The 112,543-nt window shown below is 62.5% G+C and carries 110 protein-coding genes, 1 tRNA gene, 2 pseudogenes and 1 riboswitch (2 of these 114 cut by a window edge); of the genes and pseudogenes, 34 read left to right on the top strand and 79 right to left on the bottom strand.

What is annotated here, in order from left to right; genetic code table 11:
• The 16 genes from hisS to trmJ all read right to left on the bottom strand — a co-directional run.
• Window positions 1–1,072, bottom strand: partial view of a histidine--tRNA ligase gene (hisS, locus tag NY023_RS04725; protein ID WP_013971026.1) — the 5' portion only. Its footprint begins 218 nt before the window's first position; the window shows 1,072 of its 1,290 coding nt (coding positions 1–1,072); it begins with the start codon at window positions 1,070–1,072; its stop codon lies off the left edge, out of view.
• A gap of 25 nt (window positions 1,073–1,097) precedes the next feature.
• Window positions 1,098–2,207 carry a flavodoxin-dependent (E)-4-hydroxy-3-methylbut-2-enyl-diphosphate synthase gene (gene ispG, locus NY023_RS04720; protein ID WP_003257869.1) on the bottom strand — a complete coding sequence of 370 codons (1,110 nt, stop codon included), beginning with the start codon at window positions 2,205–2,207 and terminating at the stop codon, window positions 1,098–1,100.
• Between the two features lie 2 nt (window positions 2,208–2,209).
• Window positions 2,210–3,250: a helix-turn-helix domain-containing protein gene (locus NY023_RS04715; protein WP_013971024.1), complete on the bottom strand. Its 1,041-nt coding sequence runs from the start codon at window positions 3,248–3,250 to the stop codon at window positions 2,210–2,212.
• On the bottom strand, window positions 3,247–4,008 hold the full coding sequence (pilW, locus tag NY023_RS04710) for a type IV pilus biogenesis/stability protein PilW (protein WP_013971023.1): 762 nt from the start codon (window positions 4,006–4,008) through the stop codon (window positions 3,247–3,249). The genes NY023_RS04715 and pilW overlap by 4 nt, the downstream gene beginning before the upstream one ends.
• Window positions 4,009–4,022: 14 nt before the next feature.
• On the bottom strand, window positions 4,023–5,168 hold the full coding sequence (gene rlmN, locus NY023_RS04705; RefSeq protein WP_013971022.1) for a 23S rRNA (adenine(2503)-C(2))-methyltransferase RlmN: 1,146 nt from the start codon (window positions 5,166–5,168) through the stop codon (window positions 4,023–4,025).
• A 24-nt stretch (window positions 5,169–5,192) separates the two neighbouring features.
• Entirely contained in the window at window positions 5,193–5,624 is a 432-nt protein-coding gene (gene ndk, locus NY023_RS04700) for a nucleoside-diphosphate kinase (RefSeq protein WP_013971021.1), read from the bottom strand.
• Window positions 5,625–5,713: 89 nt separating this feature from the next.
• Window positions 5,714–5,914: a Fe-S cluster assembly protein IscX gene (gene iscX / locus NY023_RS04695; RefSeq protein WP_003257859.1), complete on the bottom strand. Its 201-nt coding sequence runs from the start codon at window positions 5,912–5,914 to the stop codon at window positions 5,714–5,716.
• A 10-nt stretch (window positions 5,915–5,924) separates the two neighbouring features.
• Window positions 5,925–6,266: an ISC system 2Fe-2S type ferredoxin gene (fdx, locus tag NY023_RS04690; protein WP_013971020.1), complete on the bottom strand. Its 342-nt coding sequence runs from the start codon at window positions 6,264–6,266 to the stop codon at window positions 5,925–5,927.
• Window positions 6,267–6,269: 3 nt separating this feature from the next.
• Complete coding sequence (gene hscA, locus NY023_RS04685) at window positions 6,270–8,132, bottom strand: Fe-S protein assembly chaperone HscA (protein WP_013971019.1); 1,863 nt, start codon at window positions 8,130–8,132, stop codon at window positions 6,270–6,272.
• Between the two features lie 42 nt (window positions 8,133–8,174).
• A complete protein-coding gene (gene hscB, locus NY023_RS04680; protein WP_015269012.1) occupies window positions 8,175–8,696 on the bottom strand; it encodes a co-chaperone HscB in 522 nt (173 codons plus the stop codon).
• A gap of 8 nt (window positions 8,697–8,704) precedes the next feature.
• Window positions 8,705–9,028: an iron-sulfur cluster assembly protein IscA gene (iscA, locus tag NY023_RS04675; protein ID WP_003257854.1), complete on the bottom strand. Its 324-nt coding sequence runs from the start codon at window positions 9,026–9,028 to the stop codon at window positions 8,705–8,707.
• A gap of 28 nt (window positions 9,029–9,056) precedes the next feature.
• Window positions 9,057–9,443, bottom strand: a complete 387-nt coding sequence (gene iscU, locus NY023_RS04670; protein WP_003248539.1) for a Fe-S cluster assembly scaffold IscU — start codon at window positions 9,441–9,443, stop codon at window positions 9,057–9,059.
• A 46-nt stretch (window positions 9,444–9,489) separates the two neighbouring features.
• A complete protein-coding gene (locus NY023_RS04665; RefSeq protein ID WP_013971017.1) occupies window positions 9,490–10,704 on the bottom strand; it encodes an IscS subfamily cysteine desulfurase in 1,215 nt (404 codons plus the stop codon).
• A gap of 46 nt (window positions 10,705–10,750) precedes the next feature.
• On the bottom strand, window positions 10,751–11,242 hold the full coding sequence (iscR, locus tag NY023_RS04660) for a Fe-S cluster assembly transcriptional regulator IscR (RefSeq protein WP_008092572.1): 492 nt from the start codon (window positions 11,240–11,242) through the stop codon (window positions 10,751–10,753).
• Window positions 11,243–11,421: 179 nt separating this feature from the next.
• On the bottom strand, window positions 11,422–12,207 hold the full coding sequence (cysE, locus tag NY023_RS04655) for a serine O-acetyltransferase (protein WP_013971015.1): 786 nt from the start codon (window positions 12,205–12,207) through the stop codon (window positions 11,422–11,424).
• A 3-nt stretch (window positions 12,208–12,210) separates the two neighbouring features.
• On the bottom strand, window positions 12,211–12,966 hold the full coding sequence (gene trmJ / locus NY023_RS04650; protein WP_044046898.1) for a tRNA (cytosine(32)/uridine(32)-2'-O)-methyltransferase TrmJ: 756 nt from the start codon (window positions 12,964–12,966) through the stop codon (window positions 12,211–12,213).
• A 151-nt stretch (window positions 12,967–13,117) separates the two neighbouring features.
• Between trmJ and suhB the strand changes: the two genes are divergently transcribed.
• On the top strand, window positions 13,118–13,936 hold the full coding sequence (suhB, locus tag NY023_RS04645; RefSeq protein ID WP_003257850.1) for an inositol-phosphate phosphatase: 819 nt from the start codon (window positions 13,118–13,120) through the stop codon (window positions 13,934–13,936).
• A gap of 71 nt (window positions 13,937–14,007) precedes the next feature.
• Here the strand turns inward: suhB and NY023_RS04640 are convergent, their stop codons facing one another.
• From NY023_RS04640 to queA, 6 genes are all read right to left on the bottom strand, one after another.
• Window positions 14,008–14,550, bottom strand: coding sequence for a glycine zipper 2TM domain-containing protein (locus NY023_RS04640; RefSeq protein ID WP_013971012.1), 543 nt, complete (start codon window positions 14,548–14,550; stop codon window positions 14,008–14,010).
• A gap of 119 nt (window positions 14,551–14,669) precedes the next feature.
• A complete protein-coding gene (gene secF / locus NY023_RS04635; RefSeq protein ID WP_013971011.1) occupies window positions 14,670–15,578 on the bottom strand; it encodes a protein translocase subunit SecF in 909 nt (302 codons plus the stop codon).
• A gap of 10 nt (window positions 15,579–15,588) precedes the next feature.
• Window positions 15,589–17,451 carry a protein translocase subunit SecD gene (gene secD / locus NY023_RS04630; protein ID WP_013971010.1) on the bottom strand — a complete coding sequence of 621 codons (1,863 nt, stop codon included), beginning with the start codon at window positions 17,449–17,451 and terminating at the stop codon, window positions 15,589–15,591.
• 64 nt (window positions 17,452–17,515) lie between these two features.
• Window positions 17,516–17,851 carry a preprotein translocase subunit YajC gene (gene yajC / locus NY023_RS04625; protein ID WP_003259111.1) on the bottom strand — a complete coding sequence of 112 codons (336 nt, stop codon included), beginning with the start codon at window positions 17,849–17,851 and terminating at the stop codon, window positions 17,516–17,518.
• A gap of 42 nt (window positions 17,852–17,893) precedes the next feature.
• Entirely contained in the window at window positions 17,894–19,009 is a 1,116-nt protein-coding gene (gene tgt / locus NY023_RS04620; protein WP_013971009.1) for a tRNA guanosine(34) transglycosylase Tgt, read from the bottom strand.
• A 14-nt stretch (window positions 19,010–19,023) separates the two neighbouring features.
• Window positions 19,024–20,073, bottom strand: coding sequence for a tRNA preQ1(34) S-adenosylmethionine ribosyltransferase-isomerase QueA (gene queA, locus NY023_RS04615; protein WP_013971008.1), 1,050 nt, complete (start codon window positions 20,071–20,073; stop codon window positions 19,024–19,026).
• Window positions 20,074–20,180: 107 nt separating this feature from the next.
• On the opposite strand from queA, the gene NY023_RS04610 reads away from it, so the two are divergent.
• Window positions 20,181–20,265 (top strand) — tRNA-Leu (locus NY023_RS04610).
• A gap of 50 nt (window positions 20,266–20,315) precedes the next feature.
• On the opposite strand, the gene NY023_RS04605 is transcribed toward NY023_RS04610, so the two are convergent.
• Complete coding sequence (locus NY023_RS04605) at window positions 20,316–21,221, bottom strand: LysR family transcriptional regulator (RefSeq protein ID WP_013971007.1); 906 nt, start codon at window positions 21,219–21,221, stop codon at window positions 20,316–20,318.
• A gap of 107 nt (window positions 21,222–21,328) precedes the next feature.
• On the opposite strand from NY023_RS04605, the gene NY023_RS04600 reads away from it, so the two are divergent.
• Genes NY023_RS04600 through NY023_RS04590 form a run of 3 tightly spaced genes read left to right on the top strand, consistent with a single transcriptional unit; the run spans window position 21,329 to window position 23,877 of the window.
• A complete protein-coding gene (locus tag NY023_RS04600) occupies window positions 21,329–22,570 on the top strand; it encodes a D-amino acid dehydrogenase (RefSeq protein ID WP_013971006.1) in 1,242 nt (413 codons plus the stop codon).
• 27 nt (window positions 22,571–22,597) lie between these two features.
• On the top strand, window positions 22,598–22,948 hold the full coding sequence (locus NY023_RS04595) for a RidA family protein (RefSeq protein ID WP_013971005.1): 351 nt from the start codon (window positions 22,598–22,600) through the stop codon (window positions 22,946–22,948).
• A gap of 26 nt (window positions 22,949–22,974) precedes the next feature.
• Complete coding sequence (locus tag NY023_RS04590; RefSeq protein WP_013971004.1) at window positions 22,975–23,877, top strand: transporter substrate-binding domain-containing protein; 903 nt, start codon at window positions 22,975–22,977, stop codon at window positions 23,875–23,877.
• Window positions 23,878–23,998: 121 nt separating this feature from the next.
• Here the strand turns inward: NY023_RS04590 and NY023_RS04585 are convergent, their stop codons facing one another.
• The 6 genes from NY023_RS04585 to NY023_RS04560 form a co-directional block, all read right to left on the bottom strand.
• A complete protein-coding gene (locus NY023_RS04585) occupies window positions 23,999–24,145 on the bottom strand; it encodes a hypothetical protein (protein WP_178119459.1) in 147 nt (48 codons plus the stop codon).
• Window positions 24,146–24,337: 192 nt separating this feature from the next.
• Entirely contained in the window at window positions 24,338–25,765 is a 1,428-nt protein-coding gene (locus tag NY023_RS04580; RefSeq protein ID WP_013971003.1) for an amidase, read from the bottom strand.
• A 4-nt stretch (window positions 25,766–25,769) separates the two neighbouring features.
• The gene (locus NY023_RS04575) at window positions 25,770–26,453 is read right to left on the bottom strand and encodes an amino acid ABC transporter permease (RefSeq protein WP_013971002.1); all 684 of its coding nucleotides are present in this window, start codon (window positions 26,451–26,453) and stop codon (window positions 25,770–25,772) included.
• A complete protein-coding gene (locus tag NY023_RS04570; RefSeq protein ID WP_013971001.1) occupies window positions 26,450–27,106 on the bottom strand; it encodes an amino acid ABC transporter permease in 657 nt (218 codons plus the stop codon). Before NY023_RS04570 ends, NY023_RS04575 begins: the two co-directional genes overlap by 4 nt.
• A complete protein-coding gene (locus NY023_RS04565) occupies window positions 27,106–27,894 on the bottom strand; it encodes an amino acid ABC transporter ATP-binding protein (protein ID WP_013971000.1) in 789 nt (262 codons plus the stop codon). The genes NY023_RS04570 and NY023_RS04565 overlap by 1 nt, the downstream gene beginning before the upstream one ends.
• A 77-nt stretch (window positions 27,895–27,971) precedes the next feature.
• Window positions 27,972–28,844, bottom strand: a complete 873-nt coding sequence (locus NY023_RS04560; protein ID WP_024086300.1) for a substrate-binding periplasmic protein — start codon at window positions 28,842–28,844, stop codon at window positions 27,972–27,974.
• A gap of 376 nt (window positions 28,845–29,220) precedes the next feature.
• On the opposite strand from NY023_RS04560, the gene NY023_RS04555 reads away from it, so the two are divergent.
• Together NY023_RS04555 and NY023_RS04550 are read left to right on the top strand one after the other, a co-directional pair.
• Window positions 29,221–30,371, top strand: a protein-coding gene (locus NY023_RS04555; RefSeq protein WP_085982912.1) for an IS3 family transposase whose coding sequence is annotated in 2 segments (ribosomal slippage) — window positions 29,221–29,464 and window positions 29,464–30,371 — 1,152 coding nt in all. Because the reading frame shifts where the segments join, the coding sequence is not laid out codon by codon here.
• Between the two features lie 32 nt (window positions 30,372–30,403).
• Complete coding sequence (locus tag NY023_RS04550; RefSeq protein ID WP_080563736.1) at window positions 30,404–31,288, top strand: GlxA family transcriptional regulator; 885 nt, start codon at window positions 30,404–30,406, stop codon at window positions 31,286–31,288.
• 69 nt (window positions 31,289–31,357) lie between these two features.
• Here the strand turns inward: NY023_RS04550 and NY023_RS04545 are convergent, their stop codons facing one another.
• Complete coding sequence (locus NY023_RS04545) at window positions 31,358–32,311, bottom strand: IS110 family transposase (RefSeq protein WP_013970314.1); 954 nt, start codon at window positions 32,309–32,311, stop codon at window positions 31,358–31,360.
• Window positions 32,312–32,566: 255 nt separating this feature from the next.
• Between NY023_RS04545 and NY023_RS04540 the strand changes: the two genes are divergently transcribed.
• Complete coding sequence (locus NY023_RS04540) at window positions 32,567–33,055, top strand: GNAT family N-acetyltransferase (RefSeq protein WP_013970997.1); 489 nt, start codon at window positions 32,567–32,569, stop codon at window positions 33,053–33,055.
• Window positions 33,056–33,178: 123 nt separating this feature from the next.
• A complete protein-coding gene (locus NY023_RS04535; protein ID WP_013970996.1) occupies window positions 33,179–34,066 on the top strand; it encodes a bestrophin family protein in 888 nt (295 codons plus the stop codon).
• A 130-nt stretch (window positions 34,067–34,196) separates the two neighbouring features.
• Here NY023_RS04535 and phnE read toward each other — a convergent pair whose 3' ends face one another.
• Genes phnE through NY023_RS04515 form a run of 4 tightly spaced genes read right to left on the bottom strand, consistent with a single transcriptional unit; the run spans window position 34,197 to window position 37,451 of the window.
• Window positions 34,197–34,964: a phosphonate ABC transporter, permease protein PhnE gene (gene phnE / locus NY023_RS04530; RefSeq protein WP_013970995.1), complete on the bottom strand. Its 768-nt coding sequence runs from the start codon at window positions 34,962–34,964 to the stop codon at window positions 34,197–34,199.
• Complete coding sequence (locus NY023_RS04525; protein WP_013970994.1) at window positions 34,961–35,788, bottom strand: PhnE/PtxC family ABC transporter permease; 828 nt, start codon at window positions 35,786–35,788, stop codon at window positions 34,961–34,963. The genes phnE and NY023_RS04525 overlap by 4 nt, the downstream gene beginning before the upstream one ends.
• The gene (locus NY023_RS04520) at window positions 35,782–36,576 is read right to left on the bottom strand and encodes a phosphonate ABC transporter ATP-binding protein (protein WP_013970993.1); all 795 of its coding nucleotides are present in this window, start codon (window positions 36,574–36,576) and stop codon (window positions 35,782–35,784) included. Before NY023_RS04520 ends, NY023_RS04525 begins: the two co-directional genes overlap by 7 nt.
• A 20-nt stretch (window positions 36,577–36,596) precedes the next feature.
• Window positions 36,597–37,451 carry a putative selenate ABC transporter substrate-binding protein gene (locus tag NY023_RS04515; RefSeq protein WP_013970992.1) on the bottom strand — a complete coding sequence of 285 codons (855 nt, stop codon included), beginning with the start codon at window positions 37,449–37,451 and terminating at the stop codon, window positions 36,597–36,599.
• Between the two features lie 127 nt (window positions 37,452–37,578).
• Between NY023_RS04515 and selD the strand changes: the two genes are divergently transcribed.
• Window positions 37,579–38,613, top strand: coding sequence for a selenide, water dikinase SelD (gene selD, locus NY023_RS04510; RefSeq protein WP_023661249.1), 1,035 nt, complete (start codon window positions 37,579–37,581; stop codon window positions 38,611–38,613).
• Window positions 38,613–39,725: a tRNA 2-selenouridine(34) synthase MnmH gene (gene mnmH, locus NY023_RS04505; RefSeq protein WP_013970990.1), complete on the top strand. Its 1,113-nt coding sequence runs from the start codon at window positions 38,613–38,615 to the stop codon at window positions 39,723–39,725. The genes selD and mnmH overlap by 1 nt, the downstream gene beginning before the upstream one ends.
• A 123-nt stretch (window positions 39,726–39,848) precedes the next feature.
• On the opposite strand, the gene NY023_RS04500 is transcribed toward mnmH, so the two are convergent.
• The 15 genes from NY023_RS04500 to hmpA form a co-directional block, all read right to left on the bottom strand.
• A complete protein-coding gene (locus NY023_RS04500) occupies window positions 39,849–40,235 on the bottom strand; it encodes a lysozyme inhibitor LprI family protein (RefSeq protein WP_013970989.1) in 387 nt (128 codons plus the stop codon).
• Window positions 40,236–40,253: 18 nt separating this feature from the next.
• On the bottom strand, window positions 40,254–40,793 hold the full coding sequence (locus tag NY023_RS04495) for a hypothetical protein (protein ID WP_013970988.1): 540 nt from the start codon (window positions 40,791–40,793) through the stop codon (window positions 40,254–40,256).
• A gap of 12 nt (window positions 40,794–40,805) precedes the next feature.
• Window positions 40,806–41,369, bottom strand: coding sequence for a GNAT family N-acetyltransferase (locus NY023_RS04490; protein ID WP_008093840.1), 564 nt, complete (start codon window positions 41,367–41,369; stop codon window positions 40,806–40,808).
• A gap of 210 nt (window positions 41,370–41,579) precedes the next feature.
• On the bottom strand, window positions 41,580–41,831 hold the full coding sequence (locus tag NY023_RS04485; protein ID WP_013970986.1) for a DUF3077 domain-containing protein: 252 nt from the start codon (window positions 41,829–41,831) through the stop codon (window positions 41,580–41,582).
• Complete coding sequence (locus NY023_RS04480) at window positions 41,828–41,974, bottom strand: hypothetical protein (protein ID WP_169774995.1); 147 nt, start codon at window positions 41,972–41,974, stop codon at window positions 41,828–41,830. The genes NY023_RS04485 and NY023_RS04480 overlap by 4 nt, the downstream gene beginning before the upstream one ends.
• 493 nt (window positions 41,975–42,467) lie before the next feature.
• The gene (locus NY023_RS04475) at window positions 42,468–42,851 is read right to left on the bottom strand and encodes a YkgJ family cysteine cluster protein (RefSeq protein ID WP_003259127.1); all 384 of its coding nucleotides are present in this window, start codon (window positions 42,849–42,851) and stop codon (window positions 42,468–42,470) included.
• A gap of 159 nt (window positions 42,852–43,010) precedes the next feature.
• Window positions 43,011–44,138: a hypothetical protein gene (locus NY023_RS04470; protein ID WP_013970983.1), complete on the bottom strand. Its 1,128-nt coding sequence runs from the start codon at window positions 44,136–44,138 to the stop codon at window positions 43,011–43,013.
• Window positions 44,139–44,270: 132 nt separating this feature from the next.
• Window positions 44,271–45,479, bottom strand: coding sequence for an alanine transaminase (alaC, locus tag NY023_RS04465; protein WP_013970982.1), 1,209 nt, complete (start codon window positions 45,477–45,479; stop codon window positions 44,271–44,273).
• Between the two features lie 339 nt (window positions 45,480–45,818).
• On the bottom strand, window positions 45,819–46,706 hold the full coding sequence (cyoE, locus tag NY023_RS04460) for a heme o synthase (RefSeq protein ID WP_013970981.1): 888 nt from the start codon (window positions 46,704–46,706) through the stop codon (window positions 45,819–45,821).
• Window positions 46,707–46,717: 11 nt separating this feature from the next.
• A complete protein-coding gene (cyoD, locus tag NY023_RS04455) occupies window positions 46,718–47,050 on the bottom strand; it encodes a cytochrome o ubiquinol oxidase subunit IV (RefSeq protein ID WP_003259128.1) in 333 nt (110 codons plus the stop codon).
• Window positions 47,050–47,673: a cytochrome o ubiquinol oxidase subunit III gene (gene cyoC / locus NY023_RS04450; protein WP_023661242.1), complete on the bottom strand. Its 624-nt coding sequence runs from the start codon at window positions 47,671–47,673 to the stop codon at window positions 47,050–47,052. The genes cyoD and cyoC overlap by 1 nt, the downstream gene beginning before the upstream one ends.
• A gap of 3 nt (window positions 47,674–47,676) precedes the next feature.
• Window positions 47,677–49,695 (bottom strand): cytochrome o ubiquinol oxidase subunit I, encoded by a 2,019-nt coding sequence (gene cyoB, locus NY023_RS04445; protein WP_013970980.1) that lies wholly within the window; start codon window positions 49,693–49,695, stop codon window positions 47,677–47,679.
• 3 nt (window positions 49,696–49,698) lie between these two features.
• Window positions 49,699–50,643, bottom strand: a complete 945-nt coding sequence (gene cyoA / locus NY023_RS04440) for a ubiquinol oxidase subunit II (protein ID WP_015268993.1) — start codon at window positions 50,641–50,643, stop codon at window positions 49,699–49,701.
• A 559-nt stretch (window positions 50,644–51,202) separates the two neighbouring features.
• Window positions 51,203–51,709: a disulfide bond formation protein B gene (locus NY023_RS04435; RefSeq protein WP_013970978.1), complete on the bottom strand. Its 507-nt coding sequence runs from the start codon at window positions 51,707–51,709 to the stop codon at window positions 51,203–51,205.
• 561 nt (window positions 51,710–52,270) lie between these two features.
• A complete protein-coding gene (gene hmpA / locus NY023_RS04430; RefSeq protein ID WP_013970977.1) occupies window positions 52,271–53,449 on the bottom strand; it encodes an NO-inducible flavohemoprotein in 1,179 nt (392 codons plus the stop codon).
• Window positions 53,450–53,603: 154 nt separating this feature from the next.
• On the opposite strand from hmpA, the gene norR reads away from it, so the two are divergent.
• The 11 genes from norR to NY023_RS04375 all read left to right on the top strand — a co-directional run bounded on the left by norR (window position 53,604) and on the right by NY023_RS04375 (window position 67,694).
• Window positions 53,604–55,157: a nitric oxide reductase transcriptional regulator NorR gene (gene norR, locus NY023_RS04425; RefSeq protein ID WP_013970976.1), complete on the top strand. Its 1,554-nt coding sequence runs from the start codon at window positions 53,604–53,606 to the stop codon at window positions 55,155–55,157.
• A gap of 199 nt (window positions 55,158–55,356) precedes the next feature.
• On the top strand, window positions 55,357–56,256 hold the full coding sequence (locus NY023_RS04420; protein ID WP_013970975.1) for a chemotaxis protein: 900 nt from the start codon (window positions 55,357–55,359) through the stop codon (window positions 56,254–56,256).
• A gap of 87 nt (window positions 56,257–56,343) precedes the next feature.
• The gene (locus NY023_RS04415) at window positions 56,344–56,655 is read left to right on the top strand and encodes a hypothetical protein (protein ID WP_013970974.1); all 312 of its coding nucleotides are present in this window, start codon (window positions 56,344–56,346) and stop codon (window positions 56,653–56,655) included.
• Window positions 56,652–57,386: a YkgJ family cysteine cluster protein gene (locus tag NY023_RS04410; RefSeq protein WP_013970973.1), complete on the top strand. Its 735-nt coding sequence runs from the start codon at window positions 56,652–56,654 to the stop codon at window positions 57,384–57,386. Before NY023_RS04415 ends, NY023_RS04410 begins: the two co-directional genes overlap by 4 nt.
• A 328-nt stretch (window positions 57,387–57,714) precedes the next feature.
• Window positions 57,715–58,878, top strand: a complete 1,164-nt coding sequence (locus NY023_RS04405; RefSeq protein WP_044047218.1) for an efflux RND transporter periplasmic adaptor subunit — start codon at window positions 57,715–57,717, stop codon at window positions 58,876–58,878.
• Entirely contained in the window at window positions 58,875–61,967 is a 3,093-nt protein-coding gene (locus NY023_RS04400; protein WP_013970971.1) for a multidrug efflux RND transporter permease subunit, read from the top strand. The genes NY023_RS04405 and NY023_RS04400 overlap by 4 nt, the downstream gene beginning before the upstream one ends.
• Before the next feature lie 9 nt (window positions 61,968–61,976).
• On the top strand, window positions 61,977–62,651 hold the full coding sequence (locus tag NY023_RS04395) for a heavy metal response regulator transcription factor (RefSeq protein ID WP_013970970.1): 675 nt from the start codon (window positions 61,977–61,979) through the stop codon (window positions 62,649–62,651).
• The gene (locus NY023_RS04390; RefSeq protein WP_013970969.1) at window positions 62,626–64,014 is read left to right on the top strand and encodes a heavy metal sensor histidine kinase; all 1,389 of its coding nucleotides are present in this window, start codon (window positions 62,626–62,628) and stop codon (window positions 64,012–64,014) included. The genes NY023_RS04395 and NY023_RS04390 overlap by 26 nt, the downstream gene beginning before the upstream one ends.
• Window positions 64,015–64,215: 201 nt before the next feature.
• On the top strand, window positions 64,216–64,440 hold the full coding sequence (locus NY023_RS04385; RefSeq protein ID WP_044046897.1) for a hypothetical protein: 225 nt from the start codon (window positions 64,216–64,218) through the stop codon (window positions 64,438–64,440).
• Between the two features lie 205 nt (window positions 64,441–64,645).
• A complete protein-coding gene (locus NY023_RS04380) occupies window positions 64,646–65,980 on the top strand; it encodes an OprD family porin (RefSeq protein WP_013970967.1) in 1,335 nt (444 codons plus the stop codon).
• 223 nt (window positions 65,981–66,203) lie between these two features.
• Entirely contained in the window at window positions 66,204–67,694 is a 1,491-nt protein-coding gene (locus tag NY023_RS04375) for a sensor domain-containing diguanylate cyclase (protein WP_013970966.1), read from the top strand.
• Here the strand turns inward: NY023_RS04375 and NY023_RS04370 are convergent.
• A complete protein-coding gene (locus NY023_RS04370; protein ID WP_013970965.1) occupies window positions 67,691–68,167 on the bottom strand; it encodes a ferritin-like domain-containing protein in 477 nt (158 codons plus the stop codon). The two genes, NY023_RS04375 and NY023_RS04370, sit on opposite strands and share 4 nt — an antisense overlap.
• 203 nt (window positions 68,168–68,370) lie before the next feature.
• Here NY023_RS04370 and NY023_RS04365 point away from each other — a divergent pair, with 203 nt between their 5' ends.
• Window positions 68,371–68,592 carry a DUF3820 family protein gene (locus tag NY023_RS04365; protein ID WP_024086284.1) on the top strand — a complete coding sequence of 74 codons (222 nt, stop codon included), beginning with the start codon at window positions 68,371–68,373 and terminating at the stop codon, window positions 68,590–68,592.
• Between the two features lie 121 nt (window positions 68,593–68,713).
• Here the strand turns inward: NY023_RS04365 and NY023_RS04360 are convergent, their stop codons facing one another.
• From NY023_RS04360 to ptsP, 3 genes are read right to left on the bottom strand one after another with little or no spacing between them, the layout of a single operon-like run.
• Window positions 68,714–70,453 (bottom strand): PTS fructose-like transporter subunit IIB, encoded by a 1,740-nt coding sequence (locus NY023_RS04360; RefSeq protein ID WP_013970963.1) that lies wholly within the window; start codon window positions 70,451–70,453, stop codon window positions 68,714–68,716.
• Window positions 70,450–71,397 carry a 1-phosphofructokinase gene (gene pfkB, locus NY023_RS04355; RefSeq protein WP_013970962.1) on the bottom strand — a complete coding sequence of 316 codons (948 nt, stop codon included), beginning with the start codon at window positions 71,395–71,397 and terminating at the stop codon, window positions 70,450–70,452. The genes NY023_RS04360 and pfkB overlap by 4 nt, the downstream gene beginning before the upstream one ends.
• Window positions 71,398–74,250 (bottom strand): phosphoenolpyruvate--protein phosphotransferase, encoded by a 2,853-nt coding sequence (gene ptsP, locus NY023_RS04350; protein ID WP_013970961.1) that lies wholly within the window; start codon window positions 74,248–74,250, stop codon window positions 71,398–71,400.
• 284 nt (window positions 74,251–74,534) lie between these two features.
• Between ptsP and cra the strand changes: the two genes are divergently transcribed.
• Both cra and NY023_RS04340 read left to right on the top strand, forming a co-directional pair.
• A complete protein-coding gene (cra, locus tag NY023_RS04345) occupies window positions 74,535–75,530 on the top strand; it encodes a catabolite repressor/activator (protein ID WP_013970960.1) in 996 nt (331 codons plus the stop codon).
• A gap of 2 nt (window positions 75,531–75,532) precedes the next feature.
• The gene (locus NY023_RS04340; protein ID WP_013970959.1) at window positions 75,533–76,309 is read left to right on the top strand and encodes a TatD family hydrolase; all 777 of its coding nucleotides are present in this window, start codon (window positions 75,533–75,535) and stop codon (window positions 76,307–76,309) included.
• Window positions 76,310–76,436: 127 nt separating this feature from the next.
• Here the strand turns inward: NY023_RS04340 and ampE are convergent, their stop codons facing one another.
• From ampE to NY023_RS04325, 3 genes are all read right to left on the bottom strand, one after another.
• Entirely contained in the window at window positions 76,437–77,267 is an 831-nt protein-coding gene (gene ampE, locus NY023_RS04335; protein WP_013970958.1) for a regulatory signaling modulator protein AmpE, read from the bottom strand.
• On the bottom strand, window positions 77,264–77,836 hold the full coding sequence (ampD, locus tag NY023_RS04330; protein WP_023662425.1) for a 1,6-anhydro-N-acetylmuramyl-L-alanine amidase AmpD: 573 nt from the start codon (window positions 77,834–77,836) through the stop codon (window positions 77,264–77,266). The genes ampE and ampD overlap by 4 nt, the downstream gene beginning before the upstream one ends.
• Window positions 77,837–78,045: 209 nt before the next feature.
• Window positions 78,046–80,193, bottom strand: a complete 2,148-nt coding sequence (locus NY023_RS04325; protein WP_013970956.1) for a DUF1631 domain-containing protein — start codon at window positions 80,191–80,193, stop codon at window positions 78,046–78,048.
• 242 nt (window positions 80,194–80,435) lie between these two features.
• Here NY023_RS04325 and nadC point away from each other — a divergent pair, with 242 nt between their 5' ends.
• Window positions 80,436–81,284 (top strand): carboxylating nicotinate-nucleotide diphosphorylase, encoded by an 849-nt coding sequence (gene nadC, locus NY023_RS04320; RefSeq protein WP_004376060.1) that lies wholly within the window; start codon window positions 80,436–80,438, stop codon window positions 81,282–81,284.
• Between the two features lie 63 nt (window positions 81,285–81,347).
• On the opposite strand, the gene trxB is transcribed toward nadC, so the two are convergent.
• On the bottom strand, window positions 81,348–82,310 hold the full coding sequence (gene trxB, locus NY023_RS04315) for a thioredoxin-disulfide reductase (RefSeq protein ID WP_015268972.1): 963 nt from the start codon (window positions 82,308–82,310) through the stop codon (window positions 81,348–81,350).
• A 328-nt stretch (window positions 82,311–82,638) separates the two neighbouring features.
• On the opposite strand from trxB, the gene cysZ reads away from it, so the two are divergent.
• On the top strand, window positions 82,639–83,367 hold the full coding sequence (cysZ, locus tag NY023_RS04310; RefSeq protein WP_004376058.1) for a sulfate transporter CysZ: 729 nt from the start codon (window positions 82,639–82,641) through the stop codon (window positions 83,365–83,367).
• Between the two features lie 45 nt (window positions 83,368–83,412).
• Here the strand turns inward: cysZ and NY023_RS04305 are convergent, their stop codons facing one another.
• The 4 genes and pseudogenes from NY023_RS04305 to NY023_RS27675 all read right to left on the bottom strand — a co-directional run.
• Complete coding sequence (locus tag NY023_RS04305) at window positions 83,413–84,030, bottom strand: GAD-like domain-containing protein (RefSeq protein ID WP_024086276.1); 618 nt, start codon at window positions 84,028–84,030, stop codon at window positions 83,413–83,415.
• An 18-nt stretch (window positions 84,031–84,048) separates the two neighbouring features.
• Window positions 84,049–85,395 (bottom strand): DUF6861 domain-containing protein, encoded by a 1,347-nt coding sequence (locus NY023_RS04300; protein WP_013970952.1) that lies wholly within the window; start codon window positions 85,393–85,395, stop codon window positions 84,049–84,051.
• Window positions 85,396–85,621: 226 nt separating this feature from the next.
• Window positions 85,622–85,981, bottom strand: a pseudogene (locus NY023_RS27680) (methyl-accepting chemotaxis protein); the annotation flags it as partial.
• A gap of 228 nt (window positions 85,982–86,209) precedes the next feature.
• Window positions 86,210–86,809 (bottom strand): annotated as a pseudogene (locus tag NY023_RS27675) (PAS domain-containing protein); the annotation flags it as partial.
• Window positions 86,810–87,115: 306 nt separating this feature from the next.
• On the opposite strand from NY023_RS27675, the gene NY023_RS04290 reads away from it, so the two are divergent.
• The gene (locus NY023_RS04290) at window positions 87,116–88,306 is read left to right on the top strand and encodes a glycosyltransferase family 4 protein (RefSeq protein ID WP_013970950.1); all 1,191 of its coding nucleotides are present in this window, start codon (window positions 87,116–87,118) and stop codon (window positions 88,304–88,306) included.
• A gap of 131 nt (window positions 88,307–88,437) precedes the next feature.
• Here the strand turns inward: NY023_RS04290 and NY023_RS04285 are convergent, their stop codons facing one another.
• Both NY023_RS04285 and NY023_RS04280 read right to left on the bottom strand, forming a co-directional pair.
• Entirely contained in the window at window positions 88,438–88,920 is a 483-nt protein-coding gene (locus NY023_RS04285) for a glutathione peroxidase (protein WP_015268966.1), read from the bottom strand.
• A gap of 145 nt (window positions 88,921–89,065) precedes the next feature.
• Window positions 89,066–89,551 carry a peptidylprolyl isomerase gene (locus tag NY023_RS04280; protein ID WP_003259610.1) on the bottom strand — a complete coding sequence of 162 codons (486 nt, stop codon included), beginning with the start codon at window positions 89,549–89,551 and terminating at the stop codon, window positions 89,066–89,068.
• Here NY023_RS04280 and NY023_RS04275 point away from each other — a divergent pair.
• Both NY023_RS04275 and pta read left to right on the top strand, forming a co-directional pair.
• Entirely contained in the window at window positions 89,550–89,852 is a 303-nt protein-coding gene (locus NY023_RS04275; RefSeq protein WP_013970948.1) for a DUF3565 domain-containing protein, read from the top strand. The genes NY023_RS04280 and NY023_RS04275 overlap by 2 nt on opposite strands.
• Before the next feature lie 31 nt (window positions 89,853–89,883).
• Entirely contained in the window at window positions 89,884–91,971 is a 2,088-nt protein-coding gene (pta, locus tag NY023_RS04270; protein ID WP_013970947.1) for a phosphate acetyltransferase, read from the top strand.
• A gap of 156 nt (window positions 91,972–92,127) precedes the next feature.
• Here pta and NY023_RS04265 read toward each other — a convergent pair whose 3' ends face one another.
• The 10 genes from NY023_RS04265 to NY023_RS04220 all read right to left on the bottom strand — a co-directional run bounded on the left by NY023_RS04265 (window position 92,128) and on the right by NY023_RS04220 (window position 105,212).
• Window positions 92,128–92,847: an OmpA family protein gene (locus NY023_RS04265; protein ID WP_013970946.1), complete on the bottom strand. Its 720-nt coding sequence runs from the start codon at window positions 92,845–92,847 to the stop codon at window positions 92,128–92,130.
• Between the two features lie 108 nt (window positions 92,848–92,955).
• Window positions 92,956–93,600 carry an MBL fold metallo-hydrolase gene (locus NY023_RS04260; protein ID WP_013970945.1) on the bottom strand — a complete coding sequence of 215 codons (645 nt, stop codon included), beginning with the start codon at window positions 93,598–93,600 and terminating at the stop codon, window positions 92,956–92,958.
• Window positions 93,601–93,618: 18 nt separating this feature from the next.
• A complete protein-coding gene (locus NY023_RS04255; RefSeq protein ID WP_023661096.1) occupies window positions 93,619–93,966 on the bottom strand; it encodes a type II toxin-antitoxin system ChpB family toxin in 348 nt (115 codons plus the stop codon).
• On the bottom strand, window positions 93,963–94,241 hold the full coding sequence (locus tag NY023_RS04250) for an AbrB/MazE/SpoVT family DNA-binding domain-containing protein (RefSeq protein WP_003259615.1): 279 nt from the start codon (window positions 94,239–94,241) through the stop codon (window positions 93,963–93,965). The genes NY023_RS04255 and NY023_RS04250 overlap by 4 nt, the downstream gene beginning before the upstream one ends.
• A gap of 168 nt (window positions 94,242–94,409) precedes the next feature.
• Window positions 94,410–95,102 carry a sensor histidine kinase gene (locus NY023_RS04245; RefSeq protein ID WP_013970942.1) on the bottom strand — a complete coding sequence of 231 codons (693 nt, stop codon included), beginning with the start codon at window positions 95,100–95,102 and terminating at the stop codon, window positions 94,410–94,412.
• Window positions 95,099–96,706 carry a response regulator gene (locus tag NY023_RS04240; protein ID WP_023661095.1) on the bottom strand — a complete coding sequence of 536 codons (1,608 nt, stop codon included), beginning with the start codon at window positions 96,704–96,706 and terminating at the stop codon, window positions 95,099–95,101. The genes NY023_RS04245 and NY023_RS04240 overlap by 4 nt, the downstream gene beginning before the upstream one ends.
• A 159-nt stretch (window positions 96,707–96,865) precedes the next feature.
• Complete coding sequence (locus NY023_RS04235; protein ID WP_013970940.1) at window positions 96,866–99,583, bottom strand: LuxR C-terminal-related transcriptional regulator; 2,718 nt, start codon at window positions 99,581–99,583, stop codon at window positions 96,866–96,868.
• A 338-nt stretch (window positions 99,584–99,921) separates the two neighbouring features.
• On the bottom strand, window positions 99,922–101,286 hold the full coding sequence (locus NY023_RS04230) for a DUF1329 domain-containing protein (protein ID WP_013970939.1): 1,365 nt from the start codon (window positions 101,284–101,286) through the stop codon (window positions 99,922–99,924).
• Window positions 101,287–101,311: 25 nt separating this feature from the next.
• Window positions 101,312–103,198 (bottom strand): DUF1302 domain-containing protein, encoded by a 1,887-nt coding sequence (locus tag NY023_RS04225; protein ID WP_013970938.1) that lies wholly within the window; start codon window positions 103,196–103,198, stop codon window positions 101,312–101,314.
• Between the two features lie 331 nt (window positions 103,199–103,529).
• The gene (locus NY023_RS04220; RefSeq protein ID WP_013970937.1) at window positions 103,530–105,212 is read right to left on the bottom strand and encodes a fatty acid--CoA ligase; all 1,683 of its coding nucleotides are present in this window, start codon (window positions 105,210–105,212) and stop codon (window positions 103,530–103,532) included.
• A gap of 312 nt (window positions 105,213–105,524) precedes the next feature.
• Between NY023_RS04220 and NY023_RS04215 the strand changes: the two genes are divergently transcribed.
• From NY023_RS04215 to NY023_RS04205, 3 genes are all read left to right on the top strand, one after another.
• Window positions 105,525–106,490: a 2-hydroxyacid dehydrogenase gene (locus tag NY023_RS04215; RefSeq protein ID WP_024086268.1), complete on the top strand. Its 966-nt coding sequence runs from the start codon at window positions 105,525–105,527 to the stop codon at window positions 106,488–106,490.
• A 53-nt stretch (window positions 106,491–106,543) separates the two neighbouring features.
• Window positions 106,544–107,542: a class I SAM-dependent methyltransferase gene (locus NY023_RS04210; protein ID WP_013970935.1), complete on the top strand. Its 999-nt coding sequence runs from the start codon at window positions 106,544–106,546 to the stop codon at window positions 107,540–107,542.
• Between the two features lie 39 nt (window positions 107,543–107,581).
• Window positions 107,582–107,721: riboswitch (yybP-ykoY riboswitch) on the top strand.
• Between the two features lie 88 nt (window positions 107,722–107,809).
• Complete coding sequence (locus tag NY023_RS04205; protein WP_013970934.1) at window positions 107,810–108,394, top strand: TMEM165/GDT1 family protein; 585 nt, start codon at window positions 107,810–107,812, stop codon at window positions 108,392–108,394.
• A 36-nt stretch (window positions 108,395–108,430) separates the two neighbouring features.
• Here the strand turns inward: NY023_RS04205 and NY023_RS04200 are convergent, their stop codons facing one another.
• The 4 genes from NY023_RS04200 to NY023_RS04185 all read right to left on the bottom strand — a co-directional run bounded on the left by NY023_RS04200 (window position 108,431) and on the right by NY023_RS04185 (window position 110,504).
• Complete coding sequence (locus tag NY023_RS04200) at window positions 108,431–109,246, bottom strand: M48 family metallopeptidase (protein ID WP_013970933.1); 816 nt, start codon at window positions 109,244–109,246, stop codon at window positions 108,431–108,433.
• Window positions 109,247–109,425: 179 nt separating this feature from the next.
• Window positions 109,426–110,046: an SOS response-associated peptidase gene (locus NY023_RS04195; RefSeq protein ID WP_003260669.1), complete on the bottom strand. Its 621-nt coding sequence runs from the start codon at window positions 110,044–110,046 to the stop codon at window positions 109,426–109,428.
• Between the two features lie 15 nt (window positions 110,047–110,061).
• On the bottom strand, window positions 110,062–110,322 hold the full coding sequence (locus NY023_RS04190) for a putative signal transducing protein (protein ID WP_013970931.1): 261 nt from the start codon (window positions 110,320–110,322) through the stop codon (window positions 110,062–110,064).
• Entirely contained in the window at window positions 110,322–110,504 is a 183-nt protein-coding gene (locus tag NY023_RS04185; protein WP_003260667.1) for a CPXCG motif-containing cysteine-rich protein, read from the bottom strand. Before NY023_RS04185 ends, NY023_RS04190 begins: the two co-directional genes overlap by 1 nt.
• Before the next feature lie 125 nt (window positions 110,505–110,629).
• Between NY023_RS04185 and NY023_RS04180 the strand changes: the two genes are divergently transcribed.
• Complete coding sequence (locus NY023_RS04180) at window positions 110,630–111,796, top strand: 1-acyl-sn-glycerol-3-phosphate acyltransferase (RefSeq protein WP_024086266.1); 1,167 nt, start codon at window positions 110,630–110,632, stop codon at window positions 111,794–111,796.
• Window positions 111,797–111,912: 116 nt separating this feature from the next.
• Here NY023_RS04180 and NY023_RS04175 read toward each other — a convergent pair whose 3' ends face one another.
• Both NY023_RS04175 and NY023_RS04170 read right to left on the bottom strand, forming a co-directional pair.
• Window positions 111,913–112,173 carry a hypothetical protein gene (locus NY023_RS04175; protein WP_013970930.1) on the bottom strand — a complete coding sequence of 87 codons (261 nt, stop codon included), beginning with the start codon at window positions 112,171–112,173 and terminating at the stop codon, window positions 111,913–111,915.
• A 197-nt stretch (window positions 112,174–112,370) separates the two neighbouring features.
• Window positions 112,371–112,543: the 3' end of a YajG family lipoprotein gene (locus NY023_RS04170; protein WP_013970929.1), read on the bottom strand. 412 nt of this gene lie beyond the right edge of the window; 173 of the gene's 585 nt are visible here — the last part of the coding sequence; the start codon falls outside the window, past its right edge; it ends in the stop codon at window positions 112,371–112,373.

The raw sequence follows: 112,543 nt of genomic DNA, 5'->3' as shown, positions 1-112,543 counted from the left end.
GCAAGCGGTCACGCAGGCTTTCGGACAGGCGCAGGCCGGCCAGCTCCGCCTGTTCGCCAAAGGCGCACAGGTAGACGTCGATCTGGCGGCTGATGGACTCGGGCACCTTGCCCAGGGTTTCCAGCAGCAGGATCAGGCGCTCGATGCCCATGGCGAAACCGACGCCCGAGGTCGGCTTGCCGCCCATCTGTTCGACCAGGCCGTCATAACGGCCGCCGGCGCAGACAGTGCCCTGGGCGCCGAGCTTGTCGGTGACCCACTCGAACACGGTCTTGCTGTAGTAGTCCAGGCCACGCACCAGCTTGGTGTTGATCACGAACGGGATGCCGGCAGCGTCCAGGCGGGCCTTGAGGCCCTCGAAGTGCACGCGCGACTCTTCGTCCAGGTAGTCTTCCAGCTTCGGCGCGCCGACCAGCACCGCCTGGGTGTTCTGGTCCTTGCTGTCGAGGATGCGCAGCGGGTTGCTCTTCAGGCGGCGCTGGCTGTCTTCGTCCAGTTGCTCCAGGCGCGCCGAGAGGAACTCGACCAGCGCATCACGGTAGCGTGCACGGGCTTCGCTGGTGCCCAGGCTGTTGAGCTCCAGCTTGACCGCGTCCTGGATGCCCAGCAGGCCCCACAGGCGCCAGGTCAGCATGATCAGCTCGGCGTCGATGTCCGGGCCATCCAGGTTGAACACTTCCACGCCAATCTGGTGGAACTGGCGGTAGCGGCCCTTCTGCGGGCGCTCGTGGCGGAACATCTGGCCGATGTACCACAGTTTCTGCACCTGGCCGTTGCCGGTGATGCCATGTTCGAGCACGGCACGCACGCAAGCGGCGGTACCTTCGGGGCGCAGGGTCAGCGAGTCGCCGTTGCGGTCCTCGAAGGTGTACATCTCTTTTTCGACGATGTCGGTCACTTCACCGATGGAGCGCTTGAACAGCTCGGTGAACTCGACGATCGGCGTGCGGATCTGGCTGTACCCGTAGGTATCCAGCAGACCGGCCACGGTGCCTTCGAAGTAGCGCCACAGTGGCGACTGTTCTGGCAGGATGTCGTTCATGCCACGGATGGCTTGCAGCGATTTGCTCACGAAAAGTCCTTACGAATTCTGTGTGTCAGCCACGGACGATCAGCGCCGCGTCGGCTTCGGCCTTTTCGGCCGCTTTCTGGCGAATGAGCTTTTCCAGTTCATCGACCAGGTTGTCGTTGGTCAGCTTCTGCGCCGGCTTGCCGTCGATGTAGATCAGGTTCGGCGTGCCGCCGGTCAGCCCCACATGGGCCTCCTTGGCTTCGCCCGGGCCGTTGACCACGCAACCGATCACCGCCACGTCCAGCGGCACCAGCAGGTCTTCCAGGCGCCCTTCCAGCTCGTTCATGGTCTTGACCACATCGAAGTTCTGCCGCGAGCAGCTCGGGCAGGCGATGAAGTTGATGCCACGCGAGCGCAGGTGCAGCGACTTGAGAATGTCGTAGCCGACTTTCACTTCTTCGACCGGGTCGGCCGCCAGCGAGATACGGATGGTATCGCCAATGCCTTCGGCCAGCAGCATACCGAGGCCGACAGCGGATTTCACCGTCCCCGAACGCAGGCCACCGGCTTCGGTGATGCCCAGGTGCAGCGGCTGCACGATCTGCTTGGCCAGCAGGCGGTAGGCTTCGACGGCCATGAACACATCGGATGCCTTGACGCTGACCTTGAAGTCCTGGAAGTCCAGGCGGTCGAGGTGCTCGACATGGCGCAGGGCCGACTCGACCAGCGCTGCCGGGGTCGGTTCGCCGTACTTCTTCTGCAGGTCCTTTTCCAGGGAGCCGGCATTGACGCCGATACGGATCGGGATGCCCCGGTCGCGGGCGGCATCGACCACCGCGCGCACGCGGTCTTCACGGCCGATGTTGCCCGGGTTGATACGCAAGCAGTCGACGCCCAGTTCGGCCACGCGCAGGGCGATTTTGTAGTCGAAGTGGATGTCGGCAACCAGCGGTACGCTGACCTGCTGCTTGATGCGGCCGAACGCCTCGGCGGCGTCCATGTCCGGCACCGAGACGCGCACGATGTCCACGCCGGCATCGACCAGGCGCTGGATTTGCGCCACGGTGGCGGCCACATCGTTGGTGTCGGTGTTGGTCATGCTCTGCACCGCGATGGGGGCATCACCACCCACCGGTACATTGCCGACCCAGATTTTGCGGGATTCGCGACGTTTGATCGGAGATTCGCCGTGCATGATTACTGTCCCAACTTCAGGCGAGCGGTCTCGCCACTGGTGAACGGGGCAACATCGACGGCCTGGCCGTTGTAGCTGACCTGGGCGCCACGGGCAAAGCCCAGGCGTACCGAGAACGGCGGCTTGCCGGTCAGCTCGAGGTTGTCCCCCTTGCGCTTGATGGCGCTGAACAGCACCTTGCCGTTGCCGTCGGTGACCTGGGTCCAGCAATCGGCGACGAACTGGATGGCAACCTTGGCGCTGCCAGCCGGCACTGCGGCAGGGGCGGCAGCGGCCACGGCCGCTACCGGCGTAGCAGGTGCAACAGCCGCCGGGGCCGGGGCAACCGGTGCTACCGGCGCAGGCGCGGCAGCAGGTGCGCTGGCGATCGCTGGCACAGGCGCCTGCTGGGCCGGTGTCGGTACTACGGCAGCGGTATCGGCAGGCGCCGGGCTTGCCGGTGCCGGTACGGCGGTGGCAGGCTGCTCGGCTGCGCCCTGCTCAAGCGGCAGCGGCGCACTCTCAGGCTGCTGGCCTGCGGAAACAGCCTGGTCTTCAGGCTCATCGAGCGGGTGAATCTGGGTGGTGCCGTCGGCGCTTTCGACTTCGACGTGCTCCAGAGCAATCTTGGCCAGCTCCTTGCCACGCAGGCTGCCCTGGTCCTGCCACCAGACGAAGCCGCCGCCGACCACTGCCACCAGCAGCAGCAGGCTGACGCCACGCAGAATGTTGTGCGACAGGCGCACGGGCTCTTCGATACGGCCCAGCGAGTGCACGTCGCTGCCTTTGGCGTGGGTGCCGGTGTAACGGTCGAAGGCGTCCACCAGGGCAGCCTGGTCCAGGTCCATCAGCTTGGCATAGGCGCGGATATAACCACGGGCGAAGGTATGCCCCGGCAGCTTGTCGAAGGCGCCGGTTTCCACGTGGTTCAACGAACTGACAGTGAGGTTGAGCTTGCGGGCCACCTCGGCTTGTGACCAGTCCCGGTTCTCACGGGCCTGACGCAAAAGCTCACCGGGGTTCTGGCCAGGCGCTACTGCTACTTCGGGATGCGCGGCTTTCATCGTTGCTCCGACAGGTATTGCTGATATTCCGGCGTACCGGGATAAAGTCGTTGTAATTGCTGGCCCAGCTCGGCCAGTGTGCCTTGCTCGTCGAATACCCTGGCAAGGCGGCTGCCCAGCAGCAGGCTACGGGCATCGTGGTCGCTCAACTGGCTGAAACGATCGTAGTAGTCCCGGGCCGGCACATAATGCCTGTTTTCGTAGGACAACTCAGCCATTTCCAGCAACGCTTTCGGCTGCCGCTGGTTGAGTTGCAGAGCTTTCAGCAGATACGCATGCGCCTGGTCGCGGCGCTCGAGTTTCAGGGCGGTCAGGCCCAGGTTCTCGTAAACGCGTGAGCGCTCAGGATACAGGGTATCGGCGCTGGCAAGGCGAAACATCTGCTCGGCCTCGGCAAATCGGCCCTGAGCATAAAGGAAACTGCCGTAATTGTTGCGAATTCGCGTGTCGCCGGTGCGTGCCTTCAGCGCCTTGCGGAAGTGCGTTTCGGCCAGCGCGGGCTCGCCTTCGGCCTGAAAGACCAGCGCCAGGGCGGCGTGCGCATCGGCATCACCACCATCCAGGGCCAGGGCCTTGCCCAGCGGCGCCTTGGCCTGCTCGGTCAAACCCTGTTGCAAATAACCCAGCCCAAGCTGCACATAGGCCCGCCCCGCCTCTGCCCTGCCCTGGCGGCTGGCCAGCGGGTCGCCCGCGCCGCCCGACACGCAGCCGGCCAGCAGCGAAAGCGCAAGGATCGACAGCGCGGCGCGCAGGCTCATGGGCAAGGTCCCGGTCAGTGGCTGGCGGGGCTGTCTTGCAGCTCGGCGTCCGCGGACAGCTGGCGCACAGCGATGTAGCGCTCGCTGCGGCGGGTGCGGTCGTTGACCTGGCCGACCAGCTGACCACAGGCAGCGTCGATGTCATCACCACGGGTGGTGCGGGTGGTGACGTTGAAGCCACCGTGGTGCAACAGATCCTGGAAGCGGCGAATGGCGTTGTTGCTCGGCCGCTCGTAGCCCGAGTGCGGGAACGGGTTGAACGGAATCAGGTTGATCTTGCAGGGTACGTCGCGCAGCAGCTCGATCATTTGCGCAGCATGCTCAGGCTGGTCGTTGACATCCTTGAGCAGGGTGTACTCGATGGTCAGCACGCGCTTGCCACCCAGGGTGGACATGTAGCCCATGCACGATTCCAGCAGCATCTTCAGCGGGTACTTCTTGTTGATCGGTACCAACTTGTTGCGCAGTTCGTCGTTCGGCGCGTGCAGCGACAGGGCCAGCGACACGTCGATGTGCTTGGCCAGCTCGTCGATCATCGGCACCACGCCCGAGGTGGACAGGGTGACGCGACGCTTGGAAATGCCATAGCCCAGATCTTCCATCATGATCTTCATGGCGGCGATGACATTGTCGAAATTCAGCAGGGGTTCGCCCATGCCCATCATGACCACGTTGGTAATGGCGCGGTCGATCTTGGCCGGAACGGTCCCGAAGGATTTGTTGGCAAGCCACACCTGGCCGATCACTTCGGCGGCGGTGAGGTTGCTGTTGAAGCCTTGCTTGCCGGTGGAGCAGAAGCTGCAGTCCAGGGCACAGCCGGCTTGCGACGACACGCACAGGGTGCCGCGATCGTCGGTGGGGATGTAGACGGTCTCGACGCAGCTGCCGGAGGCAACGCGGACCACCCACTTGCGGGTACCGTCGGCGGAAATGTCTTCACTGACCACTTCCGGGCCCCGAATCTCGGCAACGGCCTCGAGCTTTTCGCGCAAGGCCTTGCCGACATTGGTCATGGCGGCGAAATCGTCGACGCCATAGTGGTGAATCCATTTCATGACCTGACCGGCACGAAAACGCTTCTCTCCGATCGACTCGAAGAATTTTTCCATTTCCTGCAGGGTCAGGCCCAACAGGTTGATCTTGCCAGTCATGTCACTCATGGAATCACCCAAGACCTGCTTCGCTTAGCGAATGCGGTCGCACAGCTCGGTAGCGGAGAAGAAGTAAGCGATTTCGCGGGCAGCCGAAGCTTCCGAGTCGGAACCGTGAACAGCGTTTTCGTCGATGGAAACGGCGAAGTCAGCACGGATGGTGCCGGCAGCAGCTTCTTTCGGGTTGGTGGCGCCCATCAGCTCGCGGTTGGCCAGAACGGCGTTTTCGCCTTCCAGAACCTGAACGATGACCGGGCCGGAAGTCATGAAGGCAACCAGATCACCGAAGAAGCCGCGCTCTTTGTGTTCGGCGTAGAAGCCCTCGGCTTCGGCCTTGGACAGCTGCTTCATTTTCGAAGCGACGACGCGCAGGCCGGCTTTCTCGAAACGAGTGGTGATCTCGCCGATGACGTTCTTGGCAACGGCGTCAGGCTTGATGATGGAGAAAGTACGTTGAACAGCCATGGAAAACTCCAGAAAAATGAGTGTTGCGAAAAATTAAACCCGCGAATTATACGCGGGTTCCAGGGGATTGCCTAACCTGCAGGACGCGTTCAGTCGGCTTCTTCGATCCAGGCCGCCTGGATGGCCTCGAGCACTTTCTCACCGCCGCGTGACGGATCGTCGCTGAACTCTGGCAAGGCCAGCACCCAGCGGTGCAGATCGACGAAATTCACATAACGAGGATCGACTTCCGGCTTGCTTTCTGCAAGCTGGATGGCGATCTCAAGTACATCAATCCATTTCAGGCTCATGGGGTAAACCTCAGTGCGGCGCTTCGGCGGCGTGGTTGAGCGAATACTTGGGGATCTCGATGACCAGGTCCTGGTCAGCGACAACCACCTGGCAGCCGAGACGCGATTGAGCCTCCAGGCCCCAGGCCTTGTCCAGCATGTCCTCTTCCAGTTCGTCGGCTTCTTCGAGCGAGTCGAAGCCCTTGCGCACGATGCAGTGGCAAGTGGTGCAGGCCTTGACGCCGCCGCAGGCGCTTTCCATCTCGATGTGATGGTCGTGGGCCAGTTCCAGGATGTTGGTCCCGGTCTCGACTTCCACGGTCAGCCCTTCGGGGCAGAACTTCTCGTGCGGCAGGAATGTCACCAGCGGCATCGGTTACTCCTCGATCTCATTCAGGTTGCGCCCGGCCAGTGCGGCTTTGACCGTCGAATCAAGGCGACGGGCGGCAAATGCGTCGGTCACCTGCGACAGACGCTTGGTCTGTTGCTCGATGGCTGCGCCATCGGTGCCGGCCAGCAAATCACGTAGTTCTTGCATCTGGAATTCGATGGCGACGCGCTCGTCACTGCTGAGCAGGCGTTCGCCGTCGGCGTCCAGGGCGCCCTGTACCGCTTCGAGCAGGCGCTCGCCGTCAACCTGGTGCTCGCGCAGCTGGCGGGCCTGCTTGTCGGAACCTGCGTGTTCGAAGGAGTCCTTGAGCATGCGGGCGATTTCGCCGTCGGTCAGGCCATAGGACGGCTTGACCTGGATGCTGGCTTCCACGCCCGAGCCCAGCTCGCGTGCGGCGACGCTGAGCAGGCCATCGGCGTCGACCTGGAAGGTGACGCGGATTTTTGCCGCACCGGCGACCATGGCCGGAATGCCACGCAACTCGAAGCGCGCCAGCGAGCGGCAGTCGCTGATCAACTCGCGCTCGCCCTGCAGTACATGGATCATCATGGCCGACTGGCCATCTTTATAGGTGGTGAACTCCTGGGCACGCGCCACCGGGATGGTGGTGTTGCGCGGGATCACCTTCTCCATCAGCCCGCCCATGGTCTCAAGGCCAAGCGACAGCGGGATGACATCCAACAGCAGCAGTTCGCCACCTTCGCGGCGGTTGCCGGCCAAGGTATCGGCCTGGATGGCGGCACCGATGGCCACCACCTGGTCGGGGTCGATCGAGGTCAGCGGGGTGCGACCGAACAGTGCTCCGACGGCTTCACGCACACGCGGTACGCGGGTCGAACCACCGACCATGACCACGGCACTGACTTCTTCCAGCTCGATACCGCTGTCACGCACGGCGCGACGGCAGGCCTTGAGGCTGCGGGCGACCATGGGCTCGATCATGGCTTCGAAGCCAGCGCGGCTCAGCTCGCCCTGCCAGGTGCCATGGCTGACGCTGACCACGTCGGCGTCGGTCAGGGCTTCCTTCGCGGCGCAGGCGGTCTGCAACAGTGCGCGCTGGGTGGCCGGGTCCAGGTCGGATGACAGCCCGGCCTGCTCGATGATCCAGCCAGCGATGGCGTGGTCGAAGTCGTCACCGCCCAAGGCGGTATCGCCACCGGTGGCCAGCACTTCGAATACGCCGGCAGTCAGGCGCAAAATGGAAATGTCGAAGGTACCGCCGCCCAAGTCATAGATGGCCACCACGCCTTCGGCGTTCTGGTCCAGGCCATAGGCCACGGCAGCGGCGGTCGGCTCGTTGAGCAGGCGCAGCACGTTCAGGCCGGCCAGGCGCGCAGCGTCCTTGGTGGCCTGGCGCTGGGCATCGTCGAAATAGGCCGGCACGGTGATAACCGCGCCCACCAGCTCACCACCAAGGGTGGCTTCGGCACGCTCGCGCAGCACCTTGAGAATATCGGCGGACACTTCCACCGGGCTTTTCGGCCCCTGCACAGTGTCGATGAACGGCATGTGCGACTCACCGCCAACGAAGCGGTACGGCAGCTGCTCGCCCAGTTGCTTGACGTCGGCCAGGCCGCGCCCCATCAAGCGCTTGACCGACAGCACGGTGTTCAGCGGGTCGCTGGAAGCGGCATCGCGTGCAGCCTGCCCCACTTCGTTGCGCCCTTCGAGGTAGCGCACCGCGGACGGCAGAATGACATTGCCCTGCGCGTCGGGCAGGGGCTCGCTACGGCCGCTGCGCAGTGCGGCGACCAGGGAGTTGGTGGTACCCAGGTCGATCCCCACCGCCAGGCGGCGCTGATGCGGCTGAGGGCTTTGACCGGGTTCGGCAATCTGCAGTAGGGCCATGCTTATCTGAATACCTTAGGTGCTATCACGGGCAGCACCGGGTTAATCGTCGAGGCGCTCTTCCAGTTGGCGCACTTCTTGGGCGAGCTTGTCGAGGAACTGCATGCGGCGCATCAGGCGTTCGGCCTTGTCGCGCTCGCCTGGGGCGTCCCAGCAGGCGGCAAAGTCCTCGTTCAGCGTGTCCTGGGCGACCTTCAGGCGCTTCTTGAACACGGCCACGCCATCGAGGTCGGCTTCGTCCTGCAATTCTTCGAGCTCTTCACGCCACTGCATCTGCTGCAACAGGAAGTCAGGGTCGTGGACCGTGACCTCCTGAGGCACTTCGTGGCCGCCGATGGCCAGCAGGTAGCGGGCGCGACGCGGCGCACTGCGCAGTGTCTGGTAGGCGTCGTTGAGTGCCGCGGACTTTTCCAGCGCCACGCGCTGCTCGCGCTCGGAGGCGTCGGCAAAGCGGTCGGGATGGACTTCGCGGGCCAGCTCGCGATAGCGAGTGGCCAGCTTGTCGAGATCCAGGCGGAAGCTTGGCTGGAGGTCAAACAATGCGAAATGACAAGGAGTGCCCACAGCCAGCCTCAAACGTTGAAGCTTTCGCCGCAGCCACACTCACCGCGCACGTTGGGGTTGTTGAACTTGAAGCCTTCGTTCAACCCTTCCTTGACGAAGTCCAGTTCGGTGCCATCGAGGTAGACCAGGCTCTTGGGATCGATGATCACCTTGACGCCATGGTTCTCGAACACCTGGTCCTCGTCCGCCAGCTCGTCGACGAACTCCAGCACGTAGGCCAGGCCCGAGCAACCGGTGGTGCGCACGCCCAGGCGAATGCCTTCGCCCTTGCCGCGCCCTTCCAGGGAACGCCGCACGTGGTTGGCGGCGGCTTCTGTCATGCTGATAGCCATCAGGACTCCTTACCTCGCAACAGGCGACTTAGATCAAGCCTTTCTTCTGCTTGTAATCGCGAACGGCTGCCTTGATGGCATCTTCGGCGAGTACCGAGCAGTGGATCTTGACCGGCGGCAACGCCAGTTCTTCGGCCAGCTGGGTGTTCTTGATGGTTTCGGCTTCGTCCAGGGTCTTGCCCTTCATCCACTCGGTGGCGAGGGAGCTGGAAGCGATGGCCGAACCGCAGCCGTAGGTCTTGAACTTGGCGTCTTCGATCACGCCCTGCTCGTTGACCTTGATCTGCAGGCGCATCACGTCACCGCAGGCCGGGGCGCCGACCATGCCGGTACCGACGTCCGGGTCTTCGGCGTTCATCTTGCCGACGTTGCGCGGGTTTTCGTAGTGGTCGATGACCTTTTCACTGTATGCCATGGTGCAATTCCTTCCTCATCAGGGAGCCGCTCTTGCCGGCGACTGCTTAGTGGGCGGCCCACTCGATCTTGGAGATGTCAACGCCGTCTTTGTACATGTCCCACAGCGGCGACAGCTCACGCAGTTTGTTCACGGCCTCGCAGACTTTCTGCGCGGCGTAGTCGACTTCTTCTTCGGTGGTGAAGCGGCCGAAGGAGAAGCGGATCGAGCTGTGCGCCAGCTCGTCGTTGCGGCCCAGGGCGCGCAATACGTAGGACGGCTCGAGCGACGCGGAGGTGCAGGCCGAACCGGACGATACGGCGATATCCTTCAGCGACATCAGCAGCGATTCGCCTTCGACGTAGTTGAAGCTCAGGTTCAGGTTGTGCGGTACGCGGGCAGTCTTGCTGCCATTGACGTACAGCTCTTCGAGGTCCGAGACCTGCTTGAAGAAGCGGTCGCTCAGGGCCTTGATGCGTACGTTTTCCGCGGCCATTTCCTGTTTGGCGATGGCGAAGGCTTCGCCCATGCCGACGATCTGGTGGGTCGGCAGGGTGCCCGAACGCATGCCGCGCTCATGGCCGCCGCCGTGAATGATGGCTTCCAGGCGCACACGAGGCTTGCGGCTGACGTACAGCGCGCCGATGCCTTTCGGGCCGTATACCTTGTGCGCCGAGAACGACATCAGGTCGACCTTCAGCTTTTGCAGGTCAATTTCGACCTTGCCGGCCGATTGCGCGGCGTCAACGTGGAACAGCACGCCGCGCGAGCGGGTCAGTTCACCGATGGCGGCGATATCGTTGATCGAGCCAACTTCGTTGTTCACGTGCATCAGCGAAACCAGGATGGTGTCGTCGCGCAGCGCCGCCTCGACCATGGCCGGGGTGACGATGCCGTCTTCGCCTGGCTCGAGGTAGGTGACTTCGAAACCTTCACGCTCCAGCTGGCGAGCGGTATCCAGGACCGCCTTGTGCTCGATCTTGGAGGTGATGATGTGCTTGCCCTTGGTCTGATAGAAGTGCGCGACGCCCTTGAGTGCGAGGTTGTCGGACTCTGTGGCACCGCTGGTCCAGACGATTTCGCGCGGATCGGCGTTGATCAGTTCGGCAACCTGGCGGCGACCGTTCTCGACCGCTTCCTCGGCTTTCCAGCCAAAGACGTGGGAGCGCGAAGCCGGGTTACCGAAGTTCCCGTCGACCAGCAGGCAGTCGGCCATCTTCTGGGCCACGCGTGGGTCGACCGGGGTGGTCGCGGAGTAATCGAGGTAGATCGGCAACTTCATTTGTCTCTCCTATCAGGCGGTGGCGTCGCTCGTCGTCCCGGTGGGATCAATCGACGGCGGACGTCTCAATCTTGTCCAGCTGGGCGGTTCGGCCTGCGACACGACGCAGGTCCTGGCGCTGGGCGACTTCCTGCACCTCACGGCGCATGACGAGGTCGGCCAGGCTTATACCGCTGAGGAATTCATGGATCTGCTGGCTGAGGTCGCACCACAGGTGGTGGGTCAGGCAGGTATCACCGGCATGGCAGTCCCCGAGGCCCTGACAACGGGTGGCATCGACCGATTCGTTGACCGCATCGATGACCTGGGCCACCTGGATGGTTTCCATGCCCCGCGACAGCTGGTAGCCACCGCCTGGACCACGCACGCTGGAGACCAGGCTGCTGCGGCGCAGCTTGGCGAACAGCTGTTCCAGATAAGAGAGGGAAATGCCCTGGCGCTCGGAAATGTCGGCCAAAGACACCGGCCCATGCTGCGCGTGCAACGCCAGGTCGAGCATGGCGGTCACGGCGTATCGGCCTTTGGTAGTCAGTCGCATGGCTATTGGGTACCACGGGAGTTACAGGATGTGAGCGAGTATGCGATTCCCGAGCATTTAAGTCAACTATTAGACCTAGTGCTTTAGTCGGGTTTGCATCGGGGAGGCGGGCGCGATTGTAGCAGACAGGGGGCGTGAGCACACGCCCCGTATGTCACCATGATTTCAGCGCGGCGTAATCAATGTGACTGAGTGTCGCGCTGAGCCACCTGGGCAACTTCCTTGAAGTCATCTTCCGGCAGGGCTGGCAGTTCCTTGGCGCAGTAATCACTGCCCATCTTGGTCAGGGCGCCGCACATGCCCTCCAGCCGTTCGTCGACTGCCTGCAGGTGGTCGAGCATCTGGCCGATGGCACGGGCCACCGGGTCGGGCATGTCGCCACTGACGCCGTAGGCATCGAAGCCAATCTTTTCAGCCATGGCCTTACGCTTGGCCTCGACCTCGTTGTCTTCGCTCTTGACGATGATTCGCCCGGGGATACCAACCGCCGTAGCCCCGGCCGGCACGGCTTTGGTCACCACCGCATTGGAACCGATCTTGGCCCCGGCGCCGACGGTGAACGGGCCCAGCACCTTGGCCCCCGCCCCTACCACCACACCGTTTTCCAGGGTGGGGTGTCGCTTGCCTTTGTTCCAGCTGGTGCCGCCCAGGGTCACGCCCTGATAAAGGGTGACATCGTCGCCGATCTCGGCGGTTTCGCCGATGACGATGCCCATGCCGTGGTCAATGAAGAAGCGCCGTCCGATGGTGGCGCCGGGGTGGATCTCGATGCCGGTCAGCCAGCGGCCGAAGTTCGATACCAGGCGGGCCAGCCACTTGAAATCACGCTTCCACAGGGCATTGCCCAGGCGGTGCAGCCAGATGGCGTGCATGCCTGGATAGCAGGTCAGCACCTCAAAGGCGTTGCGCGCAGCCGGGTCGCGGTGGAATACGCTTTGAATATCTTCACGCAGGCGTTCGAACATCTGTCAGTCCTTCCGTTTATGCGGCTCGCCCCGGACCACTTTCTGGGTCTCGGTGAGGATGCCGCGCAAAATGCTCATTTCCGAACGTTCGACCGCCACCCGCCCATACAGCCGGCGCAGGCGCGGCATCAGGTGCTTGGGCCTTTCGGGGTCGAGAAAGCCGATACCGACCAGGGTCTTCTCCAGGTGGTCGTAGAACAGCTCCATTTCGTCCATCGTCGCCAGCTCGCTGGCGTCAACCTTCTCGACTTTGCCCGGCGCTGCACCGGCGGCAAGCCAGGCCATGCGCACCTCGTAGGAGAGCACCTGGACAGCGGCGGCCAGGTTCAGCGAGCTGAAGTCGGGGTTGGAGGGAATGTGCACGTGGAAGTGACATCGCTGCAGTTCTTCGTTGGTCAGGCCGGCGTGTTCACGCCCGAACACCAGGGCGATTTCCTCGCCACCGTTGGCATGCTCCACCGCCTTGGCCGCACACTCGCGCGGGCCGATCAGCGGCCAGGGGATGCTCCGCTCGCGGGCGCTGGTGCCCATTACCAGGTTGCAGCCGACCAACGCCTGCTCGAGGCTGTCGACCACTTGGGCATTGTCCAGCACATCGTCGGCACCCGAGGCTCGGGCACTGGCATCCACGGCGGGGAACTCTTTCGGCTGTACCAGCACCAGACGCGACAAGCCCATGTTTTTCATGGCACGCGCAGCGCCGCCGATGTTGCCGGGGTGGCTGGTATTGACCAGAACAACACGAATATTTTGCAGCAAGGTGTTGTGCTCACAGATGCAGGAATCAGGGCCTTCGATCTTACAGAACCGACAGACGTAACGCCATGAAAGCAAATGTGACACTTCTGCCGCCAAAGTTTTCTGCTAGAATGATCGGCTTTCTTCTTTAACATCTCCAGGTGACCCGCCCATGCAGCCTATGCTGAATATCGCCCTGCGCGCCGCTCGCAGCGCCAGTGAACTGATTTTCCGCTCCATCGAACGCCTGGATAGCATCAAGGTCGATGAGAAAGAGGCCAAGGACTACGTCTCCGAAGTCGATCGCGCCGCCGAGCAGAGCATCGTCAACGCCCTGCGCAAGGCCTACCCGAACCACTCCATCCAGGGCGAGGAAACCGGCCTGCACGCGGGTAGCGGCGAAGAAGGCAAGGATTACCTGTGGATCATCGACCCGCTGGACGGCACCACCAACTTCCTGCGAGGCATCCCGCACTTCGCCGTCAGCATCGCCTGCAAATACCGTGGCCGCCTTGAGCACGCCGTGATCGTCGACCCGGTTCGCCAGGAAGAATTCACTGCCAGCCGCGGCCGTGGCGCCCAGCTCAATGGTCGCCGCCTGCGTGTCAGCTCGCGCACCAGCCTGGAAGGCGCCCTGCTGGGCACCGGCTTCCCGTTCCGTGACAGCCAGATGGCCGACCTGGACAACTACCTGGGCATGTTCCGCGCCCTGACTGGCCAGACCGCCGGCATTCGCCGCGCCGGCTCCGCCAGCCTGGACTTGGCCTACGTGGCCGCCGGCCGTTTCGACGCTTTCTGGGAGTCGGGCCTATCCGAATGGGACATGGCGGCCGGCGTGCTGCTGATCCAGGAAGCGGGCGGCCTGGTGAGCGACTTCAACGGCGGCCATGACTTCCTCGAGAAGGGCCATATCGTTGCGGGCAACATCAAGTGCTTCAAGGCCGTGCTGACTGCCATCCAGCCGCACCTGCCAGAGAACATGAAGCGCTAAGCGCGGATTGCCGGCAAACAAAAAAGCACCCCTCGGGGTGCTTTTTTTATGCCTGTCGAAGCCATGCGGCCTTACTGGCCGGCTTCACTCAGGATCAGCTTGCCATTCTTGTCCAGTGGAATGGTCGAACCGGGCTCGTGATCCATCTTCACCTGCCCGACCTTGTCGCCGATGGTGTACTTCACGTTGTAGCCCACCACCTTCTCACTGATATCGTTGACCGTATTGCAGCGGGTTTGCGTGGTGGTGTAGGTGTCACGCTCCTGCATGCCCTCCTGCACCTTGTTACCGGCATAACCACCACCGACCGCACCGGCAACGGTGGCGATCTTCTTGCCGCTACCACCACCGATCTGGTTACCCAGCAGGCCACCGGCAATGGCGCCCACCACGGTACCGGCGATCTGGTGCTGGTCCTTGACCGGCGCCTGACGCGTCACGGCGACGTCCTTGCAGACCTCACGGGGGGTTTTTACCTGTTGTTTGATCGGTTGCACGTCGGTGACCTGTGCATATTCAGGCCCCTTGTTGACCAAGCTGTAGGTCGCGACAGCACCTCCGGCAGTCACACCGACAGCACCCAGTACCGCACCCACAAGCATTGATTTGTTCACATGAACCTCCTGATCATCACCCGCGGGTCCGACCCGCCTTCTCCCAGCCTTGGAGTAAAAAAAAAGGCGCGAGTTCAACACTCGCGCCTTTTTGGCCGCCAAACGGCGTGGAGCACGCCTTATGGACGGTCGTCCACACCATCGGTCTTGGCTGGCGGGATCAGGTCTTCACTGCTCAGGTTCAGCCAGATCAGTACCACGTTGGCGATATAGATCGACGAATAGGTACCGGCCATGACGCCGATGAACAGTGCCAGCGAGAAGCCGAACAGGTTGTCGCCACCGAAGAACAGCAGCGCGGCAATGGCCAGCAAGGTCGAAACCGAGGTGGCGATGGTCCGCAGCAGGGTCTGGGTGGTGGAAACGTTGATGTTCTCGATCAGCGAGGCCTTGCGCATGACGCGGAAGTTCTCGCGCACCCGGTCGAACACGACGATGGTGTCGTTCAGCGAGTAGCCGATGATCGCCAGCACCGCTGCCAGCACCGTCAGGTCGAAGGTGATCTGGAAGAACGACAGGATACCCAGGGTCACCACCACGTCGTGGATCAGCGAGACGATCGCGCCCACGGCGAACTTCCACTGGAAGCGGAAGGCCAGGTAGATGAGGATGCCGCCCAGGGCCAGAAGCATGCCCATGCCACCCTGGTCGCGCAGCTCTTCACCCACCTGCGGACCAACGAACTCGACACGCTTGACCTTGGCCGGATTGTCGCCGCCAGCCTTCTGCAGGGCTTCAGCTACCTTGTTGCCCAGCTGCGGGTCATCACCCGGCATGCGCACCAGCAGGTCAGTGGTGGCACCGAAGCTCTGCACTACTGCTTCGTGGAAGCCGGAATTGACCAGCTCGGCACGCACCGCCTTGAGGTCGGCCGGGCGCTCGTAGGTCAGCTCGATCAGCGTACCGCCGGTGAAGTCCAGGCCGAAGTTCAGGCCCTTCTGCCACCAGCTGAACAGAGCCAGCACGGTGAGGAGCACGGTAACGGCGAACGCGACATTGCGCACGCCCATGAAGTTGATGGTTTTCATCGCAGCTCCCTCAAACCCACAGCTTCTTGATGTCACGCCCGCCGCAGGTCAGGTTGACCATTGCACGGGTCACCATGACGGCGGTGAACATCGAGGTGAAAATCCCGAGGGACATGGTGACCGCAAAGCCCTTGACCGGGCCGGTACCCATGGCGAACAGGATGCCGCCGACCAGCAGGCTGGTCAGGTTGGCGTCGATGATCGCGGTGTAGGCGCGGTTGAAGCCTTCATGAATGGCGCGTTGCACCGACATGCCGGCGTTCAGCTCTTCGCGGATACGCGAGAAGATCAGCACGTTGGCGTCCACCGCCATACCCATGGTCAACACGATACCGGCAATACCCGGCAGGGTCAGGGTGGCGCCCAACAGCGACATCAGTGCCAGCAGCAGGACCATGTTGCCTGCCAGGGCGATGGTGGCGATCACACCGAAGGCGCGGTAGATGGCGATGATGAACAGCGAGACGAACAGCATGCCCCACAGCGACGCATCGATACCCTTGGTGATGTTGTCGGCACCCAGGCTTGGGCCGATGGTACGCTCTTCTGCAAAGTACATCGGCGCAGCCAGGCCACCGGCACGCAGCAGCAGGGCCAGTTCGGACGATTCGCCCTGGCCGTTCAGGCCGGTGATGCGGAACTGGCTGCCCAGCGGCGACTGGATGGTCGCCAGGCTGATGATCTTCTTCTCTTCCTGGAAGCTCTGTACGGCAACGTCCTTCTCGACGCCGTCGACGGTCTGCTTGACGTAGCGGGTGACCGGCTTCTGCTCGATGAAGATCACCGCCATGCTGCGGCCGACGTTGCTGCGGGTAGCGCGGGTCATCAGCTCGCCACCGTGGCCATCCAGGCGGATGTTCACCTGCGGGCGACCTTGTTCGTCGAAGCTGGCCTGGGCGTCGGTTACCTGGTCACCAGTGATGATCAGGCCGCGCTCGACCGCGGCGGAACGGCCGCCTTCACGGAACTCGAACACCTCGGTGGTGGCCTTGGATGCGCCTGGCTCGGCACCGAAGCGGAACTCCAGGTTGGCGGTTTTACCCAGGATACGCTTGGCTTCGGCAGTGTCCTGCACGCCTGGCAGCTCGACCACGATGCGGTTGGCGCCCTGGCGCTGTACCAGCGGCTCGGCCACACCCAGCTCGTTGACCCGGTTGCGGACGGTGGTGAGGTTCTGCTTGATCGAGTATTCGCGGATCTCGGCGACTTTCGCCTGGGTCAGCGCCAGACGCAGCACGGCGAGCTCGTTGCGCTCGGTGGTGGTCAGGTCGAAGTCATTGAAATTCTTGCGGATCAGGACACGAGCCTGTTCGCGGGTAGCATCGTCAGCGAAGCCCAGCATGATGCCGCCATCCTGCTGCGGCAGGCTGCGGTAGCGGACGCGCTCTTTGCGCAGCAAGGTCTTGACCTCGCCTTCGTAGACTTTCATGCGGGCGTTCATGGCCTTGTCCATGTCCACTTCCAGCAGGAAGTGCACACCACCTGACAGGTCCAGGCCCAGCTTCATCGGGCTTGCGCCCAGGTTGCGCAGCCATTGCGGGGTAGTCTGGGCCAGGTTCAGGGCCACGACGTAATCATCGCCCAGTGCCTTGCGCACTACATCCTTGGCTGGTAGCTGGTCTTCCTGATTGGTCAGGCGGATCAGCCCGCTGCCCTTCTCACCCAGGCTCACGCCCTTGACGGCGATCTTGGCATCGACCAGCGCCTTGCTGACGCGGTCGAGGTCGGCCTGGTTCACCTGCAGCGCCGAACTGGCACCACTGATCTGTACCGCCGGATCATCCGGGTAGAGGTTGGGAGCGGAATAAATAAAACCGATCGCCAGTACCAGCACGATCAGTGCGTATTTCCACAGAGGGTATTTGTTCAGCATCACGCCGCCCGTTCAAGACGCGGGGCGCTTTGCGCGCCCCGACTGGAAAAATGAAACCGGTAACTCAGATAGCCTTGAGCGTACCTTTTGGCAGGGTGGCCGCGATGGCACCCTTCTGGAACTTCAGCTCGACGTTGTCGGAAACTTCCAGGACCACGAAATCATCGGAAACCTTGACGATCTTGCCGGCGATGCCGCCGTTGGTGACAACTTCGTCACCCTTCTGCAAGTTGCTCAGCAGGTTCTTCTGCTCTTTTGCACGCTTGGCCTGCGGGCGCCAGATCATCAGGTAGAAGATGACCAGGAAACCGACCAGGAAAATCCACTCGAAGCCGGTACCGGCTGGGCCGGCGGCAGGTGCAGCGGCGTCCGCGTAAGCGGCGGGGATCAAGAAGCTCATTGGGCACTCCTAATGTAATTTTCTAATAATGGATGCAGACAGTCAGTCCAAAGGCGGCACAGGAAGCCCGCGCTTGGCGTAGAAGGCGTCGACAAAGGCGGCCAATTTACCTTGTTGAATAGCCTCGCGTAAACCGGCCATCAAGCGCTGGTAATGGCGCAAGTTGTGGATGGTATTCAGCATGCTGCTCAGCATTTCGCCGCACTTGTCCAGGTGATGGAGATAGGCGCGGGAGAAGTTGGTGCAGGTGTAGCAGTCACAGGTCGGATCCAGCGGCGAATCATCGTGGCGATGGAACGCATTGCGAATCTTGATCACCCCTGTATCGACGAACAGATGACCGTTGCGCGCGTTACGCGTCGGCATCACGCAGTCGAACATGTCGACGCCGCGGCGCACACCCTCAACGAGATCTTCCGGTTTGCCTACCCCCATAAGGTAACGAGGTTTGTCAGCAGGCATCTGGCCCGGCAGGTAATCCAGCACCTTGATCATTTCGTGCTTGGGCTCGCCCACCGACAGGCCACCGATGGCCAGGCCGTCGAAGCCGATGTTTTCCAGGCCTTCCAGCGAGCGCATGCGCAGGTCCTGGTACATGCCGCCCTGGACGATACCGAACAGCGCCGCAGTGTTGTCGGCGTGGGCGTTCTTCGAGCGCTGGGCCCAGCGCAGCGACAGCTCCATGGACGCGCGCGCCACATCGTGCTCGGCCGGGTACGGGGTGCACTCGTCGAAAATCATCACCACGTCCGAGCCCAGGTCACGCTGCACCTGCATCGACTCTTCCGGGCCCATGAACACCTTGGCGCCATCGACCGGCGAGGCGAAGGTCACGCCCTCTTCCTTGATCTTGCGCATGGCGCCCAGGCTGAACACCTGGAAGCCACCAGAGTCGGTGAGGATCGGGCCTTTCCACTGCATGAAGTCGTGCAGGCCGTTGTGCTTCTTGATCACCTCGGTGCCCGGGCGCAGCCACAGGTGGAAGGTGTTGCCCAGGATCATCTCGGCGCCGATGGCTTCGATGTCGCGTGGCAGCATGCCCTTGACCGTGCCATAGGTGCCCACCGGCATGAACGCCGGAGTCTCCACGGTGCCACGTGGGAAAGTGATGCGGCCACGACGGGCCTTGCCGTCGGTGGCCAGCAGTTCGAAGGACATTCGACAGGTGCGACTCATGCTTGATCCTCGGGCCCGCGTGGCGCCGGATTGCGGGTGATGAACATGGCATCACCGTAACTGAAGAAGCGGTACCCCTGCTCGACCGCTGCCGCGTAGGCGGCCATGGTCTCGGGGTAGCCGGCGAAGGCCGAGACCAGCATCAGCAGCGTGGACTCCGGCAGGTGGAAGTTGGTGACCAGGGCGTCGACCACATGGAACGGCCGGCCCGGGTAGATGAAGATGTCGGTATCGCCACTGAAGGCCTTGAGCACGCCATCGCGCGCTGCGCTCTCCAGCGAACGCACGCTGGTGGTGCCGACTGCGATTACCCGGCCACCACGGGCGCGGCAAGCCTCGATGGCATCGACCACCTCCTGGCTCACTTCAAGCCACTCTTTATGCATGTGGTGGTCTTCGATCTTGTCGACCCGCACCGGCTGGAAGGTGCCCGCGCCCACGTGCAAGGTGACGAAGGCACGCTCTACACCCTTGGCGGCAATCTTCTCCAGCAACGCCTCATCGAAGTGCAAGCCTGCGGTCGGTGCGGCGACTGCACCGGCTCGTTCGGCGTACACAGTCTGGTAGCGCTCACGGTCGGCGCCCTCGTCGGGGCGGTCGATGTACGGCGGCAGCGGCATGTGGCCGACACGGTCGAGCAGCGGCAGCACCTCTTCGGTGAAGCGCAGCTCGAACAGCGTGTCATGGCGTGCGACCATTTCGGCCTCGCCGCCGCCATCGATGAGGATGACCGCGCCTACCTTGGGCGCCTTGCTGGCGCGCACATGGGCCAGCACCCGATGGCTGTCGAGCACGCGCTCGACCAGCACTTCCAGCTTGCCGCCGGAAGCTTTCTGGCCGAACAACCGCGCCGGGATCACCCGGGTGTTGTTGAACACCATCAGGTCGCCGGGGCGCAGGTACTCGAGCAGATCGGGGAATTGCCGGTGCGCCAGCGCGCCGGTTGGCCCATCGAGCACCAGCAGACGGCTGCCATGGCGCTCGGCCAACGGGTGGCGGGCGATCAGGGAATCGGGGAGTTCGAAGGAAAAATCGGCGACGCGCATGATGATGTTCGGTTCGGCAGGGCCGGGAAGTTTAGCCCAATGTGTGAAAATTGACCATGAAAGCCGATTGACCGACCAGCGGTGGCTCTCTATACTGCGCGCCACAAGCCCTGATGGCGGAATTGGTAGACGCGGCGGATTCAAAATCCGTTTTCGAAAGGAGTGGGAGTTCGAGTCTCCCTCGGGGCACCAAGATCCGGAAAAAACCGACCTTATGGTCGGTTTTTTTTTTGCCCGTCCGGTCAACGCCAGCGATCCAGCTGCCCCTGGGCACGGCTGCTGAAAATCGTCAGCAGCTCGCTCAATGTATGCGGTGACGGTTCGGCAGTGCGGGTCACCGCATACAAGGTAATCGGCAGCGCCGGGGCCAGCGGCCTGATCGCGGTCGCCCCAGGCGCCGCGCCAAGTGCGGTGAAGGGATCGATCACCGCCAGCCCAGCACCGGATTCGACCATCGCCCTGGCCAGTGAATAGGTTTGCACCGCAATGCTCACCCGTGGCGGCGGCTCCACCGCCTTGAGGTAGCTTTCGAGGCGCACCGACAGCGGGTCGGCGCTGGACAGTCCGATCATGGGCGCACCGGCCAGTGCCGCCAACGGCAGCGGCTTGCCTTCATCTTCCAGCGGCCAATAACCTGCCGGTGCCAATGCCACCAAAACCCCGCTGGCCAGCGCCTGAGCCTTGAGCGCAGGGTGATCTGGCTGTTGCAAGGTCAGGGCGACATCGATCTCCCGCATCAACAGGTTCTGCACCAGTTCGCGACTGTGGGCGCTGGACAACTCGCAGGCGATATCCGGATAACGCTGGGTCCATTCATGAATGGCCGGCGGCAGCAGCGACAGGGCCAGTGCCGGGGTCGCACCGATCCGCAGGCTGTGGCCTGGCGCGCGACGCAGGCTTTGCGCCAGGCGTCGCACCCCTTGCAGACTCTCCGTTACCTTGTCGACCTCACGCTCCAGCTCCAGCGCTTCGGGCGTGGGCTGCAGCTTGCCGCGCACCCGCAGGAACAACGGGAAGCCCAGTTGCTGCTCGGCGTGCTGCAGAACCTTGGTCACGGCAGGTTGGGAAACGTGCAGCAACTGTGCGGCACCGCTGACCGAGCCGGTCTGGCGGATGGCCTGGAAAATCTCGATATGGCGAAGGCGCATGGCAAGTCCATAACCTTTGTTTATGGCTCAGCGATCTTTATTCATTTTTCGCCACCTGTCACCTGGCCCTAACCTCAGCCTCGTTCCAACCACGACCAAGGACTGACATGGCTCAGCATGTATGCATCATCGGCGGTGGCGTCATTGGCCTGTCAACCGCTTACGCACTGGTACGCGACGGCTTTGACGTGACGCTGATCGAGGCTCGCGATTCGTTGGGCAGTGAAACCAGCTTCGCCAACGGCGGCCAGCTGTCCTATCGGTACGTGGCGCCCCTGGCCGACGCAGGTGTGCCATTGCAGGCCCTTGGCTGGATGCTGCGCGGTGAATCGCCGCTGCGATTGCGCCCGCGCTTCGATCGTGCCCAATGGCGCTGGATGGCAGCATTCCTTGGTGCTTGCCGCTCCTCGGTCAACCGCGCCAACGCAGGCCACCTGTTGCGCCTCGCGCTGTTGAGCCAATCGACCTTGCAAACCTGGCGAGAAGAGGATGGCCTGGACGGTTTCAACTGGCGGCGCAACGGCAAGCTGGTCACCTTCCGCCAGGCCAGCAGCTTCGAACATGCGCGCAAGAACCTTGCCGCGCCCCAGCAACAACAGGTGCTGTCGCACGCCGACTGCACCCGTCTGGACCCGGCACTGGCAGAGGCGCCCTTTGTCGGCGCCATCTATACCCCGGATGAAGAAGTCGGCGATTGCCACAGCTTTTGCCAGCAACTGGCGGCGCGCCTGCAGGCGTCGGGACGCTGCAAGTTCCGCCTGGGCCAGGCGGTGTCCGCAATTCGCCATGCGCATGGCGTGGTGAATGCGATTGAACTGGACGACGAAGTGCTGCCGGTGGAGCACCTGGTGGTTGCGGCCGGCCATCGCAGTGCGTTGCTGGCACTGCCGGGCATCGACCTGCCGCTGTATCCACTCAAGGGCTATAGCCTGACATTACCGATCGGCGCACAGCACAAGGCGCCGGACCTGAGCATCACCGACTACGATCGCAAGATCGTCTACGCCCGGATTGGCGAACAGCTGCGGGTGGCGGCGATGGTCGACATTGTCGGTTTCGATCCGTCGCTGGACCCCAAGCGCCTGGCCCTGCTAAAACGCCAGGCCCGTGAAACCTTCGCCAATGCTGGTGACTACGACTACGCCATCGAATGGGCCGGCATGCGGCCGGCGACCCCCAGCGGCGTACCGCTGCTGGGCGCAACGGCGTATAGCAATCTGTGGCTGAACCTCGGCCATGGTGCGCTGGGCTTCACCCTGGCCTGCGCCAGTGCACGATTGCTCAGTGAACTGATCGGCCAGCGCCGCCCCTCCATCGACCTGCAGGGTTTTACGCCCCGCGCAGCTTGAACGCTAACTCCTTAGAAGGACCACCCGATGACCATTAACCGTATCCAGCCCAATCCACGCTTGTCCGGCGCCGTGACCTTCGGCGACCTGGTGTTTCTCTCTGGCCAGGTGCCGGACGACGCCACCGATGCCGGCGGCCAGACTCGCCAAGTGCTGGAAAAGATCGACGCATTATTGGCCGAGGCGGGCAGCGACAAGGATCACTTGCTCAGCGCGACCATCTACCTGAAGGACATCGGTAAAGATTTCGCTGCGATGAATGAAGTGTGGTCCGCCTGGTTGTCGCCCGGCCAGGCACCAAGTCGCACCACCTTGCAGGCCGAACTGGCGCGTCCGCAGGTGTTGGTGGAAATAACCGTTATTGCAGCACGTCGCTAACCCCTCACCTACAACGGAGAATAACAATGCGAAAAATCACGTTGATCGGCTGCACCCTTGGCCTGTTGCTAGGCACCCAGGCCCATGCTGACGAAGCAGCGCTGGGGCCTACCCTGAGCAAGATTGCCAGAGCCAACAGCATTACCCTGGGCTATCGCGATGCTTCGGTGCCGTTCTCCTACGTGGGAGACCATTCGGGACAACCCATGGGCTACTCAGTAGACCTGGCGAAAAAGATCGTCGAGCGGGTACAGCAAAAGCTGGCATTGCCCCAGCTCAAGGTGAAGTACAACCTGGTGACATCGCAAACCCGCATTCCGCTGGTACAGAACGGTACCGTTGACCTGGAGTGCGGCTCGACCGGCGTCACCGCAGAGCGCCAGAAGCAGGTGGCGTTTTCCTACGGGTTCATCTATGTCAAAGGTCAATTACTGACAGCCAAAGACAGCGGAATCAAGAGTTTCACCGACCTGCGCGGCAAGAATGTGGTAACCACTGCAGGCACCACGAACGAACGCTATCTGAAAAGCTACAACGTCGATAACAAGATGGACATGTACGTGATCAGCGCCAAGGACCATGGTGAAGCTTTCCAGATGTTGCAGTCCGGCCGGGCGGCGGCGTTCTACATGGACGATGCGCTGCTCTACGGCGAACGCGCCAAGGCTCGCGATCCGCACAACTGGGTGGTGGTCGGGGAAGAGCAGTCGCGGGAAATCTACAGCTGCATGGTGCGCAAGGATGACCCGCAGTTCCTCGCGCTGGTGAACGCGTCGCTGGGCGAACTGTACAGCTCAGGGGAGATCAACGGGATCTACCAGCGCTGGTTCGAACAGCCGATTCCGCCTAAAGGCTTGAACCTGGAGTTCCCGATGACCAGCGAACTCAAGGCCATCTTTGCCAAGCCGGTGAGTGATCCGGTGCAGTAGCTTCTGCTCCCCGCTCATACCCATGAAGATTACGGGCCGGCAGGGACCTGCGAGCGCGGTACTGCCAAAAGTCGCTACTGCGTGAGCGTTACCACCACAGTAGCGACCACCCCCCCACTGGTTAGTCGGAAGCTTTATCCGTCACCAAGGTTTGAGGATTGCTACTCCCCCATACGGTAGTAGCAAGGTCCACCAGCAAAGTTCCGCTGAGTTCTTCAAGTTCACTCTGGGTAATTTCGCTGTCTCCTTGTTTACCGTTACGGCTCATGCCACCTGCGCTCAAGGCCAGGTGGACCTTCTCAGTCGCTGCCCATGTTTTTCTGCAATAGCGGCCATTTGTCGAGCATAATCGAGGCTACTGACCAGCTCCTCCATCTTGTACGGCAATGCCCCTTCCACCTCGGCCAGCTTGCAATGCTGCCAAGGTGATACTCAGGGATATGTCAAACCGTCACATGGATCACGCAACCGCTTTGTCTGCCAGCGCCCAGCCCTCAGGCCGTAGCGTGTGCCAGTCACTGACCTGTTGATAAGCATGGCCAATGCGCAGAATCAGCGGTTCGGCGAATGCCCGCCCCACAATCTGCATCGAGACCGGCATGCCTTTCTCATCGAACCCGATGGGCACCGCCACCGAACACAGGTTCAGCAAGTTGGCGAACCGTCCCAACAAGGCCAGCGGTGTGCCATATTCATCGACCTCATCCAGCGGCACACTGCCAATAGCGTTGGTCGGGAAAACGCAGGCGTCTATGTTGGTCATGGCCTCCTGCATGGCATGCCGAGCGGCACGGCGCTGATTATGCAACTGGATGTACGACGCTGCGTCGATGTCGCGACCACTGAGTATGCGACGTTGAACATGGGGATCGAAACGCAGATCGTCGCGCTCGAACAAGCTACCCAGGCTGGCATAACCTTCGGCGCTCATCAGTCCACCAGCGATGCGCATGCACTGTTCCAACGTGGTGGGTAGCGATTGCTCTATCAGTTGCACGCCCAACGCGGCCAGCTGCTCGAGCCCCAAATCGTAAGCCTTCAGCACCCCGGGCGCGACATGCGCTCGTTCGGCCTGTGGCAACACCCAGATGCGCAAACCGGCTACCGGCTTATTGAGACCGTTTGCGGCGCTGAATACAGGCGCCTGGGCCGAAACCGGATCCAGCGGGTCTGGCCCCAGCAATGCATCCAGCATCCACGCCGCATCCTCAACGGTATGAGTGATAGGCCCTACCGAATCCAGCGAAGGACACAGTTCGATCAAGCCATGGCGACTGATAAGCCCACGCGTGGTTTTCAGCCCGACCAGGCCGCACATGCCCGCCGGAATTCGTACCGAACCACCGGTATCGGTGCCCAACGCAGCGCTCGCCAATCCACTGGCCACGGCCACTGCCGAACCGCTGCTTGAGCCCCCCGGAGCGTGATGCACGTTACGGTCCCATGGGTTCCATGGCGTGCCCATCACCGCATTGGTGCCCCAGCCGCCGAAGGCGAATTCGACGGTATGGGTCTTGCCAAGAATTATTGCACCAGCACGTTCCAGGCGTTGCACTGCAGTGGCGGTCACCCTCGAAACACGCGGTTGCTGTGCCACTGACCCGCCCGTGATGGCCTGGCCATCGATCTCGAACAAGTCCTTGATAGCCAGAGGAATGCCATGCAGCGGTCCCAGGTGTATACCGGACGCACGCTGGCGATCAGCGGCGATGGCTGCGCTCAAAGCGCGCGAGGGATAGGTCTCGACATAGGCATTGAGCTGCTCGTCAAAGTGCTCGATGCGCGCCAGTTGCGCACGAACCAGCGCTTCGCTAGTCAGCGATCCCGCCTGCAGTGCCTGCTGCAACTGGGCAATGCTGTGGGAAGTAACTCGATCCATGATGCTCATATGTTCAACCTCGCACGGTTTTGCGCCCGCGTGAAAAGTGCTTTTCAAGCACGCGCGACAGCATTGAAAGAGGGAAGGCGATAACAAAATAGAAGAGTCCTACCAGCAGGAAGACATGCATTGGCAGGAAGGTTTCCGAAGCGATGGCCCGCGCCGCCAGCATCAACTCATCGGTGGCGATCAGAGCGCACAATGAGCTGTCCTTGAGGATTGACACGTAGGCGTTAAGCAGTGGTGGCAGTATGACGCGAATCACTTGCGGCAGGATGACGGTAGTAAACGCTCTGAGCGGCGTCAGTCCGATGGCGATAGCGGCTTCGCGCTGGCCGCGATGCAGCGAATCCAGGCCGCCACGAAGGATTTCCGCAACGTAAGCGGCACCCTGCAACCCCAGACCGATGGCCCCGGCCCAGTAGCCGGACAACGTCAACCCCAGGCTGGGCAATGCGAAATACAGGGCCAGCAGCAACGCCAGAAGAGGCACAGCGCGCATGCTCTGAATAAAGAACGCTGCCAGCCGTTTCAGGATGACACTCGGACTTCTCATCGCCCAGACCAACAACGCCCCCAGCACGACTGCCAGGGCGAACCCCACCAGGGACAATTCGGCAGTGATCCGTGCCCCGAGCAACAGGCGAGCACTCCAGTCGCTCCAGTACTCTGGGTACTGTTGGAAAAAGCTGATCATCGCGCGCTCCCAAAATGACGTTCGAGGCGAATGAATCCCACACCGATCGGTAGAATCATCGCGGCGTAGATGCACATCACAGCCAAATAGATCAGTGAAGTCTGGAAGGTGGATGTCACCAGATTGCGCGCAAGGAACATGATTTCCGGCACGGCGATGGCCGAGGCGATGGACGTGTCCTTGATCAATTGCGTGACGTAGTTGGCGAACGCTGGCAACGTCACGCGCAGGGCCTGGGGCAAGAGAATGCAGCGCAAAATCTGCATCCGGCTCAGCCCCACAGCCAACCCGGCTTCATGCTGACCGACATGCAGCGACTGCAAGCCGCTACGGAAAATATCGGCCAACACCGCGCTGCCCACCAGACTCAATCCAACGATGGCGGCCAGCCACGCGGGCAAGTTGATGCCAAGGTAGGAGAGACCGAAATAGATCAGGAACAAATGAGCCAGCGCAGGAACATTGCGCATCCACTCAATGAAACAGCCGATCACCCCATGCAACACCCGTGATCGACTGAACGTCAGCAACACCGCCAGCACTACCCCTCCGACACTCGCCAGCAGCAAGGTACATAGCGCGATTTCCAGGGCGGTGAGCGCGCCTTTGAACAACAGAGGCAGTAGCCCGACAAAGACCTCGAAGTTCGCCATCAAGCGCCCTCCATGGCCATGCGCCCAAGAAAACTGCGGGTGCGCTCATGGCTTGGGTTGTCGATTACATGCGCCGAAGGCCCTTGCTCGATTATGTGTCCGCCATCCATGAAGATCACCCGATCCGCCACATCCCGAGCGAAGCGCACTTCATGGGTCACCATGATCATGGTGCGGCCCTCTTGCGCCAGCTCACGAATCACGGCCAGTACTTCCCCCACCAGTTCGGGGTCCAGTGCCGAGGTCGGCTCGTCGAACAGGATGACCTTCGGTTGTTGGGCCAACGCGCGGGCGATAGCGACTCGCTGTTGTTGTCCACCGGACAACTGCTCGGGGTAGACCTCGGCTTTATGCCGCAGATGGACTTTTTCCAGCATGGCATCGGCCAGCTCATAGGCCAGCTTTCGCGGCATACCCTGTGCCTTGATCGGCCCCAGCGCAACGTTGTCGCGTACGCTCAAATGTGGCCAGAGGTAAAAGAGCTGGAACACCATCGCGATCTCGCGACGCTGCGGAGCCATTTCCCGATCACTCATCAGACGTGTGCGTTTACCGTCCTTGACCTGGCCGATCAACTCATCCCCCAGCCAGATATCACCTCGAGTGGGTTTTTCCAGGTAATTGATGCAACGCAGGCACGTGGACTTTCCCGACCCGCTGGGGCCGATCAACGACAGGGTTTCACCGGCTTTCAACTCCAGGTTGATCCCTTTGAGTACTTCCAGATCACCATAACTTTTGTGCAGGTCATGCACTCGCAGCAACGCAGGTTCGGACGGGGTCGACATCTTGGTTAACCTCTTTTTTTTATAGACATGGCGATGAACCGGCACCGGGTACCGGGCCGATTCATCCGCTCAAGCGCTTACTTGCAGCCGGGCAGTTTCCAGTCCGCCGGACGGTCGACCCCCTGCCTCAGGTCCTTGCCTTCCGGCACATACCAGACATCCTGAGTCAGGCCGTAGCGGGCACCGATCGTGCGCATTTCACAGCTTTTCCAGAGGGTCTGGATCTGTTCGTTCACGGCAGCCACCAGCTGCGGGCTGGCCTCTTTGTTGAAGCCGTAAACCACCTGACCTAGCCCCGTCAGCAGTGGGAAATTCGGATCGTTGTCGGTGAAGGCGTTGAAACGCAGGTGCCACTGCTCGTTGCGAAAAATGGCGTATTGCATGACTGGAGGATCACCGATCACTGCATCGATGCGTCCGGCGAGAAGATCGCGCACCGCAGCATCGGAGGTGTCGTACAACGCAACTTGCAACCCTTCGATCTTGCGCATCTCTGGGATGAACGAGAAACCGGTGATGGTGCCGACCTTCTTGCCCTGCAAATCTTTGAGGCTGCTCCAGTTGGTCTTGTCGGTCTGGGTGATGCCGTTCTTGAAATAGTGAATCGGGTCACTCACGGTCATGATCTTCGCGCGCTGCTCGGTCCAGCCCATGGTGCCGGCCATGACATCCACGCGGTTAGCTTGTACCGAAGCGATGGTGCTGGCCCAGTCCATCAAGGCAGGCTTGACCTTCAAGCCCAGCTTCTCAGATATTTGTTGAAGGATTTCACCGTCATAGCCGACCATCCGGCTGTCTTGATAACCGGTCCCCGGCATATCGCCAGTGAACGCGATAGTAAGGCTTCCAGGCTCTACCGTTTCCAGTGCGAATGCCGGCACCGAGGCCAGCATGGATACCAGCAAACCCGCGTAGATACCGGCAAAACGTCGAACGTTGGGCTTCTTCATCACGTGCTCCCAGATTGCTTTTTTTATGAACAGCATGGTGTTAGGCAGAAGCTCATCGTATGGTGATGATCGGGATAACTGGTTGGATGCTTTGCAGGAATGATTGAACATTTGCGACATTTCGGAGATGCACTGCCCAACGCCTCCAGCGCAAGCCTCGTGGAAGCGCTTGACAAGGGTCAGGCACGACATCCGCCAAGCCGACGCGGCGCCACCGAGTTGTCTATAGGTATCGTGCTATGGCCGCGCTTCCCCTTGCTGTCACTCTCGGGGCTGACCGATGCGTTGCGACATGCTGCCGATACCGGCGATCTGAATCGCCCCTGGTTTCGTAGACACCTCCAAGCCTCATAATGAGGCCCAAATAGGAGGTGCCATGAGTCGTCAGCGTTACCCTGAAGAATTCAAGATCGAAGCGGTCAAGCAAGTGACCGAGAAAGGCAAGCCTGTCGCTGAGGTTGCCCAGCGCCTGGGCATGTCCGTGCACAGCCTTTACGCCTGGATCAAGGTCTACAGCAAGCCCCAAGAGCAGCGTCAGCAAGACAATGATCAGCAGGCCGAACTGCGCAAGCTGCGCGCTGAACTCAAGCGCGTGACGGAAGAGCGAGACATCTTAAAGAAGGCCGCCGCGTACTTTGCCAAGGAGTGCGGCTGAAGTACGCCTTCATCAAGAAGCACTCGACGGATTACCCGGTGCGGCGCCTTTGCCAAACCCTCAAGGTGCATCCCAGCGGCTACTACGCTTGGTTGGCGGAGCCTCAATCTGCCCGAGCAAAAGAAGATCATCGTCTGCTTGGTTTGATCAAACATGCTTGGCTCGAAAGCGGAGGTGTGTACGGCTATCGCAAAATTCATGGTGACCTGCGTGAGCTGGGAGAGACATGCGGGCGAAATCGAGTCGGTCGTTTGATGCAAGCAGAGGGGTTGCGTTCGCAAACGGGTTATCGCCGTCGTCCTGGGTTTTATGGCGGAAAACCAACCGTGGCCTCGCCCAACCACCTTGCCCGGCAGTTCAAGGTCAGCGAGCCGAACAAGGTCTGGGTGACAGATATCACTTACATCCGCACCTATGAAGGATGGCTTTATCTGGCGGTAGTGCTGGATCTCTTCTCACGCCAAGTAATTGGTTGGTCAATGAAGCCAAGGATGTGCAGCGACCTTGCTATCGACGCGATGCTGATGGCCGTTTGGCGACGCAAGCCACAGCAGCAAGTGATGATTCACTCAGACCAAGGCAGTCAGTTCAGTAGCTCAGATTGGCAAAGCTTCCTTAAGGCCAACAATGTGGTCAGCAGCATGAGCCGACGGGGAAACTGCCACGACAATGCCGTAGCCGAGAGCTTTTTCCAGCTTTTGAAGCGGGAACGGGTTCGACGAAAGACCTACGCGACACGTGACGAAGCCCGGAGTGATATTTTCGATTACATCGAGATGTTCTATAACCCAAAACGTCGACACAGCAGTGCTATGCAGCTGTCTCCAGTAGAGTATGAGAAACGCTATTTCCTGAGCTTGGAGAGTGTCTAGGAAACCAGGGGCGATTCAATCAGAGCCGCCCGATACGATGCCAATGGAAAGTCCTCGGTACCCCTGGGCAAAGAGTCATTTCCAGTTGCGGGCTGGATGTACCCATCGACAGTGAACTCACCGACCCTCATCAATTCGATTACATCGTGGTGATTGGTGGGCTACTGGACTACCTGGAGGCAGCGCCGAAGACTTATCCGGCATTCCTGCATCAGGCAGCCGCCGCTGACGTGCCTTTGATCGGCCTATGCACAGGCAGCTTCGTGCTCGCGCGACATAGCCTGATGGAGGGACGTACTGCCTGTGTGCATGCCTACCATTGCGATGACTGGAAACGTCTGTTCCCACGATTGCGCTTTGTCAGCAACAGTGACTTCCTCATCGACAAGGATCGGATCACCTGCGCAGGTGGTATCTCGGTGATCGAGTTGGCCATCCATCTTATCGGGATGCATTGCGGCCCGGATCGGGCCGGCAAGGTCGTTCACCAGATGACAGTTGCGAAAAGCAGTTCTGGCAGTTTCGTCGATCGGCGCAAGGCACTCGGCTACGCCAGCTCTTCGAACAGGCGCCTGCACGAAGCCGTGATGCTGATGGAAAAGCACATGACCGAGCCTTTGGATATCGACGCGATCGCGAACCTTGTCGGTACCAGTAAACGGCAACTGGAGCGTCTGTTTGTCGCCGAAACCAGTAGTACTCCGGCCCAGTTCTATCGCCAGGTTCGACTCAGGTTTGGCCGCTGGCTGCTCATCAGCTCGGATCGACATATCGGAGAAATCGCTTTCGAATGCGGTTTTGCCGATGCTCCCCATTTCATTCGGCATTTCCAGAACCTGTTCGGCATGTCCCCCGGCAAATTGCGCAAAGAGCTGATGCGAAACGCGACCCCGACCAAGGGGGAAACAGTTTCATGAATAGTGAACATTGACCCGTCGCGGGGCAGAATATGACTTCCCCGCCCCTTGTGGGAGATTCTATGGTTTTCAGCAAGCCAGTTTCGCGCCTTTAGTGACGTATTCGTCCTGATTTTTCATCAGGGCGAATGCCACCCGCGCGAGCTTTCTTGCCAGGATTACCAACGCTTGGGTTGTTGCTTTACCACTGCTCCGATGCTGTTCGTAAAGCCCTTTCCAGGCTGCCGATCTGCTGGCCGCCATCGCAGCGTTGTGCAATAAGCGACGAATTTCTGAACAACCTCGCTTGGTGAGGCGACGTCGCCCATTCTTCTGTCCGGAATCACTGACTCGTAAATCCATTCCTAGGAATGCAATGTACGAGTCACTGCTTTTGAACTCGCCCCTTGTAAAAGCCATCACCAATGCTGCGGCGGTGAGAAAACCAATGCCCTCTACTGCCTGGCAGCGAGCGACTTGTTCCTGCAGCCCAGCGTCTCGCAGTACTTCTTTAATCTTCTTTTGAATCAACTGATCCAGCCGATCTATCGACTTCACAAAAGTTTCGAAGGCGGCTTTCAAAAGGCTTTCGTTAGCCCAGCTCTGAGTCATTGCAGTACGAGCAGTCACCAAGGCGGCTCTGCGTCGCAAGAGGCTCTGAAGCTTGCCGTAGACAGCGGGAGGCGGGCTCCAAGGGCGAAGGTCCTCGCCTTCATTTTTTAAAAAACGGGACAGCAACCGAGCATCGGAGGGGTCGGTTTTAACCCGTCCCCCAACACTCTTCCGGTAGTTGCTCAATTGAAAACCATCGATGACATAGACCTCGAAGCCTAGGCTGTGGGCCAATTCAACCAGGTCCAAGTGATAGACGTTGGTCGCCTCAACAGCGATAGCGGTGTTGAGGGGTTGTTGCTTGAGCCACCTTCTGATCTCGAGTTTGGAGTTTTTGAGCCTGATGATCTCGTCGCGATCATCGTGGTGGATAACCAGCTCAGCTTTCGCGACATCCGCACCCACGATCAACTTACCTACCTGCATTGCCATGGGCCGCTCCTCACGTTATGGTTTTTCGGCTTGAAGGGGTTTCACCAAGAGGCGCTGGCTTGTTTCTATCGTCGCTTGCAAACGATGCATTCTTTATCGGCGCTTTGGTGGAAGGGGTGGGGCGATGTCTCCCACGGTCTGTACTACTGTGAACAGTCAGAATCGGGCATTTAGTCCCACCACCCCTTCAAGTCTAACCATACAAGCGGGCTTGCCCGCGAAGTGGCCCGACCAGCCAGCACACAAGGACTTGCCATGCACCTGACCCACCGCCCCGTACGGCCCGACGATATCCCTGGAATCTGCAGCTTCCCGCAAAGCCCGGCCGAACTGTTCTACATGTTCCCCAAAGCCAAGTACCCTCTCTCCCCCGCCCAACTGAACGATGCCATCGCCCAGCGCAGCGGCTCCACGGTGGTGGAGGGCAACGGCACGGTGCTGGCATTCGCCAACTTCTACAAGGCCGAACACGGCGGCGTGTGCGCCCTGGGCAACGTGGTCGTGGCCCACGCCGCACGCGGCCACGGCGTAGCGCGCTACCTGGTAACTACCATGATCGAACTGGCCCGCCAACAGTTCGCAGCCCGGGAGGTCTGGGTGTCGTGCTTCAACCACAACACAGCGGGCCTGCTGCTTTATCCACAGCTGGGCTTCGTGCCGTTCGGCATCGATGAACGGCAGGCGTGGGATGGCTCGCGGGTGGCGTTAGTGCAGATGAAACAGGTGTTTATCCAACCCGGCTGAGCCAGCGAGGCACTGCATGGGGCTGGACGAGAAGATCCAAAATCCCTTGCAACAATCACACACAGAACCTTCGCCCTACCTCGACGTCGGATCCTGCATCTGCCAATTTTCGAGGTAGCCCGCGTGAAAGACATCATTGTCCGCAAGTACCGCCTGGCGGTGAAGACCATCGGCTATATCGGCTGGTCGCTGTTCTGGCTGCTGATCTGGGATGTGCTGGTCACCATCGATTTCATGCTGTTCTTCAACAGCAAGTTCACCCTGCCGTTGATCCCGCTGACCTTGCTTGGCTCGGCGCTGGTGGTGCTGGTGAGCTTTCGCAACAGCAGCGCCTACAACCGCTGGTGGGAAGCTCGCACATTGTGGGGGGCGTTGGTGAACAGTTCACGCAGTTTCGCGCGGCAGGCGCTGACGCTGATCGATGACCCGGATGATGGCCTGAACCCGGTCAAGGCTACCCTGCTGCGTCGGCATATCGCCTATGTAAACTGCCTGGCGGCGCACCTGAAGGGCGAGCGCTGCCCGGATGAACTGATGGCGTTCATTCCGCCAGCGGAATTCGAGCGGCGCAACCGCTCGAACAATTTCGCCAACGACATTCTGAGTGGTTCGGCGGCGTTGCTGGCGCGGGAGTACCAGGCCGGGCGGCTGGACAGCATTCGCCTGGCAAGGCTGGAATCGACGCTGGTGGACCTGTCCAATGCCCAAGGTGGCATGGAACGGATCGCCAATACGCCACTGCCCTACCCTTACGTGTACTTTCCGCGGCTGTTCATCACCCTGTTCTGCCTGATCGTACCGGTGGGGCTGGTGGAGTCGCTGGGCTGGTTCACGCCGCTGGCATCGACGGTGGTGGGCTTCATGCTGCTGGCCATCGAGCGGATCGGGACGGATTTGCAGAGCCCGTTCAGGTTCAGTGAGCATCAGATCCAGATGGACAGCATTTGCGAGACGATCGAGCGGAATCTGGAGTCGATGCAGCGGGAGGCGCAGTGTGGGGAGTTGGCTTAGTGCCAGACCTCAACTGCCCTATCGGCGGCAAGCCATCTCCCACAGGGGCCGTGGAATCCTGTGACCTTGCACCGTATCTGTGGGAGCTGGCTTGCCGGCGATAGGGCCGCAACGCGGCCCCGGCTATCTGTCAGGCCCGCACATAGCGCTGGCGCAACACATCACTCAACGCATCCACCAGTAACACCAGCACCAGCATCCCCATGATCACCGTGCTGGCCTGGGCCTCCTGGAACAAACTCAAGGTTGTGTACAGCATCTGCCCCAACCCGCCAGCCCCGACAAATCCCAGCACGCTCGCCATGCGGATGTTGTTTTCCCACCGATACAAGCTATAAGCCAGCAACTGCGGCCACAGATTGGGCAAGGTGCCAAAGCAGAATGCCGCCACCTGGCTACCGCCCTGCAAGCGGATGGCAGCTGCGGGCTCCGGCGGTGCGTTCTCCAGCGCCTCGGCAAACAGCCGCCCCAGCACGCCAGCGGTATGCAGCGCCAAGGCCAGGGTGCCAGCATTCGGCCCAAGCCCGGCCGCCAGTACCGTCAGCGCGGCCCACACCAGTTCCGGGATGGCCCGCAGGGCATTCAGCAACAACCGCGCACAGGCCTGCAGCGGCCAACCGAACCGGCCAGCGGCCGGCAGCGCCAACAGCATGCCCAGCAGCATGGCCAACAAGGTGCCCAGGCCGGACATGGCCAAGGTTTCCAGCGCCCCATGCGCTACCGCGCGCAGATGCCCGGCAGACAGGTCAGGGTGCAGGAAACGCCCGGCATATTCGCCCATCTGCCCCAGCCCGCCGTTGCCGACCAGCGCCTGCAAGTCCAGCTTCAGGTAGGCGAACGAGGCCATCACTGCAGCCACGATGGCGCCGAGCACCAGCCAGTTGATGACCCGGTTCATGCAAGCCTCCAGCGCAGGAAGCGGCTGAGCAGGTCGGCCAGCATCACCAGGACCAGGAACGTCAGCAGCATGCTTGCCACTTCCGCTCCCGCGAACATGCGCATCGACAGGTCGATCTGCTGCCCCAGCCCGCCAGCACCGACAAAGCCCATCACCACTGAGGCGCGTACCGCGCACTCCCAGCGGTACACGGTGTAGGACACCACTTCGGACACCGCACTGGGCAGGATGCCGTAGAAAAACGCAGCCAGGCGGCCACTACCCGCCTGCAGCAAGGCATGCGCCGGGCGCTGGTCGACCGATTCGAAGATCTCGGCATACACCTTGCCAAGCATACCGCTGTAGGTAATGGCGATAGCCAGCACGCCCGCCGTCGGCCCCAGCCCGACGGCGCGCACGAACAGCAACGCCCAGACGATTTCCGGCACACTGCGCAAGAAAATCAGCAACCAGCGTACCGGCAGGCGTAGCAGACGCGACCACAACCCGGCGCGACCGCCATGTGAGGCGGCATGCAGCGACAAGGCTCGGCTGGCCAGCAACCCGGCAGGGACCGCCAGCAGCAACGCCAACGCCATGCCGGCCGTGGCCACGGCCAGGGTCTGCAAGGTGGCCTCATAAAGCAGGGAAAGGAAGTCGGCATCGTGTGCTGGTGGCCAGAAGGCACTGGTGAAACTGGCGATCTGCTGGCGATTCTCCGCTTGAAGCAGGACCGCCGGGTTCAATTCGCTCAGCTGCACGCCAGGCCACAGCACCGCCACAGCCAGCAGGGTCAGCAGCAACCGATGCAACAGCGCCGGGTCGCGGGCATCAAGTTTCAACATCGCGGTATCTGCACGGTCAGGGTCGGCCCCTGGCTCGGTGGTGAGGCCAGTTGTTCATTCGCATACAACGCATCCAGCAACTGCTCGGTCACCGCTTGCGCCGGGCAGTCGAACACCACCTGCCCTTCGCGGATACCAATCACCCGCGGAAAGTGCGCCAGCGCCAGGTCCACGGCATGCAGGCTCGCCACCAGAGTGACGCCATTGGCCTGTGCGTGGCGGTTGAGCAAGGCCAGACTGTGGTCAGCCAGCACCGGGTCCATGGCCGACACCGGCTCGTCGGTCAACAAGACCTGCGGCCGCTGGTACAGCGCCCGGGCAATGCCCACACGCTGCAACTGGCCACCGGACAATTGCCCGCACTGTACGAAGAGTTTGTCGGCCAACCCCAGCTCGGCCAGTACCTGGCGCGCCCCCGGCACATCGCAGGGGTACAGCAGGTTGAACAGGCCACGCAGCATGCCCCACTGCCCCAGGCGGCCGGCCAGCACTGCCGTCACCACCCGCTGGCGCGGCGGCAAGGGCGGTGCCTGATGCACCAGGCCTACCCGCGCACGCAGGCGCTGGCGGGCTCTGGAGGACAACGCCCATGGCTGCTCGCCGAGCAGTTCCAGGCGCCCGCTGCTGGGCTGGACGGCGGTCGCCATCAGGTGCAACAAGCTGGACTTGCCCGCCCCCGACGGGCCTATGATGGCGACGCGCTCGCCCTGGCCGATGCTCAGGCTCACGGCATCAAGCGCACGCACCTGGCCATGGCGCAGCCCGGCCTCGTGCAGATGGATCGCCACATTGGAAGCCACTGTCGATATCACTTGAGCAGGCCGGCCTCGCGCGCAGCCTGCTCGGTGCCCACGTAGTTCTCAGGTTTGGTCTCGATGAAGCGGCTGGCCGCCTGCAGGTCGAGGATCGCCTTGTGCTCCGGGTTGGCCGGGTCGAGGTCGAGGAAGGCTTTCTTGATCTTCTCTTTCAGCGCCGGGTCCATGTTGCCGCGCACGGTCCAGTTGTAGTCGAAGTAGGTCGGGGTGGTGGCGAAAACCTTCACCTTGGCGGTATCGACCTTGCCGGCATCCACCAGCTTCTGCCAAACGCTGGCATTGAGCACGCCGCCATCGACCTTGCCGGCCTGCACCCAGGCCACAGTGGCATCGTGGGCGCCGGAGTAGGCAACGCGACCGAAGTAGTCTTCAGGCTTGATATTGTCCTGCTTGAGCATGAAGTAACGCGGCATCAGGCTGCCCGAGGTGGATGAGATGGAACCGAAGGCAAACGACTTGCCCTTGAGGTCGGCCAGGCTCTTCACATCAGGGTTGGCGGTGATGAATTTGGAAGTGAACTGCGCATCCTGTTCACGCTGCACCAGCGGCGTGGCGGCAGGGTCCTTCAAGTGCACCTGAACGAAGGTGAAGCCCCCCAGCCAGGCCAGGTCCAGGCGGTTGGAAGCCAGCGATTCGACTACCGCCGGGTAATCGGCCACCGGCACGAACTTCACCTCCATGCCCAACTGCTTGGCCAGGTACTCGCCCAACGGTTTGAACTTGCGCTGCAGTTCGGTCGGTGCTTCGTCAGGGATGGCGCTGACCCGCAGAGTGTCGGCGGCCTGGGCGACAACGGCGCAGCAAGACAGCACGAGGCCGGCGGCGAGCGCCAGAGGGCGTTTGAGCATGGGGTGTTCTCCGGTTCAATAGCGGGGAAATGTCGGCCTATACGCCGACGACGGGAATTATAAGAGGCGCAGGCGCAAAGGCCAGCTTTGCTACAATCGCGCATCAAATTGACCTCCTGAGGTGCACATGAGCGAGCCGATTCGCCTGACCCAGTACAGCCATGGTGCCGGCTGTGGCTGCAAGATATCCCCCAAGGTGCTGGATGTGATCCTCGCAGAAAGCGGCGCCCAGGCCCTGGACCCGAAACTGTGGGTGGGCAACGCCTCGCGCGACGACGCTGCCGTGTACGCGCTGGATGACGAGCGCGGCGTGGTTTCGACCACCGACTTCTTCATGCCGATCGTCGATGACCCGTACGACTTCGGCCGTATCGCCGCCACCAACGCCATCAGCGACATCTACGCCATGGGCGGCGACCCGCTGATGGCCATTGCCATTCTCGGCTGGCCGGTCAACGTGCTGCCACCAGAAGTGGCCCGCGAAGTGATCCGCGGCGGCCGTGCGGTATGCGCCGAAGCCGGTATCCCGCTGGCCGGCGGCCACTCCATCGACGCCCCCGAGCCGATCTTCGGCCTGGCCGTCACCGGCGTGGTCAGCAAGCGTCACCTCAAGCGCAACGACACCGCCAGCGCAGGCTGCCGCCTGTATCTGACCAAGCCACTGGGTATCGGCATCCTCACCACCGCCGAGAAAAAGGCCAAGCTGCGCACCCAGGACCAGGGCCTTGCCCGCGACTGGATGTGCACCCTCAACACGCCCGGCAGCCGCTTCGGCAAGCTTGACGGGGTCAGGGCCATGACCGACGTCACCGGTTTCGGCCTGCTCGGCCACCTGGTGGAACTGGCCGAGGGCAGTGGCCTTACCGCTCATTTGGACTATGCCGCCGTCCCGCGCCTGCCCAGCGTCGACCACTACCTGGCCGAGGGCTGCATCCCCGGCGGCACTCTGCGCAACTTCGACAGCTATGGCCACAAGATCGGCACCCTGAGCGACGACCAGAAGCATCTGCTATGCGACCCGCAGACCAGCGGTGGCCTGCTGGTGGCGGTTACCCCGGAGGGTGAAGCCGAGTTCCTCGCGGTGGCCGCCGAACTGGGCCTGCAACTGGCGCCGATCGGCAAGCTGGTCGAGCGACAGAGCCACGCGGTCGAGGTGATCTGATGCGCCCCGACTGCACCGACTTCCGCCAGTTGTTCCTCGACGACGTGCCGATGATGGACATGCGTGCACCTGTCGAATTTGCCAAGGGCGCCTTCCCGGGTGCCGTCAACCTGCCACTGATGAATGACCAGGAGCGGCAAAAGGTCGGCACCTGCTACAAGCAGAAGGGCCAGGCTGAAGCCATCGTTCTGGGCCACAAGCTAGTCAGCGGTGAGATCAAGCAGGCACGTCTGGAGGCCTGGGCAAAGTTCGCCGAGGATCACCCGGAAGGCTACCTGTACTGCTTCCGTGGCGGCCTGCGCTCGCATCTTGTCCAGAAAGTGCTGCGCGATGAGAAGGGCATCCACTACCCCCTCGTCGAGGGCGGCTACAAGGCCATGCGCCACTTCCTGCTGGAGACTACCCAACAGGCGGTCGCGCAATGTGATTTCGTGCTAGTGGGCGGCCTGACCGGCACCGGCAAGACCGAAGTGCTGCACCTACTGGACAACGAGCTGGACCTGGAGGGCTACGCCAACCATCGCGGTTCCAGCTTTGGCAAGCGCGCCACTGCACAGCCAGCGCAGATCGACTTCGAGAACAGGCTGGCCATAGACGTGTTGAAAAAACGCGCCCGGGGTATCGAGCAGTTCGTGCTGGAAGACGAAGGCCGAATCGTGGGCAGCTGCACCGTACCGCTGGAGTTGTACCAGGGCATGCAGCAATACCCGCTGGTGTGGCTGGAAGACAGTTTGGCCAACCGCGTGGAGCGTATCCTGCGCGACTACGTGATCGACCTGAGCGCCGAGTTCGTCAGCCTGCATGGTGAAGAAGATGGCCGGCGGCTATTTGCCGAGACACTTCTGCAGAGCATGGGCAGGATTCAAAAGCGCCTCGGCGGCGAGCGCCATCAGCGGCTGTCGGAAATCCTGCGCCAGGCGCTGGACGAGCAGCAGCGCAGTGGTTCGGTAGAGTTGCACCGGGTCTTCATCGAAAGCTTGCTGAGCGAGTATTACGACCCGATGTATGCCTACCAGCGTGCAGCGAAAGCAGAGCGTATCGAGTTTGCCGGGGATGCGGTGGAAGTGCGCGAGTATCTCAAGGCCCGGGCGCTGCGCGAACCACGCAAGTAAAAACGGGGCCGCTTCGCGCCCCATCGCCGGCAAGCCAGCTCCCACAGGTATTGCACTGCCTGACAGGGTATGCGCTCCCTGTGGGAGCTGGCTTGCCGGCGATAGGGCCAGTACTGGCAGTACTCACTGCCCAGGGCTGAGCACGCGCTCCAGCTCCGCCGCCCGGTCGCGGGTCATGTCCATCACACAGGACCCACCTTCCAGCTGTGCCATGGTCCCGCCACTGGCCTGCACATGGAACCCGCAATTGCCATCGCGGTAGGCAAGCCACTTGCGCTGCACATCACGCAGGCTCTTCTGCTGCCCGGCATCCAGCTTGCCCATCAATTGCTTGTACACCCGGTTCAAACGCTGGTCCTGCAACTGCGTCTCGGCCCGAATGCACTCGCTCATGGCCACGGTACTGGACGCCTTGTCCATGCACTGCCCGTATCCCGGCGTGTAATCATCCGCCAGGGCAAGCGGCAGCACACAGGCCAATGCCAGGCCCGTCAGGTAATGCTTGGTCATAAACTCTCCTTGTGGGCATCACAGCGTCTGCGGCTGTTCCGGTGGCATCAGCACATTGCCCGGCTCGAAGCGCAGCGACGGCATCTGCGTTGCCGCATAAAACATCACGCCAAGCGCCGCGATCAACACCACATCCAGCCAGCTCCAGCCCGGCATGTCGTCGGCGCTGCGTGCCCTCCAGCAATGCCAGGCCTGGCCCATGCAAAACACCACCATTGCCGCCAGCCACAGGTAGAAACCGGCACCAAAACCGGTCAGGTCATGGAACTCATAGCTCTGATTGTCCGGCAGGCGGTCAATTCCAAAGCTGCTGGCCGCCAGATACACAGCCACCAGCCCGACCAGCAAGGCCAGACGACGAAAGCGCCGATGGGCAAGGATTGCCAAGGCCAGCAGCGGGTTGGCAAACCACTGGTACAACCCGAAGGGCATGCCCCAAGGCCCGTACAACAGCATCTGCAGGGCCGGCATGTGGCGGTCACCACTCATCAGCGCGCCGTCGAAGAACAGTGCGAGCAGGTAAAGCAGCAGGCTGGCGCTCAGGTAGAAAACTGGCAAGAGATTTACTTCCTATGCAACCGGGGGCTCTAGCAGAAGGCCATAAATACCCGAATCGGACAACTCGCCGGCAACGCACCAACGCGCACGCAATGTGCCTTCCAGCACAAAGCCCTGGCGCTCCAGAGTGCGTGCCGAACCTTGGTTGCGCGGGTCGATCTCGCCTTCCAGGCGGCGCATGTGCAGGGTGTGGGCGAGGTAATCGATGAAGCAGGTCAATGCTTCGTCCATGTAGCCCCTGCCCTGCACCGCGCTGGCGAGGCAGTAGCCGATTTCACCACGGCGGGATACATCGTCGATGTTGAACAGCTGGACCATGCCGATCAGTTCGCCGTTGTCACGGCGGTACATGCCAAGCTTGAGCTGGTCGCCATTGGCATAGGCTTCGCGGTCGGCGGCCAGGGCGCTTTCGGCTTCGGCCAGGTTTTGCCAAGGTGCATGATGCCAATAGCGCATGACCTCGGGGTCGGCCATGATCGCCAGCCATTGCGCGGCATCGGCATGGCGCATGGGGCGCAATTGCAGACGCGGGCTGTCGAGGCAGAGGTCACTGGGGAAACTGCGGGGTGGGGTCACGCCGGATCTCCTGTCCATTGCTGGGGAGATGACAGTTTAACGTCAAGCGATCGGTTCAAGCATCCCGGGGCTGCTGCGCAGCCCATCGCCGGCAAGCCAGGCTCCCACAGGTGCACCACAGGCCCGGAGCCTTGCACTATACCTGTGGGAGCCTGGCTTGTCGTGGCGACGAACCGCGTCGATGGGCCGCAAAGCGGCCCCAAAAATCGTTCAGGCGCCCCGATTCAAGCCCATTTCCATATCATTGATCAGCGCCTTGGCCATGGCACTGAGGATGCGCGCCGCGCTGCCGGCGATCTTGTCGCCCTCCATCTCGGCCTCTTCGTTCAAATGCTTGATACAGCCGATCAGCACCGACAATTCATCGAATGCCAGATCAAGCGGTACACCCGGCTCTACCCGGTACAGCTCAAGGAATTTCTCCGCACCTACGGTGGTGCGGGATTTGAGGTGGTCGCTCATGCCTGGGCCTCCTGCGCCTTTATGTGGGCTAACAAGGCGTGCAGCAGGGCAGTTTGCGTCGACATGTTTTCGAGAAGGGTGGAACGCAGGTCCGGGGCTTCTGCGTCGAGGTATTGGAGGATGGTGTTGGAGAGAATGTCCATGACCTGGGTAGCCTGGGACTTCGCGGCTTGGTAAGTAAGGTCTGTAACGGGTGGATCAGGTACAAGTTTTTTCATAGTCATCTCGGAAATATTTTCAGAGGCAACCACTCGCATCCTTCTCACAGATAAGGTGGCAGCCGTACGCGAGGTGAGAAGACCAGTGTCCGAGGCACCGGCCAGACCGAAGTCTGCACGCGCACGGCTGCCATAACTGGCAAGCCATCTCGAAACACCGGGCTTCTCACACCCGATCGCCAATTGTGACGACGCCGAAACGTTATCTCTGAGGTAGCTACTTGCCTATCAGACGGCATCCGACTGAGGCCGTAGGATAATTCCTAATCCCTGGCAACCTGAAGCATTTGGTTTCAGGTTCAGAATCTTCTTACAGCTGATGGCCCTTTCGCGGGTAAACCCGCTCCTACAGGGTACGGTGATACCTGTAGGAGCGGGTTTACCCGCGAAAGGGCCGGTACAGGCTAACGAAATACGATCAGGCCACCTCAGCCCCATCATCCGGCCAATGCGGTTCGTTGGCCCCGGGCGGGGTCAGTGGTGGCAGGCCATACGCCGCCCGCGCATCGTCGCAGCTGGGGTTATGCACCCCACCCTCCCACGACGCCTCGAACTCGCGGCAGGGGCTGGAACGGTTGGCGTAGATGGTGCAAGCCACTTCCTGGCCGATCTCGCCCTGCAGGCTGATGCAGCGGCAGGGTTTGGCATCGGTGCCGATCATGGCAACACGGGTGGGGTTGATCTGTACCACCAGGTCGTCCGGCACAAGGCCCCCGGCGGACTGGCATTCGCCCCAGAAAAAGGACACACGGAAGTACCCGCAGCAGGCGCCGCAGTCAAGGCAAGGGTTGTATTCGGACATGATGGCACGGAGGGAAGGTTGTTGTTATCGGGGCTGGCCCGCGGCGCCATTTTCAATCCAAGCCGGGGCGGCTGGATAGAGGGGAATGCAAAAAATATTTGCCGCTGATCCGGCAATTGAACACGGGCGACCAATGACTTCCCCGGCCGCCCGTTCAAGTCAGCGTAATGCCTTGTAGGTGTTGACATCCCAGCGCTGCAGGCCAAGGCCCTCGGTCGGCTCATAGCCATCACCACACACCTTGCTGAAGTGAATGCAGGTCTCGCCGCAATACACCAAGCGGTCGTCATCTTCGCCCTCGGTAAGTAGGGTATACGACTCGCTACGCATGGCCTTGTAACGCCCTTCGGCAGCGGCCATGAGCATGTGATATCGCATCAAATGCTCGTCGCTCAGGAACAGGCGCCTGTCCAGTTGCACACCCCAGCGGGTCAGGCAGACCTCGGCAAAATGACGAACGATCAATCCCGGCTCCGCCAGTACCTTGCCATCACTCGCACCGTCGATGGAGGCGTTGCCCACCAGCGTGGCGTGGCGGCCTGGTATCGGGTAGATGCATATCCGTGTACTCGGTTCGACCGAAGGGATCACACAGGCAAAGCCTTTGGATCGCTCGTCCCGCGAATAGAAACCCACATACTCGCGGACATTGCCCGCCAAGGTTACCCGCTGGCTTTGCAGGTTACCGATGCCCGGCACCGGGTCGATGGCGAAGATATTCACAGGTATGTCCCGCAATACAGGGACCTGCGCCATGGCGTTGGCCAGCATGTGGCAACTGATCCCTCCCCTGCTCCAACCCACCAGGTTCACCTGGGTCGGCAAGCGCGGCTTGCGGAACAGGTTGATGATGCGCTCTTGCAGCTCCTGTGGCGTCGGGTGGCGTTCGCCGTAGTCATAGGTGCGCCAGAACCAGGAAGCTGTAGAGGTGGCATCCGGGATCGGAACACCGGCCTCCTTGAGCCGCTCGTATTCTTCCTCGCTCAGCTTGGTGCGCTGCCAACTGCTTTCGCCTTTGATCACCTTCAGCACATGGTTGACGTTCTCTTCCCAGCCGCTGCCAAACAACTGGCCGCTCCAGTTGAAATAACCACCGGGCTCGACGAACAGATTGTCATCCTGCAGGTTGCCGCTGCCGGGGCCGTCAACGGCAATCCAGTGAGCGAACTCGCGGCCCTGGTCATTGCTGGCCAGGGTCGAGACCAGCTCACCATTCCAGAAGTTGGGGTTGGCATCGTCGAAGCGGTGGGAGCCGGTGCCGCAGAAATAGGCGGTGAAGACACTCATCTTTCGGGTCTCTGAAGTGAGAAATGAGTGCAGAAAAATAGTTATCTGGGTAGCTGTAGAGCAGTAGGAAAGCTGCTCCTACAGGTACGGCGCAGGCCGTGCGGCATGTGCCGTACCTGTAGACATGGGGGCTTACTTACGAGTCAGGCCATCAGCCCGGAACATCTGCCGGATCCCGCGAATCGCCTGGCGAATACGATCCTGGTTCTCGATCAGGGCAAAACGCACATGGTCATCACCATAATCACCAAAACCGATCCCCGGCGACACACAAACCTTGGCTTCGGCCAGCAGTTTCTTGGAAAACTCCAGCGAGCCCAGGTGCGCATACTCCGGCGGGATCTTCGCCCATACGTACATCGAAGCCTTGGGGTTCTCGACCATCCAGCCCAGCTCGTGCAGCCCTTTCACCAGCAGGTTGCGGCGCTGGCGGTACTGCTCGGCAATGTCTCGTACGCACTGCTGGTCGCCTTCCAGTGCTGCAATGGCAGCCACCTGCAGCGGGGTGAAGGTGCCGTAGTCGTGGTAGCTCTTGATCCGCGCCAAGGCACTGACCAACTCGGGGTTGCCGACCATGAAGCCGATCCGCCAGCCGGCCATGTTGTAGCTCTTGGACAGGGTGAAGAACTCCACCGCGATGTCCTTGGCCCCCGGCACCTGCATGATCGACGGGGCCTTCCAGCCATCGTAGACGATGTCGGCATAGGCCAGGTCATGGACCACCAACACGCCATACTGCTTGGCCAGGGCCACCACGCGCTCGAAGAAGTCCAGCTCCACGCACTGAGCGGTGGGGTTGGACGGGAAGCCGAGGATCATCATCTTCGGTTTGGGGATCGACTCGCGGATGGCCCGCTCGAGTTCGTTGAAAAAGTCCACGCCCGGCACCAGCGGTACCGAACGCACCTGGGCACCGGCGATCACCGCACCGTAGATATGGATCGGGTAGCTGGGGTTGGGCACCAGCACTGTGTCGCCCTGGTCGAGGGTGGCCAGCATCAGGTGCGCCAGGCCTTCCTTCGAGCCGATGGTGACGATGGCTTCGCTTTCCGGATCGATGTCGACCTCGTAGCGTTCCTTGTACCAGTTGGAGATGGCCCTACGCAGGCGCGGGATGCCGCGGGAGGTGGAGTAGCCGTGGGTGTCTTCACGCTGGGCGACCTGCACCAGCTTCTCGACGATGTGCGGTGGGGTAGCGCCATCGGGGTTGCCCATGCTCAGGTCGATGATGTCCTCGCCACGGCGGCGGGCAGCCATCTTGAGCTCGGCAGTGATGTTGAAAACGTAAGGGGGGAGACGATCGATGCGCGCAAAGCGACGCGGCGAACCTGGGTTGGCCATGGCTTCCTCTGAGTACGTAAGCGCCCGGAACCGTCCGAGCGACGCTGGCCGATATGGCGGCCTGGATCAGAAGATAATGCCGATACAGCATTCCTGTAAAGGACAATTTCCTGTTTTCATAGATCTTTTCAGATGTATTTTTTGAAAATAAGAAATTTATATTCTGCTGTGCCGGCCTCTTCGCGGGTTTGCCCGCTCCCACAGGATTACTCACTTGTCCCGAGACCTGCGCCGTACCTGTGGGAGCGGGCGAGCCCGCGAACGAGGCCGGCACAGAAAAACGCCCATAAAAAAAACCCGGCACAGTGGCCGGGCTTTTTCGTGAAACAGGCAGCAGTATCAGCGTGCGTATGTCATCAGCACGTCCGCAGCGGTCTGGCTGTCCACACCCATCATCACACTCAGGGCAGTGACGGTGAGGATGGAGAAGCCGAACACCTTGCGTGCCCACTTGCTGTCGTCCTCGGCCTTGTAGCCAGCCCAGGCCATGTACAGCCAGTACAGGCCCATGGCTGCTGCCACGGCCAGATAGCCGAGGCCGGCGTAACCGCCGAGGGTAAGCATCAGGGTTGCGAGCACGAAAGCCAGCACGTACAGCACGATCTGCTTCTTCGCCGCGAGGATGCCACGTGCCACCGGCAGGACCGGAATGTTGGCAGCGCTGTAATCCTTGAAGCGGAAGATCGCGATTGCGAAGCTGTGCGGCATCTGCCACAGGCTGAACATCACCAGCAGGGTAAACGCAGCCAGGTCGAAGCTGTTGCTCACGGCGCAATAGCCGATCACCGGAGGCATGGCACCAGACAGGCTGCCGACCAAGGTGCCGTGCACCGATTTACGCTTCAGCCACAGGCTGTAGAAACCGACGTAGACGATGAAGCCGATCAGCGCACAGAACGCCGACAGCGGGTTGGCCTGGACATACAGCAGGCTGAAACCCGCCACCCCGAGCAGGGTGGCGTAGATCAGCGCGAGGGGCAGCGACATGCCGCCCTGGACCATGACGCGGTTCTTGGTGCGCTCCATCTTGTGGTCGATGTCACGGTCGATGCAGTTGTTGAACACGCATCCGGACGCAACCACCAGCGAAGTACCGATCACCACCGCCAGGAACAGGGCGAAATCCACATGGCCCTTCGAGGCAAGGAAGAAACCGCCTGCCACGGAAAGCACGTTACCGAAAATGATCCCCGGTTTGGTGATTTGGATAAAGTGCTTAACGGACATGCAGTCTTACCTCACTTGGCCAACATTTCGAAGTGGATGCTGAACATGATCCACAGCGACAGGCCGACAAGCAGAGCGATCACCAGGGTGGTGAACAGGAACGTCGAAACGTTGTTGCGTTGCTCTTTCGAGCGGTCCATGTGCAGGAAGTACACGAGGTGCACTACTACCTGGATCACGGCCATGGCAACAATGATCAGAACGGTCAGGTTCTTCGGCAGGCTTGGCGACATGGCCAGGCCGAACGGGATCGCAGTCAGGATGATCGACAGGATGAAGCCGATCATGTACGACTTGACGCTGCCGTGGTTACCTTCGTGATGAGTGTCGTGTGCGTTAGCCATTACAGAACTCCCAGCAGGTAGACGACGGTGAATACGCAGATCCAGACCACGTCCAGGAAGTGCCAGAACAGGCTCAGGCAGCTCATGCGGGTCTTGGCGGTCGGCGTGATGCCGTGCTTGTTGATCTGGTACATCATGATTGCCATCCAGATCAGGCCGGCGGTCACGTGCAGACCGTGGGTACCTACCAGGGCGAAGAAGCCCGACAGGAAACCACTGCGGTTCGGGCCGTAGCCCTCGGCGATCAGGTGATGGAATTCGTAGATTTCCATCGCGATGAAGCCTGCACCGAACAGGAAGGTCACAGCCAACCAGCCCAGTACGCCAGCTTTCTTGCCGTCGAACATCTTCAGCATGGCGAAGCCGAAGGTGATCGAGGACAGCAGCAGGAACAGCGTTTCAACAGCTACGAAATCGAGCTGGAAGATGTCATGACCCGACGGGCCGCCGGCAAAACTGCCGGACAGCACCGCGTAGGTGGCGAAGAGCGACGCAAACAGGATGCAGTCGGTCATCAGGTACAGCCAGAAACCGAGTACGGTCATCTGGCCCGAGTCGTGGTGGTGGTCGTCATGCCCATGGTCGTGACCATGAGCAGCACCGTGCATTACTTGACTGGACATTGATTACACCCGCTCAAACGATTCGACACGTGCGCCGGCAGGCAGAGCACCTGCTTTGGCCAGCGCTTTCATGCGCTCGCCTTCGATGCGCGCCACTTCTTCGGCCGGAACCATGTAGCCCTGGTCGTCACGCGCAGCGTGGCGAACGAAGACAGCGATGGTTGCAACCAGGCTCGCGCCAACCAGCCACCAGATGTGCCAGATGAAGGCGAAGCCGAAGACGGTCAGGAACAGGCCCATGAACAAACCGGTGGAGGTGTTGCTCGGCATGTGGATCGCTTCGTACTTGGCCGCAGGCTTGTAGGCAACACCGGCTTCCTTGGCTTCGTGCCAGGCGTCCAGGCCAACCTTCTCAGGCATGTGGGCGAAGTTGTAGAACGGAGGTGGCGACGAAGTCGACCATTCCAGGGTACGGCCGCCCCATGGGTCGCCGGTCACGTCCAGGTTCTGGTTGCGGTCGCGAACCGATACGTACAGCTGGATCAGCTGGCAGGCGATACCGAACAGGATCAGCACGGCGCCGACAACGGCTACGTACAGGTAGGGTTCCCACAGCGGGTTGTCGGAGTGGTTCAGACGACGCGTCATGCCCATGAAGCCCAGGGCGTACAGCGGCATGAACGCTACGTAGAAGCCCGAGATCCAGAACCAGAAGGCAGCCTTGCCCCACTTCTCGTTCAGGGTGAAACCAAAGGCTTTCGGGAACCAGTAGGCGAAGCCGGCGATGTAGCCGAATACCGCACCACCGATGATCACGTTGTGGAAGTGAGCAATTACGAACAGGCTGTTGTGCAGCACGAAGTCAGCACCTGGAACAGCCAGCAGAACACCAGTCATGCCACCGATGGAGAAGGTGATCATGAAGCCCAGGGTCCACATGATCGGCGCGGTGAAGCGCAGACGGCCCTGGTAGATGGTGAACAGCCAGTTGAACAGCTTCACACCGGTCGGAATGGAGATCAGCATCGTCGCCAGGCCGAAGAAGGTGTTGACGCTGGCGCCGGCACCCATGGTGAAGAAGTGGTGCAGCCATACAGCGAAGCCCAGCACGGCGATGGCGCCCGATGCGTAGATCATCGAGTGGTGGCCGAACAGACGCTTGCCTGCGAAGGTGGAGGTAACTTCCGAGAACACACCGAAGGCCGGCAGGATCAGGATGTAAACCTCAGGGTGACCCCACGCCCAGAACAGGTTGACGTACATCATCGGGTTCCCACCAAGCTCGTTGGTGAAGATGTGGAAGTCCAGATAACGGTCAACAGTCAGCAGAGCGAGTGCAGCGGTCAGGATCGGGAAGGAAGCCACGATCAGCACGTTGGCCCAGGTGCAGGTCCAGGTGAAGATCGGCATGTCCATCAGTTTCATGCCAGGTGCGCGCATCTTCATCACGGTGACGAGGAAGTTCACGCCGGTAAGCGTCGTACCCAGGCCTGAGAGCTGTAGCGCCCAGATGTAGTAGTCGACACCCACCCCAGGGCTGTACTGAATGCCCGCGAGCGGCGGATAGGCAACCCAGCCGGTCTTGGCGAATTCACCAACGCCCAGCGAGATGTTGACCAGCAGCACGCCTGCCAGCAGCAGGTAGAAGCTCAGGGAGTTCAGGAACGGGAAGGCAACGTCACGTGCACCGATCTGCAGAGGAACCGCAAGGTTCATCAGGCCGGTGAAGAACGGCATCGCCATGAAGATGATCATGATCACACCGTGAGCGGTGAAGATCTGGTCATAGTGTTCAGGCGGCAGGTAGCCTTCGGAGCCACCGGTAGCGGCAGCCAGCTGGGTACGCATCATGATGGCGTCGGCAAAGCCGCGCAGCAGCATGACCATCGCGACGATGATGTACATCACCCCGATTTTCTTGTGGTCGACAGTCGTCAACCACTCGCTCCACAAGTAGGTCCACTTGCGGAAGTAGGTGATAGCACCGACGACAGCGATACCACCGAGCGCGATCATGGCAAGCGTCACCATGACTATCGGCTCGTGATAGGGTATCGCCTCCAGGCTTAGTTTACCGAACATCTCTTACTCCTCTGCACCGGCAGCTGGTTGCATACTCGATTCCACACCCTTGGTAGTGGCCAGATCTTTGCTGCCTGCTTCTTCGTGGCTCGGACGACCGCGGTTCATGCCTTCGTACTTGTCGACGATCAGCTGGAACTGGTCAGGCGAAGCCTCGCTATACAGCGCGACTGGGTTGTTTTCGCTTGGTTTGGCCAAGGCGTCGTATTCGGCCTTGTCCAGCTTCTTCGGCGACTGCTTGACCTCGGCGACCCACTTGTCGAAGTCTTCCTGAGAGGTGGCAGTAGCCTTGAATTTCATGCCGGTGAAGCCAGCACCGCTGTAGTTGGCGCTGATACCGTCGAACTCGCCGTTTTCGTTGGCGATCAGGTGCAGCTTGGTGGTCATGCCGGCCATGGCGTAGATCTGGCCGCCCAGGCCCGGGATGAAGAACGAGTTCATCACGGCGTCGGAAGTGACGCGGAAGTTGACCGGGGTGTTAGCCGGGAAGACGATCTTGTTGACCGTGGCAATGCCCTGCTCCGGGTAGATGAACAGCCACTTCCAGTCCAGTGCGACCACGTCGATCTGCACCGGCTTCACATCGGAATCCAGCGGACGGTACGGGTCCAGCTTGTGGGTGGAGTGGTAGGTGAAGTAGCCCAGGGCGATGATGATCAGGATCGGGATGATCCACACCGCGGCTTCGATCTTGGTCGAGTGCGACCAGTCGGGGGTGTAGGTGGCAGCCTTGTTGGAAGCACGGTACTTCCAGGCGAAAACCACGGTCATGATAATGACAGGAATCACCACCAGCAGCATCAGGCCGGTAGCGATCAGGATCAGGTTCTTTTGCTCAATGCCGACCTGACCTTTCGGGTCGAGCAGGGTCCAGTTGCACCCACTGAGTAAAAGCATGCCTAAAAAGGGCAATATGCCAAACAGTCTGGGGTAACGCTTTTTACTCATCTCACGACCTCTAGATCAGCTTGCTTCAATGCAATTTGTGTTTTGGTAGCCAGCACTTCGTCCTGCCAAGTGAGGCATTTCGCGCCCGAACTCGCTCCTGCCCGGGGTCCGACTGCAGGACCTTGGCGTCAAGCGGGTTAGCGGTGCTTATGGTTTCGTAGGCAACAGGCCTGTACTTCAGACCAAGTCCATTTGGTGCGGGAAAACGCGGAGGGGGATCCGCCCGGTATCGCCGTTGGGCGAAACTTGACGAAGTCAGCAAAAAGGAGCGCTGGGGCTTCCTTCAATCCTGCGACTCGCAAGCAGTGCCGAACGGAAATTGGGGGCGATTGTAGATAGGTCGCCAACCCTTGACTATGACTTATTGAGCAACAGTCCTTTACAGAATCTGCAACAATACCGCTCAAAAATTCAACTTCGCGACAGTTTGTCGCACCCCGCTTGATAGCCCCCAAAGCCGCATTCTGCAAGGCCTCCGAGTTGATCTGGATCAAGCGGTGAGCGAATTTTCCCTCTTCTCATGCGGCGTAAAAGACCCCATGCAATTCGGTACTTTTGTCTAACCCTGGCGTCGGTTGCGATAGATCCCGAGTGGAACCAGCACAGCCGTCAGGACGAACGCCACCAGTGCCCATTGCGCCAGCGACAGACCAAGGATCGGCGGGTATGGCGTGCTGCAGAAGCCGTCGACCTGGAACACCAGCGGCCAGAGCTTGGCCAGCGGCAGGTCGTCCACGATCGGCTGCAGGGTGTCGATGCCACAACTGACCATGGGGTTGGCGAGTATATACACATGGTTGCCGGCCGCAACGATTCCGCCGATGGCGCTGAGCACCACCAGTACCTCGAAGAAGGTGAGGCTACGGCGCCCGGGCATCGCCGCGGCGATGAAGGCGAACACGGCGATGAACAACAGCGCATAACGTTGCAGGATGCACAGCGGGCATGGTGCCTCGCCCAGGACTATCTGCATGTAGAGGGCGCCACCGATCAGCGAAATGCAGATCAGGCCCAACAGTACCAGAAAGCGCCGTTCCCGATTCAGGCGCGATGTTTGTTCGTTCATTGCCGGTTCCTTCGATGGATAGTGGCAGCGTGATCCGCCTGCCTGGCGCAAGTCTACACGCTGTGCAGGGCCTTTGAGCGTGCCGAGGAAGCGGCGTGATAGCGCTGCGCAGGGCTATCCGGTGTGGCTGAGACCGGCCGCAACGACGTCGGTTCAACGCAGGGCGGCAAAAAAGCGGCTGCCCGGGTGCCGCGCAGGGGCAAGCCCCTCGACACCCGGGAGTGAAGGATACCGTGATTAAAGGAGGATTAAAGATGAAAGCTGCACAGCCGCTTTCATCTCTCCTTTATATATAGGCAGGAAGGTGAAGTGCGGCCCAGCGGCTGGCAAGCCAGCCCCCAGGCGGCGAATGCGATCGACCGTTTCGTTCTCGATTACCCACGGGCGGGAGCAGTGCTGCAAGGGAGCTGGCTTGCCAGCGGCTGGGATGAATATGCTGTAAGCCTGTACCGACCTCTTCGCGGGCTTGCCCGCTCCCACAGGTACGCCACAGACTTCAGATCCTGTGGGGTACCCTGTGGGAGCGGGCAAGCCCGCGAAGAGGCCAGTGCAGGCGCTACATCACTCCAGCGCTGCCGCCGGCCCGAAGAACTCGTAGCGGCTCTGCTGCTCTGGCACACCCAGGCCCTTCAACTGGCGCTTGACCGCCGCCATGAAACCCTTGGGCCCGAGGAAGTAGGCATCCACGTCTCGCTCTTGCGGCAGCCACTCGGCCAGCAGGTCTTCGCTCAGCAGGCCCACGGCATCAGCCGCGGCACCACCCTGCGGTTCTGCATAGCAGTAGAAGCGCTTGAGCTGTGGGTGACGCTCGGCCAGCTCGTCGATCCAGGCGCGGAAGGCATGCACGGCGCCGTTACGGGCGCAGTGAATGAAATGCACCTCACGCTGGGTTTGCAGCGCCGCCTGCAACATTGGCAGGGTCGGAGTAATACCCACGCCACCGCTGATCAGCACCAGCGGCTTATCGCTCGCCGCCAGGGTGAAATCGCCAGCCGGCGGGAACAGCTGCAGGGTATCGCCCACCGCCAGCACATCGTGCAGGTAGTTGGAGACCTTGCCACCCGCCTCGCGCTTGACGCTGATGCGGTATTCCTTGCCGTCGCACAGTGCCGACAGGGAGTAGTTGCGGCGCTGCTCGGCGCCGTCGATGTCCAGCTTCAGGCCGATGTACTGGCCAGGCTCGGCCCTGAGCACCGGTTTGCCATCCACCGGGGCAAAGTAGAACGAAACGATTTCGCTGCTTTCCTGCTCACGGCGCACCAGGCGGAATTCGCGGGTGCCGCGCCAGCCGCCTTCGGCTTCTTCCTTCTGTTTATAGAGGTTCTCTTCCGCGCCGATCAGGATGTCGGCCAACTGGCCATAGGCCGCGCCCCAGGCGTCGATCACGGCGGGGGTGGCGATTTCCTTGCCCAGCACTTCTTCGATGGCGCGCAGCAGGCAGCTGCCGACGATCGGGTAGTGCTCCGGCAGAATCTGCAGGGCAACGTGCTTGTTGATGATCTGGCCGACCAGGCCGCCAAGTTGCTCCAGCTGGTCGATATGGCGGGCATACATCAGCACGCCGTTGGCCAGGGCGCGCGGTTGGTCACCGCTGGCCTGGTGGGCCTGGTTGAACAGCGGGCGCACTTGCGGGTACTCGCTGAGCATCATCTTGTAGAAGTGGGTGGTCAGCGCTTCGCCGCCGCTTTCCAGCAGGGGGACAGTGGCCTTGATGATTGCACGTTGTTCGGCATTGAGCATTGCAACAACTCCTGAGCCTGTGGCTTCAAATGACTGCCCGAGCTATTACATCAATCATGCCAACTCTTATCTCCAGCAAAATCAGGGGCTTGACGCAGGTCATGTCAAAACGACCCACCTCGACGTATAGTCATATCGACCCACAGGAGTCCATATGACCACGAAGCCCCTGCTCACCACCCTGCTGCCCCTGGTCAGCGACCTTTCCCGCGACCTGCCCGACCAGGAACGCTATCGCCGCCTGCTGCAGGCCATGCGGGGGTTGCTGCCCTGTGATGCCGCCGCGCTGCTGCGCCTGGACGGCGAGTGGCTGGTGCCGCTGGCAGTGGACGGCCTGAGCCCCGATACCCTGGGCCGGCGCTTCCGAGTCAGCGAGCACCCACGCTTCCAGATCCTGCTCAGCAGCCGGGAACCCACCCGCTTCGCCAGCGACTCCGAGCTGCCCGACCCTTACGACGGCCTGGTCAACGCCCCTGATGCCAACCTGGAAGTACATGACTGCATGGGTTGCCCGTTGATGGTCGACGAGCGCCCTTGGGGCCTGGTTACCCTCGATGCCCTCACCCCCGGGCAGTTCCAGAGCCTGGAGCTGGGCGCCCTGCAGGCCTTCGCCAGCCTTGCCGCCGCCACGGTCACCGTGGCCGAGCGCATCGAGCACCTGGCCCTGCGCGCAGAAGACGAACACCATCGCGCGGAGATCTACCGCCAGGCCAGCGGCCAGGACAAAGAGCTGATTGGCCAGAGCCCCGCGCACAAGCGCCTGGTCGAGGAAATCCGCCTGGTCGGTGGCAGTGACCTGACCGTACTGATCACCGGTGAGACCGGCGTCGGCAAGGAGTTGGTGGCCCAGGCCCTGCACCAGGCCAGCAACCGCGCTGACAAGCCGTTGGTCAGCCTCAACTGCGCCGCCCTGCCTGACACCCTGGTAGAAAGCGAACTGTTCGGCCATGTACGCGGAGCCTTCACCGGCGCCCATGGCGAGCGCCGCGGCAAGTTCGAGCTCGCCAATGGCGGCACATTGTTCCTCGACGAAGTCGGTGAACTGCCACTGACGGTGCAGGCCAAATTGTTGCGCGTACTGCAGAGCGGCCAGTTGCAACGCCTGGGCTCGGATCGCGAACACCGGGTGGATGTGCGCCTGATCGCAGCCACCAATCGCGACCTGGCAGCAGAGGTACGTATTGGCAACTTCCGCGCCGACTTCTACCACCGCCTCAGCGTATACCCGCTGCACGTTCCGCCGTTACGCGAACGTGGGCGGGATGTGCTGCTACTGGCTGGCTACTTCCTCGAACAGAACCGTTCGCGCCTGGGCCTGAACAGCCTGCGCCTGAGCAGCGAAGCCCAGGCCGCGCTGCTGGCCTACGACTGGCCAGGGAACGTGCGTGAACTGGAACACCTGATCGGCCGCTCGGCGCTCAAGGCGCTGGGCCAACATTCCGACAGGCCACGCATCCTCACCCTGGAAGCCATCGACCTGGACCTGCGCGCAACCGCAACGCCCGGCACCCCGCCCTCCCCTGCCGCGCCCTTGCCAGCGGCACCGCTACCCGAAGGGGGCCTGCGCGAAGCCGTCGACGACTACCAGCGCCAGCTGATCGAGGCCTGCCTGCAGCGGCACCAGGAAAACTGGGCAGCGGCTGCCCGGGAACTCGGCCTGGACCGCGCCAACCTTAGCCGCCTGGCCCGTCGGCTGGGGCTGCGCTGATTGAAACCAGCGCGGTACCTGTGGGAGCGGCTTTAGCCGCGAAGAATCCAACGCAGTGCATGGCACCGGCTGCGCCGGTGTTCGCGGCTAAAGCCGCTCCCACAGGGTCCCGAGCATTCCTTGGCTCGGTGCAAAATGACTAAAGCCAAGCCCGAACAGGCCGATAACCGGTTATCCCCTGTTCGCCACGAAGGTCACCATGGCCACGCAAAATGCCCGCGCGGACTCGCTGTCCCTGCTGCTGTTCACCCTGCGCAGCGGCAAGTTGATGGCAATCAACCTGCTCAAGGTCAGCGAGATAATCCCCTGCCCACCGTTGACCAAGCTGCCCGAATCGCACCCCCACGTGAAGGGCGTGGCAACCCTGCGCGGCAATTCGCTGTCAGTCATCGACCTGTCCCGCGCCATCGGCGAACGGCCGCTGGCCGACCCTGACGGCGGCTGCCTGATCGTCACCGAGATCAGCCGCTCGCGCCAGGGCCTGCATGTGCAGGCGGTCAGCCGCATCGTGCATTGCCTGAGCACCGACATCAAACCACCCCCTTATGGCTCCGGCAGCCGCTCGTTCATCACCGGCGTGACCCGGGTCGACAACACTCTGGTGCAGGTGCTGGACATCGAAAAAGTCATCCACGCCATCGCCCCGCCGGTGCCCGAACCGCATCACGGCACCCTGAGCGAGGAAGACGCCAGCCTGCTGGCTGCCGCCAATATCCTGGTGGTGGACGACAGCCAGGTAGCCCTGCAACAGTCGGTGCACACCCTGCGCAACCTCGGCGTCGAATGCCATACCGCGCGCAGCGCCAAGGACGCCATCAACGTGTTGCTGGAGCTGCAGGGCACCGCGCAAGAAATCAACGTGATCGTCTCCGACATCGAAATGAGCGAAATGGACGGCTACGCTTTCACACGCACCCTGCGCGAAACCCCCGACTTCCAGCACCTGTACATACTGCTGCACACCTCGCTGGACAGCGCAATGAGCAGTGAAAAGGCGACCCAGGCCGGGGCCAATGCCATCCTCACCAAGTTTTCCTCGCCAGAGCTGACCGATTGTCTGGTGGTGGCGGCGCGCGCCGTGGTGTTCGCCGAGCGCTGATATATTCGGAGACAAACTCCCCGGCTTGCCGTCGGGGTCGAGTCAGGCATAATTCGCGCCCCTCGCAAGTAACTTGCCGGAACCCGTATGAAGTTTTTCAGCTCTATCCTGATCAGTTTCGCCCTCTTCAGCGGTATCGCCCAGGCCTCCAGCAGCCAGGCCTGGAACGAGCAGCGCCAGCAGATGCTCAAGGCTTGCCTGGCCGCCAGCCAGTTCAAGGATGCTCACGCCCGCAGCAAGCCCGCCGAGTTCGATGATCAGGTCGGCATGAGCGCCCTGCTGATCGAAGGCGTCTACCCCCAGAAGCACATGCAGCAGCGCACCGGCACCGAGCTTTGCTTGTACGACCGCCAGCACCAGCGCGCCTTCGTCAGCGAGTGGAGCCCGGAAGCCAAGTGACCGACAGCCTGCGTTTCGCCTGTACCGGCTGCGGCAAGTGCTGTACCGGCCACCACGTGCCCTTGACCCTGGCCGAAGCGCGCCGCTGGGCGGACAACGACGGCCAGGTGGTGGTGCTGATCGAAGCCTTCGTTGCGGACGGCCCTGGCATGCCAGTAGAACAGCGTGATCATGTGCTGCGTCGTTCCCATCCCGTGCCCTGCGGCGACAGCGAAGTACGCGTCTCGGTGACCTTTGCCGCGTTCAACCCCGGGCGCTGCCGCAACCTCGACGACAACGACCTGTGCACCATCTACGACCAGCGCCCGCTGGTCTGTCGCATCTACCCGGTGGAAATCAACCCACATATACCGCTGCGCCCGGGCAGCAAGGACTGCCCGCCGGAAGCCTGGCAACAGGGGCCGGAGCTGATTCACGGCAGGCAACTGGTCGATGCCGGGCTGGAGGCGCTGGTGCAGGCCTCGCGCCAGGCCGACCGCGATGACATCGCCGCCAAGGTGGCGGTGTGCCAGGCGCTGGGCATGACCACCAGTGCGCTCAAGGGCAACGGATTTACTGCCTACCTGCCTGACATGGGGGCCTTCCGCGCGGGTCTGGAGCAGATACCGGAGGCTGGCCTGGCACAGTGGGCCCTGCACGTGGAGGACGCGGCGCTGGTGGCGAGCTTGCAGGAACATGGTTTGCGCACCACCAGCGAGCCCCCGGTGTATTACGCCTTCATCAGCTTCTAGCTATGCCTTGGCGGGGGCAACTGTCCTGTTCCAGATCTATGAACCGGCGCCATCCCTGTGGGAGCGGCTTTAGCCGCGAACACCGGCGGAGCCGGTGCCATGTACCGCGCTGGATTCTTCGCGGGTAAACCCGCTCCCACAGGGAACGCGGATCGCCCAGCTGATCAGTTCTCTGCGCGACAGCGCAGCGCAAAAGGCGAACGATCTCCTGCGGCGCAGGCGAAACTGACAGCACTGTCAGCCGGCGGTCACGCTGCCGACCCGGTTCGGGGGCTATAAGATTGAATACAGCCCACTTCCCTCCCCTATGGCCAAGGTGCCCGCACCGATGCGACGTCCGTCCCGCCCTGTCATCCTCGCCGCCCTGGCGCTCCTGGTCCTGGCGGTAGCGGGCCTCTGGTTCGGCCAGCGCCAGCCAGTACCTGCCACCCGCGCGCAAACCGCCATCCCGGTGCGCGTGGTCAGCGTCGTCCAGCAGAACGTGCCGCGCTATGCCAGCGCCATCGGCTCGGTGCTGTCGCTGCACAGCGTCGAGGTGCGCCCGCAAGTGGAGGGTATACTGACCCAGGTGCTGGTCAAGGAAGGCCAGTGGGTGAAGGAAGGTGACCTGCTGGCCACCCTCGACGACCGCGCCATCCGCGCCAACCTCGACCAGGCCCGTGCCGAACTTGGCCAGAGCCAGGCGCAGATCCAGGTAGCCAACGTCGACCTGCAGCGCTACCGCCTGCTGAGTAACGACAACGGCGTGTCGAAGCAGACGCTCGACCAGCAGCAGGCCCTGGTCAACCGCCTGCAAGCCACGGTCAAGGGCAACCAGGCGGCCATCGCCAATGCCGAGGTGCAGCTGTCGTACACGCAGATCCGCTCGCCAGTGACCGGCCGGGTAGGTATTCGCAACGTCGACCCCGGCAACCTGGTGCGCACCAGCGATACCCGCAGCCTGTTCAGCGTCACCCAGATCGACCCGATCGCCGTCGAATTCGCCCTGCCGCAGCAAATGCTGCCAACCCTCCAAAGCCTGCTGAAGGCGCCCACCCCGGCACTGGTGCAGGCCTACATGGATGCCGACGGCGAACGCAGCCTGCTCGGTGAAGGCCACCTGGCACTGATCGACAACCAGATCTCCGCCACCACCGGCACCGTGCGGGTAAAAGCCGAGTTCGACAACAAGGACGGCCGCCTGTGGCCGGGCCAGCTGGTCACCATCCGCCTGCGCACCTCCGTGGAAGAAAACGCCCTGGTGGTACCGCCGCCTGTGGTACAGCGCGGCGTCGACGGGCACTTTGTCTACCGCCTGGACGGTGACAAGGTCACCAGCGTGCCGGTCAAGGTGCTGTACCAGGACAGCGGGCTCAACATCATTGCCGGGGTCAAGCCGGGCGAGCGCCTGGTGCTCGATGGCCAGTCGCGGCTCAAGCCAGGTTCGCGGGTCGAGGTGGCCCCCGATGCCCCCGCGCCATCGGAAATGGCCGACCGGCGGAGCCAGCCATGAACACGCGCAACGGTGTTTCGGCCTGGTGCATCGACCACCCCATCGCCACCCTGCTGCTGACCTTCGCCCTGGTGCTGCTGGGGGCCATCGCCTTCCCGCGCCTGCCGGTGGCACCACTGCCGGAAGCCGACTTCCCGACCATCCAGGTCACCGCCCAGCTGCCCGGCGCCAGCCCGGAAACCATGGCCTCGTCGGTGGCCACGCCGCTGGAAGTGCAGTTCAGCGCCATCCCCGGCATGACCCAGATGACCAGCAGCAGCGCACTGGGCTCGACCAACCTGATCCTGCAGTTCACGCTCGACAAGAACATCGACACCGCCGCCCAGGAAGTGCAGGCGGCCATCAACACCGCCACCGCGCGCCTGCCGCAAGACCTGCCCAACCCGCCGACCTGGCGCAAGGTCAACCCGGCCGACAGCCCGGTGCTGGTGCTGACGGTAAGCTCCAGCCAGATGCCTGGCAACGACCTCAGCGATTACGCCGAAACCCTGCTCGCGCGCCAGCTGAGCCAGATCGACGGGGTCGGCCTGATCAACATCACCGGGCAACTGCGCCCGGCGATCCGCGTGCAGGCGCAACCCGAGAAACTGGCCGCCATCGGCCTGACACTGGCCGACTTGCGCCAGGCCATCCAGCAGACCAGCCTGAACCTGGCCAAGGGTGCGCTGTACGGCGAACACAGCGTGTCGACCATCGCCGCCAACGACCAGTTGTTCCATCCCGACGACTACGCCCAGCTGATCGTCTCCTACCGTGACGGTGCACCAGTGCACCTGAGGGACGTGGCAAAGGTGATCAATGGCGCCGAGAACGCCTACGTCAAAGCCTGGTCCGGCGACCAGCCCGGGTTGAATCTGGTGATTTTCCGCCAGCCTGGCGCCAACATCGTCGATACCGTGGACCGGGTACTGGCTGCCCTGCCCAAGCTGCAGGAGATGCTGCCAGCCTCGGTCGAAGTGTCGGTGCTGCAGGACCGCACCCAGACCATCCGTGCCTCGCTGCATGAAGTGGAGCTGACCCTGATGATCGCCGTGGCCTTGGTGATCGGGGTGATGGCGCTGTTCCTGCGCCAGTGGTCGGCGACCATGGTGGTGTCCAGCGTGCTCGGCGTATCGCTGATCGCCAGTTGCGCGCTGATGTACATCTTCGGCTTCAGCCTGAACAACCTGACCCTGGTGGCCATCGTCATCTCGGTGGGCTTCGTGGTCGACGATGCCATCGTCGTGGTGGAGAACATCCACCGTCACCTGGAGGCCGGCGACGACAGCCGCACGGCAGCGCTCAAGGGCGCCGGGGAAATAGGCTTCACCGTGGTGTCGATCAGTTTCTCGCTGATCGCCGCGTTCATCCCGCTGCTGTTCATGGGCGGCGTGGTCGGCCGGCTGTTCAAGGAGTTCGCCCTTACCGCCACCGCCACCATCCTGATTTCGGTGGTGGTTTCGCTGACCCTGGCGCCAACCCTGTGCGCACTGTTCATGCGCCGCCCGCCCGGAGAGCACAAGGGCGGCTTCGGCGAGCGGCTGGTCAGGTGGTACGAAAAGGGCCTGGATCACGCGCTCGCCCACCAGCGCCTCACCCTCGGCGTGTTCGGCCTGACCCTGGCCCTGGCGGTGGCCGGTTACGTGGGCATCCCGAAGGGCTTTTTCCCGCTGCAGGACACCGGCTTCATCCTCGGCACCAGCGAGGCGGCGGCGGATGTGTCGTACCCGTCGATGATCGAGAAGCACCAGGCGCTGGCCAAAATCATCGAGGCCGACCCGGCGGTGCGCGCGTTCTCCCACTCGGTGGGCGTCACCGGCAGCAACCAGACCATCGCCAACGGCCGTTTCTGGATCGCCCTCAAGCCGCGTGGCGAACGCGATGTGTCGGCCAGCGAACTGATCGACCGGCTGCGACCCAAGCTGGCCCAGGTACCAGGCATCGTCCTGTACATGCGTGCCGGCCAGGACATCAACCTAAGCTCCGGCCCGTCGCGTACCCAGTACCAGTATGTGCTCAAGAGCAACGACGGCATGGCGCTGAACCTGTGGACCCAGCGCCTGACCGAGCGCCTGCGGGAAAACCCGGCGTTCCGCGACCTGTCCAACGACCTGCAACTGGGCGCCAGCGTCACCCGCATCGATATCGACCGCCAGGCCGCGGCACGTTTCGGCCTGACCACCACCGACGTCGACCAGGCATTGTACGACGCCTTCGGCCAGCGGCAGATCAGTGAATTCCAGACCGAGACCAACCAGTACAAGGTGATCCTCGAACTGGATGCCCGCCAGCGCGGCAAGGCCGAAAGCCTCAACTACTTCTACCTGCGCTCGCCGCTGACCAACGAGATGGTGCCGCTGTCGGCAGTAGCCCATGTAGCGCCGCCCAGCACCGGGCCGCTGTCGATCAGCCACGATGGCCTGTTCCCGGCAGCCAACCTGTCGTTCAACCTGGCCCCAAGCGTGGCCCTGGGCGATGCGGTGACCATCCTCGAGCGCACCCAGCGCGAGCTCGGCATGCCCGACTCCATCAGCGGCAACTTCCAGGGCGCGGCCCAGGCCTTCCAAAGTTCGCTGTCGAGCCAGCCGTGGCTGATCCTGGCTGCGCTGGTGGCGGTGTACATCATCCTCGGCGTGCTGTACGAAAGCTTCGTCCACCCGCTGACGATCATCTCCACCCTGCCCTCGGCCGGCCTCGGCGCGCTGATCCTGTTGTGGGCCTTGGGCCAGGACTTCAGCATCATGGGGCTGATCGGCGTGGTGCTTCTGATCGGTATCGTCAAGAAAAACGGCATCCTGCTGATCGACTTCGCCCTGGAGGCCCAACGCCGCCAGGGCTTGACCCCGGAGCAGGCGATCCATCAGGCCTGCCTGACGCGCTTCCGGCCGATCATCATGACCACCCTGGCCGCCTTGCTCGGCGCGGTGCCGCTGATGTTCGGCTTCGGCACCGGTTCCGAACTGCGCCAGCCACTGGGCATCGCCGTGGTTGGCGGCCTGCTGGTGAGCCAGGCGCTGACGCTGTTCACCACCCCGGTCATATACTTGGCCCTGGAGCGCCTGTTCCACCGCCGTCAGGCCGCCCGTGCGGCGGCGCCCAGTGCCAGTTAGGACAAGACCATGCGTGTGCTGATCATCGAAGACGAAGAAAAAACCGCCGACTACCTGCATCGCGGCCTCAGCGAACAGGGGTTTACCGTCGACCTGGCGCGGGACGGCATCGATGGCCTGCACCTGGCCCTGGAAGGTGACTACGCAGTGATCGTGCTGGATGTGATGCTGCCGGGCCTGGACGGTTATGGCGTGCTGCGCGCCCTGCGCGCGCGCAGGCAGACACCGGTCATCATGCTGACCGCCCGTGAACGGGTCGAAGACCGTATCCATGGCCTGCGCGAGGGTGCCGACGACTACTTGGGCAAGCCGTTTTCCTTCCTCGAACTGGTCGCCCGCCTGCAAGCCCTGACACGCCGTAGCAGCAACCATGAACCGCTGCAGGTGCAGGTGGGTGACCTGTGGATCGACCTGATGGCGCGCAAGGCCACGCGCGCCGGCCAACGCCTTGAGCTGACGGCCAAGGAGTTCTCGCTGCTCAGCGTGCTGGCCCGCCGGCAGGGCGAAATTCTGTCAAAGACAGCGATTGCAGAGCTGGTCTGGGACATCAATTTCGACAGCGACGCCAACGTCGTCGAAGTGGCGATCAAGCGCCTGCGCGCCAAGCTCGACGGGCCTTTCGACAACAAGTTGCTGCACACCATCCGAGGCATGGGCTATGTCCTGGAAAACCGTGCGGGGTAATTCCATCGCGCTGCGCCTGTCGGCGCTGTTCATCCTGGTGGCGCTGGGCGTGTTCCTGCTGATCGGTTCGGCGCTGTACCGCCAGGTAGACCGCAGCCTCGACCTGCTGCCGCAAGCCGAGCTGGACGCGCGCTTCAGTGTGCTCGAGTCCACCCTCAACCGCTTCGGCACACCGGAGCACTGGGTCAAGATCAACAACAAGCTCGACCTGCTAAGTGAAGAGGACAAGCGCATTCGCTTCTGGGTGGTCAGCAGCAACCCGGCCTACGAATACGGCCACCCCAGCGAGCTGGTCCGCGCCTTCGCCGAAGGCGCGCAGGGCATGCGCGACCTGCACCTGCCCGACCGGCCCTACCCTTACAAGGTGCTGGTCAGCGAACTGCCGGCCCTGGGCGAGCGGCCGCCGCTGCGCTTTCTGATCGGCATCGACACCGAAACATTCTGGCAGGCGCAGCACAGCCTGCTGGTGGCGATTGTCGGGCTGGCGGTGCTCGGCGTGCTACTGGCCTCGCTACTGGGCTACTGGGTGGCGCGTATCGGCCTGCGCCCGCTGCTGGCATTGTCCGTTGAGGCCCAGGCCCTGGCCCCTCCGCGCCTGGACGGGCGCCTGCAGACTCACGCCCTGGCCCCGGAACTGGCGCAGTTCGCCGGCGCCTTCAATGCTGCGCTCGACCGGGTAAGCCAGGCCTACTCGCGGCTGGAGGCGTTCAATGCCGACGTCGCCCACGAACTGCGCTCGCCGCTGACCAACCTGATCGGCCAGACCCAGGTTGCACTGACCCGAGGGCGCAGTGCCGAGCATTACTTCGAAGTGCTGCAATCGAACCTTGAGGAGCTGGAGCGCCTGCGCAGCATCATCAACGACATGCTGTTCCTGGCCAGTGCCGACCAGGGCAGCAAGGCCACTGCCCTGACCCAGGCCTCGCTGGCCCAGGAAGTGGCGACCACCCTCGACTACCTGGACTACATTCTCGAAGATGCACAAGTCAGCGTGAGTGTGAGCGGCGATGCCCAGGCGCCCATCGAAAAGGCCCAACTGCGCCGGGCGCTGATCAACCTGCTGAACAACGCCGTGCAGCACACCGCACCGCACCAGGTGATTGAGGTGCAGATCGCTGCCGGGCCGGAGCAGGTCAGTATCGCCGTGAGCAACCCGGGGCCGGCGATCGACGATGAGCACCTGCCGTTGTTGTTCGAACGCTTCTACCGGGTGGATGCGGCACGTAGCAATAGTGGTGGGGGTAACCATGGGTTGGGGTTGGCGATCGTCAAGGCGATTGCGCTGATGCATGGTGGGGAGGTGTTCGTGCGTAGTGCCGCTGGGGCCAATACCTTTGGTATCAGGCTGCCCACCCATGCCTGACAGGAGGCCACTCCCACAAAAGTAAAGACCGCGTAGGCCCTCTAGCATGCGGGTTTGCGGCGAAAGTCCAATTGCTTTTACTGCGATAGTTACCTTTTGCGCAACAGTGCTTATCGCTCTTCGCTCTGTTTCAAGTGCATTGAAAGGACTAACTTTACCCCCGTCCTCATTAGCACTTGCATCGCAAGAAGGTAGTTTCAAATGTCCAACAGTATGGGTATTGCCAGCGTCTTCGTCCTGTCTTCCCTGTTGTTGTCGCCCCTGGCCATGGCTGAAGAATCCAAGGCTTTCGTCACCCGTAATGCTGAGTTCGCCGCAGTCCACCAAGAGGCCCGCGAAGCCGTAGCCGCACAGCAGGTAGACACCGCAAAAGACGCTAAACAGACAGCTTCCAAGGACTCTGTCGATGCCAATGCCGACAGCTGATCAAGTGCTGTCGCTGCTCCCGTTTTCCCTTGGCTACACCATGGGCACTACCAGTGCCGATATGTTAGCCTTTTAAAGCCGCTGCCGATCAGCGGCTTTTTTTATGTGCTTCAACTATCAGCCAAGCTGTAACGTTCACCTATAAAAAAGACGCACATTCGAAAATAAAAACTGCCCCACCGCCAGACCCAAGGAGCTAGTACCGGTGCCTTCCGCGTTTCGTTTTACCCCGCTGTTCATTGCGTTGACTGCAACGATCCCTTTCGCCGCCCAGGCAGATGAAGACAAGGCTGATGGCTTCATCGAAGGCTCGTCCTTCAACCTGCATTTCCGTAATGCCTACTTCAACCGCGACAACCACAACGCCGGCGTGCGCGACACCCGCGAGTGGGGCCAAGGTGCGGTTGCACGTTTCGAGTCGGGCTACACCCCGGGTGTGGTCGGCTTTGGCCTGGACGCCCATGCCATGTTGGGCCTGAAGCTCGACGGGGGCGGCGGCCATGCTGGCACCAGCATCCTGCCGACCCACCAGAAGAACGAAGACGAACTGGGTGCTGCCCCGCACTCCTTCTCCACCGCCGGTGCCGCAGTCAAGCTCAAGGCGTTCGACACCGAGCTGAAAGCCGGTGACCTGTTCCTCACCAACCCGGTGATCGCTGGCGGCGAAACCCGCATGCTGCCGCAGACCTTCCGTGGTGTGAGCCTGACCAACACCAGCATCGACGGCCTGCTGCTCGAAGGCGGCCAGGTGAGCTTCACCAAGCCGTACAACCAGAGCGGCCACCGCCGCATCGACACCTACTACGGTTCGCTGGGCGAGCATGACAAAAGCAAGCACCTGAACTGGGCCGGCGCGTCGTGGAGTGGCACCCCGAACATCACTGCCAACCTGTATGCGGCCGAACTGAAGGACATCTGGAACCAGTACTACGCCGATTTCGACTACACCTATGTGGTCAACGACCTGGTCAGCCTGAACCCGGGCGTGCACTTCTATCACACCCAGGACACCGGCCAGGCACTGCTGGGCAAGATCGACAACAACACCTATAGCGTGCATTTCACCCTCAATGCCGGGTTCCACAGCGTCACGGCCGCCTATCAGCGGGTCAATGGCAACACGCCGTTCGACTACATCAACCTGGGCGACAGCGTCTACCTGGACAACTCGCGCATGTACTCGGACTTCAACGCACCGAACGAGCGCTCGTGGAAACTGCAGTACAACTATGACTTCGCTGGTGTGGGCATCCCTGGCCTGAGTACGGTGCTGTCGTACTCGCGCGGTGAAGCCGACCTGACCAAGGCCACCCAGGACACCACCCACTACGACTACTACCGTGCCGATGGCAAGAACGCCATGCACTGGGAACGCGACGTGGACATGAAGTACGTGTTCCAGGAAGGAGACCTCAAGGACCTGTCGGTGCTGGTGCGCTATGCCACCCACCGCGGCAGCCAGGGTTATGCGTCGATCGACAGCAACAGCGACAATGATGAACTGCGGGTGATCGTGGATTACCCGTTGAACGTGTTCTGATCCAGACCCGGGTGCGAGGGCTTCGCCCTCGTTTCGCCGGCAAGCCAGCTCCCACCTTGACCGCATTGACCTCAAGCCTTGTGCGGTACTTGTGGGAGCTGGCTTGCCGGCGATGGGCTGCGCAGCAGCCCCTGCGTGATTCCGTCGGACAAATCTTGTCCGACAATCCCCGCTTCCCTAGAATGTCGCCGCCGCGAATGGCCCTGCCCACGCAGTAGCGAGCATGACCACCCGATTACCGCGTTTCGCACACTACAGGTCGCACCCCGAGCTGATCCTCAATCTGGGCAGTTGCCTTGCCGTGCTCGCCATCGTGGCCATCGTCAGCTACCTGCTGGCGCGGGAGCGCGACAATATCGAGCTGTCGGCGATCCGCTCGTCCAACAATATTGTCCAGCTGATCGAAAGCGACATCCTGCGCAACGTCGAACTCTACGACCAGTCGCTGCAGGGCCTGATCTGGGCGGTCGGGCGCAAGGAGCTGCCGGAAATACCCGGCCCGGTGCGCCAACGCCTGCTATTCAATGAAGCCTTCGTCGACCGCAAGCGCGGTGACGTGCTATGGCTGGACAAGCAAGGCAACGTGGTGGGCGATTCCACCAGTAGCGTGCCACGCAAGGCCAACTTCAGCGGTACAGGGGTATTCCAGGCCCATCTGCACAACGCCAACCTCGGTCTGCTGGTCGGCCCGCCGTTCAAGGCCAGGCTCGGCGACCTGGACTGGTGCATCAGTTTCAGCCGGCGCATTTCCGGGCCCAATGGCGAGTTCGTCGGCCTGGCCGCGGGGGCACTGCGCCTGTCGTACTTCAGTGACCTGTTTCAGCGCCTGGACATCGGCGACGATAGCAGCATCAACCTGCTCAACACAGACGGCCAACTGTTGGCCCGCCAGCCCAGCCGCGCGCAAGACCCGGCGATTGGCAGCAATTATGCCGAACGGCCCAATTTCAAACGCATTCTCAGCGAGCAGAACGGCAGCTTTACCGCACGCTCCAGCCGCAACGGCACCCCGCGCATGTACACCTTTGCCCGGGTCGCTCAGTTGCCGTTGATCGTGCTGGTCGTGCGTTCGGCCGATGAAGTTTTCGAGTCGTGGCGCCGCACTGCGATCGTGGTCGGCGTCGCCACAGGGGTACTGTGTGTGGGTATCCTCTGGCTGACCCTGCTGCTGGGCCGCGAGTTGCGCCGCCGGCAAGAAGCCGAACAGGGTCTGGCCAACCTGGCCGCCACCGACAGCCTGACCGGCTTGCCCAACCGCCGCCACCTGGACCAGGTACTCCGTCAGGAATGGGCCCGCGCCCAGCGCAATCGCAAGTCATTGGCAGTGCTGATGGTGGATGTGGACCACTTCAAGGCATTCAACCAGCGCCACGGCCACGCCGGTGGCGACCATGCCTTGCGCGAAGTGGCCAGGACCATCGAGGCGTGCATCCGCCGCCCGGCCGATCTGGCGGCGCGCTATGGCGGTGAAGAATTCCAGGTGGTGTTGCCGGAAACTGACCTGGCCGGTGCGCAACTGCTGGCGGAGCGCATCCGCGCCAGCGTCGAGGCGCTGGCACCATTTGCCGACGATGCCCACTCTGTCACGGTGAGCATCGGCATCGGCCTGTCAGGCACCCAGCACGACCTGGCGGGGGTGCTGGGTGCTGCGGACGAAGCGCTCTACCGAGCCAAGGCCAAGGGCCGCAACCGGGTAGAGGGGCCTGCGGACTAGCTGCGGGCGCGCGCGGCGTTGCGCAAGGCCCTGACCTGATCATGGTTACGCTGCACACCTTGCAGCTGTTTTTCCACCAAGGTGTAGGTCTGGTCGCTGGCGGTGCGGCCCAGCTTGACCAGTTTCTCGCGAGCTTCCTTGTAGGCCTTGAGGGCATGGTCCTCGCCCCGCTCCACCTCGTTCAGCACCGCTTCCTCATCCTTGCCGGTGACCATCGCCTTGAGGTTTACCCAACCCCGATGCAGGTCACCGCTGATGCTGGTAGAGGTTTCCGGGTCGCCCCCCAGGCGACGCACCTCGCTCTGCAGTTCGCCGGCCGCATTGGCGCACTCACCGGCACGCTGAACGAAGAACGCTTTAAGTTCGGGGTTCTTCACATCATCGGCAGAGGCCTTGAAACCTTTCTCACCATCCTTGCTGTACTCGATCAGGTCGTTGAGCACGTCGATCACGTCTTTGTTGGGATTGCTCATGGCACAAACTCCTTGGCAGGTGATAGTCATCTGTATGGGAGCAGCGTTCGTGCCAAGCGAGGATTATCTACAAATTCCTTAACAATCAATAAGATAGAAACACAAGGTCTGAGTTTGATCACGGCGTTCTGCATGATTGCCGCTTGGGCCTTCGTGCAGATTGCAGTATGGTCGGCGCTTTTCAACAGCCAGGTGCGCCGATGATGAAGCCGGAAACCCTCGAACTGCTGGTCACCCGCACCATGCCGTTTGGCAAGTACCAGGGACGAATCATTGCCGACCTGCCAGGGGATTACCTGGCCTGGTTTGCGCGCAAGGGTTTCCCGTCGGGGGAATTGGGTGGCTTGCTGGCGCTGATGCACGAGATCGATCACAACGGGCTGGGCGATCTGCTTGTGCCGTTGCGGCAGAAGCACGGGCGTTGACCTGTTCCGGCCTCTTCGCGGGTGAACCCGCTCCCACAGAGACCGCGCCGGACCTGATGCCTGTGCAGTCCTGTGGGAGCGGGTTCACCCGCGAAGAGGCCAGTAAGGCCCGCTAAAATCTCTAACCCTTCACCGGCGCTACCGCCAACTCCACCCGCTCACTCTTCTTGATCACCGCATACACCACCGCCGTCAGCAGGCTGCCCGCCACGATCGCCAACAAGTACAGCAGCGCATGGTTGATCGCATTGGGGATCAGCAGCACGAACAGGCCGCCATGCGGCGCCATCAGCTTGCAGCCGAAGTACATCGACAATGCCCCGGTCAATGCCCCACCGGCCACGCTGGCCGGGATTACCCGCAGCGGGTCCTTGGCGGCAAACGGGATCGCCCCTTCGGAGATGAAGCACAGCCCCAGCGCCAACGCCGCCTTGCCCGCTTCACGCTCGCTCTGGGCAAACTTGCGTCGGGCCAGGAAGCTGGCGATACCCAGGCCAATCGGCGGCACCATGCCGGCGGCCATGGTCGCCGCCATCGGTGCATAGCTCGATGAAGCCAACAGCCCCACCGAGAAGGCATAGGCGGCCTTGTTGATCGGCCCTCCCAGGTCGACGCACATCATGCCGCCCAGCAACAGACCCAACAGGATGGCATTGGTGGTGCCCATGCTGTCGAGAAATTGCGTGAGCCCTTCCAGCATCGCCGCCACTGGCTGGCCAACCACGTAGATCATCACCAGGCCGGTGAACAGGCTGGCCAGCAGCGGGATGATCAGGATCGGCTTCAGTGCCTCCAGGCTGCTGGGCAAGCGCGCCCAGCGGGCAATGGCCTTGGCGCTGTAGCCAGCGAGGAAGCCGGCGACGATACCCCCGATGAAACCGGCGCCCAGAGTGCTGGCCAGCAGGCCGCCGATCATGCCGGGCGCCAGCCCCGGGCGGTCGGCGATGGACCAGGCGATGTAACCCGCCAGCAGCGGCACCATCAACTTGAACGCAGCCTCGCCGCCGATCTGCATCAACGCCGCCGGCAAGGTGCCCGCTTCTTTGTAAGCCTCGATACCGAATACGAACGACAGGGCAATCAGCAGGCCGCCAGCCACCACCATCGGCAGCATGAACGACACGCCGGTGAGCAGGTGCTTGTATACCCCGCTCTTCTCGCCCTTGGCTGGCGTGCTCGCCGCTGCGGCATCGCCGCTGTTTTCCACCTTGGCATCAGCCAGGGCCTTGTCGAGGGTCGCGCGGGCTTGCTTGAGGGCGATACCGGTGCCGCAACGGTAAATGCGCTTGCCAGCGAAACGCGCGGTGGGCACTTCGATGTCGGCGGCCAGCAGCACTACATCCGCTGCAGCGATGGCTTCGGCAGACAAGGGGTTGCGCGCACCGACCGAGCCCTGGGTCTCGACGGTGAGCTCGTAGCCCAGTTGCTGCGCAGCCTGCTGCAAGGCTTCCGCGGCCATGAATGTATGCGCGACGCCAGTCGGGCAAGCCGTGACGGCGACGATGCGTGCGCCAGCGCTGCCAGTTTCAGCCGGAAGGCCTGGCACCGTGGCCAGCAGATGGGCGCTGGAAGCCGCCTCATCGAGGAAGCCTTCGCGGTCGGCCAAAGCCTGGGATGGCGTGCTCTGGTACACGCGCTTGCCGACGAAACGCTCCAGGTCCACCGGGCCGGTGCTGACCACCAGCACCCAGTCGGCCTCGGCGATCTGCGTGGCGCTCAGTTGCCGCTCGGGGTGGCCGGCATCCTGCACTTCGACGCTGGTACTCCAGCCCCGCCGCTGGGCTGCGGCGGACAGCAAGCGCGCGCTCAGCACGCTCGACACCTGGCCGTTGGGGCAGGCAGTGACAATGGCAATATTCATCGGCAACCCTCTTTTTGTTCTGTCAGTTGCACGGCAGCTTCCAGACGCGCCAGTTGCTCGCGGTCACGGATGCCGAAACCAACCTGGGTAACAGCCTGTGCAGCGATGGCGGTGGCACGGGTCAAGGTCTGCGCCGGGGCTTCGCCCTGCAGCAGGCCGTGGACCATGCCGGCCACCAGCGAATCACCTGCACCCACTGTGCTGGCAACCTGCACCTTGGGCGGGCAAGCATGTACGGCACGGCCGCGGGTGAACCAGCTGACGCCCTGCTCTCCCGCCGACACCACCACGTGTTCGACGCCACTGGCCAGCAGGCGCTCGGCAGCAGCGCGCTGCTGCGCCGGGTTATCCACAGCCAGGCCGAGCACCTCGCCCAACTCTTCGGTATTGGGCTTGACCAGCCAGGGCGAGCTCTGCAGGCCGGCACGCAGGGCTTCACCGCTGCTGTCCAGAGCCACCTTCAGGCCTTGCGTCTTGAGCTGTTCGAGCAACTGTCGGAACCAGTCGGCGCTGATCCCACGCGGCAGGCTACCAGCCACCACCACCGCATCGTGGCCCGGGGCAACCTGCGCCAGGCAGCGCAGCAATGCACTGCGCGCCGCTTCGTCGACTTCCGGGCCTTGGCCGTTGATGTCGGTGACACGGCCATCGGCTTCGACCAGCTTGATATTACTGCGGGTTTCGCCCGGCACGCGGACAAAGCAGTCGACGAAGCCGCGCCAGTCGATCAGCGCCTCGAAAGGCTGCAGGTTGTCACGCCCGAGGAAGCCGCCAACAGTGACGGTGTGGCCCAGGTCGGCCAGTACCTGGGCAACGTTCAGCCCCTTGCCTGCGGCGTGGCTGTGCTGCTCCTGGCTGCGATTGACCTGCCCTGGGCGCAGGGTACCCAGGCCGATGGTGATATCCAGCGCAGGGTTCAGGGTGAGGGTGAGGATCTTGGCCATTCAGTAACGCTCCACCAGCGCGCGAACCGCTGCGGCGCTGTCCTGTTGCAGGGCCTCGCGCGCCAGGGCGCGGGCCGTCTGGTGATCGGCCTGGCGAACCAGGGCCTTGACTTCGGCAATGCTGCGCGCGGCGACGCTGAGTTCGTCCACGTCCAGGCCCAGCAGCACGGGCACAGCCTGCGGGTCGGCCGCCAGCTCGCCGCACACGCCCACCCACTTGCCATGGGCATGGGCGGCGCGCACGGTCATGTCGATCAGGCTGAGCACCGCCGGGTGCAGGCCGTCGGCCTGGGCCGAGAGGCTGGGGTGACCACGGTCGATGGCCAAGGTGTACTGGGTCAGGTCGTTGGTGCCGATGCTGAAAAAGTCCACTTCGCGCGCCAGTTGTGGTGCCAACAGCGCTGCCGAGGGCACTTCGACCATGATACCCAGTTGCAGGTCGGCTACCGGGATCTCGGCGCGCAGGCGCTCGACCATGGCGCGCGCCTCGCGCCATTCATGCACCTGCCCGACCATCGGGAACATGATGCGCAGCGGGCGCTGGTCGGCAGCGCGCAGCAGGGCGCGCAACTGGTCTTCCATCACCTGCGGGCGCTGCAGGGTAAGGCGTACGCCGCGCACACCGAGGAACGGGTTTTCCTCGGCAGCGATCGGCCAGTACGGCAGCGGCTTGTCGCCACCGACATCGAGGGTGCGCACCACCAGCGGGCGCCCGTCGAGGCCATCGAGCACACGACGGTACTCGGCTTCCTGGGTCGCCACGTCCGGGGCCTGGGTGTGGGCCATGAAAATCAACTCGGTGCGCAGCAGGCCAACGCCTTCGGCGCCCTGCTCCACTACCTTGGCGATGCCGTTGCTCTCGCCGATGTTGGCAAACACCTCGACAGCGTGACCATCGCGAGTGACCGCCGGCTCGAAGCGGTTGGCCCAGGCGGCCTGCAAGCGTTGCTCGCGCAGGTCGCGCTCGGCCAGGGCCTTTTGCAGTTCATCCGCCGGCGGCGCCACGCTGACCACGCCACGCTGGCCATCGAGCAGCAACGGCGTGCCGCTGTCCAACAGCAGTATCGACGCCCCCGCGCCCACCACCGCCGGAATGCCCAAGGCACGGGCGACGATGGCACTGTGGGCGGTGGCGCCACCCTGGGCGGTGACGATACCGGCGACGCGGCTCGGGTCCAGCCGGGCGACATCGGACGGGCCGACTTCGGTCATTACCAGCACGTAGGGTTGCTCGGGTTCAGCCTGGGCCTGCACGCCACACAACTGCGCCAGCACGCGGCGGCCGATGTCACGCAGGTCGGCAGCACGTTCGGCGAGCAAGGCATCGTGCAGCGACTCCTGTTGACGCGCCGCCGCCTCGATCACTGCCATCCATGCTGCCTCGGCGCTTTCGCCCTGGCCCAGGCGCTGCTCGACATCGTCGCTCAGGGCCGGGTCTGCGAGCATTTCCTGATGGGTGACGAAGATTTCGCCAATGGCCTTGTCGCTGCGCTGGACCAAAGCCTGCAGCTCGCCATTCACGGTCGCCACAGCTTCACGCAGCCTCTGCCGCTCCTGGGCGCAGGACTCACCGCGCAGGGGGTAGTCGAACTCACGCTCGACACACACATGGGCCGGGCCACTGGCAATGCCGGGCGCAGCACCCACGCCGTGGATACGGCTACCGGCCGCGGGCGCTTGCAGCACTTCGGCCGCTGCGCCAGCTACAACCTCAGCACTCTGCGGCAGTGGCTCCACCTCTTCACCCAGGCCTTGTTCGATGGCGGCCAGCAGCACCGGCAAGGCATCGGGGGCGATGCCGGGCTCAGCCACCAGCTCCAGTGTCTGGCCACGTCGGGCGCCGAGACTGAGCAGCTTGCTCAGGCTCTTTACGGACACCGCCGGCTGCGCGCTATCCGCCAGCCGCACACGGATTTCCCCCTCGAAACCTTTGGCCAGTTGCGCCAATACCTTTGCCGGGCGGGCATGCAAACCGTGCGGGTTGGCCAGCACCACGCGCGCACTGGGCCAGTCTGTCGGCGCCTCACCGCCTAGTACCTCCAGCACCGCGCGGCTGCTGGTGGCCTGGTAGAGCATCTGCCCGCGGCCTTCGATCAGCACTTCGCACAGGCGTTCGAGCAAGGCCTGGTGGGCTGCACCGAGGCTGGCCAGGCAGAACAGGCCGTTGAGCGGTTGGTCGCGGTAACGCAGCGGCTGCTGCGGGGTGATGAAGGCCAGCCCCGGCTGGCGCACCTGGCGCTCGCTGTGCAGCCACCACAGGCCCTCGCCCAGCGGCAGCGGTTCGGCCTGCTGCAGGACGGCGGCAAAACCGCTATCGACGCAGTCGGCACGCTGTAACAGACGGGCGCCGCGCCAGGCCAGCTCATCGAAGTCTTCGGCCGGCAGGTTCAGGCCGACCAACTGCGCATCCAGCGCCAGTTCCTGAGGCGCGCCCTGCAACAGCTTCAGCAACGCCTCCGCGGAACCGGCGCGGCGCAGAGCTTCGGCCAGGTCGGTCTCGCCCAGGGCGCGGGTCAGCAGTTGCAACAGGCGCAGGTGCTCATCGGAACGGGCGGCGATGCCGATAGCCAGATAGACCATCTGGCCATCGCCCCAGTCCACGCCCTCGGGAAACTGCAACAGGCGCACGCCGGTGGCGTACACCAGGTCACGGGTCTGCGGCGTGCCATGGGGGATGGCAATGCCCTGCCCAAGGAAGGTAGAGCCTTGTGCCTCTCGGGCCTGCAGCCCTTGCAGGTATCCCTCGGCGACCAGGCCGTCATCGACCAGCCGGTCGGCCAGCAGGCGCAATGCCTCGGCCTTGTCGGCGGCCTTCTGGCCCATGGCTATCTGCTCCTTGGCGAGCTCGAGCATGACCTTCTCCTTTTGCAGTTCCCGGTCGGGTACTGGAGTATTGTTGTGGAATTCACATGAACGGCCAGTTCAACAGCCTTGCACCGATGGCAGCCGAGGCAGAAAATTCGGCAGCTGAAACGATTAATCTGACCAGGCGGCCACGTTACTCGATAATCTGCCGATGAAAAAGCCCCATCCTGTCGGACAATTGCGACAATGGTCGTCTGCGCGTGGCGCCCTCGCCGGGTCAAACTACCCGGTCAGGGCTCACAGCCAGCCCCGGTAATAACAAGGAAAATTCGGTGAAACTCAGCGATATCGCCCGTCTGGCCGGTGTGTCCGTGACCACTGCCAGCTACGTCATCAATGGCAAGGCCGAACAGCAGCGCATCAGCAACAGCACTGTCGAGCGGGTACGCGCGGTGGTCGAGGCCCACGGCTTCACCCCCAACCCGCAGGCCGCTGGCCTGCGCAGCCGGCATACCCGCACTCTGGGCTTCATTCTCCCGGATCTGGAGAACCCCAGCTACGCCCGCATCGCCAAGCAGCTCGAACAAGGTGCCCGCGCCCGTGGCTACCAGTTGCTGATTGCCAGCAGCGACGACCAGCCCGACAGCGAGCGCCAGTTGCAACAGCTGTTTCGCGCCCGCCGTTGCGATGCACTGTTCGTCGCCAGCTGCCTGCCGCCAGAAGACGACAGCTACCGCGAGCTGCAGGACAAAGGCCTGCCGGTAATCGCCATCGACCGCCGCCTGGACCCTGCGCACTTCTGCTCGGTGATCAGTGACGACCGCGACGCCAGCCGCCAGCTGGCCGCCAGCTTGCTGAGCGTCGCCCCGCGCAGCATCGCCTTGATCGGCGCCCGCCCCGAGCTGTCGGTCAGTCAGGCACGTGCCGGTGGCTTCGACGAAGCCCTGCAAGGCTATGCCGGCGAGGTTCGCCGCTATCAGGGCGAAGCGTTCAGCCGAGAGTGCGGCCAGCGCCTGATGCAGCAACTGATCGATGACCTTGGCGGCCTGCCGGATGCCCTGGTGACAACCTCCTACGTGCTGCTGCAAGGGGTGTTCGACACCCTGCAGGCGCGCACTGCCGACTCACGCCAGCTGCAGCTGGGTACCTTTGGCGACAACCAGTTGCTCGACTTCCTGCCGCTGCCAGTCAATGCCATGGCCCAGCAGCATGGCTTGATTGCCGCCACCGCGCTGGAACTGGCACTGGCCGCGATCGAGGACAAACGCTACGAACCTGGCGTGCATGCCGTCGGTCGAACGTTCAAGCAACGCATTACAGCGGCCTGAACATGCGCCTGATCGACACCCACACCCACCTGGACTTCCCCGACTTCGACGCCGACCGCCAACAACTGCTGGCCAACGCGGTGTCGCGCGGGGTGGAGAGGATGGTGGTGCTGGGGGTGTACCAGGCGAATTTCCAGCGGGTGTGGGACCTCGCCTGTGCCGACCAGCGCCTGTTCGCCGCGCTCGGCCTGCACCCGATCTACCTTGACCAGCATCGCCCGGAGCACCTGGCGCAGCTGCGCGAGTGGCTGCAGCGCTTGCACGGCGACCCACGGCTTTGTGCCGTGGGCGAGTTTGGCCTGGATTATTACCTCGAAGACCTGGACAAGGCCCGCCAGCAGAAGCTGTTCGAAGCGCAACTACAGATGGCCTGCGACTTCGAACTGCCCGCACTGCTGCACGTGCGCCGCAGCCATGCCCAGGTGATCGCCACGCTCAAGCGCTACAAGCCGGCGCGGGCGGGGGTGATTCATGCGTTTGCCGGCAGTTACGAAGAGGCCCGCGAGTACATCAAGCTGGGCTTCCGGCTTGGGCTTGGCGGTGCGGGTACCTGGCCGCAGGCCCTACGGCTGCGCAAGACCCTGGCGCGGTTGCCGCTGGACAGCGTGGTGCTGGAGACCGATGCGCCGGACATGGCGCCGGTTATGTTCCCCGGGGTAAGGAACAGCCCGGAGCACCTGCCGGAAATTGCCGGGGTGCTGGCGCAGGTGATGGGGGTGGATGTCGCGGAACTGGCTCAAGCCAGCACCCGCAATGCTTGCGAGTTGTTTGGCTGGTAGCTGAAGTGCTGGCACCTGCGTGGGCCTCTTCGCGGGCTTGCCCGCTCCCACAGGGACCGCGCAAATCTTGAGACCGGCGCAGTACCTGTGGGAGCGGGCAAGCCCGCGAAGAAGCCAGCGTGTCAGTTCAGACAAGCACCGTCCACAGCGCAAACCCGGCATACCACAGCACCGCACAGCGCAGCAGCAGCTCCCACAGGCTGTCCAGCCGTCCCAGCCCGCGCTGGCTGTCTTCTTCTTCGGGAATGTCATCGGCAATGCGCCCGACCCTGGCAACCAGGTGGGCGGCGCTGATGTGCCAGTTGAGCACCTCGTGCAGCATCACCCGGGTAACCGCGAGAAAATTGCCGACCAGGGCGAAACTCAAGGCCAGCACCCGCACCGGCAGCCAGTCCATGATATGCCTGAGCTGCTCGGCACGGGCCTTCAACGTCGGTTGCTTGCTGTGTTCGCCACACAGAGCCAGCAAGCGATAGGCCAGGGCTGCACCCGGGCCCAGCACGAAGTACCAGAAGATCACCGCGAAAAAGCCTTGGTACACCTGCCACAGCAGGTTGCCCTGCACCTGCACCAACAGGCTTTGCGGCTCGTCGGCCGCCAGCCCCAGGTCGCGCTCGGCCACGTGCAGCGCGGCCTGGTCGTCACCGCGCCGCCAGGCATCACGGAACGGCCCCATCGATGCCTTGGCATCGCCGCGGCCCAGGCTGTAGATCAGCACCAGCAGGTGCACCGGCAACGCCAGCAAGCCATACGCCACCGGGTCCAGAACATGCAGCAGCAAAACCAGCAGCGCTACCGGTGCCAACACCAGAATGGCCAGCGTCCACCATGGGTGCACCTTGCCGCTGCGCTCCAGGCGCACCAGTTCGCCGAGGAAGAACCCATCTCGCTGCACCTGATGGCGCAGGGCCGAGAACTTCTCGACCCAAAGCGCCAGCAACAACACCAGAAAACTCATGCCTTGTCCTCGTTTTGCTGCAGCGCCTCTCGGTAGCGCGGCCAGTCGAAGGCCGGGCCGGGGTCGGTCTTGCGCTGCGGGGCAATGTCGCTATGGCCCTGGATGCGGTCCAGCCCGATGGCCGGCCAGGCACCGCGGATGTGCCGGGTAAGTTGCTCCAGCACCGTGTACTGGGCATCGGTATAAGCCAGGTCGTCGGTGCCTTCCAGTTCGATGCCGATGGAGAAATCGTTACAGCCTTCACGCCCGTCGAAGCACGACACCCCGGCGTGCCAGGCACGGTCGAGCAACGACACGAACTGGGTCACCGCACCGTCACGCTCGACGAACAGGTGCGCCGATACGGTCAGGTGGTTGATGCTGGCGAAGTACGAGTGCTCATTGGGGTCCAGGCGGTTCTGGAAGAATTGCTGGACCTTGCCGGTACCGAAGCAGGCCGGCGGCAGGCTGATGTTGTGAATAACCAGCAGGGAAATCGATTCGCCTTCGGGGCGAGCATTGAAGTTCGGCGAGGGGCAGTGGGTGATTCCGATTCCGTGGAACCAGCCAGTGGCACGGTCCAATTGCATGGGGCAGATCCTGAGAGCGCCGTGAACAGGTCAACAGTATGCCCTGCGGCCAACGGCGTTTGCATGTGAATCATTGTAATGCTGTGGGAGCGGGCGTGCCCGCGAACACCGGCGCAGCCGATGCCATCCACCGCGGCGCTTGTTTCGCGGGCACGCCCGCTCCCACAGAGATCGTGCCAGCTTGCAGATAATGCGCAAGACAGTTGTGCCTACCGCCGCAGCCCGTCGAGCACCGCCTCAAGCGCGCGCTCGAACAAAAGCCCGTCATCCAGCACCCGCACCTCACCTCGATGCAGTGCCCGGGCCAGGCTGGCCCCGTTCCATTCGCGTACTTTCATACCGGTGCGGTTGGCGAACACCAGCCGGTCGCTACTGTCGACGCGCGCCACCAGTTTGCAGCGCAGCGGTTCGTCCTCGTCCAGCACTTCTACCCAGGTACCGATACGCAGGCGCTGCACGTGGCGCAGCGCCACAGCCTGCCCGTCGGCAAACTGCGACGGAGCACAAGCGGGTTCCTCGGCAATCGCCAGGACGATATCCTCGGCCACCAGCACTTCGCTCAAGGGCTGGCCCTCAGCGCCGGGCTGCATCGCGGTACCCGCGCAGGCACGCAGGTGCAGCTGTTCCAGTTGCAGGAAGAATTCGCGGGTCGCTGCCGAGTCCAGGGCCACGCTGGCCAGGCCATCGCGCAGTGCCTTGAGCAGGCCCGGTACCTGCTGCAGCAAGGCATGCGGCTCATGCGGCGGAGTGATGCTGGCCAGCAGTGTGTCCATCGTCTGCAAGGCATCCCGCCAGGCCTGGGATGCTTCACCTTGCTTGAGCCAGGCCAGCAGCAGTACCTGGCTCCAGGCTTGCACCAGCATCTGTACCACCACCTGCGGCAATAACCGGCCGCGCAGCCGTTGGTTGAGTGCATGCTGCACCTGCTGCCTGGCCTGCAGTGTTCGGGCACGCCCTTCTTCGGCGTCGCGGGTGCGTTGTTCGAGCAGCTCGTTGCGCCGCCGCTCGTCCTGGTTAAAAGCGAGAAAGTCTTCGAGAAGTTCGGCGAACAGGCTGGTATCTTCAGCAAAATCATTGAGAAGGCGCTGGACGATACGCTCCACCCGCAGGTGCAGGCTGTCACGCATACCGTCGCCGCCGCATTCCCAGCCGATTGCCGCGCCAGCGATCTCGTTGAGCAGCCGGCGGGCCGGGTGGCTGGCACGACTGAGCAGCCCCTTGTCCAACAGGGCCACTTTAAGCAGCGGAATGTGCAAACGCCCGATCAGCGCACGCAGGCTGGCCGGCAAGTTGTCGTCGTCCTGGATGAACGCGAACAGCAGGCCAACCAGGTTGATCATGTCCTCGTCGGCAACATCGATACGCCGGCGTGTGCCGCTGCGCACGCTGACCCGCAACAGCAATTGTTCAAGCTGTTGGCCAAGTTCGAAATCGTCGGCCTCGTGGGTAGCGGGCACATAGTGCTGCAAATGCGAAAGCAGGCGCAGCAGGTCGGCGGTGCTGATTGGCTGGGCGGCGGCCACCGCCTGCAAACGAGGCGCGAACTTTCCACGCACCGGGGCCAGCAGTGTTTGCAACGAGGCAAAGAAAGCCTGCCCTGCCGCGTCCGAGCCCACCTCGTGACCCAGGTTCGCCGGCCCACGACCTGCGCTCATGCGCCGGTCTTCGGCACGCCGACGTGGTGCCGACGGCAACTCAGGCAGTACACCGGCGGCGGCCAGCAACTGGTTGGCTTCACCATAGATCACGTCGGCATCGCGCAACACATAGCGCTCGAACAGTTTGAGCAGGACCAGCTTGACCCGCAGGCCAACCCCCAGGTTGCGGCCAGCGTCGAGGAAGTAGCCGCACAGCGCTGCGGGCCCCAGCGGGTTGTGCTGCTCGTGCAGGGGGCGGTCGAGCAGTACCTGCAAGCGCAGGCCCAGTTGCTGCAGGGCAATACCGTCGCGTGACAGCACACGCGCGACCATGCCTTCTATCGCGCCAGCCCGTTCCACGTGGGCCTTGCTGCGCAGGTTGCCCGGCTCGACCATGTGCGCCAGCAGGTCAACCTGGCCGATACGGGCAAAGGCATCATAGAACGTGTCGAGAAAACCGCGCTCGATACTCTTGCGCTTCAGGCGCAGGTCGCGCATGGCCTCAAAATACAGGTTCTGGTCACTGCGGTCCAAGGCCTTGTCGGCCATCTCGAAAAGGGTGTCGTCAGCATTGTCGAACAAGCCCTGCAGGCCCTGACGCAACTGCAAGGCGGCCTTGTCGCGCACCTGCAGGAGCAATACCGGAAGGCAAGGCAGAGGCGTACGCCCGCCTCGATCGATGGCTGCCGCCAAGGGCACCACCTTGCCTTCTTTTTGCATCCTGTACTCCTTGCAGGGTGTCTCGCCCGAAGGGGCTGAAGATCGTCAAAGTCATGACGCCAAATACTGGTCACCATTATCGGTAAAAATCCACACAGCTGCCAGCGCCGTTTCACTAGCTGGCTAATGACCCTGATTTACCCCGCCTGCTCACACCGGCCGACCAAAGGTCATCGCCGAGGCGACTGTACACACCGGCCCCCTGCCCTATAATCGCCGGCATCTAGCTTGTGGAGCCGACCATGCCGAACCTACGCCTTGCCGACCTGACCGCTGAAATCGAAGCCAATGTGCGCCGTGCGCTGTTGGAGGACATCGGCAGTGGCGATATCACCGCGCAGTTGATCCCGGCCGAGCGCCTGGCCAAGGCGACCATCATTACCCGCGAAGACTGCGTGATCGCCGGCACCGCCTGGGTCGATGCCGTGTTCCGCCAACTCGACCCACGCGTGGCCGTGCACTGGCAGGTGGCCGATGGCGAGCGCGCCACGGCCAACCAGCCGCTGTTCCATCTGGAGGGCCCCGCGCGTTCGCTGCTCAGTGGTGAGCGCAGTGCATTGAACTTCCTGCAGATGCTGTCGGGTGTCGCCACTCGTGCGCGCTTCCTTGCCGACCTGGTGGAAGGCACCCAGGTACGCCTGCTGGACACCCGCAAGACCCTGCCGGGCCTGCGCCTGGCGCAGAAGTATGCAGTGACCTGCGGCGGTTGCGACAACCACCGCATCGGCCTGTACGACGCCTTCCTGATCAAGGAAAACCACATCGCAGCCAGCGGCGGCGTGGCCGCGGCCGTGGCGGCGGCGCACCGCATTGCGCCGGGCAAGCCGGTGGAAATCGAAGTGGAAAGCCTGGATGAGCTGCGCCAGGCACTGGCCGCTGGTGCCGACATCATCATGCTCGACGAGCTGACTCTGGAAGAGATGCGCGAAGCAGTGCGCATTACTGCGGGCAAGGCCAAGCTGGAAGCCAGTGGCGGGGTCAACGAGACGACCTTGCGGGTGATTGCCGAGACTGGGGTGGACTACATCTCGATTGGTGCCATGACCAAGGATGTGAAGGCAGTGGACCTGTCGATGCGGTTGAGCTTGTAAGCTGATTGCAGGCATGAAAAAACCGGCCTCAGGGCCGGTTTTTTAATTGGTGGCGCTCTCGGATCAGAACGAAGCGTTGGCCAGCCCATCCAGGTAACGCTCGACATCCAACGCGGCCATGCAGCCGGCACCGGCCGAGGTAATGGCCTGGCGATAAACGTGGTCGGCCACGTCACCGGCGGCGAACACGCCCTCGATGTTGGTGGCGGTGGCATTGCCCTCACGGCCGCCGTTGACCACCAGGTAGCCGTCCTTGAGGGTCAGCTGGCCTTCGAACAGCGAGGTGTTCGGGGTGTGGCCAATGGCGATGAACACGCCGTCGACCTTGATTTCGTCGCTGCTGCCATCGTTGTTCTTCAGGCGCGCACCAGTCACGCCCATGTTGTCACCCAGCACTTCGTCCAGGGTGGCGTTGAGCTTGAGCTCGATCTTGCCTTCGGCCACACGGGCGTGCAGCTTGTCGACCAGGATCTTCTCGGCGCGGAAGGTATCGCGACGGTGTACCAGAGTCACCTTGCTGGCGATGTTGGCCAGGTACAGCGCCTCTTCCACGGCAGTGTTGCCGCCACCCACCACGGCGACCGGCTTGTTGCGGTAGAAGAAGCCGTCGCAGGTGGCACAGGCCGAAACACCCTTGCCCATGAAGGTTTCTTCCGACGGCAGGCCCAGGTAGCGGGCGCTGGCGCCAGTGGCGATGATCAGCGCGTCACAGGTGTACTTGCCGCTGTCACCCTGCAGGGTGAAGGGTTTGTTGGCCAGGTCGACGGCGTTGATGTGGTCGAAGACGATTTCGGTTTCGAAACGCTCGGCGTGTTCCTGCATGCGCTGCATCAGCGCAGGGCCGGTCAGGCCGTGGGGGTCGCCCGGCCAGTTGTCGACTTCGGTGGTGGTGGTCAGCTGGCCACCGGCCTGCATACCGGTGATCAGCAGCGGCTTGAGGTTGGCACGGGCGGCATACACCGCGGCGCTGTAACCGGCAGGGCCGGAACCGAGAATGATGACGCGCGAATGACGTACTTCAGACATGTCGAACTCCTGTCGAGCGGGCCGCAGGGCCGGCATCGGTGTACCGGCTGCGCCTGCCTGGAAATTAAAAAGGACCCACGCAGCACTTGGGGAAGGCTACAACGCGCAGGCCCATAAAGCGGAAAGTGAGCGCACTGTAGCGAGGTCGCAAAGATTAAGGAAATATCCTTCGACAATCCACCTCATAGCCATCGTCTATTCAGCGATTTGATCGATAGCCAAGCCCTGCTGCTTTTGTTACAGCCCGTTTCCCGCCCGCTGCCCGCCTTTCGTCGGCGCGGCAAACTCGGTAAGGTCAGCGCGTTTTCCTTCTCTGCGGAGTCTCTCGATGCAAGCCCCTGTACTCTCTGGCCCCCAGTACCTGCGCGAAGGCCTGAAACTGGTGCTGAGCCCCAATCTGCGGTTGTTCGTGCTGCTGCCGCTGGCGGTCAACCTGCTGCTGTTTGGCGGCCTGATCTACTTCGCCGGCCACCAGTTCAGCCTGTGGGTGGACGCCCTGATGCCAAGCTTGCCGAGCTGGCTGAGCTTTCTCACCTACATCCTCTGGCCGCTGTTCGTCGCCCTGGTGGTGCTGATGGTGTTCTTCACCTTCACCCTGGTGGCCAACATCATCGCCGCGCCGTTCAATGGCTTTCTGGCGGAAAAGGTCGAGGTTGTGGTGCGTGGCGAGGACAATTTCCCCGCGTTCAGCTGGGGCGAGCTGGTGGCCATGGTGCCACGTACCTTCGGCCGTGAAATGCGCAAGCTGGGCTACTTCCTGCCGCGGGCCATCGGCCTGTTCATCCTGTCGCTGATCCCGGTGGTCAACGTGGTGGCGGCGCCGCTTTGGCTGATCTTCGGGGTATGGATGATGGCTATCCAGTACATCGACTACCCGGCGGACAACAACAAGATGAGCTGGCAGGACATGCTCGCCTGGCTGCGGCAGAAGCGCTGGCAATCGCTGGGCTTTGGCGGCATCACCTATCTGGCGTTGATGGTGCCGGTGGTGAACGTGCTGATGATGCCGGCGGCGGTGGCCGGGGCTACGTTGTTCTGGGTGCGGGAACGGAACTGAAGGGGCGAGGGGCTGCAGGGCAGCCCCTTTTTGCGGGCTGCATTTTCAAAAGTCGGAGAAACTGTAGGGCTCGAGGGTGGCAATCTGAGAAAGCAGTATTAGATGCTCCACTGCCTTAACCTTCTCAAGGTTAGCAAGGTCGCTTGAGCCGCCGAACGCCAGGGCTGGAACGAACCCATACATTTCATCATGCTTTAGCATGCCCAGTTTTTTCTTTGCTGGCTCGAACATTCCATCAAAGTCAACAGACGCCTTCTCTTTCCCAAGGAAGAAACCTTGCACTTCACTGTCCATATCCGCCGCCGTCAACTCATATTCACTTCCCCTATATCGTGAAATATGAGCCAAAATCTTTACTGAGAAACCCGTTTGCTCTCCAAAGAGATACAGGTCACCAAATGCACCGCGAGCGATCAGGTGGTATCTATCCCGCCTCTCCAATATTGTGCCTTCGATAAGCGAGGCAGTTACCTCTTCATATTCCTGGGGATTGACAGTCCAAAATATCCCGTCACCATATCCGCACCAACCGTGCTCACTCCAATACTCTAACAATTTGCTCGGCAAGATCCCTCTGTATCGATCCAGACTTGAGGGAGGAACCTCCTGTCGAAAAAACGGCTCACCAACTTGCTCTACAAACAGGGAAAAAATCTCATCCACGGCGAAACCCTCAAGCGACTAGCATTTATGCAGTTTTACGTTTAACAGGCCTGACCCCACACCCGATCTTGAAGCTTTCTCGGCAGCAGCTTTCAAACCATAAACTCTGCTTTTCCATTGCGGGCCTATGCTCGAGTTAACTTGCCTGTCGCCAAAGTCAGAAATAGTATCCCGTCCACCGGCGATCAAGTCAGGATTATGCAAAGCTGCGAGAGATGACATGGTTTCCTTTGCTTGCTTCACCGAGAGCTTTCTAGCTTCAATGGCACTCATAGTTTTCATCAGATCCCTCTGAATCCTCTCCTGCAACTTATCATAAAGTTCCTTTCTCGCTATTTTTGCAATGCGCGGATCTCGCTTGGCCGGATTAGCGATATTTTCGAGAAACTCTTCAACCGTAAGCCGGTTTAGCCCATCCTGCTGTCCCTTCAACTGCCGTTCAAACTCGCCATGCTTGGATACTGGCAATTTGTCTGCCTTGAAGCACGCCACGGTATGCAACGGCATGCTACCGGGCTTCCCTGTCGAGGGCTCCTTGTCTTTCCCTGCCGGCCGATCAGGCTGCATCGGTTGCGGCTCACCCACCGCCCCCTTGCGCCGCTCCGGCACCTGCAGATCCGGCCGTTTCTTCAACCCTTCTTCATGCTTGAGCATCCATTGCCCCAGCCGCGCACCTTTGCGGCTGGCCGCCATCTCCTGGGCCAGCACCCGGGCATCGCCGCGGCCGCGGGTGAGGTACGACACGATCGCCCCCAACAACAGCAGCACGACCTCCACATGGCCTTGGGCAATCTGATGCGTGGCCCGGGATATCGCATAGGGGTCGTCCCGGCAGAACGGGCCCGTGCCTTCATTGCCGCAGGTGCCTTCCCAGGCGAAGCGAATGCCGTCGACGTAGTACTCGCCGATACGCGGCAAGCCCTCGATGAAGAACTCGGCGATGGAGGCCAGCCCCAGCGCGCCGAGGAACCAGCCACTGACCTTGAGGCCCATGGCCGCGCCCGCGCCGGCGAACGGAATGGTTCCGGCGCCGCCGGCGAATGCGCCAACCCCCGCGCCAAGCAGGCCACCGGTAATGGTGCTGCCGGCGACGATCATCGCCATCTGCCGCACGACCATCAGCAGTTCGTCGACGATGCTGTTGATGTCGAGGTCGGCGAAGCGCTGGCGCAGCATGTGCGCCGCCTGCCATTCGGCGTGGTAGAAGGCTGTGCGGACGGCTTCGATCCGGCGCAGGTTGAGGCCTAGCGAGGCGACCTCTTCATTGAGGCTGGTGCGGAACTGGCCACCGCTTTGGTAGCCCACCAGGGCGATGACACGTGACTCGATCTCGTGCCAGGAGGGCACGAGGTAATCCAGGTACATGAGGTGTCTCCCTGACAGCGTGTGCAGGGGGAAATCCCATCATGGATTCGGATCGGAGGTTTCTTAGCCAGTTGTAGGAAAATGCGACTTCTTTTACGGCAGGTTCAGCGAAGTTGAGCTGTTCAGCCGGCACCATGGACAAGGTTGGGGATCTTTGTCGTGCCTGAGATCGAGCCCCATCTGGGCGGGGGCTCGACTGCATATGCGCTAAAAACCTCAGGCCATATCAAAGACTCAACTGGCTGGAAAACTGCCCCACCACATCCACCACCCGCTTCGCACCATCCTGAATCTCGACGATCACGCTCCCTGTCTCGTCCGCCAGTGCCAGGCCCTGCTCGGCCTGGCGCTTGCTGGTGTCGATGATCGCCACTGCCGCTTGGGCCAGTTGCTCGTTCTGCTGTACCACGCGGGCGATTTCCTCGGTGGCGGTGCTGGTGCGCGAGGCCAGTTGGCGCACTTCATCGGCAACCACGGCAAACCCACGTCCCTGTTCGCCAGCGCGGGCCGCTTCGATGGCCGCGTTCAGCGCCAGCAGGTTGGTCTGCCCGGCAATGTCGCTGATGGTCTTGATGATCGAGCCGATCACCCGCGACTGGGTATCCAGTGCCTGGATACCCTCTGCCGCCTCTTGCATCGACGCTTCCAGCCCGCGCATCACGCTGACGCTCTGGGTTACCACATCGGTGGCCTTGCGGGCACTGGCATCGGTACCCAGCGAGGTGTTGTAGGCGACATCCGCCGCCTCGGCCACCGCCTGCTCCTGGTTGACCTGATCGGTGATGACGGTGGCGAACTTCACCACCTTGTACAGCACGTCATGGGCATCGAAAATCGGGTTGTATGAAGCTTCCAGCCAGACCACCCGGCCGTGGGCATCGATACGCTTGAAGCGGTCGGCAACGTACTCGCCACGGCGCAGCTTGTCCCAGAACGCCTGGTAGCCGGCCGAGTTGGCCTCCTCCGGCTCGCAGAAGATGCGGTGATGCTTGCCACGGATCTGCTCCAGGCGGTAACCGACAGCGCCCAGGAACCGGTCGTTGGCAGTGAGGATGGTGCCATCGAGATCGAACTCGATCACCGCGGTGGAGCGCATCAGGGCCTTGATCAGGCTTTCGTGCTCGCGGGAGGTCTCGATGGTGCGGGTAAGGTCGCTGGAATGCAGCGTGAAATACTTGATGCGCCCCTCGCTGTTCTTGACCGGCTGCAGGATCGACCGTAGCCAGGCTTCCTGGCCATTGCCACGCAGCAGGCGGAATGCACCGTTCAGGTGTTCACCGCGGCTGATTGCGCCCTTCATGCGCTGGTGGAAATCCAGCGTCTTCACATGGGCGGGGACGATGTCCTCGATGTTGCGCCCAAGCAATTGTTCGCCACGGTAGAGCATCTCGCTCTCGAAGTTGGCATTGACCATCTCGATCCGTCCCTGAGGGTCGAGTTGAAGTACCAGCATCTCGCTGTCGAGGCTATTCTTGACCTGTTCTATGGACATCAGGTCTTCGCGAAGCTGCCGGATTTCTTGCTTGAGCTTGTTGTTGAACATCACCGCTCTCCTGGAGCGAATCGGGTAGTCGAATGCATCTTCATCGGCTGCCGATGCCCCCGCTTGAGTGCCCTGCAATGAAATATTCACGTGGACATACGCGTCGGCGAGCAGGCGTCATCTTTACGTCACATGGCAGTCACATTGGCGCAATCCAGCAGGCGGAAACTTTTTGTCATGAATACACCCGCCCTACGCATTTCCCTGGTCAGCGAAACCTTCCCACCCGAGATCAACGGCGTGGCCAATACCCTTGGCCGCCTCAGCAAGGGGTTGCGCCAACGCGGCCATGAGATCGAAGTGGTGCGCCCACGCCAGGCCGGAGAAGCACCGCGGCACAGCGACCCGAACCTGATGCTGTGCCGTGGCTGGCCACTGCCTGGCTACCCGGGCTTGCAATGGGGCGAGGTATCGATGCACAAGCTGTTGCGCCGCTGGCGTCGACAGCGCCCGGATGTGCTGTACATCGCCACCGAGGGGCCGCTTGGGCTCAGTGCACTGCGCGCGGCCCGGCGCCTCGGGGTTGCGGTGGTCAGTGGCTTCCACACCAACTTCCCGCAGTATTCCGGCCAGTACGGGCTGGGCCTGCTGACGCGCCTGCTCACCAACTACCTGCGCTGGTTCCATCGGCGCACGGCGATCACTCTGGTACCCAGCCTCAGCCAGCGCCTGGAGCTCGAACGCCGTGGCTTCGAACGCCTGGAGCTACTGGCCCGGGGGGTCGATGCCTGCCTGTTCAACCCGGCCCGGCGCAACCCCGCATTACGGGAAAGCTGGGGGCTCGGCCCGGATGATATCGCCGTGCTGCATGTGGGGCGGCTGGCGGCAGAAAAGAACCTGGGCTTGCTGCGCCCAAGCCTGGAGGCCCTGCAGAAAACTTATCCACACAAACGCCTGCGCCTGATAATGGTCGGTGACGGCCCGCAGCGTGCCGCCCTCGAACAGCAGGTACCGGATGCCATGTTCTGCGGCGTCCAGCGTGGCGAGGTGCTGGCCGAACACTATGCCAGCGGTGACCTTTTCCTGTTTCCGAGCCTGACCGAAACCTTTGGCAATGTGGTACTCGAAGCCATGGCCTCGGGGTTGGCGGTGGTCGCCTATGACGAGGCAGCCGCCGCGCAGCATATTCGTCATGGCCATAGCGGTGCGCTGGCCATGCCGGGGGATCAGGTGGCGTTCATCGATGCAGCCTGCTGGCTGCTGGAGGAAGAAGAGACGTTACGGCGGGTGCGCCTGAATGCGCGAAAGCATGCCAGCCACCAGGGATGGCCGGCGATTGTCGAGCAGTTCGAGGGGTATCTGCATGCAGCCCGGAACCAGGCTGCGACCTCGCCAGCTTCGAGGCTGGGTGCTACGCGATCTGTGTAGGAGCGGCCTTGTGTCGCAATCGGGCTGCAGAGCAGCCCCTCGATAGTTGCGACAATGCTGATATCCGGGGGCCGCTATGCGGCCCGATCGCGACACCAGGCCGCTCCTACAGAGGGACCGCGTCAGGCACTTCAGGCCAAGGCTTTCTCGATAGCCTGCACCACCGCAGGATCATCCGGCGCCGTGCGCGGCGAAAAACGCGCCAGCACCCGCCCGTCCTTGCCCACCAGGAACTTCTCGAAGTTCCAGGTAATGTCGCCCGGGAACTCCGCCCCCTCACCCGCCAGCAGTCGGTACAGCGAATGGCGCTGCGGCCCGTTGACCTCCAGCTTGGCACCCAGCGGGAAGCTCACCCCGTAGTTGAGGCTGCAGAACTCCTGAATTTCCTTTTCGCTGCCAGGCTCCTGCCCGGCAAACTGGTTGCACGGAAGGCCAAGCACGTTGAAGCCCTTGTCCTTGTAATTCTGGTAGAGGTTCTCCAGGGCCTTGTATTGCGGCGTGAGGCCACACTTGGAGGCAACGTTGACCACCAGCACCACTTGGCCCTTGAACGGTGCGAGGGGCAGCTCCCCGCCGTTCAATGCGTCCAGTTTCAGGTCGTGAAATGCACTCATGATGAATCCCCTCTCAGGTTCCCGGTTGCCGCGCAGGCGAATTACGCCCACTAAAAAGGCGCTCGTCCAAACCGTCCACCTCCCGTAGGAAGGCAAATCGGCTTGCCCGAGCGCCTGGCGACTTTCTGAGCTTAGCGCAGAAAAATCAGTGGTGATGGCCACCTTCACCGTGGATGTGGCGGTGAGCGATTTCTTCGTCGCTGGCATCACGAACGTTGACCACTTTGACCTGGAAGGTCAGACGCTGGCCGGCCAGCGGGTGGTTGCCGTCGACAGTCACGTCGTCGCCGTCGATGTCGCGAATGGTGACGATCTGCATCTGGCCATCCGGCGCCGAAGCGTGGAACTGCATGCCCACTTCCAGTTCGTCGACACCTTCGAAAAGGCTGCGGTTCAGGGTGCTGACCAGCTCGGCCAGGTATTCGCCGTAGGCATCTTCCGGCTCGATGGAAACGTTCAGCTCGTCACCGGCCTGCTTGCCTTCCAGGGCTTTTTCCAGGCCTGGGATGATGTTGCCGGCACCGTGCAGGTACACCAGCGGTGCACCGCCGGCGGAGCTGTCGATGGTCTCCCCGGCGTCGTTGGTCAGGGTATAGTCGATGGAGACAGCCTTGTTGGCGGCGATCAGCATGGGGCAAGACCTTTTGCAAAAGTATATAGAGCGGACAAGTGTAACCAAGCCATCGCCCGATTGCGAACGCACCGCGGACGAGCAACGGCCCATCAGTCGGATCACCGGCTTCCACCAGGACGAAGAGGGCCACTGGGTGGCCGAACTGTCCTGCGGCCACACCCAGCACCTGCGCCACCAGCCGCCGTGGCAGGCGCGCCCCTGGGTGCTCGACCCGGCCCAGCGCGAGCAGCGCATCGGCCAGCCTTTCGCTTGCGGCTGGTGCGCACAAGGTGCCGATAGCGCTACCCTTGGCCGTTAATTTCTTGCACCGCTTATTTCGAGAAGCACGCATGCACACATTTTTCATTGCGCCGACCGATTTCGGTGTCGGCCTGACCTCCATCAGCCTGGGCCTGGTGCGCACCCTGGAGCGCGCCGGGCTGAAGGTCGGCTTCTTCAAGCCGATCGCCCAGCCCCACCCGGGTGACACCGGCCCCGAACGCTCCACCGAGCTGGTCGCCCGCACCCACGGCATCAAGCCCCCGGTGCCGCTGAGCCTGGCCCACGTCGAGCGCATGCTCGGCGATGGCCAGCTGGACGAATTGCTCGAAGAAATCATCCGCCTGTACCAGCAAGCCTGCATCGGCAACGACGTGGTGGTGGTCGAGGGCATGGTGCCCACGCGCCACGCCAGCTATGCGGCGCGGGTCAACCTGCACCTGGCCAAGAGCCTGGATGCCGAGGTGATTCTGGTATCGGCGCCGGAAAACGAAGTGCTCAGCGAGTTGTCCGGCCGGGTCGAACTGCAGGCCCAGCTGTTCGGCGGCCCGCGCGATCCGAAGGTGCTCGGGGTAATCCTCAACAAGGTGCGCACCGACGAAAGCATGGCCGACTTTTCCACCCGCCTGCGCGAGCACTCGCCGCTACTGCGCGGCAACGACTTCCGCCTGCTGGGCTGCATCCCCTACCAGCCTGAACTGAACGCCCCGCGCACCCGCGATGTGGCCGACCTGCTAGGTGCCCAGGTGCTCAACGCCGGCGACTATGAACAGCGGCGCATGAGCAAGATCATCATCTGCGCGCGTACCGTTGCCAACACGGTGCCACTGCTCACCTCGGGTACCCTGGTGGTGACACCGGGCGACCGCGACGACATCATCCTCGCCGTCAGCCTCGCGGCGATCAACGGCGTCCCGCTGGCCGGCCTGCTGCTGACCAGCGACAGCAAACCTGACGCGCGTATCCTTGGTCTGTGCCGTGGCGCCCTGCAGGCCGGCCTGCCGATCCTGTCGGTCAGTACCGGCTCGTACGACACCGCCAACCAGCTCAACTCGCTGAACCGCGAGATACCAGTGGACGACCGCGAGCGCGCCGAATTCATCACCGACTTCGTCGCCAGCCACCTCGACGCCGCCTGGCTGCACCAGCGTTGCGGCACGCCGCGTGAATTGCGCCTGTCCCCAGCCGTGTTCCGCTACCAGTTGATCCAGCGGGCGCAGCAGGCCAACAAGCGCATCGTCCTGCCGGAAGGCGCCGAGCCGCTGCTGGTGCAGGCAGCGGCCATCTGCCAGGCCCGCGGCATTGCCCGCTGCGTGCTACTGGCCAAGCCCGAGGATGTCGACGCCGTGGCCCGCGCCCAGGGCATCACCTTGCCGCCGGGCCTGGAAATCCTGGACCCCGAGGTAATTCGCGGGCGCTATGTAGAGCCGATGGTCGAGCTGCGCAAGAGCAAGAACCTCAATGCACCAATGGCCGAGCAGCAACTGGAAGACCCGGTGGTGATCGGTACCATGATGCTGGCCCTGGACGAAGTGGACGGCCTGGTCTCGGGCCTGGTGCACTCCACCGCCAACACCATCCGCCCGGCTCTGCAACTGATAAAGACCGCACCGGGCTCGAGCCTGGTGTCGTCGGTATTCTTCATGCTGTTCCCCGAACAGGTGCTGGTGTACGGGGACTGCGTGATGAACCCGCACCCGAGTGCTGTCGAACTGGCCGAGATCGCCCGGCAGAGTGCCGAATCGGCACAGGCCTTCGGCATCGCGCCACGGGTGGCGATGATCAGTTATTCAAGCGATTCGGCCAGCGACGAGGAAGTCGAGAAAGTGCGCGAAGCGACCCGCCTGGCACAAGGCGCGGCGCAAGAGCTGCTAATCGACGGGCCGTTGCAGTATGACGCGGCGGCCAACCCGGCGATTGCGCGGGACCTGGCGCCGGGCAGCCCGGTAGCCGGGCGGGCGACGGTATTCGTGTTCCCAGACCTGAATACCGGCAACACGACTCACAAGGCGGTGCAACGCAGCACCGACGGGGTCAGCCTGGGGCCGATGCTGCAAGGGTTGCGCAAGCCGGTGAACGACTTGCCGCGCGGGGCTCAGGTTGACGATATCGTGCATACCATTGCCCTGACGGCGATTCAGGCGAGCGTGGCGGGCTGATACCTGCGAAGCATGCACCGCGGTGCATGGCACCGGCTTCGCCGGTGTTCGCGGGCACGCCCGCTCCCACAGGAACCGCGCATTTCCTGAGCCTCGCGCTAAACCTGTGGGAGCGGGCAAGCCCGCGAAGGGCCGCCAAGGGGCCCCGGCGGTCAATCAGGGATACTGCTGAACCTGACCTTGCTGGTCATACTGCTGACCCGGAATCGGCTTCAGGTTCACTTCCACACGGCGGTTCTGCGCACGGCCATTGGCGTCGGCGTTGCTGGCGATCGGCTGGTCCGGGCCCATGCCACGTACGGTGATACGCGAGGCATCTACACCCTGCGAGGTCAGGTAGGTGCTGACCGCCTGCGCACGGCGCTGGGACAGGTCCATGTTGTGCTGGCGGCTTCCAGTGCTGTCGGTGAAGCCGACCACTTCGATGGTGTTCTGGTTGAACTGCTTGAACGAGCCGGCCAGGTTGTTCAGCGGCGAGTAGAAGCTTGGCGCGATGTTGGCCGAGTCTGTTGCGAAGGTGATGTTGCCCGGCATGATCAGCTTGATCTGGTCACCCTGGCGCTGCACTTCCACACCGGTATTGGCCATTTGCGCGCGCAATTCGGCTTCCTGCTTGTCGGCGTAGTAGCCATAACCGGCTGCAGCGGCACCCACGGCGGCAGCGCCGATCAGTGCGCCCTTGCCGCGGTTGTTGTGGTCGATGGCGGCACCGGCGATAGCACCGGCCAGCGCGCCCAGGCCGCCGTATTTGGCAGTTTTGCTCATCCCGGTGGAGCCCTGCGCCTGCCCTTGGCTGTCATAAGGGTTCTGGCCGGCACAGCCGGTCATCAGGGCAGCGGCGGTTGCGACGATAATCAGACGACGCATGGTGAACATGGACAAGCTCCTACTGAATTCATGAATGCGACAGATCATAAAGGGATCTATGCCAGCCTTGGATTGCATCGGCGCCGAAAAATTCCGTGAAAGTGCCTTCATGTGCCATCAGGCACGCACAAAGGGGTTCTCGCGCATTTCGTCGCCCAGGCGGGTATCAGGCCCGTGGCCGGTCACCACGATGGCCTCCTCGTCCAGCCGGTACAGCCGCTCCCTGATGGAACGGACGATGGCCCGCTGGTCGCCACCCCACAAATCGGTACGGCCAATGCCCCGGCGGAACAGGGTATCGCCGGCGATCAGCAGCTTGGCGTCGGCAAACCAGAAACTCATCGAGCCTGGCGTGTGGCCTGGCGTATGCAGGGCCACGCCACATCCACAGGCCAGCTCCTCGTCATCCCCCAGCCAGCGGTCCGGCGCGGGTACCGGAGTGTAGGGCACGCCGAACATCTGGCACTGCATTTCCAGGTTGTCCCACAGCGACTGGTCGTCCTTGTGCAGGTGCAGCGTGGCGCCGGTCAGCTCCTTGAGCTTGCCCGAGGCGAGGAAGTGATCGAAGTGCGCGTGGGTGTGGATGATGCTCACCAGCGTCAGCCCGTGGGCCTGCAGGCGGGCCAGGATCTTGTCCGGGTCACCGCCGGGGTCTACGACGATGGCCTTTTTGGTAAGCGGGTCGCCGATCAGGGTGCAGTTGCACTGCAGGGGGCCTACGGGGAAGGTTTCGCGGATGAGCGCTGACGATGGATTCTGCATAGGGAATACGGGAACCGGTTAATCGAAGAGGGTCTGTACGCGAGCCAGTGCATCAAGGATGACGACCTCGGGTACCGACTCTATGCGTTTGGCAAATCTGGCTTCAAGGTCGACTGTGCGCACCTGATTGCAGAGCATCACGCCCTGAGTCTGCGTACCCACACCGCTGAGCGTGACGGCGAAACCCGCATGCCTGGCAAAATCGCCACCTTGAGTGATCGGCACTACCACAGCCAGGCCTGACGCATTGAACGCAGCGGGAGTGAGCACCAGCGCAGGTCGCCCGGCCCCCTGCTGCTCCCGTCCAACAGTCGGATCGAGATTGACGCGAACGATATCGCCCCTGGCGAACTTCACCCGATTCACACTTCACGCCCTACTGGTGGCATCGCGTTCCAGTCGGCCATGTCCTCTGGCTCCGGTGCATCCAGATCGCACTGAGCCATCAGCTCTTCAAGGGTGTATTTGGGTTTCGACCTGACGGGTTTGAGCACCATGGTCTCACCCGCGGTGTCCAGGCTCAAGGTAGAGCCGACTCCGAGACGCATCTGCTTGAGCACTGCAGCCGGCAAGCGAATCGCGGCGCTGTTACCCCACTGTTGAATCTTGATCTGCATGAGTATCTCCCAAGGTAGATACATAGTAGAAACCCTCCAAATGATTGCAAGCGAAATGTAGAGACGTCGTATCTACACTGTCATTTGCCCGGTATGGACAAAAGCCCTGCAACCTCAAGAAGGAAATGCCCTACATCACCTTGGGAACCTACTTTCCACCTGCAAAAATTTGAAACGTAATCCTTGTCAGTTTCAAGGCAAAAACAACCTGAACAACCCACCCCCAAGCGCGCCGCCATTGGAGATCTCGATCCGCCCGCGCACCCCGCCGCTTTCATGCAGTGCCGCGATCCGCGCCGCAAAATACAGGCCAAGGCCGGTACTGCCGCTGGTCGAGTCGATACCCTGGATGAATTCTTCCTGGCGTTCGAGCATCCGCTGTGGATAACCCGGGCCGTCATCGTTGACGCAGATGGCCAGCTGGTTGTCTGCCTCTTCGATGGTGATCAGCAAGGCATGCGCGGCAAAGCGGGTGGCGTTGGTGATCACGTTGGCGATCACCGAGGCCACCAGCTCGCGGTCGAAGAAGCCCAGCGGGTTGTCGGTGTCGATGCGCCAGGTGGCAAGGATGTCCTTGTGCTTGAGCACCTCCTCGTGTGCCGCGAGCTGGGCTTCGATAAAGTCGTCCAGTTCGTGGTAGTCCGGGCACACCGGCAACTGGTTCACGCCCAGTTTGTACAACCCCAGCAACTGCACAAGCATGCCGTTGAGGTGGCGAAACTCATGTTCCATAACCCCTTGCTCGGCACCACTTCGCAGCTCCTCGGGCAAGCGCTGCATCCACTGGTTGTGGGACTGGATCAGCGCCGACAGGGAGTTCTTCAGGTCGTGCACGGTGGAGGCGATCACCGTGGAAAAATCCAGCCCCTGGTTGTCTTGATTCATGCGCCGAACACTCGGATGTGCAGTTTGCGGTAACGGTCGTAGCGGTTGTCGCTGGCGGGGATGCCGGCCACGCTGGTCAGGGCGTCGCGACACTCCTGCATGATCGCGGGCTGAGGGTTGTCTCCGCCGATGCGCAGCAGCGCCTGGGCAGTGTTGAGGGCGATGCTGATGTTCTTCGGCTGCAAACCCAGCGCCTTGCGGAACAGCTGCAAAGCCTCGCCGAGCTGCCCTCCCTGGTAACTGCGCACACCCTGGCGATTGAGGGTGACCGCTTCGGTAATGGCGTTGAGCACGCTGGGGTCGTCCGTCAGCTTGCCGACCCTCTCCATGACCTTTGGGTCATCGCCATAACTTTCCACACAGTTCTTCAGCACGCCGATGGCGGCAGCTTCCTGTCCCATGGCCTGCAACTGCGCGGCAACGGTCAGGGCCGAATCGACCGAGAAGAACTGGTTCATCTTGTCCAGGCGCTGGATCGCCTGTTCGGTCAGCTTTGCAGCCGTTTCAGGGTCGCCGGCCTGCTGCAGGCTGGCGGCCTTCATCATGCGGGCACGCACCTGCAGGCCTTGGTCCTCGGGGTTTTCCTTGGCCACTTCGCTGAGTGTGCTGTTGATCTCGACCCGTGTGCGCGCATCCAGCCCAAAGCCGGCATTCCTGCTCATCAGCGCCTGCACCAGGCCCAGGTTGTTCTCGGGGTCCTTGTAGCGTGAGCTCTGGCCCTGATTCACCGCGTGGCGAAATGCCTTCGAAGCACTCTCGAAGTCTTCGTTTTCCAACGCCAGCTTGCCCAGCGTCGACTGCCGGCGCACCGATAACGGCGACAGGCGCACGGCTTCTTCAAGCATGTTCTGCGCACGCCTGGTCTCGCCTTGGGCCACCAGCACCTCGGCCATGCCATCGTACAGGCCTGGCATGATCGGGAAGGCCTTGAGCGCCTGCTCGTACACGCCCTGGGCCTGGGCATTCTGGCCACGCTTGTGCATCAGGCCGCCCAACGCCGAGTAGACCCACGGCTGCGGGCGGCTGGCCAGGATGGCCTTGAGGAACTTCTCCAGTTCCTCGAAGCGGTTGAGGTTGCGCAAGGCATCGGCCCGATAGCGCAGGCACAGCGGGGCCAGGCGTGGGTCGCGCTTGCACAGCTCGGCGCAAGCCGCCAGCACTTCTGCCGGGCGATTTCGGTCCAGGGCCTGCAGGATCGGCTTGAGCAGGGTCTTGCGCTGGTACAGTTTCTCGACACGCTGGGCCAGGCCAACTCGGTTGAACGGCTTGGTCAGATAGGCATCAGGCTCGTGCTCGATGGCGCTGAGGACAATGGCCTGGCTGCTCTCGGCAGTGACCATGATGAATATGCACTCATGGCTGATGTGCTTGTCGAGGATCAGGTCTTCGAGCACCTGCTGGCCGTTCTTCTTGCCGTCGCCCAGGTGGAAGTCCTGCAGTATGACGTCATAGCGTTTTTGCGCGCACATGCGCAGCGCCTGCTCGCCGCTGTCGGCGGTGTCCACGTCACGCACGCCCAGTTCGCGCAGCATGGAACGGGTCGACGTGCGAAAGTCGGTAAAGTCGTCGACGATCAGAAAGCTCTTTTGCCCGTACTGCAGCATCAACACGACCTGCCTTGGAATGATTGAAAAATCGCGCGAGGCGATGCCACCGATAGCTGTATCGGCAGCTGGTCGGAAAAGATTAGGGTAGAGCATTCGCGGCCACGAACCATGGCCTCGAGCCATCACTTTAACGAGCAAGACCCTGCTGGGCCAATATCACAACAGCAGCCCCAGGGACTTGGCCTTCGCCACCGCCTGGGTACGCCGCTCCACCCCCAGCTTGCTGTTGATATGGCTGGCGTGGGTTTTCACCGTGTGCAGGGAAATGAACAACCGCTCGCTGATCTGCTGGTTGGAACAACCCTGGGCAATCAGCTCGAGCACGGCCAACTCGCGGCTGCTCAGGGCTTCGCCGCTGCCGGTGCTGGCGCTTGGTATCTGCGGCAAGCGCTTGAGCAACTCGGCCTGCACCGGGCAGGCGGCTACTGCATGGAGCTGTTCGAGAAGCCACTGCGGGTACTGCTCCAGCAAAGGCTGGAACGGTTGCAGCACGCCGCCATGGGCTGCCGCCAGCAACCGTGGCAACAACTGGGCGGCCTGCTCTTCCCGACCTTCGCCCAGCAACAAGCCAAGCCACTGGCACAGGGCACTGACGCTGAGCATCATGCCGCCACTGGCCTGGCCGCGCTCGACCAGGCCTGCCAGCCGCTGCGCCGCATCGGCGCTACGCGACTGGATACGCTCGAGGGATGCCTGCTGCAAGGCGATGTGCAACGGCAGCAACGGGTGGAACTCCGGGGCCGCCGCCGGTTGCTCGCCACCATAAGTCTGGCCCAGCCGCAGCAGCCAGGACTCGGCCAGGTCGATGCGCCCCTGGGCCAACCACAACTCGCATTTGACCAGGGTGATCATCGCCAGATAGTAGACCGGCGGTACATCCCAGATGTGCATCAGCCGCTCGGCCTCGGCCAGTTCGGCAAAGGCCTCGGCAAAGTGCCCTTCTCGGCCATCGAGCGTAGCGATCACACAGTGGCCGATGAGCACACTGATATCACGGCAGGCCCGAGCCTCGCCCAGCCCAGCACGTAAACGGGCACGACCCTGGGACGGCTGCAGACGCGACACCAGCAGGTAGCCCTCGTAAAGCGTCAGGCGGGCGCGCACGGCATAAAGCCGCTGTGCCGAGAGCCCTTGCAGGCGCTGCAACCCCTGGCGAACTTCGTCCAGCGCGCGCAACACCTCGCCACGGGCATGCAGCACCCGCGCCCGGTCGTAATGGGCCAGGGCCTCGAACAATGGGTTGCCAACACGCTGGGCCAACTCCAGCGCCTCACGGTTCCAGCCGCGGGCCCGCCAGAAATCGCCATCGGCAATCGCCAGGTTGGACAGCGTCGACAGGCACACCAGGCGTTGGCCATAACGCTTGCTCGGCAAACTCTGCAGCGCTTCACCGCAATAGGCCAGGGTGCGCTCGCGATCACCACGGCCACGGGCGATAACACCACTCAGCGCCAGCCACTGGGCCAGCATGGACTTTTGCGCGGTCGCCGAAGGCGCGGGCAGGAAGCGGCTGAGATAACCCGCCAGCTCCTCGGCCGCGTCCAGCTGGCACGCCAGGCCCAACGCCCAGCTGTACAGCACGATCAGCCGCGGCGTGCTGATCAGCAGGCTGTCGGGCAGGTCCATCTTCCAGCGCAGCAACATGCCGACGTTCTGTTCGGCCAGCAGTTGCTCCTCGGACAGGCTCTGCACCAGGTCGGCGGCGACATCGAGGTAACCGGCGCGCAGGGCCTGCTCCACCGCTTCGTCCAGCAGGCCCTGGCTTTCGAACCAGCGGCAGGCACGCAACTGCAGGTCGGCCAGCGGCTCGCTGGCCTGGCGGCTGCGCAACAGGTCGGAGAACAAATGGTGATAGCGGAACCAGTGGCCATGCTCGTCCAGCGGCACTAGGAACACCTGGTGCGCCTGCAAGAAACGCAGGATCGCGGCACTGTCGTGGCGGCCGCGTACGGCATCGCACAGCGGGGCGCAGAAACGTTCCTGGCAGGCCGTTTCGTAAAGGAAGGCCTGTACATCGGCGGGCAGCATGTCGATGACTTCTTCCAGCAGATAGTCACGGATCAGGCCCTCGCCGCCATGCAAGGCCTGGGGCAAGGCCTGCTCGTCAGCGGACTCGCTTGCCGCCAGCTGCCAGAAACGCAACCCGGCCACCCAACCGTCGCTGCGCTGGATCAGGTTGTCCAGAGCCTGGCCACGCAGCCCGTTGGGTTGGCGGCCGATCACCGCCAGTGATTCTTCGGCGGTCAGGCGCAAGTCCTGTTCGTTGAGTTCGACCAGGTGCCGCGACAGGCGCAGGCGCGCCAGGTGCCAATCCGGGCGTTGGCGGCTGGTGACCAGCAGCACCAGGCCGGGGGGCAGGTGATTGAGGAAGAACTGCAGGCAGCGGTCGAGTACCGGCCCCTGGGCCAGGTGATAGTCGTCCAGCACCAGCAACAAGGGAGTATCGGCTTGCAGGTACAGCGCCAGCTCGTCGAGCAGGCCGTCGAGCCATTCCTCGAAGGCGAACGGCTGGTGGCGCTGGCGCATTTTCAGCAGACCCATGGCCTGGCCGCCCAGCGCCGGGCAATACTGCTGCAGGCCTTCGAGCAGGCGTTCGAGGAATCGGCCAGGGTCGGCATCCCGTTGGCTCAGGCCCAGCCACAGGCTACGCCAGTGCTCGGGCAGCGCTTCGCAAAATTCGATGGCAAGGGAGCTTTTGCCGAACCCTGCCGGGGCATTGACCAGTAACAACCGCCCGCCGAGACCGGCTTGCAGCCGCTGGCACAGGCGCAGGCGCGGCACATGGCCGTCCGGCAAGGGCGGCCGGAAGAAACGCCCGTCCAGCAGGCCCAGGGCCTGGCTGGTGAATCCATGCGTACGGGACAGATCTGTCATGGCCGGCTCGTTCTGATTGGAAGACTACGGCGGTATGGATGCTTGCGAGACTAGCGGGTAACGCTACGCATTTGAAGATGATGGGCGCAATTACACTGAAAAAGACTGCGACAAAAAGCAACATGACTGATGGACAGCGGCTGGGGCGGGGGTTTGGAGGGGTATTCACCAGCTTTATTGCTGTACCGGCCTCTTCACGGGTGAACCCGCTCCTACAGAGATTGCGCAGGTTTCAAGCCCAGTGCAGTACCTGTGGGAGCGGGTTCACCCGCGAAGGGGCCGGTACAGGAAAATGAAACGCCCCGGACAAGCCGGGGCGCTCCGAGGTTGCGCGATACTTAGCGAATACCCGACTGGCGCAGTGCCGCTGGCTGGAAGTCAGCCTTGCTGGCACTGAAGCCGAAGTCGTAGGCGCGCTTCTCTTCGTTCTTCATGCCCAAGGCCAGGTAACGGCCCGACTGCAGGTCATAGATGGCCTCCAGGGTGTACCACGGCACTTCCACGTTGTAGTACGGCTGGGCATGTGCCTCGGACACGCGCCACAGTTGGCCACGGCCGTCGTACTGGTCAATCACCGCAGCCTGCCAGGTGTCCTCGTCGATGTAGAAGTCACGCTTGGCATAGATGTGCCGCTGGCCCGGCTTGAGGGTGGCGACCACGTGCCATACACGGCGCAGCTCGTAACGGGCCAGGTCCTGGTTGATGTGCCCGGCCTTGATGATGTCGGTGTACTTGAGCTTGGGGTCGTCGAGCTTGAAGGCGTTGGACGCGATGTACATCTCCTTCTTGCCTTCCAGCTTCCAGTCATAGCGGTCTGGCGCACCGTTGAACATGTCCAGGTTGTCGGAGGTGCGCAAACCGTCGGCGGCGGTACCCGGGCCGTCGTACGACACTTGTGGTGCCTGGCGTACGCGGCGCTGACCGGCGTTGTAGATCCACGCCTTGCGTGGTTCCTTCACCTGGTCGAGGGTTTCGTGCACCAGCAGCACGGTACCGGCCAAGCGCGCAGGCGCGGTCACTTCCTGCTTGAAGTAGAACAGGATGTTGCCCGGGTTGTTCGGGTCGTAATCCTTCATTCTTTCGCGGAAGACGAACTGGTCGGAGAAGTATACCGGGTTGAAAGAGCCGTTCTGCTGGGGCGTTGCCTGGGTCACCAGACGGCTGACGCTACCGCCCCGGTAGCGGGTGATGTGGTTCCAGATCACCTCCAGGCCGCTTTTCGGGATCGGGAACGGTACAGCCGTGCGGAAGTTGTTCAGACCGTTGCCGCCTTCGACCAGGGTGGTCTTGGTAGCGTTTTCCTTGATGGCGGCGAACACATCGGCCGGCACCGTGGAACCGCGATGGGTCTTGAATACCGGGATCTTGAAGGTGTCCGGATAGCGCTTGAGCATGGCCAGCTGGCCCGGCGAGAGCTTGTCCTTGTACTGGTCGGCGTTCTGCGCGGTGATGGTGAACAGTGGCTTGTCACTGCCGTACGGGTCGGACAGGAAGCCCTTGCCGTCGACGCTGCCCGCGCTCTTGGACAGCGGTTCCCACGGGCCGATCGAGCCATCGGCGTTGCCAGCCTTTTCGGCGCCCATCGGAGTCAAGGTACTGCCCAGCTTGGCCGCCTCGTCGGCGGATACTGCAGCCATGACGCTGGTCGCCAGCAGGGACAGGCCCAGCACACCGGCTTGCAGCAGACTTCTGGTCTTGTTCATGTCGTGTCGTCCTGGATCTGTATGCTTAGAAGTTCACGCCGAAGCTGAGGGCGACGAAGTCGCGGTCATCCACGGTGGTGTACTTGCCGTCGAAGAAATTGGTGTACGACAGGCTCGCCGTGTAGGTGTTCTGGTACTCGGCGTCCAGGCCCAGGCTGACAGCCTTGCGGCCCTCCTCAAAGTTGGCGCCAGGGCCAGGCGAATAGCCGGAAACGTCATGCGACCAGGCCACGCTCGGCTTCAGGTTGACCCCGGCGAAGACGTCGTTGTAGTCCCAGATGACACGGGCGCGGTAACCCCAGGAGGTACTGGTGGTGTAGCCGTCGTTCTCGCAGTTGCGGTTCAGGTTGGCAGTGGATGCACCGGCGCCAGCGCCTGCAATGGTGCTGGCGTTGAGTACCTGGCAGGTATCGGCACCACCGGTGGAAGGCAGCGGGCCAGGGCCGAACACTGGATCGCGACCGTAGCGAGTGTCGTGCGCGTTTTCGAGGCCGCCCACATGGGTGACACCCACTTCGCCCACCACGGTCATGCGGCTGGCACCCATCACCTGATCGAAGAAGTGCGTCAGGGTAGTCTGGAATTGCGTGATTTCCTTACGGCGATACCCATGCAGGTCCTGCCCCGGAGTACCAGTCAACAGCGAAGCATTGCTCAAGGCGCCGCCAATGGGACGAACCCCGGCAAACAATATATCTGTGGTGTTGAGTTGCACTGGCGCGTTGGGGCGGTAGCTGAGTTCGCCGCTCCAGGCGGTCCCTGTAGGCAGCGTGGTGGAGAAACTCAAGCCATAGAGGCGGATATCCTCCGGGTATTCGACAAAGTACTCGGAATTACCCGCCACGATCAGGGGTGCCAGGGCGCGCAGCTGTGCAGGCAGGGCGCTCAACCCGGCGAACACGGAGGGTGCAGCCCCTGTAGCGCTGAAGATCGGCGCACGGCTGTGATAGTTCATGAAGTAGGCACCGAACTCGGTGTCCAGCGGTTCGAACATGTAGCGCATGGCCACACCGAATTGGCCGCTATCACGTGCATCGCGGTCGGCGCCGCGGCGCACCATCACCCCTTCTTCGTTGATATCCACGCCCCGAGTGGCAAGGAACTGCTGCGCCGCCCCTGGCACCGTGCGGCTGCTGTTGAGCACACGCAGGTTGTCGGTACAGCCGTCGGCAATGATGTCCGGCTGGGAGAAGAACGTGCCGCAGTTGTCGACGACCGTCTGGTCCCATTCGATCTGGTAGAAGGCCTCGGCCGACAGGTTGTCGGTCAGGCTCTGCGAAATGTAGAACATGTTGACCGGAATCAGGCCTTCCTTGATCTCGGCCCCCGGGCGGCGAAACGCCGACACGTCGATCGGGTTGATCGAGTTGATGCCGCCACCGATGAAGGTACTTTCACCCCAGCTCACCACCTGCTTGCCCAGGCGCACCGAGCCTGGCTGATCGCCGATGGAGTAGTTGTGGTAGACGAATGCGTCGAGTAGCTCGGCACCGGACGATTTGGCGCCTTCCTTGCGGTTGGAGTCGCTGATGTCCTTGAACTCGCGGCCTTCGTCCTTCAGTTCGAAGTCGTACCAGTACTTGCCGCGGACGAAAACGCCGGTGTCGCCGTACTTGAGCTCCAGGTCATGGATACCCTTGAAGATCTTGGAGAAGGTTTCGCCCTTCTTGAAGTTCAGGTGGCCATCGTCGGATGTCTGCGACAGGCCCTTGCCGCCGTTGTTCACCCCGATCAGGTTCTTGTTGGGGTTGGCCGTCGACCAGCTGGCGCCGATGGAGAGCGACGAGTCGAACTGGCCTTCGATTTCACCAATGTTGAAACTGACAGCGAAAGCAGGACTTGCGAGCGTGGAAGCAAGGCTGACGGCCAGGGGCAACTTGGCCCGGCGCCAGAACAGGTTTGCAGATTTCATCGACGCTACTCCATGTACTTTTTTTGTTATGGCAGTGAGTCCTTTCAAGAACGGCCCGAGCGACCGGCTTGCAGGCTTGCGCCCGCGGCGACACGGTTTGCGCATGTCGCCTCCCCCATTCCTGAAAATCCCCTGGCCCCGACTATAGCCAGCAAGGCACAGGCGCTTGATCCCTCTAAAGTGTGATTTGCGCTCCGTGCGGCCAACTCGCTGCCATGTTGCCCCGGCTGCGCGCTGGCAGTGCTAAAGGATGGCGTATTTCTGCCGTTTGGCAAGGCTCCACCCCTCTAGCATGCGGGTCGCGCGCTGCAGTACGCGACCCGCATGGCGGTTACAGCGTGGAGAGGAACGCGCTGTTGCTGGCCTGCCACTGGACGATGTCCTGGCGGATGCGTTTCTTGTCGAGCTTGCCGACACTGGTCTTGGGAATTTCGGTAACAACGGCGATCTGGCTTGGAATCGCCCACTTGTTGATGTGCCCTTGCTCGACGAACGGCTTGAGGTGTTCCTTCAGCGCCTTGGCGTCGATGACCTGGTCTTCGCGCACCACCAGCAGGGCAAACGGGCGTTCACCCCACTGCGGGTCGGCCACCCCTACCACCGCCACTTCGCGCACGGCCGGGTGACGGCTGATCAGGTCTTCGAGGTCGAGCGAGGAAATCCACTCGCCACCGGTCTTGATCACATCCTTGATACGGTCGCGGATGTCGATATAGCCCATGCCGTCGAGCGTGGCGACATCACCAGTGTGCAACCAGCCGCCCTGCCACAGCTCCTCGCTTTTTTCCGGTTCCTTGAAGTAGCCCATGGTCAGCCATGGCGCACGCAGCACCAGCTCGCCCTGGGTTTCACCGTCGGCGGGCAGGAAGTTGCCGTCGCCGTCGACGATGGCCGCCTCCACCAGCGGCACCGGCACGCCGGCCTTGATGCGGTAGGTGACGCGCTCATCCTCGCTGCCGGCCTGCAGTTCGTCGTTCAGGTGGGCGGCGGAAATCAGCGGGCAGGTCTCGGACATGCCATACGCAGCGGTCAGCTGGATACCGCGTGCCAGGGCGGCCTGGTACAACGAGCGGTTGAGTGCGCTGCCGCCGATGATGATCTTCCAGCCGCCGAAGTCCTGACCTTGGGAGGTCGGGCAGTTGAGTAGCATCTGCAGGATGGTCGGCACGCAATGGGAGAACGTGACCTTCTCTTCGCGCCACAGTTTGACCAGCATGTCCGGCTCGTAGCGCCCCGGATACACCTGCTTCATGCCCAGCATGGTGGCGGCGTAGGGAATGCCCCAGGCGTGCACATGGAACATCGGCGTGATGGGCATGTACACGTCGTTGCTACCCAGCAGGCGCACGCTGTCGATGCTGCCAGTCACCGAAGCTTCGGCCAGGGTGTGCAACACCAGTTGCCGATGAGTGAAGTACACACCCTTGGGGTTGCCGGTGGTGCCAGTGGTGTAGAAGGTGGTGGCCACCGAGTTCTCGTCGAAGTCCGGGAAGTCGTAGCGCGGGCTGGCAGCGGCCAGCAGTTGCTCGTACTCGCCCACCAGGTTGGGCAGCTCGGCTGTCTTTTCCGGGCCGTCGGTCAGCAGCAGGGTCTTGTCGACCGTGGTCAGTTGCCCGACGATGGCCTGGTACAAGCCGACGAAGTCACTGTTGACCAGCACCACGCGGTCTTCGGCGTGGTTCATGGTGTAGAGAATCTGCTCGGGCGACAGGCGCACGTTGATGGTGTGCACCACCGCACCGATCATCGGGATGGCGAACATGCATTCCAGGTAGCGGTGGCTGTCCCAGTCCATCACCGCCACGGTGTCACCGGCCTTTACCCCGGCTTCGGTCAGCACGTTGGCCAGGCGCGCGATGCGCTCGTTGAGCTGGGGGTAGGTCAGCCGCATCTGGTCTCGGTAGACGATTTCGCGGGTCTTTTCATAGCGGCTGCCTGACATCAGCAGTCGCTTGATCAGCAGGGGGTAGGCGTAGGCGCCCTCGGCGGGCTTGATGATGCGGGTCTGCAACATGGGTATCCCTTTTCTGGAAAGCGGGCCGGACAAGTCTGGGAACTACTGTAGTTCGCCAATGTGACGGCTAAATCAGCCGAAGGAATGATTTGCGTGATGAAGGTATGAGTGGCGGGCGTTGACGGGCGGCAAGGTTGAACTAGACACTGCGGCGGCAGCTTCAGGTTATGTGGTGAAGCTGATGGCCTATTCGCGGGTAAACCCGCTCCCACAGGTATTGCACCGTTGCAAAGGCTGGTGCAGTACCTGTGGGAGCGGGTTTACCCGCGAATGGCCGCGACACCGAAATCCCGCCCAGCCTCGGAGAACTTCATGCCCAGCCCGCGCCGCGCCGTGTTTCTCGATCACCAGTCCCTGGACCTGGGCGATCTCGACCTCTCGTCCCTGAAGCAGCAGTTCGACGAGTTCGAACTGTTCGCCGCCACCCGTCCTGAGCAGGTCGCCGAACGCCTTCAGGGCGCGGTAGCGGTAGTCAGCAACAAGGTCATGCTCGACGCCGCGACCCTGGCCGCCAACCCGCAGCTGAAGCTGATCCTGGTGGCCGCCACCGGCACCAACAACGTCGACCTGGCGGCCGCCCGCGCCCAGGGCATCACCGTGTGCAACTGCCAGGGCTACGGCACACCGTCCGTCGCCCAGCACACCCTCGCCCTGCTACTGGCACTGGCCACCCGCCTGTGCGACTACAACCAGGCGGTAGCCGACGGCCAGTGGGCCAAGGCCAGCCAGTTCTGCCTGCTGGACTTCCCCATCGTCGAGCTGGAGGGCAAGACCCTTGGCCTGCTCGGCCACGGTGAACTGGGCGGCGCGGTGGCGCGACTGGCCGAAGCCTTTGGCATGCGCGTGCTCAGCGGGCAGATCCCCGGCCGCCCGGAACGCGCCGACCGGTTGCCGCTGGACGAGTTGCTGCCGCAAGTCGACGCCCTGACCCTGCACTGCCCGCTGAACGAGCACACACGACACATGCTCGGGGCCCGCGAACTGGCCTTGCTCAAGCCAAACGCACTGGTGGTCAACACCGCCCGCGGCGGCCTTATCGACGAGCAGGCGCTGGCCGACGCCCTGCGCAGTGGCCACCTGGGTGGCGCCGCCACCGACGTGCTGAGTGTGGAGCCGCCGGTCAACGGCAACCCGCTGCTCGAGCCCGGCATCCCGCGCCTGATCATCACCCCGCACAGCGCCTGGGGCGCGGTAGAGTCGCGCCAGCGCATCGTCGGCCAGCTCAGCGAGAACGCCCAGGCCTTCTTCGCCGGGCAGCCACGCCGCGTGGTTAGCTGAGCCCGACGCCCGCCTCTGCTAAACTGCGCCACTTTTTCCAGGAGGCGTCGTCCATGGACCCGCGCAGTGAAGTGTTGCTCCGCCAGGCAGAGCTGTTCCAGGGCCCGCTGCTGCTCGCCGGCGCCCCCGCCGACGGCCTGCTAGGCCAGTTGCCCAATGCCCAGGCCTGGACCTGGCATGCGGGTGATCAGGCTACGCTCGAAAGCCGCTTCGCCGGGCGCAGCCACTATTCAGTGGAGCCCCCTGAAGTGGCTTTCGACAGCGCCGTGCTGTTCCTGCCCAAGTCCCGCGAACTGACCGCCTACCTGCTCAATGCCCTGGCCTCGCGCCTGGCGGGCCGCGAGCTGTACCTGGTCGGCGAGAAACGTGGTGGCATCGAGGGTGCGGCCAAGCAGCTGCAGGCCTTTGGCAAGCCGCGCAAGCTCGACAGCGCCCGCCATTGCCAGCTGTGGCAGGTGACCATCGAGCACGCGCCAGAAGCCAAGCCCCTGGAAAGCCTGGCCGAACGCTTCGAGCTCAGCCTGGAAGACGGCCCACTGCAAGTGGTCAGCCTGCCCGGTGTGTTCAGCCATGGCCGCCTCGATCGCGGTACCGCCCTGCTGCTCAAGCACCTCGACGGCCTGCCGAGCGGGCATGTGCTGGACTTCGGCTGCGGTGCCGGGGTGCTGGGCGCCACGGTCAAGCGCCGTTATCCACAAAACCGGGTGACCCTGCTGGATGTGGATGCCTTCGCCGTGGCCGCCAGCCGCCTGACCTTGGCCGCCAATGGTCTGGAGGGCGAAGTGATCAGCGGCGACGGCATCGACGCGGCGCCGACCGAGCTGAGCCTGATCCTGAGCAACCCGCCGTTCCACACCGGGGTGCACACCAACTACCAGGCATCGGAAAACTTGCTGAAAAAATCAGCCGTTCATCTGCGAAAAGGTGGCGAAATGCGCCTGGTTGCCAACAGCTTCCTGCGCTACCAGCCACTGATCGAAGGGGCGCTGGGCAACTGCCAGGTACGCGACGAGGCGGACGGTTTCCGCATCTACCAGGCAACACACGGATAAAAACAGCGCTTGCCGAAAGCGTTTTGCCTAGGCAGAATCCGCACCGTCCTAGGGGAGTAGTCTCCCGCGAGCACCCAGCTCGCCCGGTACGCGTCAACATACTTGGTCCACAGACCATGGCGCGTGCGACCCACCATGCCAGCCTGCATGGCGAGATCCGCATAGACGGATCCAGGGTTTGACAAGACCTATGACACGCACACCTTACCCGGGGCGGGGAGGCTGTACGTGTCATAGCCGTGTCGACCCGCCCCCGTAGGAATTCTGATGCTGGAATCTTTGCTGGTCCCCACCGCCATCGTTGCCCTCGCCGAAATCGGCGACAAGACGCAACTGCTCGCGCTCATACTCGCTGCCCGCTTCCGCAAGCCCTGGCCGATCATCGCCGGCATCATCGCCGCCACCTTGGCCAACCATGCCGCGGCTGGTGCCGTGGGCGCGTGGGTCGGCAGCTTCTTCAGCGACTCGGCACTGCACTGGATCCTGGCCGCGAGCTTCACCGCCACTGCCCTATGGACCCTGGTTCCGGACAAGATGGATGACGACGAGAACCCGGCGCGCCGCTTCGGGCCGTTCCTGACCACGCTGATCGCGTTCTTCCTGGCTGAAATCGGTGACAAGACCCAGGTCGCCACGGTGATGCTGGCAGCACAGTATCCGTACCTGATCATGGTCATTATCGGTACTACCTTGGGCATGCTGATTGCCAACGTGCCGGTGGTTTTGGCGGGTAACTTCGCAGCGGACAAACTGCCGCTGACGCTGATCCGTCGCCTGGCGGCCACGGCGTTCTTCGTGCTGGCGATCGTGGCCGTGTACTCGGCGATGAAAGCCAGTGGCTGGGTGGGTTGACTGCTGATGGGGGCCGCTCTGCGGCCCCTTACGGTCTTACTTCTTGGCCGCCTGATACAGCGGCATCACCTTCGGAATGGCCGCCTGCAACGAAGCAATGCGGCTCTGGGACGCCGGGTGAGTGCTCATGAACTCAGGCGGTGCGCCTTCGGAAGCCTGGCTCATCTTGTTCCACAAAGTGATCGCGGCATTCGGGTCGTAACCGGCACGCGCCGAGAGCTCCAGGCCGATCAGGTCGGCTTCGTTCTCGTTGGCCCGGCTGTTGGGCAGGGTCATGGCATAGTTCACCACGGTATCGGCCATGGCCATGCTGCCCTGGCCGAGGCCGAACAGGGCACCGGCGCCCTGGCGCGCCATTTCCACGCCATACGCCTTGGACATCGCCTCGCGGCTGTGCTCACGCAAAGCGTGGGCGATCTCGTGGCCCACCACCGCAGCAATTTCCGCATCGGTGAGCTTGAGCTGATCGATCAGGCCGGTGTAGACGATGATCTTGCCGCCCGGGCCGCAGTTGGCGTTGAGCTCGTCGCTCTTGATCACGTTGACTTCCCAGTTCCATTGCGCGGCATCCGGGCGGAACTTGGGGGTCTGGGCAATCAGGCGGTTGGCAATTACCTGCACACGCTTGGCATCTGCGCTGGACTTGTCGAGCACACCTTTGTTCGATGCCTCACCCAGGGTCTGCTGGTACGACTGGGCGTACATCTGGTTGACCTCATCGGTCGAAAGCATGCTGAACATGTACTGCTGGCGCTCGACGCCGACAGCACCGCCGCTGGTGGTATTAACCGCCTGGCAGCCGGCCAGCAGGATGCCAGCACTCAACAGGCTGACGACAAAAGACTTGCGCATGAAAACACTCCCTTTTTACATGCGCCGTATCGTAGGCCGAGTCGCTTGGGGCCGCCATAGCCGCAGGGAAGATTTTCGTCGCCTGTGCCGCCCCCTTCGCGGGTGAACCCCCACCTACAGGGATAATGCGATCGTTGTAGGAGCGGCTTCAGCCGCGAAGAGGCCGGCACAGCCATACATCAGGCCGGAGTCAGGCACTCCGGCGCATCCAGCTTCGGATCATTGACGAAATGCGCCAGGGCCCGTTCGCGCAACGTCGCCGGCGGGCTGGCCAGCAATTCATGCAGGCGGGCCAGCGGCGTGTCCGGGTCAAGCCAGGCGGCCTGCCCTGCCTCGTCCAGTATCAGCGGCCGACGCTGGTTCATCGCCGCCTGGGTCACAACCGCACAACTCAACCAAACCTGGTCCTGCACCGGGTAGGCCTCCCACACGGCGGCGAAGTACAGTGATGCACCCTCCCCCGGGGTCAGCCAGTACGGGCGCTTGCGCACGCTGCCGCGCCATTCGTAAAAGCCGTTGGCCGGCATCAGGCAGCGGCGCAGGCGAAACGCGTCGCGAAACATCGGCTGCTCGGCCAGGGTTTCGGCGCGGGCATGGGCGGGGGTGCGGGACAGGTCGGTGAGCCAGGCCGGGGTCAGCCCCCAGCGCGCCTTGGCCAGTTGCAACTGGCCGTCAAGCTGGCGCTGGATCAGCACCGAAGCCCCGGGCGAGATGTTCCATTGGGCTGGCTGGCCAACGGGAAAGCCCGGCAGACTGGCAAGAGCCTGGGGCCAGCGAAACAGGGCGTAACGTCCACACATGGGCGAATTCAGAACCTAGCAGATCAAGGTACCGGGGAAACTCTCCGGTTCGTCGCCAACCAGTGGCTGGGCATCATTGTACGCATCGATCAGCTGCCGTGCGTACTCGGCCTGTTCATCAGCCACGGCAAGCCCAAGCAAGCCCTGCATCGGCAGTTCACCGGCAGCACCGATCAGGTCACGACCAACCAGGTGCGCCTCGACCCCCTCGCTGGCGAGCATGCCCGCCAGCATTTCAGCCTCGAGCAGGTTTTCCGGTTCGTAGATACGCTGCATCAGTCATTCTCACCGAATACATCCAGCATCCACTCCTCGCCATGAACTTGCAGCACGAAGCGGATAGGCTTGCAGCATACCTGACAGTCCTCGATGTACTCCTGATCGCCACCGGACAGGTCCACCGTGGTTTCGACTTCTTCGCCACAATAAGGGCAATCGTAGATAGCAGTTTGCAGCATCGCGGCCTCCGGGGTGACTTATGCGTATAATTGCCGGTCTGTTTACAGGGCCTGTGTGTGTCCGAGCCGTTTTTCGGAGCCCGCCCCTACCTTATTACCCTAGCCGTTTCCAACAAGAGAGCATGATGGGCGAATTCGATGCCATCCGACCGTACGACGACGCTGAGGTCCCTGCCGTTCTGGCACGCCTGCTCAGCGACCCGGCATTCCTCGATATCCTCACCCACTTCCGCTTCCCGCGTGCGGCCGGTGCTCTCGGCTGGTTGCTCAAACCGCTGATCGCCCGCCGTCTGCGCAAGGAATTCGCCGGTGTCACCTGTGTCTCGACCTTGCAGGACAAAGTCGAGTACTACGTCGACCAGACCATCGACCGCGCCACCGACGGCGTCACCTATTCGGGCGTGGAGCAGCTCAAGGCCGGCACCGCCTACCTGTTTCTGGCCAACCACCGTGACATCGTCATGGACCCGGCCTTCGTCAACTACGCGGTGTACCACGCCGGGCTGCCCACGCCGCGTATCGCCATTGGCGACAACCTGCTGCAAAAGCCGTTTGTCAGCGACATGATGCGCCTGAACAAGAGCTTCATCGTGCACCGCTCGATCAGTGGGCGCCGCGAGAAGCTGGCGGCCTACCAGCTGCTCTCGGCCTACATCAACCACTCGATCCGCAACGACGCCACGTCGATCTGGATCGCCCAGGCAGAAGGCCGGGCCAAGGACGGTGACGACCGCACCGATTCGGCGATCCTCAAGATGTTCCACATGAGCCGCAAGGACGAGCCGTTCGGCGCGGTGATCCAGAGCCTGAACCTGACACCGGTTTCGATCAGCTACGAATATGACCCGTGCGACCAGGCCAAGGCCCGCGAGCTGTACATCCGCGCCACCACCGGCACCTACAAGAAGGCGCCGGGCGAGGACGACAACAGCATCGCCAAGGGCATTACCGGCTACAAAGGCCGGGTGCACATCAACTTTGCCCCGCCGGTGACCGAGTATCACGAGGATACCAAGCAGCTGGCAGCGGAAATCGACCGGCAGATCCTCGGTGGCTACCGACTGTTCCCGGTGCACTACCTGGCCTATGCAATGTGGGATGGCAAGGATGAGGCGCTACAGGTGCCGAGCGCCGAGAAGGTGTTCCCGGCCGATGAGCTGGCTCGGGCCAAGGAGGAATGGCAACGCCGCCTGGATGCCTGCCCTGAGGAGCAGCGGCCGTACCTTGTGCTGCAGTATGCGACGCCGGTGCGCAACCAGTACCAGGTCAGGCAGCAGGCACCGGTTGCCTGATAGATCCTAGGGCTGCTTTGCAGCCCATCGCGACACAAGGCCGCTCCTACAGGGGATCGCACATACCTGTAGGAGCGGCCTTGTGTCGCGATGGGCCGCAAAGCGGCCCTGAAATCTCAAATCCAGGTACTGAACCAGGACAGCAGCAACGCCATCGCCAGGCACGAAAAACCGAGAATGTAGAAATACCGCGGCACCCGCAGGTCGAACGCGTCCACCACCCCCTCGTCCACCGCCATGTATTCGCGGGTCTCGGCCTCGCGCCGCCGCGCACTGTGCAGCAGCAACCCGCCCGGGCAGGTCAGCAGCAGCGCCAGCAGATTGATCAGCTTGGTCGGGTGGGCGGCCAGGAACCCCCAGAGCACTTGCAAGGACATCACGCAACCTCGGTATGAGCGACGGCAAAGGCCGGCATTCTACCCAAGTCATGCCCAGACGCCCGGTTCAGGCGACAAAGTGTCATCGAATTTCATCTGGCATGGCATGAAGATTTGCCGGCCTCTTCGCGGGCACAGACAACAAAAAACCCGCTGCCTGGAACACAGGCAGCGGGTTTTGTTTTATAGCTGAAGGCTTACTGCCCCAGCACCTGACCGATGGTCGGGTCCTTGAACATGCGGGTCAGGGCATCGCTCAGCACATCGCCCACCAGCTGGGTGTTGGTTTCCTGGTTCGGCGCCATGCCGAAACGCTGGTCCAGCGAAGCGCCGTAACGGCCACTGTAGCGGCGGCCGCCATTGGACACGT

Source organism: Pseudomonas sp. NBB (assembly GCF_032701105.1).
In the GTDB taxonomy this organism is placed as follows: Bacteria; Pseudomonadota; Gammaproteobacteria; order Pseudomonadales; family Pseudomonadaceae; genus Aquipseudomonas; species Aquipseudomonas asiatica.
Note: the sequence above shows the minus strand (reverse complement) of the source record. Positions and strands in the feature narration are given on the sequence as shown.

Excerpts from the sequence above, each read along its gene's own strand:
- ispG (WP_003257869.1), bottom strand. The coding sequence starts at position 2,207 with ATGCACGGCGAATCTCCGATCAAACGTCGCGAATCCCGCAAAATCTGG.
- NY023_RS04715 (WP_013971024.1), bottom strand. The coding sequence starts at position 3,250 with ATGAAAGCCGCGCATCCCGAAGTAGCAGTAGCGCCTGGCCAGAACCCC.
- pilW (WP_013971023.1), bottom strand. The coding sequence starts at position 4,008 with ATGAGCCTGCGCGCCGCGCTGTCGATCCTTGCGCTTTCGCTGCTGGCC.
- rlmN (WP_013971022.1), bottom strand. The coding sequence starts at position 5,168 with ATGAGTGACATGACTGGCAAGATCAACCTGTTGGGCCTGACCCTGCAG.
- ndk (WP_013971021.1), bottom strand. The coding sequence starts at position 5,624 with ATGGCTGTTCAACGTACTTTCTCCATCATCAAGCCTGACGCCGTTGCC.
- iscX (WP_003257859.1), bottom strand. The coding sequence starts at position 5,914 with ATGAGCCTGAAATGGATTGATGTACTTGAGATCGCCATCCAGCTTGCA.
- fdx (WP_013971020.1), bottom strand. The coding sequence starts at position 6,266 with ATGCCGCTGGTGACATTCCTGCCGCACGAGAAGTTCTGCCCCGAAGGG.
- hscA (WP_013971019.1), bottom strand. The coding sequence starts at position 8,132 with ATGGCCCTACTGCAGATTGCCGAACCCGGTCAAAGCCCTCAGCCGCAT.
- iscA (WP_003257854.1), bottom strand. The coding sequence starts at position 9,028 with ATGGCTATCAGCATGACAGAAGCCGCCGCCAACCACGTGCGGCGTTCC.
- iscU (WP_003248539.1), bottom strand. The coding sequence starts at position 9,443 with ATGGCATACAGTGAAAAGGTCATCGACCACTACGAAAACCCGCGCAAC.
- NY023_RS04665 (WP_013971017.1), bottom strand. The coding sequence starts at position 10,704 with ATGAAGTTGCCGATCTACCTCGATTACTCCGCGACCACCCCGGTCGAC.
- iscR (WP_008092572.1), bottom strand. The coding sequence starts at position 11,242 with ATGCGACTGACTACCAAAGGCCGATACGCCGTGACCGCCATGCTCGAC.
- cysE (WP_013971015.1), bottom strand. The coding sequence starts at position 12,207 with ATGTTCGAACGCCTGCGTGAAGATATTCAAAGCGTATTCCACCGCGAC.
- suhB (WP_003257850.1), top strand. The coding sequence starts at position 13,118 with ATGCAGCCTATGCTGAATATCGCCCTGCGCGCCGCTCGCAGCGCCAGT.
- secF (WP_013971011.1), bottom strand. The coding sequence starts at position 15,578 with ATGAAAACCATCAACTTCATGGGCGTGCGCAATGTCGCGTTCGCCGTT.
- secD (WP_013971010.1), bottom strand. The coding sequence starts at position 17,451 with ATGCTGAACAAATACCCTCTGTGGAAATACGCACTGATCGTGCTGGTA.
- yajC (WP_003259111.1), bottom strand. The coding sequence starts at position 17,851 with ATGAGCTTCTTGATCCCCGCCGCTTACGCGGACGCCGCTGCACCTGCC.
- tgt (WP_013971009.1), bottom strand. The coding sequence starts at position 19,009 with ATGTCCTTCGAACTGCTGGCCACCGACGGCAAGGCCCGTCGTGGCCGC.
- queA (WP_013971008.1), bottom strand. The coding sequence starts at position 20,073 with ATGCGCGTCGCCGATTTTTCCTTCGAACTCCCCGATTCCCTGATCGCC.
- NY023_RS04605 (WP_013971007.1), bottom strand. The coding sequence starts at position 21,221 with ATGCGCCTTCGCCATATCGAGATTTTCCAGGCCATCCGCCAGACCGGC.
- NY023_RS04600 (WP_013971006.1), top strand. The coding sequence starts at position 21,329 with ATGGCTCAGCATGTATGCATCATCGGCGGTGGCGTCATTGGCCTGTCA.
- NY023_RS04595 (WP_013971005.1), top strand. The coding sequence starts at position 22,598 with ATGACCATTAACCGTATCCAGCCCAATCCACGCTTGTCCGGCGCCGTG.
- NY023_RS04590 (WP_013971004.1), top strand. The coding sequence starts at position 22,975 with ATGCGAAAAATCACGTTGATCGGCTGCACCCTTGGCCTGTTGCTAGGC.
- NY023_RS04585 (WP_178119459.1), bottom strand. The coding sequence starts at position 24,145 with ATGAGCCGTAACGGTAAACAAGGAGACAGCGAAATTACCCAGAGTGAA.
- NY023_RS04580 (WP_013971003.1), bottom strand. The coding sequence starts at position 25,765 with ATGAGCATCATGGATCGAGTTACTTCCCACAGCATTGCCCAGTTGCAG.
- NY023_RS04575 (WP_013971002.1), bottom strand. The coding sequence starts at position 26,453 with ATGATCAGCTTTTTCCAACAGTACCCAGAGTACTGGAGCGACTGGAGT.
- NY023_RS04570 (WP_013971001.1), bottom strand. The coding sequence starts at position 27,106 with ATGGCGAACTTCGAGGTCTTTGTCGGGCTACTGCCTCTGTTGTTCAAA.
- NY023_RS04565 (WP_013971000.1), bottom strand. The coding sequence starts at position 27,894 with ATGTCGACCCCGTCCGAACCTGCGTTGCTGCGAGTGCATGACCTGCAC.
- NY023_RS04560 (WP_024086300.1), bottom strand. The coding sequence starts at position 28,844 with ATGAAGAAGCCCAACGTTCGACGTTTTGCCGGTATCTACGCGGGTTTG.
- NY023_RS04545 (WP_013970314.1), bottom strand. The coding sequence starts at position 32,311 with ATGGCAATGCAGGTAGGTAAGTTGATCGTGGGTGCGGATGTCGCGAAA.
- NY023_RS04540 (WP_013970997.1), top strand. The coding sequence starts at position 32,567 with ATGCACCTGACCCACCGCCCCGTACGGCCCGACGATATCCCTGGAATC.
- phnE (WP_013970995.1), bottom strand. The coding sequence starts at position 34,964 with ATGAACCGGGTCATCAACTGGCTGGTGCTCGGCGCCATCGTGGCTGCA.
- NY023_RS04525 (WP_013970994.1), bottom strand. The coding sequence starts at position 35,788 with ATGTTGAAACTTGATGCCCGCGACCCGGCGCTGTTGCATCGGTTGCTG.
- NY023_RS04515 (WP_013970992.1), bottom strand. The coding sequence starts at position 37,451 with ATGCTCAAACGCCCTCTGGCGCTCGCCGCCGGCCTCGTGCTGTCTTGC.
- selD (WP_023661249.1), top strand. The coding sequence starts at position 37,579 with ATGAGCGAGCCGATTCGCCTGACCCAGTACAGCCATGGTGCCGGCTGT.
- mnmH (WP_013970990.1), top strand. The coding sequence starts at position 38,613 with ATGCGCCCCGACTGCACCGACTTCCGCCAGTTGTTCCTCGACGACGTG.
- NY023_RS04500 (WP_013970989.1), bottom strand. The coding sequence starts at position 40,235 with ATGACCAAGCATTACCTGACGGGCCTGGCATTGGCCTGTGTGCTGCCG.
- NY023_RS04485 (WP_013970986.1), bottom strand. The coding sequence starts at position 41,831 with ATGAGCGACCACCTCAAATCCCGCACCACCGTAGGTGCGGAGAAATTC.
- NY023_RS04480 (WP_169774995.1), bottom strand. The coding sequence starts at position 41,974 with ATGGACATTCTCTCCAACACCATCCTCCAATACCTCGACGCAGAAGCC.
- NY023_RS04475 (WP_003259127.1), bottom strand. The coding sequence starts at position 42,851 with ATGTCCGAATACAACCCTTGCCTTGACTGCGGCGCCTGCTGCGGGTAC.
- NY023_RS04470 (WP_013970983.1), bottom strand. The coding sequence starts at position 44,138 with ATGAGTGTCTTCACCGCCTATTTCTGCGGCACCGGCTCCCACCGCTTC.
- alaC (WP_013970982.1), bottom strand. The coding sequence starts at position 45,479 with ATGGCCAACCCAGGTTCGCCGCGTCGCTTTGCGCGCATCGATCGTCTC.
- cyoE (WP_013970981.1), bottom strand. The coding sequence starts at position 46,706 with ATGTCCGTTAAGCACTTTATCCAAATCACCAAACCGGGGATCATTTTC.
- cyoD (WP_003259128.1), bottom strand. The coding sequence starts at position 47,050 with ATGGCTAACGCACACGACACTCATCACGAAGGTAACCACGGCAGCGTC.
- cyoC (WP_023661242.1), bottom strand. The coding sequence starts at position 47,673 with ATGTCCAGTCAAGTAATGCACGGTGCTGCTCATGGTCACGACCATGGG.
- cyoB (WP_013970980.1), bottom strand. The coding sequence starts at position 49,695 with ATGTTCGGTAAACTAAGCCTGGAGGCGATACCCTATCACGAGCCGATA.
- cyoA (WP_015268993.1), bottom strand. The coding sequence starts at position 50,643 with ATGAGTAAAAAGCGTTACCCCAGACTGTTTGGCATATTGCCCTTTTTA.
- NY023_RS04435 (WP_013970978.1), bottom strand. The coding sequence starts at position 51,709 with ATGAACGAACAAACATCGCGCCTGAATCGGGAACGGCGCTTTCTGGTA.
- hmpA (WP_013970977.1), bottom strand. The coding sequence starts at position 53,449 with ATGCTCAATGCCGAACAACGTGCAATCATCAAGGCCACTGTCCCCCTG.
- norR (WP_013970976.1), top strand. The coding sequence starts at position 53,604 with ATGACCACGAAGCCCCTGCTCACCACCCTGCTGCCCCTGGTCAGCGAC.
- NY023_RS04420 (WP_013970975.1), top strand. The coding sequence starts at position 55,357 with ATGGCCACGCAAAATGCCCGCGCGGACTCGCTGTCCCTGCTGCTGTTC.
- NY023_RS04415 (WP_013970974.1), top strand. The coding sequence starts at position 56,344 with ATGAAGTTTTTCAGCTCTATCCTGATCAGTTTCGCCCTCTTCAGCGGT.
- NY023_RS04405 (WP_044047218.1), top strand. The coding sequence starts at position 57,715 with ATGCGACGTCCGTCCCGCCCTGTCATCCTCGCCGCCCTGGCGCTCCTG.
- NY023_RS04400 (WP_013970971.1), top strand. The coding sequence starts at position 58,875 with ATGAACACGCGCAACGGTGTTTCGGCCTGGTGCATCGACCACCCCATC.
- NY023_RS04395 (WP_013970970.1), top strand. The coding sequence starts at position 61,977 with ATGCGTGTGCTGATCATCGAAGACGAAGAAAAAACCGCCGACTACCTG.
- NY023_RS04390 (WP_013970969.1), top strand. The coding sequence starts at position 62,626 with ATGTCCTGGAAAACCGTGCGGGGTAATTCCATCGCGCTGCGCCTGTCG.
- NY023_RS04385 (WP_044046897.1), top strand. The coding sequence starts at position 64,216 with ATGTCCAACAGTATGGGTATTGCCAGCGTCTTCGTCCTGTCTTCCCTG.
- NY023_RS04375 (WP_013970966.1), top strand. The coding sequence starts at position 66,204 with ATGACCACCCGATTACCGCGTTTCGCACACTACAGGTCGCACCCCGAG.
- NY023_RS04370 (WP_013970965.1), bottom strand. The coding sequence starts at position 68,167 with ATGAGCAATCCCAACAAAGACGTGATCGACGTGCTCAACGACCTGATC.
- NY023_RS04365 (WP_024086284.1), top strand. The coding sequence starts at position 68,371 with ATGAAGCCGGAAACCCTCGAACTGCTGGTCACCCGCACCATGCCGTTT.
- NY023_RS04360 (WP_013970963.1), bottom strand. The coding sequence starts at position 70,453 with ATGAATATTGCCATTGTCACTGCCTGCCCCAACGGCCAGGTGTCGAGC.
- pfkB (WP_013970962.1), bottom strand. The coding sequence starts at position 71,397 with ATGGCCAAGATCCTCACCCTCACCCTGAACCCTGCGCTGGATATCACC.
- ptsP (WP_013970961.1), bottom strand. The coding sequence starts at position 74,250 with ATGCTCGAGCTCGCCAAGGAGCAGATAGCCATGGGCCAGAAGGCCGCC.
- NY023_RS04340 (WP_013970959.1), top strand. The coding sequence starts at position 75,533 with ATGCGCCTGATCGACACCCACACCCACCTGGACTTCCCCGACTTCGAC.
- ampE (WP_013970958.1), bottom strand. The coding sequence starts at position 77,267 with ATGAGTTTTCTGGTGTTGTTGCTGGCGCTTTGGGTCGAGAAGTTCTCG.
- ampD (WP_023662425.1), bottom strand. The coding sequence starts at position 77,836 with ATGCAATTGGACCGTGCCACTGGCTGGTTCCACGGAATCGGAATCACC.
- NY023_RS04325 (WP_013970956.1), bottom strand. The coding sequence starts at position 80,193 with ATGCAAAAAGAAGGCAAGGTGGTGCCCTTGGCGGCAGCCATCGATCGA.
- nadC (WP_004376060.1), top strand. The coding sequence starts at position 80,436 with ATGCCGAACCTACGCCTTGCCGACCTGACCGCTGAAATCGAAGCCAAT.
- trxB (WP_015268972.1), bottom strand. The coding sequence starts at position 82,310 with ATGTCTGAAGTACGTCATTCGCGCGTCATCATTCTCGGTTCCGGCCCT.
- cysZ (WP_004376058.1), top strand. The coding sequence starts at position 82,639 with ATGCAAGCCCCTGTACTCTCTGGCCCCCAGTACCTGCGCGAAGGCCTG.
- NY023_RS04300 (WP_013970952.1), bottom strand. The coding sequence starts at position 85,395 with ATGTACCTGGATTACCTCGTGCCCTCCTGGCACGAGATCGAGTCACGT.
- NY023_RS04290 (WP_013970950.1), top strand. The coding sequence starts at position 87,116 with ATGAATACACCCGCCCTACGCATTTCCCTGGTCAGCGAAACCTTCCCA.
- NY023_RS04285 (WP_015268966.1), bottom strand. The coding sequence starts at position 88,920 with ATGAGTGCATTTCACGACCTGAAACTGGACGCATTGAACGGCGGGGAG.
- NY023_RS04275 (WP_013970948.1), top strand. The coding sequence starts at position 89,550 with ATGGGGCAAGACCTTTTGCAAAAGTATATAGAGCGGACAAGTGTAACC.
- NY023_RS04280 (WP_003259610.1), bottom strand. The coding sequence starts at position 89,551 with ATGCTGATCGCCGCCAACAAGGCTGTCTCCATCGACTATACCCTGACC.
- pta (WP_013970947.1), top strand. The coding sequence starts at position 89,884 with ATGCACACATTTTTCATTGCGCCGACCGATTTCGGTGTCGGCCTGACC.
- NY023_RS04265 (WP_013970946.1), bottom strand. The coding sequence starts at position 92,847 with ATGTTCACCATGCGTCGTCTGATTATCGTCGCAACCGCCGCTGCCCTG.
- NY023_RS04260 (WP_013970945.1), bottom strand. The coding sequence starts at position 93,600 with ATGCAGAATCCATCGTCAGCGCTCATCCGCGAAACCTTCCCCGTAGGC.
- NY023_RS04250 (WP_003259615.1), bottom strand. The coding sequence starts at position 94,241 with ATGTATCTACCTTGGGAGATACTCATGCAGATCAAGATTCAACAGTGG.
- NY023_RS04245 (WP_013970942.1), bottom strand. The coding sequence starts at position 95,102 with ATGAATCAAGACAACCAGGGGCTGGATTTTTCCACGGTGATCGCCTCC.
- NY023_RS04240 (WP_023661095.1), bottom strand. The coding sequence starts at position 96,706 with ATGCTGCAGTACGGGCAAAAGAGCTTTCTGATCGTCGACGACTTTACC.
- NY023_RS04235 (WP_013970940.1), bottom strand. The coding sequence starts at position 99,583 with ATGACAGATCTGTCCCGTACGCATGGATTCACCAGCCAGGCCCTGGGC.
- NY023_RS04230 (WP_013970939.1), bottom strand. The coding sequence starts at position 101,286 with ATGAACAAGACCAGAAGTCTGCTGCAAGCCGGTGTGCTGGGCCTGTCC.
- NY023_RS04225 (WP_013970938.1), bottom strand. The coding sequence starts at position 103,198 with ATGAAATCTGCAAACCTGTTCTGGCGCCGGGCCAAGTTGCCCCTGGCC.
- NY023_RS04220 (WP_013970937.1), bottom strand. The coding sequence starts at position 105,212 with ATGTTGCAGACCCGCATCATCAAGCCCGCCGAGGGCGCCTACGCCTAC.
- NY023_RS04215 (WP_024086268.1), top strand. The coding sequence starts at position 105,525 with ATGCCCAGCCCGCGCCGCGCCGTGTTTCTCGATCACCAGTCCCTGGAC.
- NY023_RS04210 (WP_013970935.1), top strand. The coding sequence starts at position 106,544 with ATGGACCCGCGCAGTGAAGTGTTGCTCCGCCAGGCAGAGCTGTTCCAG.
- NY023_RS04205 (WP_013970934.1), top strand. The coding sequence starts at position 107,810 with ATGCTGGAATCTTTGCTGGTCCCCACCGCCATCGTTGCCCTCGCCGAA.
- NY023_RS04200 (WP_013970933.1), bottom strand. The coding sequence starts at position 109,246 with ATGCGCAAGTCTTTTGTCGTCAGCCTGTTGAGTGCTGGCATCCTGCTG.
- NY023_RS04195 (WP_003260669.1), bottom strand. The coding sequence starts at position 110,046 with ATGTGTGGACGTTACGCCCTGTTTCGCTGGCCCCAGGCTCTTGCCAGT.
- NY023_RS04190 (WP_013970931.1), bottom strand. The coding sequence starts at position 110,322 with ATGCAGCGTATCTACGAACCGGAAAACCTGCTCGAGGCTGAAATGCTG.
- NY023_RS04185 (WP_003260667.1), bottom strand. The coding sequence starts at position 110,504 with ATGCTGCAAACTGCTATCTACGATTGCCCTTATTGTGGCGAAGAAGTC.
- NY023_RS04180 (WP_024086266.1), top strand. The coding sequence starts at position 110,630 with ATGGGCGAATTCGATGCCATCCGACCGTACGACGACGCTGAGGTCCCT.
- NY023_RS04175 (WP_013970930.1), bottom strand. The coding sequence starts at position 112,173 with ATGTCCTTGCAAGTGCTCTGGGGGTTCCTGGCCGCCCACCCGACCAAG.